Here is a 115343-nt window from a genome sequence, read left to right as displayed (position 1 = left end):
AAAAAAAAGGCGACCCCATTTCTGAGGTCGCCTTTTGTTTTTCCGAAACGGCAGATCCTTAGCCAGCAGCGCGGGCGTCAGGCTTAAAGCCGATCTGTTCAGAGACCTTAAACCGGCCCCCTTTGATCTTTTCAATTTTACCGTCACGCAGCAGTTTGCCGAATGAACGCAGCCCGTCTTCGCGGCTGAAATCTTCGCGCTCGACTTGACGGACCTTTGTCATCAGTTGTGGCCGCGAGAATTGTGGGCGCCCTTCAACAAAGGACATGTAAGCGGCTGCCGCTTCCAACAAATCCGGCAGCTTGGTTGCGCCCATCTCTGAGGCGAAATCGGCAAAGCTGCCATCATCAACAACTGTGGATGTCTCCGTCATTGCGGCCACGCGGCGGGGACGTACGGGGCCGGCATCGCTAGGTGCACCTATGTCAATGCGTTGTTCTGCCACCAATTTCAAAGGCGCTGGGCGTGCGTCACTGGGGCGGGCTTTGCGGCCGTCAGGGTTGCTGACCGGACGACGTGGCCGCACAACAGACGCAAGGTCTTCGCGGTAGGCTTCATTCTCATCTGCACCATCGTCTGCGCCTGATCCGGCAACATCATCTGCTTTCTTGGCTGCAACAGCAGCGCGCAAATGGGCAAAGGCATCGCGGCGCGTGGCGCTCTCTGGCTCGTCCATCTGGCTGTCAGTTTCAGCCATAAGGCGCGAAAGGTCGGCGTCTTGGTCGCCATCGATCTCCGGCAGAGCAGGGCGCACGTGGCGCGCCGTTGCGGCCGCATCGTCCTCGGTCATCTCGGGCAAATCGTCCAAGCCGAGCCCTGTGTCCGTGCCGCCATCCTCGTCGTCGCTGAGTGTGTGACCAGAGCCATCCAGCTCTGCTTCAAGCTCTGCCAGCTCGCGAGAGAGCTCTTGCTCGTCCTGGTCGCTGAGGCTTGAATTTGCGGCAGCCATATCGCCATCGTCTTCGTATTCTTCCAGCTCACCGCGTTGAATGGCGGCTTCAAGCTCGGCGCGTTTGATTTTGAGAACGCGTGCTTGAGGGGCCGTCGCGTCGGCGTCAATCACGTCTTCGGCTTCAAAGATGTTATCCTGTGGGTCCGCGTCATCGCTATTGTTTGCGGCCATCAAGGCAGAGATATCATCTTCGGCCTCATCCGCATCATCCGCATCATCCGCGCCGATAGCGCCCAAAATCTCGTCTTCTTGGGCATCAGCCTCAGCACCGCGGTCAAGACGTTTGAGAATTGCATCGATGTCGTCTTCTTCGCTGTCGACATCCATATCCTCGGCGGTGTCTTGCGCCGGGTCATCCTCAACTTCTACTGCTTCATTTGCATCGTCTGCATCAAGCGCATCTTCGATGTCGCGCAGGGTTTCGGCCATCACACCATCAGGTGCGGCTTCAAACTCAGCATCCAGCGTCGCGGCAACATCATCTTCATCAAAGTCGGTAATCGGTTGATCCAAAGCCACAAAATCGTTTTCAGCATGTTCGTCTTCGGTATAGTCGGGCTCCTCGTCCGTATCACGGTGCTGGGAAACAACGGCACGGATACGCTTGAGTTTGTCGGCAATAGTATCGCCAACGGCACCTTGCGGCTCCGCAACTTCCATGTCTTCAGCAATTGCGTCTTGAGGGGCGGGGCTATCAGCAAAGAACGCTTCAACATCTGTGTCAGGCAGGCTGGGCACGATGTCGATTTCTGCAACATCGATGTCAGCACCTGCTTCAACAGTCTCGATGGTTTCGACGGCGACCGCATCAACAGCGACCTCAGCAGTGAACGTCTCTACTTCTTCTACCACAACGGTGGCTTCTTCTTCTTCATGCGTATCGGCATCAAGCAGCGCGCCAAGCGTGGCGTGATCCACTGCGTCCTCTGCCTCTTCGACAGGTGCCACATCGGCGACCACGTCAGGTGCTTGGGCAACCACAGGCTCCACGGATGGAACTGCGACGGTTTCAGCGGCGACTTCGTTTGAAGTGTCATCCGCGGCTACATCCGTTTCGGCAACAGCAGCGGTGGCCGCAACCGCAGGCAATACGTGTTGCGGGGCTGGCGCCTTCGCTTTGGTCTCTTCATGCGCACTCAGGACGATCTTGCCCTCATGCTCGCGGGCTTCAACCCGGCGAGAGACCTCTTTTTGAGCGATCCGTGCCAACATCTCTGCATCAGGCTGCGGCGGCTCAGCGCCAAAATACCGATCATCGGAGGCGAGATCGCGAAAATACTCCGCAATGGCTTTCATCGTCCCAAAGGAATCGTCGAAACCTTCCAGGGTGCACGAAAAGGTGCCATAGGAGACTGTAAGAATCTTATTGTTATTCATCATCGGATGCTCGTCCTCTGCGCTTTTGCAGTCAACGGTTTACCATGGGCCGCAAGTCGAAAGCGGTCCGAATTTGTGCCTCTGGGCGTATCATTTCGTGGCGACATTGTGATCTGTTTCTAATAAAGGCATTAAACACGGATGTTTCAAAGTATTGTTCACGAATTTGGTCCAATCACGCTGGTCGGAGGCGGATCTGCCAGTGTGGAAGACCTCACACACGCGCTCAGCATGGCACCAACTTGCGTCGCAGTCGATGGTGGATTGGTTCTAGCGCTCGAGGCGGGCGTTATGCCTGCGGCTGTTATCGGCGATATGGACAGTGCCCCAGATGATGCAATCGCGCAGATCCCGAGCGATAGATTTCACAAAATCCCTGAACAAAACTCAACCGATTTTGACAAAGCTCTAAGAAGTGTGACCACACCTTTGGTTGTGGCGGTCGGTTTCACAGGGCTGCGCATTGATCACCAACTGGCCAGTTTTCACACATTGCTTGTCCGGCAGGATCAGCCTTGTATTCTGCTTGGTGAGAATGAAATCGTAATGCTGGCTCCACGCCATATTACCCTCCCAACGCAGGCGGGTGATGTGATCTCTCTGTTTCCATTACTGCCAGTTACAGGGCGCAGTTCGGGGCTTGAATGGCCGATTGATGGGTTGGCCTTTGATCCTGCAAAAACCAGCGGGACGTCAAACCGCGCTACCGGAGAGGTTGCGTTGTGGATGGACGCACCGGGTATGTTGCTGATCGCGCCACGTTCGCTACTGGCGGCCGCTGTACAGGCGTTGTCCTTGAGTGCTTCGCAAGCATCGCGGTGGCCCGTTCGCGCATGACCACATAAATGCCGGCGGCCATTGTGATCGCAATGCCCAACGACGCCATGGTGTTAGGCAGGTCCTGAAAGATCACGAAACCCAAAAGCGTGGCAAAAGGGATCTCAAGATATTGCATTGGTGCTAGCGTGGCGGATGGCGCAAAGCGCAGTGACCATGTCATCAGCAGATGGGCCAACGTCCCCAATACCCCAATGGCCAGCAGCAGGCCCCAGTCAAAACTCTGAATGCGCGCTATGTTCTGCACAGTGATGTCAAACGATGCGCCAATCCACAGGATCGGCAACATCATCGCGATGGCCATTGCCCCGCTAACTGCCTGTAGGCCGATTGGGTCGGTTTCTTTTGCAATCTGACGGGTAATCAGCATGAAGAAAGACAAATTAACCGCGACGAATACAGGCAACAGGGCCGGCCAGCCAACTTCGGAAAAGCTTGGCTGGACAACCAAGAGCGTCCCAATAAACCCGACGGTACAGGCGGCAAGACGGCGGATGCCAACCTCCTCGGACAACACATATTTTCCGAGCAGCAGCATGATGAACGGCATGACAAAGACGATCGCCACTGCATCCGCGAGCGGCAAGTACCGCAAGGCCGTGAACATCGCCGCGATCCCGACGATATGAAGCACCGTGCGCAAGAGCGTCAGTCGAAGCACGCGCCCCCGCATCCGCCATTTTCGGCCACTGACATAAATAATCGGAATGAGAATCAGCACCTGAACCGCAAATCGGATGAAAACCACTTCGCCCAAGGGGACAGATTGCCCCAATAGCTTTGCCACAGCGTCCCCGACAGGCGCGAGGATGCAAAAACCGAGCATTAAAAGGATGCCAAGGATCGGGCGGTCAGTGTTCATTACAGAAAAGCTAGGATGCGCCGAGAATAAATGCAAGCGTAGGTTGCGCGAGTGCTGCCTTCGCAACCTACGCACCTTTTGCGTGTTTCGCCAATCAGCAGTTGGGGACGTTCACCGCCAACCCACCGAGCGAGGTTTCCTTGTACTTATCGCTCATGTCGATGCCGGTTTGACGCATGGTTTCGATACAGGCATCCAACGGCACCAGATGAGATCCGTCGCCGCGCAACGCAAGACTGGCCGCTGAAACTGCCTTGATCGCACCAAGCCCGTTTCGTTCGATGCACGGCACTTGCACAAGCCCCTTAACGGGATCACACGTCATGCCCAGATGATGCTCCAATGCGATTTCGGCTGCGTTCTCGATCTGCTCCGGCGTGCCGCCCATCACAGCGCACAGTCCTGCAGCAGACATCGCGGCTGCTGACCCGACTTCGGCCTGACATCCCGCCTCGGCACCTGAAATGGACGCATTAAACTTTACCAACCCGCCAATGGCGGCCGCCGTAAGCAAGAAATCCTCGATATGGCTTTCAGAAGCACCGGGCACATGATCAAGATAATAGCGCAAAGTCGCAGGCATGACGCCCGCCGCCCCATTGGTCGGGGCCGTTACCACTTGACCGCCCGCCGCGTTTTCCTCGTTTACCGCCATGGCATAGGCGCTCATCCAGTCATTGATTGTATGGGGTGCCTGCTGGTTCATTCCGCGCTCGGCAAGGAGCGCCTCGTGAATGCCCTTGGCGCGGCGCTTTACGTACAACCCGCCGGGAAGGACGCCGTCTGTCTCAAGCCCTCGGTTGATGCAATCGTTCATCACCTGCCAAAGCCGCTTGGACCCTTTTGCCAGATTTTCAGCACCGCCACGCGATTCCTCGTTGGCGCGTTTCATACCTGCAATGCTCTTGCCTGAGGCTTGTGCCATTTCAAGCATCTCAGCGGCAGATTTGAACGGGTAAGGGACCGGTGCCCCTTCGTCGCTGTCTTTGCCGGCGGCCAACTCGTCTTCGGTCACGACAAAACCACCACCGATGGAATAATAGACTTCGCGCAGCGTCACATCGCCTTGGGCATCGGTGGCCATCAACATCATACCATTGGCATGACCCTCAAGGTGGGTGTCATAATCAAAGATTAAATCCACCTTTGGATCGAATTTGAGCGGCTCCAAACCGTCGACCGTGATCAACCTAGTCTGCGAAATTTCTTTCAGCGCTGCTTCGGCTTTCTCGACGTCGTAATTCTTTGGGGTGAACCCAGCGAGGCCAAGGATGGTCGCGCGGTCCGTGGCATGGCCCACACCTGTAAACGCCAGCGAGCCATGGAGCGAAGCGCGCAACCCCACAAACTGGAAAGGCGAAGCCCGCATCTTGGCAAGAAACCGTTCGGCGGCAACCATTGGGCCCATCGTGTGAGACGATGATGGGCCGATGCCCACCTTGAACATATCGAAAACTGAAAGGAACATCAGGTCGCACTTCCTTCGGGGGGATTGGCATGAATGGGGTTGGTGAATGGTGTAGGCCCCAAACCCTCAGCCGCAATCGTCGCGGCAGTACAGGGAAGGGTGTCGAGCTTGGCGCATAATGCGGCAAGCCGCGGTGTGTCCGCAAGGGTGAACCAGCTGCGGTCAGTGTTCGCGGGGTAGATGGCGCACCAGCGCAGGCAGCCGCCCAAATAAAACGCCAATGCTGATCCGTCGATCCAATGCACGTCTGCCATCTGGTCAAGCTGCGCAAAGTGTTTGCGGAGCAAAGTTCTCTGAACGCTACGCAAGGCATCTTGCTGCGCAACATCATCCCCAATGTATTTATTGGGGTAAAACAGCATCCGCATAGAGGGGTGCAGAGTATTCGCGGTGAAGAAAAGCCATTTCAGGAAGGCTGCACGGTCGGGATGCGCGGGCCCCGGCCCGAGCCCGCCATGCGTGTCGGCCAACCACAACAAGATTGCACCGGTTTCAAATATAGGCCCCTGAGGTGTCTCAAGCACAGGGATCAACCCATGGGGGTTCAGTCGCAAATACGACGCACTGCCCTGCGCGCCCGCGGCACGGTCCACCAACTGTGTGGTGTAGGGTTGCCCGATGTGCTCAAGCGCCATGCGCACAATCAACGAGGCGTTATCTGGGGCGTAATGCAGGATATAGCTCATGTGGCGTCTCTAGGACAGATTGCGGCCTATGGCGGGCTGTAAAACGACAAACCATGCAGGGAAACGGACAAGCGGACCCTTCAGCTTTTGTGAGGATAGCTGATCAACGTGATCTGATCAGCAAAACCCGCCAAGGTGGTGGGGGCCTGAACCTGCCCCGCCTCGGAACAATGTTCGGCAAAATCTTGAGTGGCAAGCAACGGAGTCTCTAGCTTGCGGGTCATGCTTTCAACACGCGCTGCAACCGCGGCGGCAGGGCCGGTTGCCATAAAGTCCAGTCGCTTGGCCGTCCCGACATTGCATCAAATGACGGATTCCACGTGCAGCGCCACACCAAAGGCGATGTCGAGCAAAACAAGCTGCTTGCTTGAAATGCGTCCCAGATATGTTTCAAGAATTTCCGATACCAAAAACCGATCGTTGTCCACTCGAGCGCAAGTGCAAAGTGGGGTGACCAGACGGGCCAACCCTTCATTGTCTGCATCAGAAAACCCACTAAACCGAATTGTCGCAAGAGACACCGATGAACCGCGGAAGTCGCCTGCAAAATGTGAATAGAGTTCATGGCTTTTGCCAAAGTTTCGGCACAGCGCGATGTAGCCCGTGACCCCCTGGGCGGCCAGATCAGCAAAGATAGGATAACGGGCAACATCTTTGGGATCGGTGAGGTCAGCGTGGACTTCAGTGCATTTACCGGTGATCAGATCAGCAAATGGACTGTTCATATTCAAATCTGAGCGGATCATGTGGCGCGGCACCTGTTGGGTCAAGACCAGTCCGCTGTCACGATCCCATTGCATGTCGATCAATCCAATGACGGGATGCCGCAATGACCGACCCATACTGATACGCGCAACGGGTACGCCGCCCTCGAGCACGCGATCCGTTAAGGTTTTAAGCTGACCGACAGTGCGTCATTGCTCAATGCCTGCTAAAGCAGCCAATCAGTCAGGTGGTCAGAAACATCGGCCATCTGGCGCGGAGCCTGTTCCTAGTGTTGTCCAAACGAATGACCCAAGGTGCTGTAATTGGCCACTGATAGTTTAGCCAAATAGTGCTGTTATGCTTGCGTTGGATCCTGCACCGAACAACCCAGCACTTATGAGGACTTCGAGACAAAAACCGCCCATTGACCCCTCGCGCCGCGCACGCATTGCCCCTATAAGGTCAAGTGACCCAATATTTACGGAGCTGCCGCCCATGTCCGGAGAACTTTCGCCCATCGACAAAGCCAAATTCGTTGCTGCAAAGCGCGCTGCGCAATTCGTCGAAGACGGGATGCGTGTAGGATTGGGGACCGGATCGACTGCCGCTTGGCTGGTGCGCTGCCTTGGCGAAATGGTGCGCGCTGATGGGCTGCGCATCAAAGGGGTGCCAACCTCAACCCGCACCGCAGAACTGGCGCGTGATGTCGGCATCGAAGTTATCTCGCTGGACGAGGCAAAATGGTTGGATATTACCATCGACGGCGCGGATGAATTTGACGGCGATCTCAACCTCATCAAGGGCGGCGGCGGTGCGTTGCTCCAAGAAAAAATCGTGGCGACTGCCAGCGATCAGATGATCGTCATTGCGGATGTCGGCAAAGAAGTTGAAACGCTGGGTGCGTTCCCGTTGCCGGTCGAAGTGATCCCTTTCGGCTGGCAAACCACCCAAGCATTGGTCGAAGAAACGCTGATCTCGATGGATGTATTGGGCCGCAGTTCGACCTTGCGGATGAACGGGCAGGTGCCCTTCATCACCGACGAAGGCAACCACATCCTTGATCTGCATCTCAACCGCATTGGGAACGCACGGCAATTGGCGCTGGTGCTCAATCAGATGCCGGGCGTGGTGGAAAACGGGCTGTTCATCGATATCTGTGACGTGGTTGTGATCGGCTTTGGGGATGGGCGTGTGGACGTGCGCGACATCAACGAAGGCACAGTTGCCTCAGAACGCCTTGATTTTGTTGAAAGTGACAATCTTTTTGCCGATCTCAGCGACTGACAGCAACCGACAGGACTTCGGCAAATAAAGGCCTCCTTGACTGGCAATCTCGCAGCTGCACTCTTATACCTGCCGCACTAAGAACCCAGGGGTAAGATATTTCCATGAGCGAACAGAGCTTTGACTATGATCTCTTTGTGATCGGCGGCGGATCAGGTGGCGTGCGTGCCGCACGGGTCGCAGCCGGTACTTATGGTGCCAAGGTCGGCCTGGCCGAGCAGGACCGCTACGGGGGAACCTGTGTGATCCGCGGCTGTGTGCCAAAAAAGCTGATGGTCTTTGCCTCAACCTACCGCGACAGTTTCGAAGACGCGCGCAGCTACGGGTGGAGCGTCGAGGATGGTGCATTTGATTGGGATAATTTCTCGGGCAAGATGAACGCAGAGCTTGACCGTCTCGAAGGTGTCTATCGCAGCTTGCTTGACGGATCTGGCGTAGATAAATTTGATGCTCGTGCGACAATTCAGGACGCACACACGGTTGCGCTTTCTACCGGTGAGACCAAAACTGCCAAGCACATCCTAATCGCCACCGGTGGCCACCCTATCCGGCTCGGCGTTGAGAATGCCGATCAAGGCATCGTCTCAGACGACATCTTTCACCTAGATAAACTGCCTAAGTCGATGCTGATCATTGGGGGTGGTTATATCGCCTGTGAATTCGCCTGCATTCTGCATGGCCTTGGGGTCGAGGTATCGCTGTACTTCCGCGGTGCCCAAATCTTGAACGGGTTTGATGACGAGGCCCGCGGCTTGGTTGCCGAAGCCATGCGTGCGCGCGGCATTGATATGCATTCCGGCGCCAACGTGCTTGAGATGGAAAAGCAAGACGCAGGCATTTGGATCAAATCTTCGCATGGTCAGGAACGCACCTTCGATCAGGTGTTCTTTGCTACGGGTCGCAAACCCAACAGCACGGATTTGGGGCTCGAAGCGCTGGGCGTGAAATTGGCGCGCAACGGGGCGATTGAAGTTGATGAATATAGCCAGTCTGCGGTGCCTTCGATCTACGCCATCGGTGATGTGACCGACCGCGTAAATCTGACCCCGGTGGCGATCCGCGAAGCGATGGCCTTTACCAAAACCGTTTTTGGTGGCGAGCCCACGCCGGTGGATCACGATTTGATCCCGTCCGCAGTGTTTACACAGCCTGAAATGGGAACTGTCGGCATGACCGAAGAAGAGGCTGCTGAAAAGGGGCCGATCGAAGTCTATTGCTCGTCCTTCCGACCGATGCAGACGGCATTTGCTGGCCGGCCAGATCGGGTGATGATGAAGCTGATCGTTTGCCAAGAAACACGGACCGTGCTGGGCTGTCATATCGTCGCACCACAAGCAGGTGAAATGATCCAAATGGCGGGCATCGCGGTCAAGATGGGTGCTACAAAAGAGCAGTTCGATGCAACTTGCGCTGTGCATCCCACAATGTCCGAAGAAATGGTCACCATGGCCAAGCCGGTACGAAGCGCTTGAATTTCGGCCAAAAAGGCCACACTTAGACACTAATGGGCGGCCAAAAGGCACGCCATGAGGAGAGAATGAATATGGCTGGGAACACGGGCGGTCCTTGGGGCGGTGGCGGAAATTCTGGGAATGGTGGCGGCGACGGCGGCGACAAGCAGCGCGGCAATGGTGGCCCGCCCAAGCCTCCGGGTCGCGGTGGCGGTGATAAACCCCCGATCCCTGAGATCGACGAGTTGGTAAAACGCGGCCAAGAACAACTGCGCGTCCTGATGGGCGGACGTGGTGGCGGCGATCGAACCAACGGCGGCGGCGGCGGAACTGGTGGCAGCGGCGGCCCTGCGCTGACTCGAGGCACGATTGGTCTAGCCGCAGTTGCGGCGGTAGTGGTTTGGGGGGTCGCCAGTTTTTACACGGTGCGTCCTGAACAGCAGTCGATTGAGCTTTTCTTGGGTAAATTCAGCAGCGTTGGCACCGAGGGTCTGAACTTTGCGCCTTGGCCTGTTGTGACTGCCGAAGTTTTTGACGTTACCACCAACCGCACCGAAGAGTTGGGTGTGCGGCGCTCTGGTGGCGACAATGACGGTTTGATGCTGACCACGGATGAAAACATCGTGGACATCGACTTCCAAGTTGTATGGAACATCAAGGACGCCAAAGATTTCAAATTCGAACTGCGCGACCCCGAAGCGGCAGTCCGGGCGATTTCTGAATCTGCGATGCGCGAAGTCATTGCACAATCCGAACTCGCTCCGATTTTGAACCGCGACCGTGGATTGGTTGAGGAACAAGTCAACGATCTCATCCAGCAAACGCTCGACAACCGCAACTCTGGCATCAACGTGCTGCGTGTGAACGTCAACAAGGTGGATCCGCCAAGCCGGACGGTCAACGTAACGGACGCCAAGGGGGTTACCAAGACTGTATCCGTTGTCGATGCGTTCCGTGACGTTCAGGCTGCTGAACAGGAACGTGACCGGCTTGAGCGTCAGGCCGATGCTTATGCCAACCGGAAAACGGCCGAAGCGCGTGGTGAAAGTGCTACGCTGCTAGAAGCTGCCGAAGGTTATCGTGCCCGTGAAGTGAACGGCGCGATTGGTGAAGCAAGCCAATTTGAGGCCGTTCTGACCGAATATCAGGCGGCCCCTGATGTAACGCGCAAGCGCCTTTATCTAGAAACGATGGAGAAAGTCTTTGGTAACGTGGATAAAATTATCCTTGAGTCCCAAAAAGATGGAGGTGGTCAGGGCGTCGTACCGTACTTGCCACTGAATGAGCTGCGTCGCAGCGGAGGATCGAACTAATGCGTAAAACAAGTTATCTGATCCCAATTGCCGTCATCGTTGTGGCGGCGATCCTATCGTCTATTTTCGTGGTGGACGAACGTGAAAAAGTTCTCGTGCTGCGGTTTGGTCAAATCAAACAGGTTCGGGTTGAGCCGGGCATCGGGTTTAAGATCCCGGTGCTTGACGAATTGGTCAGCTTTGAAGACCGGATTTTGTCGCTGGAAACGCCTCTGATCGAAGTTACGCCTGCCGATGATCGCCGTCTGGAGATTGACGCATTTGTGCTCTACCGCATCGACGATGTGGTGCAGTATCGCCAAGCGATTGGTGCAAGTGGCGAGGCCCGCGCGGAAGCTGAACTTTCGGGTATTCTCGAATCTCAAATCCGCGCCGTTTTGGGTTCGCAGGGTGTAACTTCCAACACGATCTTGTCGCCTGAACGCTCTGCGTTGATGGACCAGATCCGTGTGCGGTCCGACAGTCGCGCTGATGCGCTTGGATTGGCTGTAGTGGATGTGCGCTTGCGCCAAACCAACCTGCCAGAGCAAAACTTTGACGCAACCTTGCAGCGGATGATTGCTGAGCGTGAACGTGAAGCAACGGACGAACGTGCGCGGGGCCGTGAAGCGGCGCAGCGTGTTACAGCCCTTGCTGACCGGACCTACGAAGAAATCCTGTCAGAAGCCCGTCGCGATGCGCGCATCATCGAAGGTGAAGCCGATGCAGAGCGCAACCGCGTCTTTGCGAAGGCCTATTCCAAGGATGCGGAGTTCTTTGAATTCTACCGTTCGCTCAGCGCCTATGAGGCATCCCTGAAAGGGGAGAACTCCACCATGGTTCTGTCGCCAGACAGTGAATTCTTCAACTACTTGCGGTCCGATCAGGGCCGTCGCTCGGAAGAAGGCGAAACCCGCTAAGCGGCTTAAGTCATTGCGAAATTAAATAGGGGCGGTCCGACAGGACGGCCCCTTTTGCTTTGCAAGATCAGTGAAACACCGCAAGGATCTGTTCAACACATTGCGCGGGCCGAAATGGCCAAAAGTTTTGAGCCGCCCGCAAAAATTGCGCTGGCCTCCGCTCCGTAACTCTCCGCCTCTAGCCACAAGCAGCCTTTGTCGTTTCGGCATCAATCGCGCGGGCGAGCACATCAACGATCAGGTCGATCTCTTCGGATGTGGAGGTAAAGCAAGGCGCAAGTAGCACATGATCGCCGCGCACACCGTCCGCACATCCTTGGGCCGGGTAACAAATCACCCCGTCCTCCAACGTCGCGGCGAGGATCTTGCCCGCCAGCCCAAGCTTGGGATCAAAGGGTGTTTTACCATCTCGTTCCGTCACGACTTCGACCGACCAAAACAGACCACGTCCGCGAATGTCGCCCACATGTGGATGCTGGCCAAGCTTTTCACGCAAACGTTCTTCAAGCTGTTTGCCCAACCGCTTTACCGCACTCAGCAAATCGCGGCCCTCAATTTCTTGCATCACGGCTAACGCGCCAGCGGTCGCGACAGCGTGGGACATATACGTATGCCCATTCCAAAGCTTGCCGCTGCCGGATGTGATTGCCTCTACAACTTTTTCAGAGGCCATCACAGCGGCGATCGGCTGATATCCTGCGCCAAGCCCCTTGGCGATGGTGGTGATGTCAGCGTGAATGCCCTCTTGCTCAAGCGCAAACAGGCTGCCGGTTCGGCCCATCCCGCACATCACTTCATCTGCAATATATAGCACGCCGTGCGTGTCGCAAATCTCGCGGATGCGTTTGAAGTACCCTTCCGGAGCCGTTTGCGTGCCCAAAGACGCGCCCACCACGGGCTCCGCGACAAACGCCGCGACGGCGTCAGGCCCCAACGCCAAAATCCGGTCTTCAAGCTGCTGGGCCATTCTTAGGCCAAAATCCACGTCGCTCTCATCATCGTGCTGTAGCCGATAGGCGTAAGTTGCATCGATATGTTCCACGTCAATCAGCAGCGGTGCAAAGGGTGCGCGGCGTCCGTCATGGCCACCGACGGCCAGTGCGGCAAGGGTGTTGCCATGATAGCTGGGTTTGCGTGCAATTATTTTGGCACGCTTGGTATCGCCGCGCTCCACATGGTATTGACGCGCGAGTTTTAAGGCAGCCTCCATCGCCTCGGACCCGCTGCCCAGATACATCACCCGGCCTTGGCCAGTGCCCTTTGGAGCACGCTCTACCAGATAAGTGGCCAGTTTTTCCGCCCAGGGGTTCGTGAAAAGCCCTGTATGCGCAAAGGCCAGCGTATTGACCTGTGCACAGATCGCGTCGCGCACGGCTTGGTTGTCGTGCCCCAAAGACGACACTGCCGCCCCACCGCACGCATCCAAGTAGCGCTTGCCGGTATCATCGATAAGGTACGGCCCGTCGCCCGCGACAATCTGGGGCAGGGGGCTGGTCATGCTACGGTGAAGGACGTGACTGGGGGTGCTCATTCGAAAAATTCCTGTTTCGGGGGCGGCCAATTGCGATCTAAACGCTATGCTTTGATCTGTAACGTTGCAAGCCGTGCGCAGCCCTTCTGATCACAGACCCGTCACCATCAGTTGAAAAGCCAACGCAAAGATGCATCTTTGATATTGCGGCTTGTGCGCGCAGACTGCAGTCTGTGCCAAGCGGTCGCCGGTCCAGTTGGCCGGCGCAAGTGGTTGTACGCAGGTGTTTGCAACCAAAAGGTATCAGGAGACGATGAATGCAGCCCAAAGCGGTAACCAGGTCGAAACAAACCCCCTTCACCCCCGCGATGAGGGCAGCCCTTATCGGATTGCTGGTGTTGGCCATGGTTGCCCTCCAGACGGTTGCGGCGCTTGCCAAGCCTGAAAGCCTTGCACCATTGGCCGAAAAAATCAGCCCTTCGGTGGTCAATATAACGACTTCGACCCTTGTTGAAGGGCGCACAGGCCCACGCGGCATTGTGCCCGAAGGCTCCCCGTTTGAGGATTTCTTTCGCGAATTCCAAGACCGCAACCGCGATGACGAAGGAACACCGGCACCGCGCCGGTCTTCCGCGTTGGGTTCTGGCTTTGTAATCTCTGAGGACGGCTATGTCGTCACCAACAACCACGTCATCGAGGGCGCGGATGAGATCATCATCGAATTTTTCTCGGGCGAAGAGCTGAAGGCGACTGTCATCGGCACCGACCCCAATACAGATATTGCACTTTTGAAGGTTGAAGCGACCACACCGCTGCCCTTTGTTAGCTTTGGCGACAGCGACGCGTCGCGTGTTGGCGATTGGGTCATCGCGATGGGTAATCCGCTGGGGCAAGGCTTTTCGGTATCCGCTGGCATCGTTTCAGCTCGCAACCGTGCGCTTTCAGGCACCTATGACGACTACATTCAGACCGATGCGGCAATCAACCGGGGCAACTCGGGCGGGCCACTTTTCAACATGGACGGTCAGGTGATCGGCGTGAATACTGCGATCTTGTCGCCCAACGGCGGCTCAATCGGGATCGGCTTTTCTATGGCTGCCAACGTGGTCACACGTGTGGTCGATCAGCTTAAGGAATTCGGCGAAACCCGCCGCGGTTGGTTGGGCGTACGCATCCAAGACGTGACACAAGACGTGGCCGATGCGATGGGCCTAGACGCTGCAACCGGCGCGCTAATCACAGACGTGCCTGATGGCCCTGCCAAAGATGCGGGTCTGCTGACAGGGGATGTGATCATGTCCTTTGATGGCGTAGATGTCGCTGACACGCGGGGGCTTGTCCGCCAGGTTGGCAACAGCCCTGTTGGGGCCGGCGTGCGCGTTACCGTTTTGCGGGAAGGCAAAAGCCAAACCATCAAAGTCGTATTGGGACGCCGCGAAGACGCCGATGGTGCTGAAGAAACACCTGCGGTCGAGGAAACGCCAGAGGCCGAACCCGAGGTAAAATCGATGATGGGCCTTACCCTGACCCCATTGACCGACGCGCTTCGCGAAGCATTGGGTGCGGACGAAGGCATGACAGGCCTCGCCGTCCAAGAGGTGGATGAAGCATCTGAGGCGTTTGAGAAGGGCCTGCGTGCGGGTGATATCATCACCGAAGCAGGCCAGCAAAAGATCGCAACTATCGCGAACCTTGAGGAACGTGTGCAGGCGGCCAAGGACGCAGGGCGCAAGTCACTGTTGTTGTTGGTACGCAGAGCTGGTGATCCGCGGTTTGTGGCTTTGTCGTTAGCCGAGTAACGAGGCCCGTCAAAATTGAGAAACATCGGGGCGCTCCAATAGGAGCGCCCCTTTTTTGTGATCTTCTAGCCCGCAGGCGCGCGCGGCGCTGAGACCAAACCTAGTTTTCTCGCCGTCTCGGTTGACAAAACATCGCTCGGCAAACCATCGGCAACTTGAAGCCGGCGCACTGCCTCGCGCGTTGCTTGGTCCATCGATCCATTGATTGGTCCCGTATACAGCCCCCGCGCGATTAGTGCGCGTTGCAGCGATGAGACAAATTCAACAGTTAGTGAGGGCGGGCAGGGTGTTTCGAACCAACGGTCTTGCCGCGGTGTGACGATTTGCTGCCGATTTTCTGATTTGTAGACGGGAAGCGTGCCGATGGTACCATCGGGGTTGGTCTTTGCCGGGGTCACCAGAATGTTCTCAGTGACCGTTTCCACGACGGCGGGGGTATTGATCTTACCCCAACAACTGCCCGGCGGTGCACCGGGAGGGGCCAACCCATTGCCGGTTTGTGTTTCGGGTGCATCCACAGCACTCGGATCACATGCCCCCAACATGATGAGCAACGCCAATCCGCCAAATATCCGCAATTTTGTCGCCTCAATCATAGCCCAATGCCTTTGGGTCTGTTCTGTTACGGGGCAACCTAACGGGTTTGTGCGGCCCTGCCTAGAACCCACGTTCGCCGTGGTCGTGGGGCTCGGTGGTAAAAGGGGCTGGCGCGCTCGAAATGCCCCCGGTAAACAGGGCTAAATCAAAGCACACGAAGGGGGGCCACATGCCCAAGATTACCTACATCGAACACGGCGGAAAAGAGCATGTTGTTGACGTTTCAAATGGCCTTACGGTCATGGAAGGCGCGCGCGACAACAATATTCCGGGCATCGAAGCCGATTGTGGCGGTGCCTGCGCGTGTTCGACGTGCCACGTCTACGTAGACCCTGAGTGGGTTGGCAAGATCCCCGGCAAAGAAGACATGGAAGAAGACATGCTGGATTTCGCCTATGAGCCTGATCCAGCGCGGTCGCGTCTGACTTGCCAGATCAAGGTCACAGATGCGCTTGATGGCCTTCGCGTCCAGATGCCCGAAAAGCAGATCTAATGCGGACGGGGGCGCGGCGTCTGCTGACAGGCATGCTGCCCCGTTCTATTCGCCGCGCGCAGCTAACGTTGTGCGCGGTGCTTGCGTTTCAGGGGCCAGCTATTTCTGCCGAGCTGTGGCAGACTGAGCCGTTGAGTTCCGCACGCTATACTGAGCCGACCACACGTTATCCGCACGGTGCGTTGGGCGACGAGACCGAGTTTGGTGCGCTTGAACTAAGCTATGGATCTTCGGGGTCAGTCTTTACCATTCGATTACCCAGTGCCCGCGTTTTTGAGGACATCGAGCCTCGCCTTGTTGACATAGATGGGGACGGCCGCGACGAGGCCCTTACGATTGAGAGCCACCAGAACGAAGGCGCGCGCCTCGCGATCTATAACGGGGGCGGCCTGATTGCGGCGACACCTTATATTGGTCGACGGTTCCGCTGGCTCGCCCCTATTGGAGCAGCCGATCTGGACGGTGATGGTCATGTCGAGATCGCCTATATCGACCGGCCCCATTTGGCGAAAACCCTACGCATCTGGCGTTACATCGACGGCGCGTTGACTGAGGTTGCAAGTCTAGGTGGCCTTACAAATCACCGCTTTGGCGCTCATGCGATCGAGGGTGGGATCCGGACTTGTGGCAGTGTGCCAGAAATGATCGTGGCCAGTTCAGATTGGCAGCGCATGATATCTGTAACCTTTGATGGTAAATCTACTGCGGCGCGCGATATCGGGGCCATCAAGAACCAAAACAGCCTCACGCAAGCACTCGCCTGCAAGTAACGTCAGGCGCTTTGTCGCCAATTAGCTCGACGTGAGTTTAGTCCAGAGCCCGCCAGCCGATGTCACGCCTGCAAAACCCATCTGGCCAGTCGATGGCATCGACAACACCGTAAGCTTGTTCCCGCGCCCCCACCAAATTCGCGCCACGCGCCGTCACATTCAAAACACGACCTCCCGTCGCGACAATTGCGCCGTCGCGCAGGGCCGTTCCCGCGTGAAATACAACGTTGCTGCTGTCTTCAGTGACGGCATCGAGCCCGCGTATAACCGTTCCTTTTTCATACGCTCCGGGATAGCCCCGCGCCGCGAGTACAACCGAAAGCGCATGATCGTCAGCCCAGTTCACCTGCGCTTCGGCCAGACGTTCTTCAGCGGCGGCGAGTAGCAAATCGAGCACTTGCGCCCCAAGCCGCATCATCAAAACCTGACACTCCGGATCGCCAAAGCGCACATTATATTCAACCAGTCGTGGCGCGCCGTCTTCTATCATCAGCCCCGCATAGAGCACCCCTTGATAGGGCATCCCGCGCCGGGTCATTTCGGCCATGGTTGGGCGGATAATCTCGGCCAATGCGCGTTCGGCTACGGCGTCGCTCAATACCGGGGCAGGGGAATACGCACCCATGCCGCCCGTATTTGGTCCGGTATCTCCGTCGCCGACCCGCTTGTGATCTTGGGCAGTGCCGATGGGCAAAACCGTCTTGCCGTCGCAAAGCACAAAGAAGGATGCCTCTTCACCGGTCATGAACTCTTCGATCACGACCTCCGCACCCGCAGCACCAAAACTGCCACCAAACATGTCGTCAATTGCGGCCTCAGCCTCAGCAACAGTTTGCGCAATAATCACGCCTTTGCCTGCCGCGAGGCCGTCGGCCTTGACCACAATCGGCGCACCTTGGGCTTGGACATAGGCCCGCGCGGCCGCTGCATCGGTAAAATGACCATAAGCTGCTGTGGGCGCGTTGGCCGCGTCACAAATTTCTTTGGTAAACGCTTTTGATGCCTCAAGTGCCGCCGCTGCTTTTGAAGGTCCAAACACCAACATCCCCGCATCGCGCAACCGATCCGCCACACCCGCTGCAAGTGGTGCCTCAGGTCCGATCACCACAAAATCTATGCTGTTTTCCTCAGCAAATACGGCCACTGCGCCACCATCGAGAATATCGAGGTCAGCACAATCGGCGATAGCGGCAATCCCGGCATTGCCTGGGGCCACGATCAGCTTATCGCATTTGGGGTTCTGCATTATGGCCCACGCAAGGCTGTGTTCACGCCCACCGCCACCTAGGATCAGGATATTCATGTGCGACACTCCCTTGGCCTTGCATGCGCCGCGTTCTAAGCTGGCACGACCCGATGCACAAGGACGCGCCACATGGACCTGCTCGACGATACGCCCGATGATGGACCAAAGGGGGCCAACAGCCCTGAATTTACCGTTACCGAGCTGTCTGGCGCGATCAAACGCGTGATCGAGGGCGAATTTGGCCATGTCCGCATTCGTGGCGAAGTCGGCCGTGTCAGCCGTCCGCGTTCGGGCCATATTTATCTGGACCTCAAGGATGACAGTTCGGTCATTTCCGGCGTGATCTGGAAGGGCGTCTCTGCCCGGCTCGATACCCAACCCGAAGAGGGGATTGAGGTGATCGCCACGGGCCGCATCACGACATTTGGCGGTCAGTCGAAATACCAGATCGTGATCGAAGATATCAAACCTGCCGGCATGGGCGCGTTGATGGCCTTGTTGGAAAAGCGCAAAGCAGCGCTTTCTGCCGAAGGTCTCTTTGACGCGGCGCTAAAACGCCCCATCCCTTATCTGCCTGAGGTGATCGGCGTGGTGACTTCGCCATCTGGGGCTGTGATCCGCGATATTTTGCACCGCCTGCGCGACCGTTTTCCGCGCAAAGTTCTGATTTGGCCGGTTGCTGTTCAGGGGGCAAAATGCGCGCCCGAAGTTGCCCGCGCCATCGCTGGCTTTAATGCTCTGACCCCGGGTGGCGCTTTGCCACGCCCAGATCTTTTGATTGTCGCAAGGGGCGGCGGGTCGGTTGAAGACTTATGGGGCTTTAACGAAGAAATTGTGGCCCGCGCAGTCGCGGCTAGTCAAATCCCGCTGATCTCAGCGGTGGGTCACGAAACTGATACGACGTTGATCGACTTTGTTTCGGACAAACGCGCACCGACGCCTACGGCCGCCGCCGAACTTGCCGTGCCGGTCCGACATGAGCTTGCCGCGTGGCTTGATGCGCAATCAGCGCGGATGAGCCTAAGCGTGAGCCAGGGCCTAAGCCGTCGTGACCAGCGTTTGCGGGATATGGCGCGTGCCTTACCTCGGGTGGACAGCCTGCTGGACGGACCGCGGCAACGGCTTGACCGGGCCGGCGAACGGTTGGGCCCTGCCCTGATTGCAGGGGTTCAGCAGCATAAAATCAGGCTGGCAGATCTGGCAGGGGCGCTACGCCCGGCGGCTCTTCGTCGCAGCCTGTCTAATGATCGCCGCCGGTTGGAAACGTTGTCGGAACGTTTGGCCCCCGCATTGCTACGCTCAGTTGCGGCAAAGCGCGAAGGCCTCGCGAGCCGTGTCCGCAATCTGCGGCCCGAAGCGCTAACCCAAGAACAGGCCCGTTTGACCGACACACTTACCCGCACTGTGCGCCGCTTGTCTGATGCAGGTCAGCGCCAAACAAACGCCTGGCGTCAGCGCATTGATGCAGCTGAGCGCTTGCGCGTCACACTGGGCTATGAAGCGACGTTGGAGCGTGGATTTGCGGTTGTGCGCAGCGAGGGGGCGGTGCTGACGTCGGCCAAGGCTGCGAAGAAAGCTGAAACGCTGGAGATACAGTTCGCAGATGGCATAGTCGCGGTTGGCGGCAAGCAAGCCCCTGCGCGCAAAGCACCAACAACCCCGCCAAAAGATCAAGGATCGCTGTTTTAAGGCCGTTTCAAACGCCGATCTCTGGCCCGAGGCACAACATCTCTTCGCCGCGGTCCTCAACCTCATAAAGTGCAATCGCTTCCGGGTCGTTCTCAAACTGCGCGATCAGCCCGCCATTGCCCTCCTCGAAGCTCCAGCATTGTGGCTCTGGATTGTCCTCGTAGACAAAGCAAATCAGGCCAGCGTCCTCGTACCATTCGCCTTCTTTGCATTTGCCATCCAAGAACGACCAGCGCACACGGCGATTGGGCAAATAAACCTCTGCCCCATAAGGCGCGCTGCGGGTGCCGTAAAACAGGGTTTTGCCTTGGGTGTAGGCATCAAATTCTGCCGCACTCATGGTCGATTGCGCGGTGGCGGGCAGGGGCATCATGGCCCACAAGATCAACAAAATTACTTTCATGCCCCAAGATTGCCAGATGTCTGCGCGCACCACCAGACCCCCCTTTGCCCTATCGGCCAAGCCCTGCACGCAAACGAAAAACGCAAAGCTGCACTCATCGGTCGTTTTTTGATCTCCCGGCGCATTCGTGCTTTGCTAGACTGCGCGTAATCGCGGCACTGGAGACTGACATGGCACTTGATGATCACAAAAAACAAGACGGTAACGGTGTCTGGAAATCCGGCAAAGGCAAGGGCCGGCACCACACCAAAGGTCGCCAACTTGAAGATGGCCCTTGGGATGAGGTGCGTGCGCTTTTGGGCGACAAGCCGCGCCGCCGCGACCTGCTGATCGAACATTTGCACCTTATTCAGGACGAATACGGCCATCTTTCTGCCGCTCACCTGCGCGCGTTAGCCGAAGAAATGCGCATGAGCATGGCCGAAGTTTATGAAGTTGCTACCTTCTACGCGCATTTTGACGTGGTCAAAGAAGGCGAAACACCGCCCCCCGCGCTGACAATCCGTGTCTGCGATTCGCTCTCATGCGAATTGGCTGGAGCACAGGCGCTCAAATCTGCCCTAGAAGACGGGCTCGACGCCTCCGAGGTGCGCATTGTGCGCGCGCCTTGCATGGGGCGCTGTGATACGGCCCCGGTGCTGGAACTTGGCCACAACCATATCGACCATGCTACACCTGAAAAGGTGCATGCAGCCATCGCGGCGGACGATACCCATGCGCATGTGCCTGACTACCAGACCTTTGCGGCGTACCGTGCGGAGGGGGGCTATGGCAAACTAGAAGACCTTCGCAACAGGGGTGACTGGGAGGCCGAACTTGAAAAGGTGCTCGATGCCGGATTGCGCGGCTTGGGCGGCGCTGGGTTTCCAGCAGGCAAGAAACTGCGGTTTGTGCGCGCCGAACCGGGGCCGCGCTATCTTGCGGTCAACGGAGATGAAGGGGAGCCCGGCACCTTCAAAGACCGGTTCCATCTTGAGCGCACGCCGCATCTGTTTCTTGAGGGGATGCTGATTGCTGCCTGGGCTGTCGAAGCGGAAACCTGCTTTATCTACATGCGCGATGAATATCCGGCTGTGCTTGAGATTATGCGGCGCGAGATCAAGGCGCTGGAAACGGCAGGCCTTGTTGCCGAGGGATTTATCGATCTGCGGCGCGGCGCTGGGGCGTATATCTGCGGTGAAGAATCGGCCATGATCGAGTCCATCGAAGGCAAGCGCGGCTTGCCCCGTCACCGCCCGCCTTTTGTCGCGCAGGTTGGAATATTCAACCGCCCGACTCTTGTCCACAATGTCGAAACCTTGCACTGGGTCACGCGGATTTTGCGCGAGGGGCCACAGATCATGTCATCGGTCACGCATAACGGGCGTGTGGGTCTGCGCAGCTATTCCGTTTCGGGGCGCGTTGCAAAACCGGGCGTCTACGAATTGCCCGCTGGCTCCACGATCACTGACATCATCGCCGCATCTGGCGGCATGGCAGAGGGCCATGTGTTCAAGGCGTATCAACCGGGTGGGCCGTCTTCGGGCTTGTTACCTGCCTCGATGAACGACATCCCGCTCGATTTTGACACGTTGCAACCGCATGGCAGCTTTATCGGATCTGCGGCCGTTGTTGTGTTGTCTGATCAGGACCGCGCCCGCGATGCGGCGCTGAACATGCTGCGGTTCTTTGAGGATGAAAGCTGTGGTCAGTGTACACCTTGCCGGGTTGGCTGCGAAAAGGCGGTTAAGCTGATGCAGGCGGAAAAATGGGATCAGGCTCTGCTTACGGAGCTGTCGACCGCGATGGTTGATGCCTCAATCTGCGGTCTGGGACAGGCGGCACCAAACCCGATCCTGTTGACGATGAAGCATTTCCCCGACGAGGTGTAGCCTCAGGACCGCGAGCCCTAGTTCTTGATCACCAAACAGGTGCAGCCCTTGGCACGCAATTGGCTGCACAGCTTCTGCGCGCCCTTACGGGTGTCTCGGCCCATCTGCGCCATATAGAACCCTTTGCGTCCTGCAACACGGTTTGTGTTGTAAATCATATAGATGCGCTCTTTTTGGATGGCGCTTTGACACGATTGCGTTGCACTCAAAACCTTGGCACGCGCAGCTTTTTTTGACGTCCCAAACCCCAAGCGCACACCCCATGGTTTGGCGTCAACGACGGGCGGCTTCGGGCGTTTCAGCGGCGACAAACGGCGGCTTACGGCCATATCAGCACAGGCTCGGTAGAAACTGGTTTTCTTGGACAGCCGCATGTCGTGATTTTTGGGGGGCGCATCGCGCCATGTCTTTGCCGGTAGGCCCGTGATGATCGGCACGTAATTGAAGGTTTCACGCGCCAGACCTTTGCCCTTCAAAAACCCTGACGCACGTCGCTCACCGCCATTGTACCCAATCGCGGCCATCCCTTCATTGCCAAAGCGGTCCACCATTTCCGCCAGATACTGCGCAGAATGTTCCAGCGCGTCTGCAGGGTTGTAGGGATCACGCAATCCGCGCAATTGGGCCGTTGAGGGAATGAACTGCGCAATGCCGCGCGCGTTCGCTGGGCTTAAGGCATTGGGATCAAATCTACTTTCTTGCCAAATCAGCCGAGCAAAGAAATCGCGATTCAGCCCGTGCCGATCGGCAAAAACTTCGATTGCGCTGCAGGTGTCAAACACAAAATGCTGCGACCGTATGCAATGGACATGGCCCCATTTGTCGCTGCTGCACTGCCGTTGGGGCGGTTCGGCCCCCGCAAAACTTGCCCAGAAAAACAGACATATGATTATACCCCAACGCATCTGGCTTTGGTGCTGTGTCCCGGGCCTCATGTCAATCTGGGCCGTGCTCTTCCATCCAAGGCATCAAGCGGTTAGATCAGGTTAAACCCTACGCCGGAGATTGCGCCCCTTGGCATTTTTCAAAAAACTAAAAGACCGCCTGTTCAAATCTTCCTCCAAGATCGACGAGGGCCTTGAAGCAATTGTCAGCGATGGCGGAACTTCGGAGCCTGCCGTTGATGATGTAGCAGCGGCTCCAGTGGTCCAAGCGGAAGCCCCACCTGCCGCCGTAGAACGTGTGCCCGCGCCGGTTCCAGAGCAAATGGCAGAGGCGGAGCCCGAACCCACGCCAGATCCGCTTCCCGAACCAGAACCCGAGCCAACGCCAGACCCGATAATTGAGGTCGAAGAGGCCCTTGACCCGGCACCAGAACCGGAGAATCTGCCTGAGCCTGAGCCTGAGCCTGAGCCTGAGCCTGAGCCTGAGCCTGAGCCTGAGCCTGAGCCTGAGCCTGAGCCTGAGCCTGAGCCTGAGCCTGAGCCTGAGCCTGAGCCTGAGCCTGAGCCAAAGACAGTACCATTGCGCGCAACGCTCACGCCTGTCGCGCCGCTGCTGGAAGATGAACCAGCGCAGCCAAAGGCCAAACAAGGCCTGTTGGGCCGTCTGATGGGGCGCACGACACCCAAAGAGGTCGTACGCCGTGAGTTAGACGACGACATGTTGGAGCAGCTCGAAGAGTTGCTTATCAGCACGGATATGGGTGTTGATACGGCCCTGCGTGTGACGGCCAACATGGCCGAAGGGCGTCTGGGCAAAAAACTGTCGGTTGAGGAAATCAAACGCCTCATGTCCGCTGAAATCGCGCGTATTATGGACCCGGTTGCCAAACCCCTGCCGCTTTACTCAAAGACGCCACAGGTGGTTTTGGTCGTTGGTGTCAACGGATCGGGCAAGACCACGACCATTGGAAAGCTGGCCAGCCAGTTCCGCGCGGCGGGCAAAAAGGTGGTGATTGCGGCCGGCGATACCTTTCGCGCGGCCGCCGTTGAGCAGCTGCAAGTCTGGGGCGAACGTGCAGGTGTTCCTGTCTTGACCGCAGCGCAAGGCAGCGATCCCGCCAGCCTTGCTTTTGATGCGATGGGGCAGGCGCAGGCAGACGGCGCTGATCTTTTGCTGATCGACACGGCGGGACGCTTGCAAAACCGGGGCGACCTGATGGAGGAATTGGCCAAGATTGTCCGGGTCATCCGCAAAAAAGACCCCAGCGCGCCGCATAACACTTTGTTGGTTCTCGACGCGACAACGGGGCAGAATGCGCTTAATCAGGTAAAGGTGTTTCAAGACATTTCGGATGTATCTGGGCTGGTGATGACCAAACTTGATGGCACGGCCAAAGGCGGTGTGCTGGTTGCACTTGCGGATAAATTTGGACTGCCTATCCACGCTATCGGCGTGGGGGAGCAGATCGATGATTTGCAGCCATTTGATCCAGAAGAATTCGCAGATGCGCTGACCGGGCTCGACCGCTAGATGCGACTGGTTGCATGACCGAGTGGTTGATCAGCATTGAGGGGACCGAAACGGGGCATCAGGCCGCGTTGGCCCTCGCTCTTATGGCGGCATTTCTGCATGCGGTCTTTGGTGCGCTGCAAAAGGGCCGGCACGATCCTTGGCTGACACGCGGCGCGATTGACGCTTCTTATTGCGCCATGGCCGCCCCCTTTGCCCTCTTTGTTGTGCCTTGGCCCGAACCGCATATGTGGCCAATCTTTGGCGCTGTGTGGGTGATCCACATGATCTACAAACTGCTCCAAGGCTGGGCCTATACCAAAGGGGCCTATACGGTTGTCTATCCCGTCGTGCGCGGCACCGGGCCGCTTTTCACTGTGGTAGGGGCCTATTTCATCTTTGATGAGGTTTTCACCGCCACCCAATGGCTTGGTGTAGCAGTGCTGGTAGCGGGTATTTTCGGCCTCGCCGTCTATAACCTTATCTATCTCACCGCGGCGCGCGATACGTTGAACGCAGCACTGGGGCTGGCGGTTTTGACTGGGATTTTTGTGGCACTCTACACCACGTATGACGCCTACGGCATCCGCGCGACGGCCAATCCATTCACTTTTCTGGCGTGGTTTTTCATGATCGACGGGATCGCCATGCCCTTCATTGCCGCGCGCAGATGGTGCCGAATGGAAAACCCACCGGACCTGGGCCCCTTGATGCAGCGCGGCGTTATTGGCGGCTTTGTCGCCTTCCTGAGCTTTGGTTCGATTATGTTGGCCACCCGCCTCGACAAGGTAGGCGAAGCGGCGGTACTGAGAGAAACCTCGACGGTCTTTGCCGCCCTTATCGGTTGGCTGGTGCTGAAAGAGACGGTCGGCCCTCGCCGCATCGCGCTGATGGCGCTGATCGCAGTCGGGGCGGTAATTGTAGAGATGGGCGGCTAGGAGTGCGCAGCGTGGACAAAGGACGTGAGATCAACCCGATCTTGAAACTGGTGCTGGAAATGGGCCCGGTGTTGGTGTTTTTCGTGGCCTACATCCGTCTTAAGGATCAGATGTTCACCTTCGGGGAAACTGAATACGCTGGTTTTATTGTGGTTACAGCTGCGTTTATCCCACTGTTGATCGCCTCGACCTGCGCGCTTTGGGCGCTGACCGGCAAACTGTCCAAGATGCAAGTGGCGACGCTGGTGCTGGTGGTTGTGTTCGGTGGGCTGTCTGTTTGGCTGAACGACGAGCGGTTCTTTAAAATCAAACCCACGATGATCTATTTGCTGTTTGGCGGCATCCTCGGCATTGGGCTCCTGCGCGGCAAATCCTACCTGCGCTACGTGATGGAAGAAATGATGCCGCTGCAGGACGCAGGCTGGATGATCCTGACAAAGCGGCTGATGTATTTCTTCTTCGGGCTCGCGATCGCGAACGAGGTGATCTGGCGCAGCTTTTCCACAGAAACATGGGTGTATTTCAAGACCTTTGGCCTCACGATTGCGATGTTCGTGTTTTTCATATCGCAGTCGCGGATGTTCCAAACCTACAGCCTAGAAGACGAAGCCGAGTAGGGGTGGCTGTCTCAGCTTCTTCGGCTTTATCAAGATAGATTAAGGGCTTAGCGCTTGAACAGAGTGCTGTGCCCGCTTTTATCCTTTGCAATATCACTGCGTTTTTCGGCATGCAGCGCCCGGCCTTTTTGAACGCCGGGACGGGCGGCCATAAGGTCTAACCAACGCGCCATATTGGGTTTGTCATCAAGTGTCTGTTGCTGACCTTCCCATAAAGAAGCCCAACCCCAGATCGAGAAATCTGCAATCGAAACAAAGTCACCTGCGACAAACTCGTGGTTTAACAACTGCTTGTCCAGCACGCCATAAAGCCGCGCAACCTCCTTGCGGTAACGGTCCTTGGCATAGGGCAGGTCGTTGGGTGGATCCATCACAGGCGCATATTTGAGGAAATGATGCGCCTGACCAGCCATCGGGCCAAGGCCACCCATTTGCCACATCAGCCACTGATCCACCGCGATGCGTTCACGTTCGGTATTGCCGCCAAACTGGCCCGTCTTACGCGCAAGATATTGCAGGATCGCACCGCTCTCAAAGATTGAAATCGGCGCGCCATCAGGCCCATCATGATCTGTGATCGCGGGCATCCGGTTGTTAGGTGAAATCTCTAGGAATGCAGGCGCAAATTGGTCACCCTGAGAAATGTTGATCAGATGAGTTGTGTAAGGCAACGCCATCTCTTCGAGACAGATAGAGGTTTTCCAACCATTCGGCGTAGGCCAGAAATAGTGGTCAATAGGCGTGCTCATGATCAGGACCTTTGCTGCGATGTTGGCGCATGATGCGCGTTTTCAGGGCAGCGGCAAGGGGGAGTGGCGAATTTGGTATCAGTCGTGACCATCGGCGGTCAGATTGCTTGGGCAGCGCGGCGCGTAGCTGGCCGAAAGACAACGCGCCAGTCAGACCAAGAGCCGCGGCGTTCAAATCCATCACGCCGGGGCGCGCGTAGGCGGACCGGTGGCAGATCAGGCGCGAAGTTGGGCCAAGATTAAAGCCAAGCCCAACAAGTGCAGCAAGCGTTGACGCGCAATCAATCTGAACAGTCAACGCCCGTGGCGCATCAATGCCCTGACCAATAGCCCTGTCGCCAGGGATCAGCCGTTCAAACAGAAAATCAAAAAGATCATTTTCACGGCTGGTCAGGTTCAATACGTCGCAGCTTCGGCCAGCTGGGGTCGCCAAAGCCGCTTGTGCCAAACAGTGATGGCTCGCTCCTGAAAGCAACACCATCCGATCCAGCATACTCGATTTCAAATGATGCAACGCCGACAGCGCAACAGTGGCACCCAGCGAATGGGCTATGATGTGGACAGGCCGGCCGGGTGATTGTTTGCGCAGCAGACGGACAAGCGACGCCACCTCCGCGCCGCGTGCCACGGCTTCGGTATGCACCTGACGCAGCGGGCCGCGCGCATGCCAGCCAAAGGCCACCCCCAAACCCGCGTCCCCCAGCAACTTCAGCTCAGCGGGCCAATGCGCGGCTCGAAAAATTCTGCCATGAGGACAATGGGCTGGTTCCAATGGCGTATGCCGATAACCGTGAACCATAATCACCGCTGGCCCCTTGGTGCGTGCCATTCGCCCAAACGCAGCAGTCACCCCAATCCCTGCAGGGCTGTGCGTGGCATGATGGACCTCAATGCCAGACGCGGTTGCGTTGACCCGGAGCAGCGGCATGGCCGATCCTCTTTTCAAAATTATGTGATCAAGTTGTGTCCCGAGCCTAGGGCACCGCGATGAATAATTTGTTACATCCGCGTTCCGCCGCCCAATCTCACATCCACCCGCTTGACCTTGCAACAGCCATCCACTACCCAAAGGCATGTGGCGATTTGTTACCGGATTGCGGGCCACGGTTGGGTAAGACCTGCCAAAACTGCTAAAAGGTCAGGATGAAGGACCCCCTTTCGCTTGACCGCGTCTGGGGTTTTTTTGTGTCGCGCGCAGAGCCGCGCGGCTGGAGAGGATACGATATGAGCGACAAGTGGCACCCACGCACCAAGGCCGTGCATGCAGGCACGCGCAGAAGCCAATACGGCGAAGTCAGCGAGGCCATTTTTCTCACACAGGGCTTTGTCTATGACAGCGCCGAACACGCCGAAGCCCGGTTTCTAGAGAGCGGACCAGACGAATTCATTTACGCCCGCTATGGCAACCCAACCATCGCCATGTTCGAAGAGCGCATTGCAGCACTTGAGGGGGCCGAAGACGCCTTTGCCACAGCCTCCGGCATGGCCGCAGTGTCCGGAGCGCTGACCGCTATGCTTAAAGCTGGCGACAGGGTTGTGGCGGCGCGCGCGCTTTTTGGGTCCTGCCTATATGTGCTCGAAGATTTTTTGACCCGCTTCGGCGTTAACGTGACCTTTGTGGATGGGACCGATTTGGGCGCTTGGGCGGATGCCATCACGCCAGACACCGACGCGGTGTTCTTTGAATCCGTTTCGAATCCCACTTTGCAGGTGGTTGATATCGAAGGCGTCTCCAAGCTCGCGCATGCCCATGGCGCACTTGTTGTTGTCGATAACGTCTTTGCCACGCCGGTTTACTCACGTGCCATCGAACAGGGCGCAGATGTAGTGATTTACTCGGCCACCAAACATATTGACGGTCAAGGCCGCGCTTTGGGAGGGGTGATCCTTGGCACCCGCGACTTCATCCGGGGCACGGTCGAGCCTTACATGAAACATACCGGCGGCTCGATGAGCCCTTTCACTGCGTGGATCATGCTCAAAGGCTTAGAGACCATGAGCCTGCGTGTTCGTGCGCAAACCGCCACAACACTGACGATCGCCGAAGCTCTCGAGGGGCACGCGGGTCTAAACGCCGTGCTTTATCCCGGCTTGCCCAACCACCCCCAGCACGCTCTGACTCAGCGCCAGATGGGGGCAGGGGGTACGGTCCTATCCCTTGACGTAAAGGGCGGGAAAACAGCGGCTTTTGCGTTCTTGAATGCGATCGAAGTCGGTCTGATTTCGAACAATTTGGGCGACGCAAAAACGATCCTGACCCATCCCGCAACGACGACTCATCAGCGCTTGCCACAAGATCAGAAAGACACGCTTGGCATCACGGACGGGCTGATCCGTATCTCTGTGGGGCTTGAGGATGCCGACGACTTGCTTGCGGATGTCAAACAAGCGCTCGAGAGGGCCCGCTAACAATAATGTCATAATAGTTGGAAAACATGGCCCCCTACATTACATTAGGCAAACGTCCAAAGGGGGGCCTGACCATGAACATTGCAGCACCAATTTCTGAGACACCCGACCGCGACGCCGCCGAAGCGGCGCTCAATACTCTGCGCGCTTGGGCCAGCACGGCCAGCTCCGGCGATATTGCAGCCCTTGATCCCACTGTCGCACGCGTCCTTGGCGGCGCTGACGGCTACCCCCAGTTTGACCGAAACTACCCAGAAGGTTTCGTCGCAGGCCCTAATTACATGGCAACGCTGCCCGATCTGCAGAACGGCCCGGCCAGTTTGATCCGGGGCGCGCGCCAGCAAATCCAGCATGTTGGCATCTCGAACTTCCGGCTGCCGATCCGCTTTCATTCGCTAGATGGCGATGATCTGACACTTGAGACTTCCGTGACCGGTACCGTCAGCCTTGAGGCCGACAAAAAAGGTATCAACATGTCGCGTATCATGCGCAGCTTTTACAAACATGCCGAGGCGACATTTAGCTTTGAGGTGATCGAAGCAGCGCTCGACGATTACAAAGCTGATCTCGAAAGCATCGACGCCCGTATCCAAATGCGCTTTTCGTTCCCGATGAAGATCGAAAGCCTGCGCTCTGGCCTCTCGGGCTACCAGTATTATGACGTCGCTCTTGAGCTGGTGGAGAGCAATGGCTTGCGCCAGAAAATCATCCACCTCGATTATGTCTATTCCAGCACCTGTCCGTGCTCGTTGGAATTGTCCGAGCACGCCCGTGCCACCCGCAACCAACTGGCCACGCCGCATTCCCAACGCTCTGTCGCGCGGGTTTCCGTGCTGATGGAGGACTGCGACAATTGTCTATGGTTTGAGGATCTGATCAACGCCTGTCGCCGGGCCGTCCCCACTGAGACCCAAGTTATGGTCAAGCGCGAAGACGAACAGGCTTTTGCGGAACTCAATGCCGCAAACCCAATATTTGTCGAAGATGCCGCGCGTTTGTTTTGCCAGCAGCTACAGACCGATGAACGCATCAGCGATTTCCGGGTCATCGCAAGCCATCAAGAAAGCCTGCACAGCCATGATGCGGTGTCTGTCTTGACCGAAGGGCCGACTTTCGCTCAAGCCAGCTTTGATCCCAAGCTGTTTAATACCCTCTTTCACGTTGGGTAATCCCACCGCTTAGCGGGTGATACTTGCAAGGCGCGGGCAGCGGCTATGCATATATGGGGGTTTTGCTGCGGCGCAGCAGCCCCTATCTTGGTGGCAGGGGAGAGAAACCCCACAACAAGAAATTCCAAAGGTATTACAATGACCTACCATGACTCCACATCCGCAGTTACATCCTCTGTCGCCGATACCGCCAAACACATGGGCGCGTCCATCATGAGCTTCTTTGGCACAGTAAGCCACGCGATGATGATCAACTCCACAGGCGCAGAACGCGTTCGCATTGTTCAGCGCTTGCAAGCCAAATCCGACGCAGAACTTGCCGGTTTGGGCATCAAACGTGACGACATCGTTCGGCATGCTTTCGGTGGCTTCATCAACTGATACTTGCCGCATACCACGGTGATGTTGCGATAGATTCCACACCGCGCCGCTGTTGAGTTGTCACATGATTGGCTCAGGTACCAAGCAGGCGCGGTGTGACCGCTTGACATGACACCAAAGCAAGGCCAACCCTTCGCTAATGTTGGACATGCGCCCCGTTGGATATGTGATCGGCCTGCTGGTCGCCGTGCTGGGCTTTGCAATGATCGTTCCGTTGCTGGTCGATCTGGCCGAAGGCCGTTCGCATTGGCCAGTTTTCCTCGAGAGCGCCCTGATTACGATCCTGGGTGGCAGCATGATGGCCCTGGCCTCAGCTAATGGGGTCAAACAAGGGCTGTCGATCCAACAAACCTTCCTACTGACCACTGCCGTTTGGGTTATGTTGCCGATGTTCGGCGCACTCCCTTTCATCCTTGGGGCTACCGAAGCCCGTCTCGTTGACGCCGTGTTCGAAGCGATGTCGGGGATGACGACCACTGGGGCCACCGTGTTCTCAGGTCTCGACGAACTGCCCAAAGGCCTGCTCATCTGGCGCGGCATCCTGCAATGGCTTGGTGGCATCGGTATCATCGTTGTCGCCATGGTGTTTTTGCCGGAACTCCGCGTTGGCGGCATGCAGATCTTTAAGTCTGAAGCGTTTGATACCTTTGGCAAAATTCTCCCACGCGCGGGGCAAATCGCCACGCAAATCTCTGTTATCTATGTCTGGCTCACGCTTGTTTGCGCGCTGACGTATCTGTCTCTTGGGATGGATATGTTTGATGCCACCGTGCATGCGCTCACGACCATATCGACCGGCGGGTTTTCGAATTATGACGCGTCATTTGCTACATTCTCGGGTCCGATGGAATACGTCGCAAGCGCGTTTATGATTCTCGCCGCCCTTCCATTCGTGCGGTATGTTCAGCTGATCAACGGCAACCCATTGGCCTTGCACCGCGACCGGCAAGTGCGCGGCTTTGTTTTCACAATTGCAGTGCTGGTTTTGATGATCTTTGTGTCCCTGCAGCAAGTCCTTCCGCAGCATTGGGAACAATCCTTCCGCGAAGCACTTTTCAACGTGACCTCGATCATCTCGGGCACCGGCTATGCCTCTGTGGATTATATGCAATGGGGCTCGTTCTGTGTCGCGCTGTTCTTTTTCATTGGTCTGATCGGGGGCTGCGCGGGTTCTACTGCATGCTCGATCAAGATTTTCCGCTACCAGCTCCTCCTCGCCTCCATTCGTACCCAACTTTTGCGCATCCGCTCCCCCCACGGTATTTTCACGCCGCGCTACGATGGCAAACCTGTGGGCGCTGATGTTCTGGCCTCGGTGATTACATTCTTCATGTTTTTTGTCGTGACGCTGGGGCTGGTGTCTGTTGCGTTGTCCATGACGGGCCTTGATTTTGTCACCTCCGTTTCGGGGGCGGCTGCTTCGCTGGCCAATATTGGACCAGGCCTTGGCGACATTATCGGTCCTGCGGGCAATTTTGCATCGCTCAATGACACCGCCAAGTGGATACTGACCGCTTCAATGCTCATAGGTAGGCTAGAACTGATGGCCGTCTATGTGATCTTCACCCTCAAATTCTGGAGAGCGTAATGCCTCAAACCCGTCCTCTTGGTGCGCAGATTTCCCACATGCTCAAAGACCGTGGCGTCGATGTCATTTTTGGCATTCCGGGCGTCCACAACCAAGAAATGTACCGCGGCATCGAAGAGGCTGGTATCACTCACGTCCTCGCGCGCCACGAACAAGGTGCAGGCTTTATGGCGGACGGCTATGCCCGCGCAACAGGCAAAGTGGGCGTGGCCTATGTGATCACGGGGCCGGGGCTGTGCAATATCATGACCCCTATGGGACAGGCCTATAGCGATTCCGTTCCTTTGCTGGTCATCTCGTCTTGTCTTGATGAAACAGCGGCACGGCGCGGCCAATTGCATCAGATGAAAGATCAAGAAATTGCCGCTGGCACTGTCTGTGATTGGTCGGAGACTGCGCATACTGCGGATGCCGCCTACACCCTGATTGACCGCGCATTGCTTGAGATGCAAAGCCAGCGCCAGCGCCCCAAGCACATTCAGGTCCCCATCGCGCAGCTTGAAGCCTCCGTAAATGCAGCGCCGCCAACGCGTCCCGTTTGGCCTGACCTGGGCAGTCATCCGCATTGGGAAGACGAAGTTGCCGACTTATTGCGCGCCGCCAAACGCCCGCTTTTTGTGTTCGGTGGAGGGGCCACCGAGGCGGACGCTTTTGCGGAAGCACTAGACGTGATCTATCCCGCCGAGGCGGCCGTGTTTTGCACCTATGCAGGGCGGGGCATCGTCCCAGCGGACTACCCGCTGAACTATGGGGCATACCTCGCGCGCCCGGAATCCGCGGAAATCATCGGGCAGGCCGATCTGGTGATCGCGGTTGGAACGTCGTTGGACGAAGTTGATCTGTGGCGCGACCATCTGGGCCACACCGCGCCCTTGGTTCGCATCGACATCGATCCCGAAGTCTTCGCAGACGCTCAAAATGCAGAGATCCGGATCAAAGCCGACGCCGGCATGTTTCTAAGCGCACTTGCGGGCAAACTTGGACAAACCCAACGCAAGTCAGACTGGTCTGCCCAGGACGTGGTCGAGCAACGCTCTAGATGGCGAAATGAGACCATCGTGGAGCGCCCCGGCATTGTGCCCATCGTCGACGCCCTGCGCGCCGCGACCCCGCCTGACACAATGATTTATTCAGACATGACCCAAATCGCCTATGTCGCCAAAGAGGTCTGGGATATGGACCGCCCCGGCCATTGGCACCATCCTTACGGCTTTGGCACGTTGGGCTATGCGACCCCTGCGGCGATTGGCGGGGCTGTTGCCCGGCGCGGGCAACCCACCATGGCCATCATCGGGGATTATGGGTTTCACTACACCATGGCCGAACTCGGTGTGGCGGTTGAGCTGGGCCTGAGTTTACCGATCATTTTGTGGGACAACGGCAAGCTCAAAGAGATCGAGGACAGCATGATCCAAGCTCAGATCGCCCCTAATGCGGTGATTGCTCACAATCCTGATTTTTGCAAACTCGCCGAGGCCTTTGGCGCCAAAGCCGTCGCTCCCAAATCGTTGGCCGAGATGCAAGATGCCGTGCGGGCCGCCTTTGACGCGGACGGCCCGACGCTGATCTACATCACGCCGGACATCACCGGGTGATCACTCCCAGCAACTGACCAAAACAGTCATGCCGGTCGCGCGTTCTGAAATCTTTAGGGGGCTCAGGGCAGCGCCGGTCCCACCCGCTGGCAGGTTCAGCCCCGCATCACGTCCCACCGCGGCGACGATCGCCGCATCGAGGGTAAAGCTCACATCTTCAGGCAGTTGCGGCCCGTCCTTCGCGTGGGGGATCAGCATCCCCATCACCGCGCCTGCTTGGTCCAGCACCGGGCCACCGATGTCTCCAGGCAGCGATTTTAGCTCTAACCGCGACAGGTCTAGTTCACCCTGCAGCCCGCGAATATCTGCGATTTTGCCAAAGCTCATCGACGGCGCACTCAGCACCCCGCCATAGCTATAGCCCGCCAACGCGACCTCTGATTGCAGCCGCGGGGCCACATCGCTCAGCGCTGCTACAGCAATAGGGGCCACCAATTTGCTGGGTTTCAGCAATGCGACACCACGCGCTTTATCATCCACAATCAGTTCAGCTTGGGTTTCGGTATCCAGCGTGATCCGACCACAGCTTTGTACCGCCTCAGAGGTCGTCGCCACCGCGCCGCCCTTCGTTACGAAAAAACCAGAGCGCGTCAGCTTGGGTTTGCGTACTTCCAGCCCCGCAACCAGATCAACCGATTGCTGCGCGCCGCCACCCGCAGCGGCATTCATCACACCGGGCGCGCGGGCAAAGCTGGTGCGCATTTCAGCCAACACACGGGTCCGCCGGTCCTCGTCACCCGAAGGCCAGATCAGCGTAAAACCTTTGATCTCACCATTTTCCAGCGTCACGTCCGTTTGGCTTACGATCCGGGCGTTTTGACCCATGATCTCGAAGCTGTTCCGGTTGCGCTTGCGCGGGCCATTCAGTGGCACAATCTCAAGCGTTTGCATGATCTCATAAAGCCCGTTGAGTGTGGTCTGATCACCCGCTTGGCTGATCAAAAGCACCCGTGCCGCACTGCCGTCCACGCTGTTATACTGAACAAACGGCGGCTCATTTTCAGCGAATTTCACCACTTCTGTGGGCATCACCACATCAATACCCGCTTGGGCATTGCGCACCGTCTGCATACCCAGACCGTCCAGCACCGCATTATATTGACCAATAAGTATCGCCCGCTGCGTCGTTGTCAGGATGCCGGTTTGCTCAAAAGCATTGGCGGCCTGCCAATCGGCCATCGAATTACGGGTGCCACGTCCAAATGACCCATCAATGGACGCGGTGTAAAACCCTGCCCATTTCAGCGCGATCTGCAATTGCTCCCGCTCGATGCGCGTCAGCAAACGTTCGCTGCGCCGGGCTTGTGACGGCGTCTCATCTGCGGGCTCAGGCTCAAGGATGACAACAGGCGGCTCTGGCGCGATAAGCTGTACGTCTGGCTCCACCGTCTGAGGGATCGGGGCGGCGCCAAGGTTCAGTACATTCGCGCCAATAGGCCAGAATTGCTGACGAAATGCGGATGAAAACTGAATAAAGCTGTCACTTGGGATCAACCCGTCGCGCAAATAACTGCGTAAAACGATTTCGGCATCATCGCGACGGTAGGGGCCCACGGCAACGGCATACCAGCCTCGGCCAACCGCAAAACCGTTCACGTCTTGCAGCAGCGTCGTGTAGGCGCGCGCGCGGTCAGTAGCGAGGGCCAGCGTCGGCTGCGCTTCAATCTGGACCCAGACAATGTCGTTTGATGATTGCGCCCGTGCAGGCACGCCGCCTGCAAAACTCCAGACCAAAATTGCGGCCATAAAGGCCATCATTATCCGCACCATCGTTTATACTGCTCTCATCCAAAATAATCGACGGCAGATAAGCAGGAAACCCCTCTGAACACCATAAGCCATCACGCGTTTTTGCGACCATTAGGACAATTGACCACACGGCTCCGCACCCCTAGGAAAGACGCTCAAGAACAAAGGTCGCGTAACATGTCAGATTCACCCCGGTCATTTCAGGAAATCATCCTGCGCCTGCAGGCTTATTGGGCCCGGCACGGCTGCGCGATTTTGCAGCCCTACGACATGGAGGTCGGGGCAGGGACCTTCCACCCCGCGACCACATTGCGAAGCCTCGGCACGCAGCCATGGGCAGCAGCTTACGTCCAGCCTTCACGCCGCCCCACTGATGGGCGTTACGGCGAAAACCCCAACCGTTTGCAGCACTATTATCAATACCAAGTGCTGATCAAACCGAGCCCCCCCGACCTTCAAGCGCTGTATCTTGGCTCACTTGAGGCGATCGGCGTTGATATGGCGCTCCACGACATCCGCTTTGTCGAAGACGACTGGGAAAGCCCGACCTTGGGCGCTTGGGGTCTGGGTTGGGAAGTCTGGTGCGACGGCATGGAAGTTAGCCAATTCACTTATTTTCAGCAGGTTGGTGGCTATGATTGTCATCCCGTATCAGGGGAATTGACCTACGGCCTTGAGCGTCTGGCGATGTATATCCTCGGCGCGGATCATGTGATGGACATGCCCTATAACGATCCTAGCTCACCCATTCCGTTGACCTACGGCGATGTTTTCAAACAAACCGAAGAAGAATACGCCCGCTGGAACTTTGACGTGGCCAACACCGATGTCCTTCTGCGCCATTTTGAAGAAGCCGAAGCCGAATGCCGCACCATCATCGAACAGCCACACCAAGACCCCAAAACCGGCAAGCGCATCGTGATGGCCCACCCGGCCTATGATCAAGCGATCAAAGCAAGCCACATCTTTAACCTGCTCGACGCGCGCGGCGTGATTTCCGTCACCGAACGCCAAGCCTACATTGGCCGTGTCCGGGCGCTGACCAAGATGTGCGCCGATGCCTTTGTGCAAACCCGTGCTGCGGGTTGGACCGAGGACGCCGCGTGAACGGTAAAATTGTCGGGAGCGTCATCATGGTTTCAGCTTTCATCGCGGGCGCAGCACTCTATTACGCCCAAGTCTACGGCTTCTACCAAGAGGTCTCAGCACCCGCAGACGGCGTCGAACTTGTCTCTGTTGTCACCAATCAACCCGAAGCCATCCCCTTTGACGCTTTCCAAGCCATCGACGCGGACAGCTCTCCCATCCGCTACCGCGCGTGCTTCACGACATTGCACAGCTTGGCCCTGCTCAGCGAAAGCTACGCGCTGGTCGATGGAGCAGAGCCGCGCAATGGCCCCGGCTGGTTTGATTGTTTTGATGCTGCCGCCATCGGTGCCGAACTTGAAGCCGGCACCGCCCTCGCGTTTCTTGCACAAAAGAACGTGCATTTCGGCGTCGACCGCATTGTGGCAATTACATCCGACGGGCGTGGCTATGCGTGGCACGAACTTAACGATTGCGGTGCCAAAGCCTATGACGGCACTATCACCGGCGAAGTCTGCCCAGATCTGCCCACCAACTAACCCCAACCTGCCCACTCATGGGGCAGGGCTGGACCTCGCGTCACTGCCCCGCTATCCACAATTCACCATTGCAAAACCCCAAAGGGATACCGCCCGTGCCTGACCTGTTGATCGAGCTTTTCTCCGAAGAAATCCCTGCCCGGATGCAAGCGCGCGCCGCTGGTGACCTGAAAAAACTGGTCACAGACGGTCTGGTTGAGGCCGGGATCACCTATGCCTCCGCCGCTGGTTTCGCGACCCCGCGGCGCTTGACGCTCACGGTCGAAGACATGCTGGCCAGCAGCCCCGCGCGCTCAGAGGAACGCAAAGGTCCGCGCGCCGATGCCCCTGAAAAAGCCATCGAGGGGTTCTTGCGCGGCGCAGGCCTAACCCGCGACCAACTCGAAGAACGCGACACCCCCAAAGGGCCCGTGCTGTTTGCGCGTATCGAAAAGCCGGGCCGCCCTGCGGCTGACATCGTGGCCGAAGTGCTGGAACACACAATTCGCAATTTCCCTTGGGCCAAATCCATGCGCTGGGGCAACGGAACCCTCAAATGGGTCCGCCCGCTGCATTCCATCCTTTGCATCATCAGCGCCGAAGACGGCCCCGAAATTGTCCCCCTCAACATCGACGGGATTGAGGCAGGGGCCACCACATACGGCCACCGCTTTCATGCGCCTGACGCAATCACCGTCAGCGGCTTTGATGACTACACAACCAAGCTCAATCGCGCCAATGTCGTGCTGGACGCCAACACGCGCCGCGACACGATCTGGCATGATGCGACCAATGTGGCCTTTGCCTCTGGTCTTGAAGTTGTCGAAGACGCGGGCCTGCTCGCCGAAGTCGCGGGCCTTGTTGAATGGCCTGTCGTCCTGATGGGTCGGATCGGCGAAGCCTTCCTTGATCTGCCGCCCGAGGTTTTGCAAACCTCCATGAAAGAACACCAGAAATTCTTCTCCGTCCGCAATCCAAAAACTGGCCGGATCGAGCGTTTCATCACCGTCGCCAACCGTGAAACTGCCGACCAAGGGGCCACGATTTTGGCGGGCAATGAAAAAGTGCTCAGCGCGCGCCTCGCGGATGCGAAGTTCTTTTGGGAAAACGATCTGCGCGTGGCCAAATCCGAAACAGGCATGGCAACTTGGGTCAAAGCCCTCGAAAACGTCACCTTCCACAACAAACTGGGCACCCAAGCCGAGTTGATCGAACGCATGGCCATCCTCGCCCGCGAACTGGCTCCCATGGTCGGTGGCGACCCCGACGAGGCTGAAACAGCCGCCCGTTTGGCCAAAGCCGACCTCAGCTCCGAAATGGTCTATGAATTCCCCGAACTCCAAGGCCTCATGGGCAGCTACTACGCCCGCGCCGCAGGCCACTCAGACGCAATCGCCGCCGCTGCCAAAGAACACTACGCACCACTTGGCCCGTCAGACGACGTGCCGATAGCACCCGTTTCCGTTGCAGTGTCGCTCGCCGAAAAGATCGACAAACTAACCGGTTTCTGGGCAATCGACGAAAAGCCAACCGGGAGCAAAGACCCCTTTGCGCTGCGTAGGGCGGCATTGGGTGTCATTCGGATATTGGTAGAGAATGACCATAGAGCCCCGATCTTAGAGGAGCTGAAGAGAGGTACTCATTACATATTTGCTAACCTCGCGTTGGCAGGCAAGCTTGCTTATCTTTCCTTCTATGAACTCAATAACGAAGGCGATGATACAGACGTGGAAGAATGGAGCACTTTCGAATTTTCGCCATCCGAAGAAATGGTGAATGATGGTTTCGACCCCGACACAAAAATTCCGCATAATTTCCTTGGTTGTTTGGAGATCGTTAAGAAGCATCACATTGCTTGGAAGTCTGATGTAGATTCAAGCGGTGACCATCTGGATCATGGTGCGGAAATGATCCGTCCAGATTTACTTGCCGCCGACCTCCTCTCCTTCCTCCACGACCGCCTAAAAGTCTACCTCAAGGACCAAGGCATCCGTCACGACATCATCGACGCCTGCATTGCTATGCCGCAAAACGACGACCTGACCCTCCTCGTCAAACGCGCGCGCGCCCTCTCGGACACGCTCAAAACCGACGACGGCGAAAACCTAATCCAAGGCTTCAAACGCGCCAACAACATCCTCACCGCAGAAGAGGCCAAAGACGGCGTCGAATATTCCTACGGTGCCGATGTCAAATTCGCCGAAGTGGATGAGGAACGCAGTCTGTTCGCTGCCCTCGACACCGCCGAAGCACAGATCAAACCGGCGATGGATGCCCAAGACTTCACCACAGCGATGTCCGCCATGGCGTCCTTGCGCGGTCCCATCGACGCGTTCTTTGATGCGGTGCAGGTCAATTCAGACAACGGTACTGTGCGGCGCAATCGGTTGAACCTGCTGTCTCGCATCCGCAGCATTTGCACCTCCGTCGCTGATCTTACCCGGATCGAAGGGTAGCACCCCTTCATCCGCACGGGCTGTTAAGTTGCTTCAACCGACCCCTATGTGCATACAAACGGTGCACAGGTTGTGCACGCCCTGTGCACGGATGGCACAGCTCACTTCCCCAGCAAAATAACGCCGTTAACCCTCTTTTGGCAGTTTCACCGCACAGCGGCCCACATTCTCTTGCCTCACCCCGCATCTCGCCTATGCTCGCCCAAAGTTCCAAAGGACGCCGCAGTGCAGAATAATCCCGACACCACGCTGGTTACCGCCACCGCACCCATCGCCAACGATACCCACGGCGGGCGGGCAAAATGCTTGCAACGGCTTGTCCGGTTGGAACTGCCGGTCCCGCGTACCATCGCGTTGTCCTTCGAAACTGTGCGTAAAATTGCCCATGGCACGGTGCCTGATTTGTCTGCAGTTGTTGGGCAGTTTTCTGGCGGTGCGCTCTTATGTGTACGTCCCTCTAGCCAAGATCCCGATTGGGGTGGCCCTGGTGCTGTTCTAAATATCGGCATGAATGATGCGCGGTTCGAAGAGTTCTGCAAAACCATGGGAGAAGAGCCAGCATCGTCGCTCTATACCCGCTTTGTCCAAGGCTATGCGATCAATGTCGCACGGTTGGACCCGGATATGTTCGACGATGTTGAGGGCGAAGGCCGTGACGCGCTTGAGGCCTCTCTGCGCGCCTATGAGGCTGAAACAGAAGAGAAATTCCCCCAGGACCCCACTATCCAGCTCGATGCTGTTCTACGGTCCATGGCGCGCGCATGGGAAGGTACATCGGCCCGCTTGCTGCGCCAGGCCAAAGGTGCACCCGCCGACGCTGGGCTGGGCCTAGTGGTGCAACAAATGATCTTTGGGGTTGGTGCCGGGCAATGCGGCTCTGGTGTGCTTCAGTTGGTCAACAGCGGTACAGGTGCGCCGCAGGTCACAGGCCGTTACCTAAGTCAAAGCCAAGGCCGCGACGCGTTAGGCGGCGATACCGCAGCGATCTATCTGACCCGAGATCCGCGCGGCCCCTCGCTGGAGGAATTGGCACCCGAAGCATTCGACCAACTGAAAGCCCACGCATCGCTTATGCGGATCCGCTTGCGCGCAGAGATGCAGGTCGAGTTCGCCATTGATGACGGAAACCTCCACATCCTTGACGGCGTGCGCGTCTCTCGGTCTTCGCGCGCTGCAGTTCGCATTGCCGTGGCCCTTGCCGACGAAGGGATAATCAGCCGCGAAGAAGCGCTTATGCGCGTGCAACCGCGTCTGCTGACAGAACTCTTGCACCGCCAGATCGATCCGTCAGCGACCCGCGATATTATTGGTATGGGCATTGCAGCCAGCCCCGGCGCCGCGACAGGGCGCATCGTGTTTTCCTCGGCTGAGGCGCAAGCCAGTGCATCGCGTGAAGAACCCTGCATCCTCGTTCGGCGCGAAACCTCCTCGGAGGATGTGCGCGGAATGCACGCGGCCAACGCGGTCCTGACTGAACGCGGTGGCATCACCAGCCATGCGGCCGTCATTGGGCGCGGCATCGGTCTGCCCTGCGTTGTCGGGGCGTCCGATATGACCTACAATCTGAGCAAACAAACGATCACTTCCAAGGACGGCCGGGTGTTTAAGGCCGGCGATGAGATTACGGTGGATGGGTCAACGGGCCAAATCCTTGCCGGCGCCGCCGCCATGCAAGAAGCAGCACTTGATGACACGTTCCGCCGGCTGCTGTCTTGGGCCGAAGATGTCGCGGACATCGGAGTGCGCGCCAATGCCGATACACCTGCGGATGCGCAAACGGCCCGAAATTTCAACGCCGACGGCATTGGGCTCTGCCGCACCGAGCATATGTTCTTTGACGCTGGCCGTTTGACGGTCATGCGCGAGATGATCTTTGCCGAAACGGGCGAAGATCGCCGCGCAGTGCTTGAGCGGCTCTTGCCGATGCAGCGCGATGACTTCACGCAACTGTTTCGCATCATGGAAGGCCGGACCGTCAGCATCCGTCTTTTTGATCCGCCTTTGCATGAATTTTTGCCTGCCGATAAACCCGGTCACCGCGAGTTGGCCGATGCATTGGGCTTGCCGCTCTCGGATGTGACGCGCCGGATTGAAGCGATGCGGGAATATAACCCCATGCTGGGCCTGCGCGGTGTGCGCCTTGGTGTCACGGTGCCCGAGATCTACGAGATGCAGGCACGCGCAATTTTTGAGGCGACCGTCGAAGCCAGCGAAGGCGGGGAGCCGATCGTTCCCGAGATTATGATCCCCCTCGTGTCCGCTCGCCGTGAAGTTGAATTGGTTAAGACCGCAATTGATACGGTTGCCGCAGCCGTACGCACGGAACGCGGTGCGGAGTTCAGTTTCCGCCTGGGTGTGATGGTCGAAACCCCACGTGCCGCCCTGCGCGCCGCCGAAATTGCACCGCATTGCGCGTTCCTAAGCTTTGGGACCAACGATCTTACGCAAATGACGTACGGGTTGTCGCGAGACGATGCTGGACGCTTTATGTCCGACTACGTTCAACAGGGCGTTTTTGCCGAAGATCCGTTTCACACACTCGACACCGATGGGGTCGGAGAATTGTTAAAATTAGGGGCAGAACGGGGGCGTATGGCTCAACCAGGGGTTACGCTTTCTGTTTGCGGAGAGCATGGTGGCAACCCCGAATCGATTGCTTTTTGCCGCGAAGTTGGCATCGATTATGTATCCTGTTCACCGTTTCGCGTACCGGTTGCACGCCTCGCGGCCGCCCAATTGGCGATTTCTCACAAGATCGGGTAGGCAAAAAAAAGCCGACCGCTAACGCTTGATTGCGTGGGCGGTAATCCGCGTAACTTGAGGCCCTCGGCCTTTACGCTCAAGTTCATTCTAGCTAAGCGCCCCTTAAGTGAAATTACACCCGGGGGGGCAACATGCGATTAAGTAATATTCTATCTATTAAGCACGTTGCAGCGGCGCTTTCTATTTCTGGATTAATGACGTCTGCTGTAATGGCAAACCCTAATGTGGCCGAAGATCTTGCACGTGTTGAGACGCTTGGCTTGACTGGCGTAGCATCTGATCGGCTCAAAGAATTGGTTGAACCACAGTCTGCGGCCAAAACATCCGGCAGCGTATCGTATTCCCGCAAGTGGGTTGATAGCCAACCCAAGGCAAGCGGATCAGAACAGTGGCGCTGCCTTTCCGAAGCTCTCTATTTTGAAGCGCGCGGCGAGTCTGTCAAAGGGCAATTTGCCGTGGCCGAAGTGATCCGCAACCGTGTGGAATCATCACGCTTTCCAGGGTCGTTTTGCGCTGTCATCAGCCAAGGCACGGGGCGCAAATACGCCTGCCAGTTCACTTATACCTGCGATGGTCATTCCGAAGTGATCCATGAACCCAAAGCTTACGTGCGTGTGAGTAAAGTGGCGCGTGCGGTACTCGATGGCGAAACGCCAGAGCTGACCGATGGCGCGACTTTTTACCATACAACTGCCGTACGTCCGAGCTGGTCGCGCGTTTTTCACCGCACCACGCAGATTGGCGTTCACTATTTTTACCGCCGGAACCAGCGTTCAGCCAGCAACTGACGCAATCCACCTCTGGCGAGGCGGGTTTGGTGCTGTTAAGAAGCCCGGGCAGTGTAGGCTGCACCCTTCTTTGCACGATCTAAGAGCAGCACCCATGACTTCTGATACACGCCTCGCCTTTGCCCACCCCTCTGAGCGGGCTGAGGCAACAGCCGATACGGCCACACCGCTTGACCGGATATCCCTGCGCGACCACACGGTGGACGTCGAAATCGGGGCGTTTCAGGCTGAGCGCGGTGTGCGTCAGCGCATCTGCTTCAATGTCGTGGTTGAAGTGCAGCCTTTGACTGGACCCATCGATGATGACGTTGACCGCATCCTGAGTTATGATCGGGTGACGGAAGCTATCGCAAATGAGTTGGCCGATGAACGTCTCAACCTATTGGAAACGCTGGCTGAACGCGTCGCTGATCGCATTTTGCGTGAGCCTCAAGCAAAGCGCGTTTTTGTGCGCATCGAAAAGCTGGACCGCGGTCCCGGTGCCTTGGGAGTTGAGATTGTGCGCGCCAATGATGGAGCCCCGGAAGCCGAAATCGTTGAAAGCGATGTGCTGCATCCTGAACTTGTTTATCTTAGCAATGCAGCAATTGCGTCGCCTTATCTCAAAGGATGGCTCGACCAGTTAGAGGCGCTTGGCCGCCCGCTTATTTTATGTGTTGGGGCACCAAATGCGCCTGCGCCGCAGTTGTCTCACAAAATGGCACAGCGCCGAATTGATCTGCTCGCGATTGAACAAAACGCGTGGGTGCTGGCGGCGCGCGACGACCGCTGCGTCGTGGTTGAAACCCGCACCGAACTCGACTGGGCCATGAAGAATGGCCAAACCTGCGTCTTGGCCCCATCCAAAGTGGTACTCGACAGCGTCGACACACCTTCGGTTCAACCGCGCGATGCTGTCGCGCTGGCCGCGTGGTTCGCCTCGATGTTTGATGCGTTCGAAATGCTTGTCGTCGGCGCGGAGTTGCCTACCGAGGGGTCCGTTCCCCAGCGCGCAGCGTCCGTGGACAGCGAGCAGCTTTAACATGGACCGGGTTTATGTTCGCCCGATTGTTCAAGTTGATGTGTCGCGTCCCTCGGATGCGCAGACCCTTGGCGGCGGGTGGGGCTGGTTTACACATGTTGAACTTTTGCGCCGCGATGCCGCGCCAGAGATTGTCGCTGCCGATACGCTGGATCCCAAAGAACTTGCCCAGTTAACTGCGCCGCGCGGCCCAATTGCGGGGCTATCATTAGAGCGTCCGCGCATTATGGGTATTCTCAATACGACGCCAGACAGCTTTTCGGACGGCGGCCAACACGAAGGGGCCGAACGTGCAGTCGCAGGTGCGCTCGCGATGCTTGAAGCGGGTGCAGACATGATTGATGTGGGTGGCGAATCCACCCGTCCGGGGGCGGAAACCGTCGATCCGGATGTAGAAATCCGGCGGACGGCTCCGATTATTGCTGAACTGCGCGCGGCGGGAACAAAGGCCGGGATTTCAATCGACACGCGCAAGGCGACCGCTGCGCAAGCTGCACTCGATGCTGGAGCCAACCTGATCAACGATGTCTCTGGATTTACCTATGACGCGGAGCTTGCCAGCTTGGCTGCCCGTTCGGGTGCCCCGGTTTGTGTGATGCACGCCCATGGTGACCCCGCTACGATGCAAAAAGACCCACAGTACGGTGACGTATTGCTGGACGTTTATGACTTTCTGGAAGGCCAGATCGCTGTGCTAGAAGACGCAGGTGTTGCCCGCTCATTGATCGTCGCGGATCCCGGCATTGGGTTTGGCAAGACGCAGGCCCACAATCTTACTCTTCTGGCTCGACTAAGCCTTTATCACAGCCTCGGTGTGCCGCTATTGCTGGGGGCCTCGCGTAAACGCTTCATTGGTACTATTAGTGGAGCGGAGGTAGCAGATCAGCGTGCGCCGGGATCAATTGCTGTCGCACTTGCTGGAATTAGTCAGGGTGTACAGTTTGTCCGCGTGCATGATGTAGGACAGACAAAACAGGCAATTTCATTGTGGCAGGCGAGTATTAAGGGACGCGTTTAATGACAAAATTATTTGGAACCGACGGTGTGCGCGGCACGGCGAATATTCATCCGATGACAGCCGAAATGGCGTTGCGCATCGGGGCTGCGGTTGGTCGCTATTTCCGCCGGGACGGATCAAGTGTGCACCGCGTGGTCATCGGCAAGGATACGCGTTTGTCGGGCTATATGTTTGAGAACGCGCTGACCGCTGGGCTGACGTCGACCGGCATGAATGTTCTGTTGCTGGGGCCTGTGCCGACACCTGCGGTGGGCCTGCTGACCCGTTCAATGCGGGCGGATCTGGGCGTGATGATCTCGGCCAGTCACAACCCTGCACAAGACAATGGCATCAAATTCTTTGGGCCTGATGGTTTCAAGCTGAGCGATCAGGCAGAGGCCGAGATTGAGGCACTGGTTGCCGAAGGGGTAGAGGCCACCGCCGCCGCAGATATTGGCCGCGCCAAACGCATTGATGATAGCCGTTTTCGCTATGTTGAGCGGGTGAAATCGAGCTTCCCGCGTCAAATGAAACTGGATGGACTGAAGGTCGTGATCGATTGCGCCAATGGTGCCGCGCACCATGTCGCCCCGATGGCCCTTTGGGAATTGGGCGCGACCGTGATCCCAATTGGTGTCAGTCCCAACGGCCACAATATCAATGCGGACTGCGGGTCTACCCATCCAACCACCGCCGCTGAGGCCGTTGTCGCGCATGGCGCGGATGTTGGCATTTGTTTGGACGGCGATGCGGACCGGGTGATTTTGCTGGATGAGAAGGGCAATGTCGGCGACGGCGATCAGTTTATGGCTTTGATGGCGGCACGGTGGGCCGAGGAAAAACGCCTCAAGGGCAACGCTTTGGTTGCGACAGTGATGAGTAATCTGGGGCTTGAGCATTTTCTCCAAGGGCGTGGCGTGGGGCTGGAGCGTACGGGTGTCGGCGACCGCTATGTTGTTGAGCGTATGCGCGAAGGGGGCTTTAACCTTGGCGGCGAACAATCCGGTCACATTGTGATGACGGATTACGCGACCACTGGTGACGGGCTGATGGCAGGATTGCAGTTTCTGGCTGAGATGTTGCGTGCGAACCGCCCTGCGTCAGAGCTGTTGCATCAGTTTGAACCTGTGCCACAGCTCTTGAAGAATGTGCGGTTTGGCGAGGGTCAAACCCCCTTAGATACATCCGGGGTGCAGGCCGCGATTGCCCAAGCCGAGGCCGATCTGGCCGGTAAAGGCAGGCTTTTAATCCGCAAGTCGGGCACTGAACCGTTGGTTCGTGTGATGGCCGAGCATGAAGATGCAGGCCTGATGGAGCGTGCGGTGGATAGTGTGGTCGCTGCGGTGGAAGCTTCGGTTTCTAGCTGACCTAAAGTTTTGTTGTAGCGGTGATTTCAGAGCGTTGAAAAACAGACGCTACAGCCTGAAGAGTCGGCGGAGCGCGCCGTATTGACTGATGCCAACGCCGAACAAGATCAACCCCATTGCCAGCAGCAAAGATGACGGCAGCGGTTCGCCCAAGATGAGCGCACCCAAAACCACGGACCAAACCGGCACTTGGTAATTCACCAGGCTCATGAAAACCGGGCCTGCACTGCGCACGACCAAGACGCGTAGAAAATTGGCGGCGGCCGTGGGAACAATGCCAAGAAAGGCCAGCACCAGCAGAATATCCGTTTCGGGCAGGACAGGGGGCCCCTCAATCAGCCATGCCATTGGAACAGCAAGGAAAGCACCAATGATCAGCAGAACCGAGGCAAGGCCAATCGGATCGACGGACGGCAAACGTTTCAGCAGGATCGAGCTGATTGCGTAACAGCTGGCCGCGCCGACGCAGGCAATGCGGCCGGGACCCTCAAGCGCTGTGCCGCTGCTTTCAAACGCTTGACCCCCAATCAAGACGCAGACGCCAACAAAACCGATAACGAACCCAACGATTTTGCGTGTGTTCAGCCGTTCTCCGGGCACCATAAAATGGGCCAATGGCAGCACGATAAGCGCGACCGAAGCCATGGAAACGCCCGCAAAGCCTGAACTGACATATTGCTGTCCCCACGCAAGCAATGCGAACGGAACCGCAGAACTGCCCAACCCAATGAATACCAGAACGCCCAATTGCGCATTCGAGGGCTGTTCTTCAAAAAGCGCAAAGCCCCGTGCAGCCCAGACTGCACACAGAACGAAAGATGCCAGAACGATACGCGATGCCGCCAGCCAAAAGGGGGTCATGCCCGTCAGAGCGATTTCGGTCACCATAAATGTACCGCCCCAAGTCAGGCCAAGGATCGCGACCATGAGCCAACTAAGCGGTGTGATGGTGGGGCTGTCGGTCATGATTATTCCTTGTGGCTAGGCGGCCACGTGGCCTGTCGTTGGGGGGCGGGTCAAGGCGCAAAGCTTCGTCGCGGGGCGAAGCATGCCCTGCGGCGCATCTGGCGTGGTGCAACCGCTACTGCGGGGTGCAAGTTCGTTTGAATAAAGGATGTCAATAAATTGTTTTAAAACAAAAGCGTAGCGTTTGCATGCGGAAGCCCTAGCATTCGAAACCCTAATGGCGAATGCAGATCAACGAACATAAATGAAAGGGTAGGCAACTGATTGCAACGCGCCAAAAATCAGCTTTGGCGAAAGGCACCATGTCGCCGGAGATTCCTGCAAACGGGCATATAACGCATGGTGTTTGGAAAAGGCCCAGTTTTGCAACCGGGCCCTTGTCGTTTTTCGGGTCGCTTAGTTTTTGGCCTTGTCGACCATCTTGCCTGCGGAGATCCACGGCATCATTTCGCGCAGCTTGGCACCAACCTGTTCGATCTGGTGCTCGTCGTTCATGCGGCGTGTACCTTTAAAGAACGGCTGGCCAGCAGAATTTTCCTGCATGAAGTCCCGTACAAACGCACCGGTTTGGATGTCGTGCAGAACAGCTTTCATCTTTGCCTTTGTCTCGTCGTAGGGCAGGATGCGTGGGCCGGAAACGTACTCGCCATATTCGGCTGTGTTGGAGATCGAGTAGTTCATGTTGGCGATGCCGCCTTCATAGATCAGATCGACGATGAGTTTGACCTCATGCAAGCACTCGAAATACGCCATTTCTGGTGCGTAGCCAGCTTCGACCAGCGTTTCGAAACCCATGCGGATCAGTTCGACTAAGCCACCACACAATACGGCCTGTTCACCGAAGAGATCGGTTTCGCATTCTTCGCGGAAGTTGGTTTCAATAATGCCAGAACGACCGCCACCGATGGCGGAGCAGTAAGACAAGCCAATTTCGAGCGCTTTGCCGGAAGCGTCTTCGTCAACGGCTACAAGGCAGGGTACGCCGCCACCTTTTGAATATTCGCCGCGCACGGTGTGGCCGGGGCCTTTAGGGGCCATCATGATCACGTCAATGCCTGCTTTGGGTTCGATCAACCCAAAATGCACGTTCAAACCGTGGGCGAATGCGATTGCGGCACCTTCACGGATGTTGTCGTGCACATATTTTTTGTATGTTTCGGCCTGCAGCTCGTCGGGCATGGTGAACATGATCACATCAGCCCATGCAGCAGCTTCGGCGATGCCCATTGTTTTCAGGCCTTCGCCTTCGGCTTTGGCGATGGAAGAAGACCCTTCGCGCAGAGCAACAACTAGGTTTTTCGCACCAGAATCGCGCAGGTTCAGCGCGTGGGCGTGGCCCTGTGAGCCGTAGCCCAAAATGGCGACCTTTTTGTCTTTGATGAGGTTAACGTCACAGTCACGGTCATAGTAAACGCGCATTTTGCGGTCCTTTCGGATGGGTTTGATTTGAGGACACATTAGCGATTACGGCGCGACTGGCCATTGCTTGGAAATGAGTTTATTCAGAAAGATGACGGCAATCATGCGTCATGTGGACAATAATCGGATAAATCATGCTTGATGACTTAGATCGCAGGCTTTTACGGTATTGGCAGGCTGAACCAAGCCTCAGCCCGAGCGAGCTGGCAGAGCGTTGTGCAATGAACCCCGGCAAGGTAGCGCGCCGGATCGCGCGGATGCAAGATGCCGGGATCCTGCACGGTGTCGAAGCGGTGATCGACTGGGCCGCATTGGGCTATGCGGTGGAGGTGTCCTTGCGTGTCACGCTCGACAAGACGCAGCCCAATGCCTTTGACGCGTTTCTGGCGGAAGCGCGCAAAATCCCAGAGGTCATCGAATTGCAGACCTTTTTGGGGAGGGTCGACGCACGTTTGTCGATCATCGCGCGCGACATGGCGCATTATCAGGAAATCTACCGTAGCCGCATTCTCAGCCTTCCGCATATCGCTGACATCGAGGCGTTGATGCAGGTTGCACGGATCAAACGCGACGAGGCGCTGCCGTTATGACCGAGCTAGATGAGATTGATCGTAATTTGCTGCGCAGACTTGCCCAAGATGCCAGCCAAAGTGCTGGGGCGTTGGGGCGAGACTTAGGCTTGTCCCAACCCGCGACATGGCGACGAATTAGGCGGCTCGAGACTGAAGGGATTATCAAGGGGCGCAGGCTGCGGCTGGATGTAGAAAAACTGGGTTTTGGGGTCACGGTGTTCCTCGGGGTTAAACTGGCGTTGAAGGGCCGTGTGAGCCTCGAGGATTTCGAGCGTGCCGTTGTCGCGATCCCAGAGGTGCAAACCGTTGAGCACGTGCTTGGCCTTTATGATTACCGGTTGAGGGTTGTTGCGCGCGATCTGGCCGATTTTGAACGGGTGCTGCGTCGCCGGATCATGACACTACCCGGCGCAGGCGACGTTGAAGCGAACGTTCTATTGAGTGAAGAGCGTTTGCCGGGGCCGCTGTGATGGCGCAGGATCGCCCGCGGCAAGGCCTACCGCAAGGTAGATAGGTTTGCCTTTGGCGCGTAGGGTTCCTATGCATGACATAGGTTTCTTGCGCAGGAGATAAAAATGGCATTGCTCGATAACGTGGACCCAGAGGGTCTGGACGAATTCTCGGTTGTTTTCACGGACCGCTCGCTCAACCATATGAGTGGCAGCTTTCAGCAGGTGATGCGCGATATCTCCGTGTTGCTGCGTGAGGTATATAACGCTGATGCAATAGCGTTGGTGCCAGGTGGTGGGACCTTTGCAATGGAGGCGGTCGCGCGTCAATTTGCCCGTGACCGCGACGTGCTGGTCGTGCGCAATGGTTGGTTCTCTTACCGCTGGAGCCAAATCATTGAGACCGGCGGGCTGACAGCCAATGCCACTGTTATGAAGGCGCGGCCACAAGGGAACGACACGCCAGCACCATTTGCGCCCGCGCCAATAGAAGACGTTACCGCGACAATCAGGGCCGAAAAGCCGCAGGTGGTCTTTGCGCCCCATGTTGAAACCAGTGCGGGTATGATCTTGCCCGATGACTACATCGCGGCGATGGCTGCAGCCGCGCATGAGGTTGGTGCGCTGATGGTACTTGATTGCATCGCGTCTGGGTGCGCTTGGATCGATATGAAAGCGTTGGGCGTCGATGTGTTGATTTCGGCCCCGCAAAAGGGCTGGTCTGCTTCACCTTCTGCAGGTTTGGTGATGATGTCAGCCCGCGCAGAACTGCGGCTGGAAGAAACACAATCCGATAGCTTTTCCATTGATCTGGGCAAATGGCGCAGCATCATGAAGGCATATGAGGACGGTGGCCACGCCTATCATGCCACGTTGCCAACCGACGCGCTGCGCAGTTTCCGCGATACGATCCTTGAAACAAAAGAGCACGGTTTTGAGCGTCTAAAAGAGGCGCAATGGCGGCTTGGTGACGGCGTGCGCGAGATGCTGGCCCAAAAGGGTGTGACGTCTGTTGCAGCGCAAGGCTTTGGCGCGCCCGGGGTTGTTGTGAGTTATACGACTGATCCTAATATTAAGAACGGCAGCGCTTTTGCCGCCAAAGGCATGCAGATTGCTGCAGGTGTGCCGTTGCAGGTCGGCGAGCCTGATGGGTTCAGCACCTTTCGGTTGGGGCTTTTTGGGTTGGACAAGCTTTATGACGTCAACGCGACGCTGGCGCGATTGGCGCGGGTTCTTGACGACGTGCTTTAGCGCATTCCAAGGCCCATTTGCATCAACATCCGCCGCACGGGCGCTGCTGAATATAACGCATTAAGTCCCAGCGCACGTGCATCGCGCGCTAAGGGGCTGCGCGCTTGCGAGGCACGGTTCAACAGATCAATGCCGCGAACCCGAAGCGCAATATCGCTGTAGCGCGCCTTGTGATAGGCATCCAACATTGTCCTGTCGCCCAATGTGTCCGGGCTGTTCTGCGCCAGATCAAGCAGGGTGGCTATATCGTTCAGCGACATGTTGAGGCCCTGCGCGCCAATGGGGGGCATGACATGCGCAGCTTCGGCGATCAGCGCCACCCGTTCAGCGCTTAACCGTGCTGCATGTTGGCTAATGATTGGCCAGGCTTGGCGTTTCGTAACGAGGGATAACGGACCCAGCATGTGGCAGCTCCGTGCCGTTGCCTCAGCCTCAAACTCTGCAATGTCCAACGCCATGCGCGCTTGCGTTTGGGGGCCGCCGTCCATCCAAACCACTGCAGAACAGGGCATTGCGTCGCGGTCAGGCAAAGGCACGAGGGTGAAGGGGCCGCCTGTGCGGTGAATTTCGGTTGAAACATTTTCATGCGGAATGGGGTGGGTCACTGCGAAAGCGAGGGCCTTTTGACCAAAGCGCCGCGTGGTCACGTCAATACCTGCGGCAGCCCGCATCGGCGAGCCGCGCCCGTCGGCCGCAATTACCAATCGCGCTTTGATGCGTCTGCCGTCGCTAAGACCTACACGCGCGCAGTCCATACGCGTGAACAGTGTCGTTGTTTTGGTTCCGGCGTGGAAATGTACATTTCCCAACGTGGACAGCTTTTCGAGCATAACCTGCCGCAACAGCCAGTTCGGGAAATTCCACCCGAAAGGTTGATCTGATATCTCGTTGGCATTGAACTCACAGGTCACGCGCGGCTCTGCGATTTCGCCGCCAGCGTCCACGATCCGCATGATCTGTAGCGGGGCCGCATGCGGCGCCAGCTCATCCCAAAGCCCCGCACGTTCCAAAAGCAGCCGTGCAGGTTGCAGCATCGCGGTGGAGCGCAGATCTGCTCCGTCATCTTGTGGCGTCACGATCGGGGGGGGCGGATCCACACAAATGACCGAAAAGCCGGCCGTTCCAAACGCTGCGGCAGCCGTAAGCCCGGCAATCCCCCCGCCCGAAATTAAGATGTCGCAATCCACTTTATGCCTCCGCGCTGACGAGCCCCGACAGGAAATGAGTTAAATCATTGGTGTGAAAATGCACATGCGGCACCTCAGCGCGTGTTGGGCCAACGTGGACGCAGGACAATCCCATGTCATGAGGCGCTGCAAGGTTGCGTGCGTCATCCTCAAACATCGCGGCGCGGGTCGGGTCCAGCCCGTCCAACGCAAAGATACGCTCAAACGCGGCGCGCTCAGGTTTGGGAAAGAAACCTGCTGTTTCAACGCCGTACACCGCTTCAAATGCATCACCGATCCCGAGTGCGGCCAGCACCCGGTTCGCATAGGGCACACAGCCGTTGGTATAAACGATCCTACGTCCGGGCAACGCAGTTAGCCGCGCGGCGAGTTGTGGATTAGGGATCAGGCTTGCCATCGAAATATCATGCACATCTTCAAGGTAGGGGGCCGGATCAACGTTATGTTCGCGCATCAAACCGGCCAACGTGGTCCCGTATGTTTGCCAGTAGTGCAAACGCAAACGGTCCGCCTCAACCGCGTCCACACCCAAAGCGTCCATCACCCACGCGGTCATGCGTACTTCGATCAGATCAAAGAGCCGCGCAGAGGGCGGATAAAGGGTGTGATCAAGATCAAACACCCACGTCGTTACATGAGAAAAGGCGGCGCGAGACATAGCCTCTTGGTAGGGTGGGGTGGGGCATACTGCAAGGGTTACACTGGGGCTAATGGGCGTTAAGGTACCGCAGATTTCCAATGCAGAGGCTGATCCATGCCGTCGACACGAACCGCGCCCAGACCGCCACAAACAGATGCTTATTCGATGATCCTTGATGCGATCGATACTGGAACATATCGCCCCGGCGACCGGCTCGTAGAAAGTGAGCTTGCTGAACGTTTTGGCGTGTCGCGCACGCCGGTGCGCGAGGCATTGCAACGGCTTGAAACGCAATCCTTGTTGTCTCGCGATGGGCGCAGCTTGATCGTGGCGTCACTGGACCACAATCAAATGGCAGAGCTTTATGTAGTACGCGGCGAACTCGAAGGGCTCGCGGCGCGGCTTGCGGCGCGCCATGCCACCACCGAAGAAATTCGTCTGCTGCGCGAAATGGTTGAAGCCGATCATGCTCTTGCAGACAATCCTGGCGCGCTTTCTCGTGCCAACAGGCGGTTTCACAAACAAATTCATCTAGCGTCTCATAACCGGTTTCTTGTGCGGCAATTGGACCTGGTGCACCGTTCTATGGCATTGATGGCGACCAGCTCGCTTGCAGTGACGGGGCGCGGGGCGATCGCACAGCAAGAACATGACCGCATTGTGAGCGCGATTGAAGCGCGCGACGGGGATGCCGCGGATGACGCGCTTCGGACACATATTTCAGTCGCCTTTACCACGCGGCTGAAGCAAGAAGCAGCAGCCCGCGAGGCTGAAAGTTAAGCTAGTCGGTCTCTTGGGTGACGCCGTGCTGGGTTTTGTCCCAGAAAAAAGGGCGGCGGACCATTTCATACAACGCTTTATAAGCCGCCAAAGCGCCGAGCATAAAATAGAACGGCATGGTCAGCACATAGAGCATCAAATGCCGATGTTCTCGACCTGACACGGCAACCAATGAAATGCTCAGATTAATCACCTCGGCCAACAAGAACGCACCGGCCATCCCCAAAGCGACCGGCGTTCCTAAGGTTAGGGCGACGGGGTGGGATATGCCAAAAAGCGTAATCCAAAATGACCAAAGCAATGGAGCGCCGGCGAATTGCGCGAATGTCGCGAGAAAGACCGTTTGCACCCCCAGAAACCGCAGGAACCCCAGTTCACGCAAGAGCTGCCGCGGCGTGCGCATATGCACACACCACGTGATCAAGAAACCTTTGAGCCAGCGCGAGCGTTGCCGAACCCAAGGCCACGCATGGCAATTTGCCTCTTCGTAAGTAACGGTCGGGAGCAGTTCAGTCACATAGCCGTGGCGCGCCAGACGCACGCCTAAATCCGCATCTTCGGTGACGTTATGCGCGTCCCATCCGCAAAGCCGTTCCAGAATATCGCGCCGGAAAAACAACGTCGTTCCGCCCAGCGGAATGACAAGGCCCAGCTTGGCCACACCGGGCAGAACCATCCGCCACCAGGTGGCATATTCAATGGTAAAACACCGTGCCAACCAATTGGCACGTGGATTGTAATAATCCAGAACCCCCTGCAAACATGCGACATTTTTGGGAGCTTGTTGAAATCGGTTTACGACACTTTCGATTTGATCCGGCTCGGGCGCATCTTCGGCATCCCAGACGCCAATGATGGAGCCGGTACAAAAATTCAGTGCATAATTCAGCGCACGTGGCTTGGTTGTCAGTTGATCGGCGCTTGGCACTTCGATGACGCTGATCCAAGGCGGGAGATCGGTCCGTGCGAGCGTTTCGCGGGTGATATCATCACAGGCCTCAAGCACGAGAACAACATTGAGGAGCGATTTCGGATAGGTCAGCCGCGACAGCCGTTCAATGAGTTTACCCGCGATTTCTTTTTCGTGCAGCAACGGCACAAGGATCGATACACGGGGCATCGGAAAAGGGGCGGCGGTGACCTCAAATGTTTCGGGACGACCAGCCAGGCGCGGACTCATCTGCGCGCAAAATGCCGCCAGCTTTAGGCCGGTTGTCATCATCAGAGTCACGAAGGCAAGCACCATCGCTACCGTTATCGTCCAGAGAGGGGCCGCGATCAGGGAGACACCAACTGCGGCCGCCAGCCCAACCGCCCATACCCATCTGCGCTGCGATGTTGTTTTCCATGACCTGCAGCTTTCGGCTGCGGGCACACAGCTGGCCGCCCTTTGCGCCAGCTCTTGTCCAAACAGATCGCTGATCGTGCTTTGGATTTGCGCTTCGTCCGCAATCACCGGCAGCATTCGTGCGCCAGCAGCACCAACACAGGCGCGCAGATGTTCAAAGCGGTCAGGCCTGCTGGTCGCAACAAGCAGCATATTTCCCAAACGCATCCAAGGAACGACGCCGTGCTGAAGGCATAAGGCGGACGGTAGGGCCTGGGCCATGTGCGGATCGGGCGGATCGGCCCTTAGGTCGATTTGCTGTGCATTATGCTGGATCGACAGCGCATGAAGAACGTCATGTTCTTCTGCCAGCCCTTCGGCGACCAGAATTTCACCTAAAGGCGCGTCGATATGGCGTTGCAGATTCAGCGCATGGACCAAGTCAGCTTGCGCAATAACCCCTTCGTTCACCAGATGCCGGCCAAATGGCAGCGCTGGTGCGACAGGCGTTGCAACCTGAGGCTCTGACAAATGCAGGCGGAGGTCGCTCATCCAAAATCACCCTAAAACAATGCTTAGCAAGCAGTTTCTCAGGTGATGCTTAAGGAAGGATTAATGGCAGATTAAAGCGCAGCCCGACTAGGTCGCTGTTTGCATGCGTTGGGCCATTGCTTCGGCGAAACGTTCAAAAAGGTAATAGCTGTCTTGTGGGCCGGGGCTTGCTTCGGGGTGATGTTGCACCGACCAAACAGGACGACCTTCCATGCGGATACCGCAGTTTGAGCCATCAAAAAGCGATCGATGAGTCTCGATCACGCCGCCGGGCAGGCTTTGCGCATCCACTGCAAATCCGTGGTTCATTGAGGTGATCTCGACCTTGCCGGTATCCATGTCTTTGACCGGGTGGTTGGCTCCGTGATGACCGTGGCTCATTTTGATGGTCTTGGCACCCAGCGCCAGCGCCAACATCTGATGGCCTAGGCAAATGCCAAAGACCGGCATTTCCGTTTTTGCCAGAACCTCCTGGATCATCGGAACGGCATATTCCCCCGTTGCCGCCGGATCACCGGGGCCGTTGGACAGAAACAGGCCGTCAGGCTTATGTGCCATAATGTCGTCAAAGCTTGCACTTGCAGGCAACACAGTGACATCGCATCCCGCCGACGCAAGGCAGCGCAAGATGTTGCGCTTGGCGCCATAATCAACAGCCACAACCTTGTGTTTTGCATCCTTTTGCGGCGTGAAGCCTTCAGGCCAAGCCCACCGCATTTCATTCCAGCGATAAGACTGCGCGCAAGTCACGTCCTTGGCCAGATCCAATCCCTCAAGACCCACAAAACTCCGAGCGGCCGCAACCAGCGCCTCAACGTCAAAAACCCCATCGGGATTATGTGCCAATGCTGCGTGAGGGGCCCCTTGTTGGCGAATGGCGCGCGTCAGCCGGCGCGTATCAATCCCGCCAATGGCAATCCGCCCCCGAGACGCCAACCAGTCCGAAAGCGTCTGAGCGGTGCGCCAGCTGGAGGGTTCTGTTGGCATCCATTTGACGACCATCCCTTCGGCAACCGGATCGCCAGATTCGTCGTCATCAGGGTTGGTGCCAACATTGCCAATATGGGGGAAGGTGAATGTTACAATCTGACCCGCATAAGACGGGTCGGTCATGACTTCCTGATACCCGGTCATGGCCGTGTTAAAACACAACTCCGCGACGGTTTGGCCTGTGGCTCCAAAGCCCATACCGTAAAAGAGCGAGCCATCCGCCAAGGCAAGGCAGGCTGTCGGCTTGGGGGCAGAACGGGGTGCAGCGTTAGGGGTGGCCATGGGGGGGGTCCTTCCGGGAGGATCAGGGCAGGGGGTCAAGGCAAACGATGGGAACCTACCTGTGTGATGACGGCGGGTCAAGGCTGCGTTGAAAATCAAAAATCTATAAAAAACAACAAGTTGACCTGTGGCAAGGGGATTGCTGTCTGCGGTTCATTTGGCTATGGTCCTAGGCTTACGAATGCCCAGCATCAAAGGATACTCGATGGACCTGCGCAACCGCATCTCAGCCGGCCTGAAACAAGCGATGAAAGACAAAGCCGCCGACCGGCTTTCCACACTTCGCTTGGTCAGTGCCGCGATCAAGGACAAAGACATCGCCGCCCGCGCCACTGGCAACGACGATGGTGTCGACGATGCCGAAGTTCTTGCGATCTTGGGCAAAATGGCCAAGCAACGTAACGAATCCGCCCGTGCTTATGAGGAAGGCGGCCGCCTTGATCTGTCCGAGCGAGAGCGCGCTGAAATCTTGATTATCGAAGAATTCCTGCCGCGACAGTTGAGCAGCGAAGAAACGGCCGCCGCTGTTGATGCCGCAGTCGCAAACACCGGAGCCAATTCAATTCGTGATATGGGCAAGGTGATGGGCGAACTCAAAGGCAAATACACAGGTCAGATGGATTTTGGCCGCGTGGGGCCTTTGGTCAAAGAACGCCTTACCAGCTAAACAATCCCGATCTGGCAGTAGGAACTGAGCCCCGTGGGGCAGGGTGAGGTTTTACCGTGCCAGCGCGCGGGACAGATCGTCGTAAAGCGCGATCCGTTCTTCTTCACTTAGAAATGCGCCAATCTCAACCTCGCGGCCTCTGCCGCGCAGGGTGACGTAATGTGGCACCGGACCCTCGTCGTCATATTTTATCACCTGTGTCCAATAGCGTTCGCAGTCCCATTCTTGACGGTCCCCTTTTGGGTTGATCCGTTCAAGATGCGCAGCGTCCTCGCTGAGGGTCAGAAATTCTTCGATGAGGCGCGCAGCATGGTTGCGCTGTAGCGCGAAATAAACGCCCCAAACAGCTGCCAATGTGAACGGCAAAATCCCCCACAGAATGACCGATCCAAGCATGGATAACACTGGGATCGAAATCAGGGTAAATGTCGCCAGGACAAATGCTGCCATCCCGCGGGCGGGGAGAGATTGGTACGGCCACAGGCGCAGCGTCTGGCGTTTGGCGTGGGGCGCGGATGTCCATTCATACGGCATGATCCGAATCCTAGCGTCGTGCGTCGGTCATGCAATGCGACAAAGACGGCACCTGGCCTTTTGGGCGATCAAAAGAAAAGGGCCCCAACCAATGTTGGAGCCCTTTTGAATTTTTGGACATGGTGTTGCGCCGTGTCCTTTGAATGATCCCTTATGAAATCACCCGATACCTAAAAGCCGATTAGTGATGCGGCTTGTCCCATTCTTCCTGCTTAGGAAGAATTTCGAAGGTGTGCTCTGGTGGTGGGCAAGGCAGAGTCCATTCAAGCGTATCCGCATATTCGTTCCATGGATTGGTCGCCGTAACTTTGGCACCACGGGTGAGGGTCCAAGCGATCACACCGAAGAAGAACAGGAACGATGCAAAGCTCAGGAACGCGCCGATAGACGACCATTGGTTCCAGTAGGCAAACGCCTCAGGATAGTCGATGTAGCGACGTGGCATGCCCTGACGGCCCAAAAAGTGCTGCGGGAAGAACGTCAGGTTAGACCCGACGAACATCGCCCAGAAGTGCAGTTTGCCAGCCCATTCAGGATACATCCGGCCCGACATCTTGGGCAGGTAAAAGTAGATACCTGCAAAGATGGTGAACACGGCACCAAGGCTCATCACATAGTGGAAGTGTGCCACGACGTAGTAAGTGTCGTGGTAGTAACGGTCCACAGCAGCTTGGCTCAGGACGATACCGGTCACGCCACCCACGGTGAAGAGGAACAAGAAACCAAAGGCCCAAAGCATTGGTGTCTTTAGTTCAATCGATCCGCCCCACATGGTTGCAATCCAACTGAACACTTTGACGCCTGTCGGTACCGCAATGACCATCGTTGCCAGCATGAAATAGGCTTGCTGATCCAGCGACATACCAACCGTGTACATGTGGTGCGCCCACACAACAAAGCCCAGCACACCAATCGCGATGATCGCCCAAACCATGGGAAGATAACCAAAGATCGGCTTGCGTGAGAAGGTCGCAATCACGTGAGAGATCAGACCAAAGCCGGGCAAGATGATGATGTACACTTCGGGGTGTCCGAAGAACCACAAGATGTGTTGGTACAAGACCGGATCACCACCGCCAGCGGGGTCGAAGAAGGCAAAGCCAAAGTTACGGTCCATCAAAAGCATGGTGATCGCGCCCGCCAAAACCGGCAGAGACAGCAAGATTAGCCAGCTTGTGACAAAGATCGACCATGAAAACAGCGGCACTTTGAACAAGGTCATGCCCGGTGCGCGCATGTTGAGGAAGGTCGTGATCATGTTGATCGCGCCAAGGATAGATGATGCACCCGAGACGTGGACCGCGAAGATCGCGAAGTCCATCGACATACCAGCCTCTTTGACAGAGAGCGGCGGATACAAAACCCACCCCACACCAGAGCCCGGCTGACCATTACCGCCCGGCATCAGAACCGAACAGATCGCCAGCGAAGTACCTGCAATATAAAGCCAGAAGGACAGGTTGTTCATCCGCGGGAACGCCATATCCGGCGCGCCAATCTGCAGCGGCATGAAATAGTTGCCGAAACCGCCGAACAGTGCCGGGATCACAACAAAGAACATCATTAAGATGCCGTGTCCTGTGATCAACACATTCCACAAATGCCCGTTGGGCGTACATAGGCTGTTGGAATCAGCAATGAACCGAGCGCCTTCCATACACATGTACTGAACCCCGGGGTTCATCAGCTCAAGTCGCATGTAGATGGTGAAGGTCACCGAGATGAAACCGACAAATGCGGAGACAATCAGGTACAGAATACCGATATCTTTATGGTTAGTGGACATAAACCAGCGGGTGAAAAAACTCCGCTCGTCGTGGTGGTCGTGCCCGTTAATGGCTGCGTCTGCCATGCGGTGCCTCCTGAACTAAGAATTTTGCGCATCCCGCCTTTGGCATTCGGAGGTGCGATCTGCCTCACGTTTTAGTGCGCCAACGTCCGGGGGGCAATGGTCAGCTTTGCCGCAGCCAATCTAAATTTGCCCCAAAATCAGATTTTTCCACAAACTGACCGGGTCAAAGTCCATGCAATGGCCTCAGGATCATCACATTTCAGTCGGTTTTGCGTGCAAAATACGGATTGTTCGTAAACCTAGCTTGTTGAGCTGGGCACTATTTGTATGGTTTTAAAGGTGGTTACGGCTCAATGGCAACGAATTCCAGCACCACACCTGCAACTGAGGCTGATCAATCCCTCAACGGAACCACCAGCGCCGACACGCTGACCGGTGGTTTAGGCAATGACACGATTACGGGCGGTAATAGCGATGACGTGCTGCGGGGCGACGGCCCGGTCGAGGGTGCGTGGCATTTCGAGACTTTTGATCGCAACTTCTCCTCTTCAAGTGGGCAAGCCTTTGACATCGAGAGCGGGGTGCGGACCGGCTCGGGCTATGTCACCGATTTCAATGAGGGCGACCTGACGAATACGGTGCGTGGCACCACGGGCAACCCCGAAGATTTCGGCGTTATCTATACCAGCACGTTAAACACTGCGGCGGGTGGGACGTACCGGCTGACAACCTCGTCTGACGATGGTTCAACAATTCAGATTTTCGATTCCTCAGGAAATGCGTTGGACTTTGCGAACCAAACCGGTGGCACGCGCGACTACCTCAACAACGACTTTCACCAAGGTACCACAACGCGTTTCGGCGATGTGGTGCTGGACCCTCTTGAGACCTACACAATTCAAATTCGTTATTGGGAAAATAGGGGTGGCGATACCCTTGCCGCGACAATCAGCGGGCCCGATACCGGCGGCACCAGTCAAAATCTGCTGACCTCGCCCATGCTTGGCTTGGCACCAGGCCCTGAATACTCCGTCACCGGTATCCCTGCCGGGGTCGATGGCGACGACAGCATTAGCGGCGGTGCAGGCAACGACACGATTTTAGGCGATGGCGGTGATGACACCATCTTTGGCGAAATCGGCGACGACAGCATCGACGGTGGTACAGGCAATGATCTGTTGGATGGTGATGTCGGTGCTGACGCTATTGCCGGCGGCGTGGGCAATGACACGCTGCTAGGTGGCGCAGGCGATGATGACATGTCCGGTGGGGAGGGGGACGACTCTCTCGTTGGCGGTGGTGATAATGATACGCTGCGCGGAGATGCAGGGGCAGACCAGCTCTTTGGTGGTTCTGGCGATGACAGCCTTGATGGCGGCGCGGACAACGACACGTTAACCGGCGGTACTGGGGATGACACCATTTCGGGTGGCGACGGGTTTGACACCTTTACCTACCTGGTTGGCGACGGTGCCGATACGATTTCCGATTTCAACACGGCCACTGGGCAAGACATCAACGACGGTGACCAGACCAACAATGATTTTCTCGACCTTTCAGACTTCTACACCAATCTGTTTGAAGTCCGTGCGGATCTTGCAGATGACAACATCCTGAACCAGTCGATCGGTGACTTCAGCGACAACACGTCCATGGCGGGTGGGTCAATCGTTCTGACAGGGGTTTCTGGCAGCCAACTTACCAGCGACAACATCAACGTCGCCTGCTTTGTCGCCGGGACGCAAATCCAGACCAAAGAGGGCCCGACGGCCATTGAGGACCTGAAACCGGGCCAACACGTCGCGACGTTGGATCACGGTTTTCAGCCGGTTCGCCAAGTGTTGCAAAGCCGCTGCTCTGGGATGGGCCAGATGGCCCCGGTGATCTTCTCAAAAGGCACGTGGGGTGCCAAACGTGATTTGGCCGTGTCGCCGATGCACCGGATGTTCATGGCGGATTGGCGCGCGGAACTTTTGTTTGGTGAAGCCGAGGTGCTTGTCCCCACGATCCATTTGGTCAATGCCGAGACCATTTACCGGCGGCCTTGTGCTCAGGTCATCTATGTGCACCTGATCTTTGATGCCCATGAGATTATTCTCGCCGAGGGCATCGCAAGCGAGAGTTTTCATCTTGGGACCGAAGCTGTCGGCGATGCGCAGACGCGTGACGAGCTGCTCAAACTTTTCCCTGAACTCGAAGCTTGCGTGCCCATCGAGCCTGCGCGGCGCATCTTGCGAGGTTACGAGTCTGCCTTGCTGTCGCACAGCTGAGCGGGTGCGCCCATAACCAAATCAAAGCTGTGGCGCAAAGCCAGATCAAGGTCATCCATCGTCACGGGCAAATCCAGATCAACCAGCGACGTGACGCCGTGATCGGTGATCCCGCACGGCACAATACCGTCAAAATGGGACAGGTCCGGTTCCACATTGATGCTGATCCCATGAAAGCTGACCCATTTGCGAAGGCGGATCCCGATGGCGGCGATTTTATCCTCGGCGGGTGATCCGTCGGGGGCTGCAGGCTGGTCTGGCCTGGCCACCCAAACGCCAACTCGGCCGTCGCGGATTTCTCCCTTAACGCCAAATTGATCAAGCGTGGCAATCACCCAAGCCTCTAGGTCACGCACGAAACAACGGACATCGCGGCCCCGTGCGGCAACATCCAACATGACATAGGCCACGCGCTGGCCTGGCCCGTGATAAGTATATTGCCCACCCCGTTTGGTCGCAAAAACGCGAAAGCGATCAGGGTCGGTCAGATCAGCAGGTTTGGCAGAGGTGCCAGCGGTATAAAGCGGCGGGTGTTCGACAAGCCAGATGCACTCATCCGCCTCACCAGCCGCGATGGCCTCCGCGCGCGCTTCCATCCACGCCTCAGCGGCGCGGTAATCTGTCAGCCCTTCAGAGGTGATCCATTCAACCATAGGCCGGTGTTTAGCGTTTGCACGCGACGAGGTGAAGTGTTCAATCAAGGACGCAGGTTTGGCGCGGTCATTTGGTCATGGGTCCACTCACGCGCGACTAACCAGCGCAATACCCACCAGTTGGATGCGGCAAACGTATCAAGCTCTCTGCCTGCGCTACTGCCACTGCAAAACAGTTGGTTGGTGTAATTCCTTTGGGTTCTCGCCCAAGGGGCGCAAAGCGTTTGGTTCAGACCGTCTATGTTACCCTGAAGAATAGGTTTTTGTGGCGACCTCAACCGGTCGATGCAACACACTCAGCGAACTTCTCTGCTGGGGTTTGATATTGCAAGGTCTTGCGAGGACGTTCGTTAAGTTGCCTTGCAATTGCGCTGAGCTTTGCCTGAGAATGAACGGATAAGTCGGTTCCTCTTGGCAAATACTGCCTCAAAAGCCGGTTGGTGTTCTCGTTTGATCCACGTTGCCAAGGTGACTGCGGGTCGCAGAAGTAGACATCGACATCCGTGGCCAGTGTGAAGCGCGGATGATCTGCTAGCTCTTTGCCACGATCCCACGTCAAGGATTTGTAAAGTTCTCGCGGCAGCTTCTGAGCCGACTTGATCAGCGCAGTGACGACGCTTTCAGTGTCCTTGTTCGCGACTTTCACCAACATCACGTATCGTGAATGCCGCTCGACCAGGGTCGCGATATAGCTGTTCTTCGATCCGCCAATCAGGTCGCCTTCCCAGTGACCCGGAACAGCGCGATCCTCGACGGATGCAGGCCTTTCGCTGATGGACACAGCATCTTTAATTTGGCCATTACCGTTGCGCTTTAGGCTGGCATGCTGGGAACGCCTGACTGTGCGTTTTGCGCGCAAGTGCGCCAGCAGCTCCTTTTTGAGAACGCCACGTGCCTGTATATAAAGGCTTCGATAGATAGTCTCGTGTGACACCTGTTTGTGCGCCTCCTCCGGGAACGCCCGTTTGAGCCAACCCGCAACCTGCTCGGGAGACCACTTGCGCCGTAGCTTTGCTGATACTGCGCGGGCCAATGTCGGGTGACAAGCCAGCTTGCATATCTTTGGACGCAGAGCCCGGTTCCAAGCAGCCTGATCTGAACTAGACGCACGATAGCCGACTGATCCGCCATTGCGCCGCACCTCCCGGCTGATCGTTGAGGGCGCACGTCGCAACTGGCGTGCAATCGCACGCAAGGATTGCTTGGTACTCAGCCCGCGGGATATCTCTTCGCGCTCAGAGAGGCTCAATGCAGAACTGCCACGCCTGCGATCCGGCGGCCGTATCCCGCCCGTAGGTGAGATGACCGAAAATACCGACGACGATTGGCGATCAAAGACCCGCCCAATCGAACTCATCGACTCCCCACGTTGCCATCGATCCCAGATCTCGGCACGCTGCTCAGCTGAATAGTAAATCCTGCGACGATACTTCATTCAAAACACTCCATCTCTTTCTAAAGATTAAAGTGTTGCGTCGACCAGTTGAGGCCACCGTGTCAATTGGACGTTCGTCAACTTCAAACCGCTCACTTACAGCCCGCGTATTTGCTCAAGATTTTAAGAGGGCAGGGGCTGCCTGCAAGGGGTTGGGATTGATGCCGTATTCCCCCAACTTGTCCCGTATTGACCAGGCTTCATCGAGAGGATCTTCAAGTTTTGCTTGGTTTGAAGGCCTAAGCTGACATATCGTCGTGTCATTTAGAAAGACTCGGATCGTATTGTAGAAATCAAAATGGCTTTGAAATATGTAGCATGTGCGGTGTTCGCCGCGTCACTTATCACCCTCCCTGCAGAGCAAGCAGAAGCGGATGCTGGCGACTTTATTGCAGGCGCGCTCATCGGCGGGATCGTCGGTGCAAATGTGAAAAAGCAACGCCGGAGCACAACCCGCCAACGCACAACCAGACGCTCCAGCATTCCCATCACTCAAGAAGGCAAACAGATCCAGTATTCGTTGAACTATTTCGGCTTTGATGCAGGTCGGGTGGATGGCCAGTTGGGCCGCAAGACCCGCGATGCGGTATCGCAGTACCAAGCCTATTTAGGTTATCCGATCACTGGCCAGCTGTCCCCGTTTGAATACAACTTGTTGGTATCGTCCTACAATCAGGCGCAGGCAGGGGGGCAGAACACAATTGTTCTAGCTGCAAACAACCCTGAAGGCACGCGCGGTCTGTTAAAGGCATACCGGGCAGAAATGGCCGGGCAGGGGACGACAACAACAGTGGCCGTTGCACCAGTTGCGGTGGCCCCAGCACCAGTTCCCGTCGCCGCTCTTACGGCAGAGCCAGCCGCCCCAAGCTTAACCGCGGCTCTTCCGGCGTTCCTTGGGGCTGGCACCCAAGCGTCGCTGACTTCGCACTGCAATCAGGTGTCTCTGGTGACCAACACCAATGGCGGCTTTACGACGCTGGCAAATATGACGGATCCCAACGCGGCGCTAAACGAACAGTTCTGTCTTGCGCGGACCTATGCAATTGCACGGAGCGAAGAGTTGGCGAGCAAGGTACCCGGATTTACGCCGGACCAAATCGCGGCTCAATGCGAAGGCTTCGGCCCCGCGATGAAAGACCGCGTGGCCAGCCTAGGTCTTAAACCTCGCGATACGGTTGTGGCCGAGACCGCGCAGTTCATCCAAGGAACCGGCATGGCGGCGGCGCAATTGGCTGGCACAGCTCGCATCTGCATGGGCGTTGGATACCGCAAGGATAACATGGATGTGGCGGTCGGATCGGCCTTGCTGCTCTATACATTGGGCGAGCCTGTATATGGCGAGTTGATGGGCCACCATCTTTCACAGGGTTTCGGCCCAGCCAAGCGGATAGATCTGGCAGGTGCATGGTATGAAAATGGCCTAAACGCGCTCGATAATGGGGCGCAAGCCGTGTTCAATCCTGGTCAACCTGAACGCAAAGAACTGCTGCGTCAGGCTTCGCAGCGCTTGAATGGTGGCGCGGGGCTGTCAGTTCTGCCGCAACCCGTTCCAGCCTCAACCGTGCCAAATTTTTCTATTATCGAATAGGACAAGGCGGCCAAAATCTTTGCCCCCGGCGCAACTCATACTGCGGCGGGGGTATTTTGTGCCGATTGCCTCTTGAGAACTGCACGGCACCACGCTAAAGGGTCGGAACCATCCATGGCGTGCGGTCGTGGCGGAATGGTAGACGCGCAGCGTTGAGGTCGCTGTGGGGTAACACCCGTGAGAGTTCGAGTCTCTCCGACCGCACCAAACAATCTCAATTAAACTTTATTTATCAATTTCTTGTGGTTATATAGGTTGGCTAAGTCCACCCTGTAGGCCACCTTTCATTGAACCCTTGAAGGCCCCGCAACAAATGTGATGAACCTGCGTGCGGTGCAGAATTGCCGTGACCGGTTTCCGTGTTGATAAGCCGGGTTCTGTTGCTTCCGTGCTAGACGGGCCACTACCGTACATCCTTCTGCCATTTGAATATCAGATTGGCTTTCATCGCATAGCGGCGTTGTTGCGCAAATCGGTTGAAGAATGTTCTTCCCCTTTCCCCAGACGCGCTTGGCCCAAGGTCTCGGTTACAGGTATACCAATAGCGGTGTAGCGGTGTAGCGGTTCAGCACGGCGATGCGGATGGTTTTCCGCGACCTGCCTTTCGAAGTCCCTCGCCATGAGGGATTGGCCGAGTAGTTTTATGCAATGCAACCACTGACCGGTAGGGTTTTGCGAAGCATGATCCCGAAAGGTTTCGTTTCGACGCGGCTTCGGCGGTGGTATCCGCTCCTGCGTCGCCACAGTGTGCGACCCAGATATCGTTGTGCATTGACCGCGTTGTTTCGGGCAAGTGCTCCGGCGCTCGTCGGCTTCCAGGGCTTCGCATTCTTGCGTGGCGGGATCATCGCGTGAGCCTATAGAGCGGCAATGGCCTCGTTGTATCTGCGCGTGTCATATGCTCCGCCTGCAGTGACAATGCCGATGTCTTGATCAGCCGGGATTTGGTTCAGAAGTTCCGGCAACACGGGCGCATCCCCGATGTCGCTGCTGGTGACTTCGACCGCCCGTACTTCCAGCGTTTCTTCGTCGATGCCTATGTGTTTCTTACGCCGGATGCTGCGTTTGGGACCACCGTGCTTGCGGGCGCTTCACTCGCCTCCACCTTCGGCCTTGATGCCTGTGCCGTCGATGAGGAGGTTCAGTGGCTCCGTGGAACCGCGATAGGGCTGGCTCACGTTGAGTGTCTACTGACGCCGACATAAGGTGCTGAAATCTGGCGCAGCCTAATGCAGCCAGACCAGCCGCAGCAAGTTCTGGTCGAACCCAGTTGTCTGGCGAAGCGGCATGCCAAACAGGACCTTCAACGTCAGACAGGTCTGAAAGGCAGCATCACCGAATTGCTGTTGTCGACCGCACTGGCCGCTTGGTGGCGATGCCAAACTTTGCGCAGTTTTAACAGGCAGGAATGTTATTTTGCGGCACATATCCGAAAGTATAGGACGGCTACTCTTCTGCTGTCCTTACTAATATCGTTAGAGGCTATATACCCAGAGCTTAGTTGGAGTTTTGATGCACGGAGCGTTGGCTCTTCCTTATCCAGCGACCGACCAAGGAATAAATGGATGGGAACTGAACGATGCTGGGCAATCCAGAGACGATCCAAAACAGTGTTGAGACAACAGCTGTTGGCCAGAAGACTTCTCGGTTTCGGATCAGTATCCGCTGGATAATATTTTTAAGCCTGAACATAGCTTCTGTCCCACCGATTGTTGGTCTTTACAAATGGATGGAACACACTGCTATTCAAAAAGAAATTGCATATGTGGACGAGAACCACCTCATAATTGCGAATAACCTTGCCGCCGCGATGGAGCGATATGCCAACGATGTTGCAGCTATATTCGAGCTCGCGGTCAAGAGTATCGAAACACCTGAGGGCCCTAATTTTAGCAAAACTCTCGATGATTTTGATCTTAGCTTTGTCGCGGTCGTGGACAAGGACGACCATATTCTAAGTGAGATCAGCGCCGCCAGCATGACAACCTCGTTGCGCTTTCCCGCGGCGCTTACGGCGGAACTCCGTGCCCAAGCAACTACGGATCTCAGCCAAACTGTGTTCTCTGGGATCCTGCAATTCGATGGGGCACCACATTTTTTCCTCGCGCACGCCTTGTCGGATGGAAAATTGGCAGTCGCGGCTCTTAAGCTTCGGTATTTAATCGAGCTTCAGAAAACGATCAAGTTTGGCGAGCTTGGCCATTCGATGATGGTGGATCAAAACGGCCTTGTGATTGCGCACCCAAACCCTGAATGGCAAGCATCCTCGAAAGATGCCAGCAAGCTTTCAGTTGTTCAGCAAATGATGGCGGGTGAAACGGGTGTTGCAACTTTTTACTCTCCGCCAATGCAGGCAGACATGATTTCGGGTTTCACCTTTGTCGCTCGGACAGGTTGGGGAGTAATGGTGCCACAGCCTATGAGCGAACTAGTTGCGAGGGCGAAAGACTCTGCGCAAACGGCACTAGGGATTGTTTTGGCCGAGATTGCCGTGCTCATTGTGCTGAGTTGGTGGTTGTCTCAACTGATTTCCAGACCAATCCGTAACGTCGTTGCTACGGCTAAGAGTGTCGCAGATGGTAATTTGGCGGCCAGAGTAACGCTTAGCGACGCCCCATTTGTGATTTCCGAAGCCCAGTTGCTGGGAACGAGCTTCAACCAAGTAATCTCAAACCTGCAAGTTGATCGCAATCAACTCACCAGTGCCTTGGACGCAGCGCTAGAGGGCGAGCGCGCTAAGTCTCGGTTTCTTTCGGTAATGTCCCACGAAGTCCGAACACCGATGCATGGGCTTATGGGCGTCCTAGAGTTGCTTGAAGATGGGAAGCTGGAAGATGACCAACGTTACCTGCTCACCGTTGGGCAAAAAGCGGCGAAAAACATGCTCGGCCTCCTCGATGGTGTGCTGCAGTTCGTGAGATTGGAAGCCAACGCCGAAAGTAGTCATGCGAGCGAGTTCAATCCCGCTGATATGGCGCGGGGCACAGTGGATCTATTCAAGCCACTTGCCATGAAAAAAGGGCTGTCGCTGACCACTAGCGTCTCAGAGCAAATGCTCAGAGGTAACTCACAAATGATCAACCAGATCTTGCAAAATCTCGTCGGAAATGCTGTGAAATTTACAAATGAAGGACAAATCCATATCGGATCGGAATTGCGTGACGGTGCCACGGGAAGCGCTAGGCTTATTTTGTCCGTCACCGATAGCGGGATCGGCATAGATGAGGACTTTCAAGCAACGGTTTTTGATGAGTTCACCCAAGTGGATTCTGAGCTAACCCGCACATCTGATGGCTCAGGTCTTGGCCTCGCGATTTGCTCGCGCCTTGCTCATCTCATGAAGGGTGAAATCACGCTCACCAGCGAACTTGGTAAAGGATCATGTTTCAAGTTGAATATCCCCGTTGCCGTAGTGGAGGGCTGAAATGGAAGATCAACAGAACACCGAAAAGAGACTGCTTGTTGCCGAAGATAACTCGATAAACCTACTTATCGTCACTCATTTCCTCGAGGCATGTGGATACAAATTCGACACAGTTGAAAACGGCTTGGACTGCCTCAAAACCTTCAGTGAGAATAGCTATGATATGCTTCTTACAGATATTTCGATGCCCGGAATGGACGGTGTCCAAGTCGCTACAGAAATCCGAGGGATGGCCAATGCGAAGCGCGATGTTCCGATCATTGCTATGACGGCCAACGTGGAAATCGCGGCCGCAGAACGGTTTGTTGCAGCTGGCATTAATGAAGTTCTGGCCAAGCCATTTAGCAAGGCAGATCTCCAGCGCTGTATTGAGAAATGGCTCTAGCACTTTTCCCACTAGTTGCGCACGGTTTCAGATTTGGGCCCAACCGTTTGAAAAGAATTAGCTAATTCAAGTGTAGGCATTTCTGCTTACATGGCTTGAAGGGGGAAATACGGGTAAAGGCACTGGAGCTGCCTTGATCGCTGAAGTCATAAAAGTGCAATCTTCGGCTGGTTAATTTTCCGCGCCGTTGCACACCGACAAATCCCTTAGAAATGGGTTTGAGCATCCAGGCGATTGTTGTCTCTTGCGAAGACCACTCTGGCGCTTACTCATCGACAGGGGCTTGCCTTGTCGATATTTAGATTGCTAGCTCAAGTTACACGTTCCAAGCACACGGGGTACTTAAAATGAAAACGGCCAACGACTACCTTGAAGAAGCGAATGCAATTGTTCCAAGGATTTCAGCGGAAGCAGGCATTGAAAAACACAGAAATGGTCAATCCGTCTTTGTCGACGTTCGAGACAGCGCAGATATTGCAAAGTCTGGTACAATTGCTGGAGCAGAATTGGTCGCGCGAGGTATGTTGGAGTTTAGGGCCGACGACACGCACCCGTTCCACAACCCGGCCCTGAAAAAGGATGCGGATATTGTCTTGATTTGCGGAGCAGGTGGGCAAGCCGCGTTGAGTGGCAAAACTCTGTTGGATATGGGTTTCCAGAGCGTTTCAAACGTCGGAGGCTTTTCAGCTTGGAAAGATGCAGGCGGACCAACAGAGCAAAAATAGAGCGCTTTTCGATGTGCCGTCTTCAGGGTAAATGCTGTTCTTCGGCTAGGTCAAAGTAAGCCAAAAGCTGAAGGTGAAGGCGTTTAGGTTGACGGCGAATGCATTTGGTAGCCCGATCAAGCAAGATGCCGGTGGCGTGGTGCCAGAAGGCTAATGGTCATTTATTTCGGTCCGAAAGGCATGATTGGCCAGTACATTGAGTGCATTCCAGCAGAGTGCTGGCCTATGGTTCCAACCCTAAAAAACGGAGAGACTGAATGAGGAAGACACTGAAAGACCTGTTTTTGGCTATGCTAAATGCAACACTGATCCTTGTTGTGGTTGCTCTTTTGCTCTTGGTCTTGCTGCTGACAAAGGCCAATTCTCTGAGCGAGACGTTTGCACAAAGTCTCGTAAGTTTAGAACCGCTTGAAGCAGGCATCGAAACGATCAATTCCGAAGCCAGTAAAATGAAGGCTGAAATCGCGCTGTTGAAGCAGCAATCTCAGGGTATATCGTTCACAAAACTCGATGAGCTGGAAGCAAAATTGGGTAGTATTGAGACGCATCTGGCAGAAATCAAAGGCTCAATGTCTACATTGGCCGAAACACCTGATCGGCTCGTGAATACGGCTGTCGCCTCAGCCGCGGACTACGCAGTAGGAGGCGCAGCACGGTTGCGAGGTTGCGTACCCGCTGGAACGGAATGACGAAACCTAGAAGGTCGGCATGTCACGTAGAGCAGTCATTGAGCCGTTGTACAGCGATGGTCTGTGTGTAGTATTTAATGCTATGAAATTTAGCAGATCTTGATGCAATATCAGTATCGGGTGAGGCTGAGCGATGGCAACGCGCGAGCTGAGGCAGTCCTTTGTAATATTGGGTGGGCAGTGGAGCTTGACCTGACCTGCATGTTATTTGAGCTCTAAAATGATTGGTTCGGTTGCTTGTACAAGCTGCAAGTTTCCGGGTCCCGTACCCGATAGCAGTCCTATCGAGGGGCTTTGTCGCGCAAATCGGTTGAAGGACGTCCTTCCCCTTTCCCCAGACGCAATTAGCCTACGATCTTGGTGACAGGTATACCAATAGCGGTATAGCGGTTCAGCACGGCGATGCGGAATTGGATTTCCGCGACCTGCCTTTCGAAGTCCCTCGCCGTGAGCGATTGGCCGAGTAATTTCATACAATGCATCCACTGACCGGAAGGGCATTGTGTAAGAAATGTCCTGAGAGGTTTCGTTTCGACACGGTCTTGGCAGTGGTCTCCGCTCCAGCGTCGCCACAGATATCGTTGTGCATTGGGAATAGGTGCTCTTGGGTGGATGGCGTGTCGCCGCAAGTCCGCATAACTCAATAACTAAAAATCATGAATTCAACACCGCTTCCGTTGGAGGCGGCGTTTTTAAAGCGACTATCGGTTGATCACCGCCATGGTGGCTCCATTGATCTCAAAGCGAGGCTGGCTTAAATCCCAGATCAGCTGGCGTCGATCGCGTATAAACCGCCTGAGCGCAGGGCTGAGCAATCAACCATTGATGCTCAAGTCATCGAAATGGAACCTTCAATTCCTTGATACAAAGAAAATTGCTGGTTGATTTACTATGTCGGATGTCCATCTATGCTGAAAAGTACATACTTGTGAGACCGGCTCAAGTGACAGCTCTTTTCCTTCTTCTCTTGCTCCTCGTCTTGACAGGTGCTGCTTTCCGACTTTGGTCAAAAAGGCACGTTCGCTCAAGCCTTCTGAAGGCTGAACTTGCGGACCATCAGCGTGCCATTGTCTCCGAACAGGTGCCTCTAACCAAGATACTTCCGCCCGAGTTGCGTGGAAAACTCGAAGGTAAGATCAATCTCTTTCTAGAACAGATTGAGTTCGTTGGGTGCAACGGACTTGAGATAAGCGAAGAAATGCAGCTCTCGATTGCTGCCCAGGCCTGCCTTCTCGTGGTCAACAATGATGCTTGGTATAGCAACTTACACTCCATTCTTATCTACCCAAGCGCCTTCAAGTCGCGGCAGGCGGAACAAAGAGGCTATGTCACGACAGAACGAGAGATAGTGCGAACGGGCGAAAGCTGGTCACGGGGGCCGGTCGTTCTTTCGTGGGCGCATTCCAAGCAAGGAGCAAGTGCCCCACACGACGGCCACAATGTGGTGTTTCACGAGTTTGCACATCAGATCGACGATCTGTCAGGACGCACCAACGGCATCCCGGTACTCAATCGAGATCAAAGCGTAAAAGATTGGGGCCATGTATTTGCTGAGGCATTTGAACGCCACGTCAAGCAGGTACACGCCGGAAGATCTACCTTGATCGACGCCTACGGGGCGCAAGGCATGGAAGAGTTTTTCGCAGTAGTCGTCGAGGTTTTCTTTGAAAGGCCAGCAGAGCTTAAACGTAGGGAGACAGAGGTCTATGATCAGCTTGCGACGCTGTTCCAGTTGGAGCCGGCATCTTGGGCGCAAACCTAATTGGATATACGCAGGCGGCAAATAGAGGATCCACCGGGAGAAGTTATTAGCGCTTGCCGGGACGCGCTCTGAGACTCCTCCACCTTCAAGTAGATAGGTGTATAAGTGGGATGTTGGTGCAACGGATACTCAAAGCGTCAGCTAACGACTAGATCAGGGTTGGATTTCCCATGAGCCATGGAAAAGTGTGAGCCGAGGTCCCCCTTTCGAGATATTGGGCGGGTGTTGGAGCCTGGCCCTACTTGCGCCACAATTTTTCCGGCTCCCAAAATTAGTGGTTTGTTTGGGCAAGTAGTAAATATTCGGGTTCTCTATCTGACCTTGGTTTTTTTGGTTGAGCCGGTGTGGAAGGGGTAACACGACTAAAAGCTGCGATTCGCTGGGCCCCGATTAAAGGCCTGCTCTGCGGGCAAAACTAACTGATACGAGTGAAGCCAAATTCGCTGGTCCCGCCCGATCAACAACGTAGCTGTGAAGTGGCACTGCGATGAGAATACAACCAAGTGCGCTCTCGAAAAACACCGCTTCGCGCAAGAGCGTTGATGTTAATGAAGGCCTTGCAGAGTTTTCTTACCCGGAAAGTGGCAGCCACCGCCAATCATCGATTTAATGCATCAAGGATTGCAGCGTCGCGGTCGTAGGGGTCTTCACGGAAGTGTACATTTCCCTCTTCTACCCACGCTGTCCAGTATGTTAGCAGAACTGGCACGGGCTTATCGAGGTTGATCCTTGTGGTTTTCCCGCTTTCCAGAATGGCTTTCATTCGTTCAGTGCTCCAGTCCGCCTGACCTTCCATCAAAAGGCTAGCAAATTCGAATGGGTATTCCAGTCGGACACACCCTGAACTCAGATTGCGTTCATTGCGATCAAATAGGCCACTTTGGTTGGTGTCGTGCAGGTAAACAGCATGCTCGTTGGGAAACATGAATTTCACAAGTCCCAAGGCATTGTTCGGTCCTGGTTGCTGCACCAGTGTGACGCCGGGATTGTCCGATGCCCAGTTCACCGACGCGGCATTCACAGGTGTGCGGTCGCTGCTCCGCACAACGGTGTAGTTGTTGCGGGCCAGATAGCCGGGGTCTTTACGGATACGCGCCAGTTTATCCTTCCTGAAAATTGATGCGGGCACAGTCCAGGTCGGATTGAATTCCATATATTGGATATTGTCGCGAAAAACCGGCGTTTTGCGGTAGGCGGACCCAGTCACAGAGCGAGTGCTCCAAACGGTGCCCGATTTGGCAAAATACGTGCGTGCACCCGCGATGTTGACCAGAACGAAATCGTCATCGAGATCATGCATAAGCCAACGCGCGCGCTCCAAGCTAAGCCTGATCTGGTCCACGCGCTCTTTGGCGGTACGGTTTAGGGACGCAAACGACCTTGGGCCAAGTACCCCATCAGCTTCCAATCCGTGGCGAGTCTGGAATGCTTTAACCGCCTCAACAAGTAGATCATCATAGATCTCTACGCGGCCCTCCAGCGCGTCTGTCGTTGACAGGGTTACGGTTTCTTGAGCGGAGCCATCACGCAACAGCCTTTCGCGCAAAACTGGAATGGCGGGATTGGACATTCCCGGTTTCAGGACTGTCTGATCCGGCACGACCGGCCAGCCGCCACTGTTTTCGATGTCTCTATACCGCCCCAGCACCTCAACAAGCTGCATGTATTGTGCTACGTCAATATTTATGCGCGCCATAAGTGCGCTAAAGCCTTCTCCGTCAATAAAGTCGTTTAAAACTGCCGAGGGTTCTTGGCGAATAACTGGCTTCGAGAAATTCCAGTCATCGTCAAGCTTAGCAGGATCAACCTTTCCAAAAACAATATGATGTATCAGTTTTATTGCTGCATCGGTGGCGGCAACATCGAATATTGCGATGTCCGTCGGGTCGCCCAGTCGGGCAGCGTCCTGTAATTCGTAGAGTAGCGGGAGGTTAAAATCTGTTGGGCGAAAACCCTGCTCAAGACCGCGATTCAATTCTGCAAAAAGTTGTTCCGTATTGAGCGTGCCATACCAGCCCAGAGCATAATCGCGATTTGCATAAAACTGGGGGATCAAGACGGCTGTATCCAGCTTTGCATCTGCGAAAAGAACGGAACCGCCACCGTCGAATGAAATCGACAACCTTTGGATTTCGTTTTCGACGGGACCAGCCGCCAAACCGCCTGAAAGGAACAGTAGCGCAGCCAGTAAGCCAGATCGTATCATAATCACCACGTTTGTATCCCCAAGGTTAGTCTCCCTATATCTTGTGATTGCAAGCTTTGACTTGGAAAGAGACGACATTCAAGGCCGGGCTTCCGATCTATGGAACGAAGCTAAAGTAGCAACCGGGCAAAGTTTATTCCCGAATTCATGTTTCTTTTTTGTTTTCAAAGCTGGCCTTTACTTAGACCACATCCGATGACTGTTATTCTTGACTTTCGGGCCCTCCAGACCAGCCAGTCTAACTGGCACTTCCGAACTATTTTTGCCGTCTCTAACATCGTCGCTGAGGTGAACCCGTTTGCGCCAAATGGAGAAGATTATGGTCCGCTTTATTTCCGCGAGGATGTCGAGGCAGTCCTCAAGTAGGCTTCATTTTTAGGGCAATTCAGCCGCAATGCCTTCAGGAATGAGTAAGGCGATGTCGTTGTGCGTTCGACGCAGCTCCACGAACCTTATCTGCAAAAACGCACGCTACCAGCAATCTCCGAGTAAAGTTTAACAAGAATAAACTTTTTGATACGAATATGAATGAGGCAGGTCGAAAATTAGACGCTTATGCTCCATTGGCAAGGGGGCAAGTTGGCTCGCCGCAGGTTTTCAAATTCCCAGCACCCCCGATAATAAAAGGTGGCGGCGTAGGGCTAACTACGACCCTGACGGGTTCGCGAAGTAACGAATGCCAGAAGGGGGGCAGGAGCCCAAAGGTGGTCCCGCCAATTCACAATCAAGCTTCTCAAATGTTCATTGTGGGCTTAAAGTCACTGTATGAAGTGGCCTAGTTCAGGTGCTGGCCAGTCCTGTGAAAGGCTCACCCAATGCCATCAGTTGAACTCCTAGTTTCTTTCTTTCTGGCCACGTGCATCTTCGCATACATGCCAGGGCCTTCAACTCTCTATGCGGCTGCGCAAACAATCGCTCGAGGGCAACGAGCTGGGTGGTTTGCGGCACTTGGCATTCACATCGGCGGATACGTCCACGTTTTGGCCGCGGCCTTCGGTTTGGCAATTTTGTTCAAAGCCATTCCTGCCCTTTATCTTGCGCTAAAGTTGGGTGGTGCAGCCTATCTAATTTGGCTTGGTCACAAGATGTTTACGTCCAAATCAGAACTAGGATCGACTAATCTGAAAGTTGAAGTGAAAATCCCTAAAAAGGCTTTCTGGGAAAGCGTCACAGTCGAAGTTCTCAATCCCAAGACAGCTATTTTCTATCTCGCATTCTTGCCGCAATTCTCGGACCCAAATGCTGGATTTCCGATTTGGATACAGCTGCTCATTCTCGGAACGATAGTGAATATTGTGTTTTCGAGTGCAGATGCGCTGTGTGTCATTCTAGCTGACAGGGTAACTAGCTTTTTCAAAAATTCAGGTACCGCGAACCGTATCGCGCAACGGGCAGGAGGTGGTATTTTGATAGCCCTTGGCCTCAACGTTGCCCTCAATCGCCAATGATTGTTGCCCGCTGACCAGACCTTTTATCGAACGCGGCAATGGGCGGCTCTAAACCCAGTTTGACAGTGACAAGCGTTTCTATGAATGTCGGATTTGTTCAATTTTGGAGACCGACATGACTTTCCCCGAAAAAATGTCTGGCGTTATTCTTAACGGGCACGGCAGCCCTGAAATGCTCGAATGGCGCGATGACTTAGCTTTTCCAGTGCCGCGAGATGACGATGTCATCGTTCGGGTCGGTGCGGCAGGGGTAAACAACACGGATATCAATACGCGGACCGCTTGGTACTCGAAAGGAGAAGCGGAAGCTGGTGACGCGACATGGTCGGGTACACCGCTTACTTTTCCACGTATCCAGGGCGCTGACGTTTGCGGCCGGGTCGTTGCTGTCGGCGCGGCAATCGACCCTTCCAGGATCGGAGAACGCATCCTAATCGAGCCATGCATCCGCGAAGCGAATGGCGACACACTTGAGATGCCGTGGTATTTTGGCTCTGAGTGCGATGGTGGGTTTGCGCAATATACTCGGGTCGCCGCACGCCATGCCTATGCGATCAAAAGTGATCTGACTGATGTGGAATTGGCTTCCTTTCCCTGCTCCTATTCTACCGCCGAAAACATGCTGGCACGTGCCAATGTAAGCAAGAACGAAACAATATTGGTCACAGGCGCATCTGGCGGTGTCGGGTCGGCTACTGTTCAGCTGGCACAAGCGCGTGGAGCCAAAGTTATCGCGATAACAAGCGCTTCAAAGGCTCAGAATCTCCTAGAACTAGGTGCGATGAAAACACTTGATCGTGGTGACGATCTGGTCGCTGAGATTGGCACAAGCAGCGTTGATGTCGTCATTGATTTGGTAGCCGGTGCGAAGTGGCCGTCATTACTTGAAGTACTACGCCCCGGCGGGCGCTATGCCGTTGCTGGTGCTATCGGGGGACCAATTGTCGAGCTGGATATCCGCACGCTTTATCTTAAAGACCTCAGTTTCTTTGGGTGCACCGTTCTAGAACCGCAGGTCTTCGGGAATCTTGTTGGGCGGATTGAACGCAAGGAAATCGTACGATTGGTGGCGGAAACCTATCCGCTTCGTGACATTGCAACCGCGCAAACTGCCTTTAGTGAAAAGGGGCATATCGGGAAAATCGTTTTGGAAATGAGCTGACAGAGTTTGTTTGCGCGTTCGTGAGCGGACATTCCCATCAGGACCATCAAACGCCAACATTGTCTCGCAAATGACTCATTTGAGTTTGACGCAGCAAATGCCCGCTTCGAGCGCTAAGCGGTAACTGTGAAGGTCGACCTTGGTCTCTCTAATTGAAAACTCAGCTTGAATGGCGGCTATTCCGGCATTTCCCGAAATCGGAGAACGGTTACGCCTGCGTCGTTTGTGAGGGCCAGATTTGAGCCGCTTCTCTGGTAACCTGTTGCGGCCCCCAGCGCTTCGAGTGTATCGCGCTCAAGCTTTTCTCTCGCACCAGGGCACGCCATCATTGTTCCCGCGAAGTTATCAGGCATGCTGAAAACGCCACCACTTGCGGCGAGTGTTCCTGTGTAGCGATTGCATCCTCCATAGAGGCCGAATTTCCCGTCTTGATCTATGGCCAGGGTCGGGGGATCTTCTGCGACAAGCATCCGGCCGGCAATCTCATAGACGGCCCAGGCAATGCCAAAGATGGATTGACCTGAGGGATTGCTGGAGGTTTTTTTGGGCATCATCTCCAATACAAGTTCCGCCGATCTTGGCGCATCACGAGTCAGAACTGGCGTGGCGGTTGTCGATCGAAACAAGACACGTCCGTCCGAAATAACCTTGGCCGCCACGGTGTAGGTAAAGCGCTCATCGATCAGATCAGTATCGTATCCAATCGCAACTGTTCTTGGGACAGCGTCCAATTTGAACCGCTGAGATGACATCCGGATCGAAGGCGCGTCCGCGAGCGAAGTATCAAGAAGCTCAACTTCCAAAATGGCATCTGGTGGCAGAGCGATCCTTTCGCGGTAGGTGACTGTCGTTTCAATGTGCATTGTCTCGGCAACCCCTGCCGAAACAGTCGTCAGCATGGCCACTGAAAGAGCTGCGGCTAGTCCTGTTTTTCTCATGGCGAAATGCTCTCCTGTACGAGTTCGATCATATTACATCCGCATTGCAGCATGGATGGCAAGTGGAAGCTTCTTTCAATCCGTCCAGCGATTGCTGCGTACACGGCTCGGATCTTTGATGGGAGGGCCGCAAGCACAAACACAGCTGTATGCGGAGCCTTTAATGCCAAAGTGCCAATGGCTTGTTAGAGCCCATCCGCCTCCAACTTAAGGCGCTTCTTTTAATAGCTAAAGCACAAACGCGGGGAGACAAACGTCGATCGACTTTGTGTTTGTCGCATCAGGCATCGAGTTGCAGATGTACCCTCCCAATGGACTGCCAAAAGCACACCTAAAGGCCATGCCGATCCCTGCTCTCACAAAATCAAACGCTTAGAACGTCAAGCAGAACCGCGTTTAGCAGCGCTGGTTTTTCAGCGTGAACCGCATGTGCGCAGCCGGGAATAACAGCGAGCTTGGCATTGGGTATTGATGCCCACAAAAGATGTGTTTGCTCCCAAGAATACGTACGATCTTTATCACCCCAAATGACCGTAGTTTCGGGAGTTATTTGGTTTAAGAAATCCTCGCCAGACCAAGATTGCATTGCATCTAAGCCAGCTGCGATGGCGTCAGTTGTCGCAAGCTCTGCAATGGCTGCGGATGTTGGATATCCACGGGCCGCCTGGTTCTCTAAAAACCAAGTCGCAGAGATACGCCGGGCTGTTATGGCCGCGCCATCTTGTTTGGCACGTGCTTTGCTTTGTTCAATCGTTTCAAAGCGACCGGGCAAAACGCCGAGTGCGCCGGTTCCAAGGAGGATTAAGTTCTTGATGTTGTCCTGATCATGACGGGCCATTTGCTGCACGATCATCCCACCCATTGAATGGCCGAGCAGGTTGTATCGCGTAACACCCAATTCCCGTAACTTTGTGAGGGCCCAATTCGCAAAACCGTCAATGGTATTGATCACCGGCATCTGCGTGTTCTGTCCAAACCCGGGCAGATCGAGCGCGATGATCTCGTGCGTGTCTGATAGCGCTTCTACCTGCGCAGCCCACTGTGCGCTGCCCCCCATAAAGCCATGCACCAAGACAAGTGGGATCACTTGCGTTTGCCTTGCACGATACGGTCAAGGATCATTGCGCAGAACAAAATTGCAAAACCAGCTAAGATACCCTGACCAACGTTCGCATATTGAAGGGCTTCCAAGACGTCTTCGCCGAGGCCCTTGGCACCAATCAACGATGCCACAACGACCATCGCGAGCGAGAGCATGATGGTTTGGTTAATCCCTGCACGGATCGACGGGCTTGCGAGCGGCAGATCAACACGGGTGAGCAGATACCATTTGTTGGCACCAAACGCGATTGCGGCTTCACGCACGCTTTCGGGAACCCCACGCAGGCCCAGAACGGTGAGGCGAACAACAGGTGTTCCACCAAAAATCATTGTGGTGACAACAGCAGCAGGTTTCCCGGTTCCGAAGAATGCGATTACGGGGATCATAAACACGAAGGCCGGCATTGTTTGCATGAAATCCATGATGGGCTGGATCACTGCATAAAAGCGTTTGCGTCGCGCGCAGAACATACCAAGAGGAATGCCAATCAAGATCGAAAGACAAGCCGCGGTGCCTAAAAGCGCGAGTGTGGTCATCGCCTTTTCCCAGAACCCCAGCAATCCGATATAGGCCAGAAACGCTCCGGACCAGATGGCTGTACGGACACCAGCGGTGAGCCACGTAAGCAAGGCAATCAAGCTGGCCACAACGATCCATGGTGTGCTGACAAAGACCAGCTCAAGCGCGTCTAAGATCAGGCGGATGCCGTATGTGATGAAGTCAAACAGCGCCTCGCCGTTGGCAACAGCAGAGGCAAAGAAACTTTCGACCCATGCGATGCTATTTAGGCGATATTCAGGACGGGTTGGAAACTGGCTGAGCAGGTCAAAGCGATCAGGAAAGCTATAATGCAGCATTGCGGCGACCGCGATGAGCACCATAAAAACGGCGCTAAATATGATCTGCGAGACAGGTAAGCCCGAGCGCACTGTTCGATCCGAAAGCCATTCAGAAAAACGAGCCTCGAGCGCCCAATTAGCGACGGTCGCTTGGACGATTTTTACGATGACAAGGATCGCTAGGCCAGTAAGAGCAATCGTAACCCCTTGTTCAGAAAGCGCCACGGCTTCTTCACGGATACCGCCGATTGCTTCTTCTAACGACTCTACAGTGCGTGCATATACGTCCGCTTTGTCAGAGCCCGTTTCAAGCGCGGTGGCTAATTGTTGTTGCCGTAACTCAAGCGTCCCTTCGATAGATGTAATCCGTTTGAATGCGTCGGCAGCGAGGTCGCCAAACATGCCGCGCGCAATCTGAACGAAAGCCAAGGTCTCTATGATGAGAAAGGGCAGGGCCCACGACCAAAGGCCACGCGCGCCGAACCAGATGGGGCCAAAAATCCCCGCGAATAGATTAAGCGTCGCGGTGAATTTTGAACTTGCGCCAATCTTGTCAAAATTCGCGATGTAGTAATCAGGATTTGTACGCACAAAGGTTGCAATATTTGCGCGACGCTCAGCTGCATAGGCGAGGGCGGCTTCGGTATCTGTGGCTTCAAGCGGATTTTGCGTTGTTTCGGTCATGACATTTCTGTTCCTTCAACAACGGTGCGCAGAATATCTGAGCGCGTAATCACACCCACATCTTTTTCACTGTCTTTGACGATTATCGGACTCTCGTGATCAATCGCGAGGTTGATGAGCGTGCTCAAAGTTTCTTTTGCTGCAACGCGTGGCACTTCTGAACTTAAGGGACCATTGCGTGCCACATAGGCCTCGATGGGCTGCATGATTGCATGTGCATGGACGACCTTTAGACGCGAAATACCCGCCACGAAATCGGCGACATAGTCGTCAGCAGGGTTCATCACGATCTCTTCGGCGGTGCCCGTTTGTACAAGGCGTCCGTCACGCATAATTGCGATACGGTCGCCAATGCGAACGGCTTCATCAAGGTCATGCGTTATGAAAACTGTCGTCTTCCTGAGAATCTTGGACAGGCGAATAAACTCGTCCTGCAACTGACGGCGGATCAAAGGATCCAGCGCACTAAAAGGTTCGTCCATCAACAAAACATCTGGATTTGCCGCAAGAGCGCGCGCAAGTCCGACGCGCTGCTGCATCCCGCCGGACAGTTCATGCGCAAATTTTGCGCCCCATGCGCCCAGCTCGACAATATCCAAAATCGCCGCGGCTTGCCGCATTCGGTCGTTCTTGCTTACCTGTCTGATTTCGAGCGGCATCGCGACATTATCAAGAACGGAGCGGTGGGGCATCAAAGCAAAGTTCTGAAACACCATACCAATCTTGCGATTGCGGAAATGTTGCAAATCCTTCGTGCCGAGACCCATGACATCCGTGCCCTCAACCAAAATCTTGCCATCGGTGGGTTCTAACAGGCGATTGAAATGGCGTACCAGCGTGGATTTCCCACTCCCTGACAGCCCCATGATGCAGAAGATTTCACCGCGGTTCACAGTGAGGCTGACTTCAGCAACACCGACAACGGCGTGATGCTGGGCAAGGACTTGCGCCTTGGTCAAACCTTCTTCGCGGATCGCGCGCAATGCTTCCTCTGGCTTTGCGCCAAAGATCTTCCAAACATTAGAAATTTCGATGAGAGGTGCATCGCTCATGAAGGATATCGCTTTCGTTTCCTTGGGCGTGATGCCGGTAATTCAGGAAATTGCGCTGGCCCTTATTTGCAAGGGCCAGCGCACGTTATTCAGTTTGGTTAAAGACCGAGCATTGCGTCAACACGATCAGTATTCGCCTCGACCCATTCCTTGGCAACTTCTGCCGCGTCGCGACCATTTGAACTGATCTCAAACGCAAGGCCCGACACATCATCCGCCGTTAGGGCGAAGTTTGCGAAGAACTCAGCGATTGCAGGCGAACGACCCTCAAGTGAGTTGGACCATGCGATCTGCACGTTCTTCAGCGCATCTTTTGTAGCGACAGAAGACTTTTCGTACCAATCCGCATCGTCGGATGGCTGGATCATATTGTATTTAGCCTCATCAAATGTCGGCTCGCTCAGCATTTCAACGTCAAACATGAACCAAACCGCATGTGGCTTGTAGCAATAGAAGGCGTAGCCTTCACCCTTTGCGATACTGTCCTTGATGCGTGCCGTCTTAACGCTTTCTTCAGCGCGAATAGGTTCGATGAAATCAAGCAAACCGTAGTCGCGCGTTTTCACTTCATTTACGTTTGCAGAGGCCCAACCTGGCGCGCCGATCCACATTTCACCTTTGCCATTTCCATCGCTGTCCATCAACGCAGCGACGTCAGGACGTCCAAGATCGGCAATGTCGGTGATGTTGTTAGCTTGCCCAAAGTCCTTTGAGACGCAGAACCCCTGATTGCCCTCATATGGGTTGCTAGAGAGCGTAACAGTCTTGGCTTCGTCTACATATTTCTGAGTAAAGCTCTGCTGGTTGGGCAACCACACGTCGGGGTGCACATCGATGTCGCCTTTGCCCTGGTCCATTGCTTGGAAGATCGTCGCGTTGTTGCCGGGAATATAGTCGACGGTTCCGCCCATACGCATCTCTACGATAGCACCGAGGACGTTTGCGACAGCTTGCGCGCCTGTCCAAGAGGGAACGCCGATGTTGACGCTTTCAGCAGAAACAGGTGCGCTGAAGGCAGTCAGCAAAGTCGCGGCCATAAGTGTTGTCTTGAATGACATTAGTTTACTCTCCTTGTTGGTCGTTTTTGTTGGTCTTTTTATTTGTCTTGATTAGTCGGTGTAGCCTTGCAGATTAAATGTCTCGGAATAGCCAAAAAGCGCGGCGCTTCCGCCGGTGTGAAGGAACACGACGTTGTCCATGCCTTCAAAATAGCCGGCTTTGATCTGTGCGATCAGACCGTCCAATCCTTTGCCGGAATAGACAGGATCAAACAAAAGCCCCTCAGTCTGCGCAAGCAATTTAACCGCTTCGATCATGCCATCTGTCGGCAAACCGTACCCCGGGCCAACATAATCGCAGTTGGCGCGAACCGCATCGCGCTGGATTGTAAGGCCGGTGCCAAGATGCTCAGCAGTCTTTTTCGCAAGGTCGAAAACCATCTGTTCTTGCTTTTCTTGTGGCGCACGGGTGCCGATGCCAAGCAGATGAATGTCGCTGTGAATTGCCGCAAAGCCCGTCACGAGGCCCGCTTGCGTGCCAGAGCTGCCTGTTGCGTGAACAAGTGCATCGATTTTCAAGCCCACACCTGCGGCTTGCTCAGACAATTCGCGTGCGCAATTAACGTACCCTAAGGCCCCAATCGCGTTGGAACCGCCGCCGGGGATGATGTACGGCGTCTTGCCGTCATTGGTCATCTTTGCGGCCAAGGTCTCCATTTCTGCGTTCATATCTGTGCCACTGCCACGCTTTGAAACAGATGCGCCGTGCAGGCGGTCCAAAAGGACGTTGCCGTTCATGATGTAATTGGGATCGTTTGAACCTGTGCGGTCCTCCAGCAAAATGTGACATTCCATACCCAGCTTGGCGGCCGCCGCTGTGGTTTGACGCGTATGATTGGACTGCGTCGCACCTTGGGTAATGATTGTGTCAGCACCCTTTTGCTGCGCATCAGCCATCAAGTACTCAAGCTTGCGGGTTTTGTTGCCCCCCGAAGACAACCCCGTGCAATCATCACGTTTCACCCAAAGCCGCGGCCCTCCAAGCAGCTCACTTAGCCGGTCCATTGGTTCAAGCGGCGTCGGGAAATGCCCAAGGCGAACCTTTGGGAACTTCGCCATTACAATCGACAATTCCTTGCAAAGGCTAACGGTCATTTCAGGGGAAAGTGGAATGCTAGGTTCGGATATTTGGTTGGTTGCAGTCACGCCGAGGAATCCTTTGCTTTGATTGGGTTCAAAGTCGCTTGAATCGCACGCAAAAAAATAATGCTTTTTTCTTAGGCTGCTCATACTGTTTGTTTGAGCAGGGGGATGCGCAAATGGATATGCAATGGTTGGAGGACGTTCTGGTTCTCTTGGAAGAGGATAACCTGACCCGCGCTGCCGCGCGTCGCAACATTACCCAACCCGCTTTTTCGCGGCGCATCCGCAGCTTTGAGGATTGGCTGGGTGTCGACGTCCTCGAGCGCGGCACGAATAGGATTGATATCAGCCCATCGCTTGTGTCGAACGAGGCCGAAATTCGTGCGCTGGTTACCCGTATCCGCGATTTGCGGGGTAAAATTGCGCATTTTAATCCTGCCAGTTCAACTGTCTCGATTGCTGCGCAACATGCGCCTGTCTTTTCAACATTTCCTGACATGGCATTAAGAGCGAAACAGTCCTTTCCAGCGGTCAAGTTTCGACTGCGGGCTGCGAACCTTCGAGATTGTGTCACCATGTTTCTGCGTGGCGATACCAACATGTTGCTTTGTTATGAGGCAGATAGCGCTGCCCCTTTGCCATTCGGCGAAAGCATAAGGCGTGGCCTGTGGGGCGTGGATTACCTCGTTCCCGTCGTGGGCGGACCCTTGCGTTATACTGTGAAGGCAAATGGCGAAATCCCAGCGCTGACCCCGGCCGTTGTTTATCCTGAAGATAGCTATTTCGGCGAGGTTTTGAGCGCAGGGGAACGACCCTATGGGACGCCGCGCCATTGCTCCAACCCAGTTTGCGAAACCGCATTTTCAAGTGGCATCAAAGAGCTTGTTCTGAAGGGAATTGGGATAGGTTGGTTGCCGTACAGCATGGCATACCGAGAGATAGAAAATGGTGACCTCATTTCCATGGGCGACACATTCGGCAAAGAACCCCTGAACGTCGCTGTGTACGCCGACGTCAAGGATGAAACCTCCATGTCATTGTTGGATACTTGGAGTTTGAAGGGAACATCCCGCTGAACACGTCTGTGCTGCGCAAGATTTGGTCCCAATGCGCCGAATGCGAGTGATTATTCCAAGCGATGTTCTTTGCTCGTGTGACGCCACGACCAAAAGGCGTGATTGGAATGGAACGCTCCAGCCTCCTTCAGGAGCTAGAGTTCTACTTGGCGAATGCCGATCAGCAAGTGATACACAACCCATGACACGGCGATATAACCTGCAAGACGTCCTCGACCTATGGTTCCCAGACAACCAGCATTGGCGCGCCCCCGAAACACATGTCGCCTTTTGGATGGAGCGGATGCAAGGCGGCATGGACGCAATCATCTGTGAGGATTTTGCCGAACTTACCGACGCCGCCGCGCGCGGGCACTTGGATTATTGGGCCGATACGCCGAGCGGAAGGCTGGCACTTTTGATCGCACTGGATCAATTTCCCCGTTCGCTTTGGCGCGACACACCTGCCGCATATCTCTCAGGATATTAAATGCCGCCTTTGCTTGGAGGGTATCGCAAATAACCACTACGCAGCGGTAGAGCGCATGTGGGAACAGCAGTTCTAAGTGATTGCAATATTGCACCGCGAAGGCTCTGATCACCTTGCGCGGATCGATCTATGTATCAAACTCAAGGACGACTCCATCGAAACGCTACCGAGCGAGATTAGGGATATGGGCCCCATGGCTGCCGAACAATGCAACCGCGTTCGCGCACACATCGAGCGTTTTGGGCGACATCCTTGCAGAAACGAAGTGCTGGGCCGTTCGTTCACACCTGACGGACAGACCTACATCGATACCGGCGATTTTCCCCACCAGCGAAAAGTCAAAGCGGACACCTGCGCAAATGCGGCACGCAGAGTAGGCCGTCATCGGATCAATCAAAGTCCATGCTAAGCGTCGTTCGCCCCAAAACAGGGCATTTTCTGCAACGGTCGCCAAGCTCTGCGCAGACTCTAGGCAACAAACGAGGCGCTGGGTGCAAACGGATAACCCCAGATTTAGGCGGCATATCGCTATTTAGGGGCAGATTTGGGCACCATCACTTAAGAAAACATCGCAATTAGATCGAGAATCGACTGATGAATGTTTGCGTCGATGCCCCATCTTCCATTAAGTTGTCGCGAGGCTTGTGAAACGGGCGCGGCGCGACAAAGTTCCGGAAAAAGGGACGTCACCGCCCAATCTGGCGAGGAATTAAGGTGGGTCGAGCGGCTCTTGCGGTACTAAAATATGTTCGGGTCGGGGTAATTGTAGCGTTCGCTTCGGGCTCAGGCGTTGTCCTTGCAGCGGACGTCAAGCTGACCGGCATTTCCAGCGATAATGATCTGTTTGATATTCTGTCGGGCGGGTCTTTGCTGGTTGGACAATCGATTTCTGAGGAAGAAGCCAAACCATCAAGCGCTGAAATCCTTGCAGCAGCGCAAGCGGACTACAAGCGTTTGCTGGCAGTGCTCTATGACAATGGCTATTTCAGTGGCGCGCTGACCATCACCGTGGATGGGCGAGAAGCGGCATCGATTTCTCCGGTGCAACCACCTGCAAACATTAATAAAGTGATCATCGACGTCGAACTGGGCCCAAAGTTCAAGTTCGACCGCGCGACGATTGACCCCGTGGCCCCTGGCACAGAACTGCCCAATGGATTTGCAATCGGGGAGACCGCCAGTTTGGGCGTCCTCAAACAAACCGTTAGCACAGGCATCAATGGCTGGCGCGACGCGGGGTATGCAAAAGCGGAACTTGCCTCGCAAGACCTGATCGCGCGCCATCAGGAACGTACGGTCAGCGCAGATTTGCGTCTGAACCCGGGTCCAAAGCTGCGGTTTGGGCCATTGACGGTCAAGGACCCCAGTAATGTTCGGACCGAGCGCATTCTTGATATTGCGGGCCTGCCCGAAGGCGAAGTGTACTCTCCCGAAGAGTTGAAGCTGGCAACAGAACGTCTGCGCCGCACCGGAGCGTTCAATGCTGTTGCGTTGATTGAAGCGGGCATGATCGGCCCTGAAGACACACTGCCCATCAGCGCATCGCTGACCGACGCGCCGCTACACCGGTTTGGTTTTGGCGCAGAGTACGGCGACCCTGATGGTCTGAGCCTTACGGTTTATTGGTTGAACCGCAATCTGTTTGGCGGGGCGGAGAGCCTGCGCATTGACGGTGAAATTTCCGGCGTGGAAGGGGCGAATGGCGGCACTGATTATCTATTGTCCGCACTTTTCAAGCGGCCTGCGACGTTCAACGAAGACACCAATTTCTTTGCGTTGGCCTCGATTGAGCAGCTTGACGAAGTATCATACTTTTCGCGCCAACTCGACCTTGTGGCTGGTGTTGAACGGATCGCTTCTGAGGAGCGCACTTATAGGTTGGGATTAGGGCTGCGCACTGCTCAAACTCGCGATGCATTTGGTGAAAACCGCTATACATTGTTGACGCTGCCGACCGGGGCTGAGTTTGACTACCGCGACAATGAGCTGGACACGAAGAACGGATTTTATATTGATTTAGCAGTGATGCCATTTCTTGCGCTCTCAGGTGCAGATGACGGTGTGCGCAGTTTTGTCGACGCACGTGCCTATAAAACTTTCGGAACAACTCGCGCTGTCACATTTGCGCTGCGCGGTCAGCTTGGTTCGGTCTTAGGGCCGGATCTGTCTGTCGCGCCTGCGGATTACCTCTTTTACTCCGGTGGGGGCGGGACCGTTCGCGGACAGCCCTATGAATCGCTGGGCGTTGATCTGGGCAACGGCGAAACCGTCGGTGGGCGCTCCTTTGTCGGTTTGTCGGCCGAGGTGCGCGTGCAAGCGACAGAAAGCTTCGGCGTCGTTGGGTTCTTTGACGCTGGATATATTGGCGAAGAGGAATTTTATGATGGGTCCGGAACGACGCATTCCGGCGCTGGGCTGGGCATCCGCTACGCCACTGGTATCGGCCCCATCCGATTTGATGTCGGCGTGCCGACATCGGGCCCTGAAACGGGTGACAACTTTCAAATCTATATCGGCATAGGGCAGGCATTCTAATGCGTTTTCTTCGGTTTTGCCTTGTTGCGGTTTGCCTGCTGGCCACTTCGGTTGTGGCGCAAGAGGATGACAAAAGCTTTTTGACCCGTAAACTTCAAGATTTACTCAGTGGTTCGGGCCGGACGGTCGACATTGTGGGCTTCAAGGGCGCGCTGAGCTCTGAGGCGTCATTTGACCGTTTGACCATCGCCGATGAGGACGGCATCTGGCTGACCCTCGAAGACGTTGTGCTGGATTGGAAACGCAGCGCCTTGTTGCGTGGCCGACTTGAGGTAAAAAGCCTGACCGCCGCGCGTATCGATATTCCGCGTTCGCCAATCCCGGGCGAAGAGCCGCTGCCGGACGCCGAAGCAAAACCGTTCGCTTTGCCTGATCTGCCGGTGTCGATTGATTTGCAAACCTTCAGCATCGCAGAGGTCAACCTTGGTGCGCCCTTGCTGGGTGAGGCCGCGCAGCTGGAAGTTCAGGCCTCTGCTAAGTTTGATGATGACGTCGCTTTCGTCGACATGACCGCGAACCGAACGGATGGTAAACGCGGGGAATTCGCAATCAAAGCGGACCTCAACCGTGCAGAAAGCCTGATGGATTTGTTGGTTAAGCTGTCTGAGGACGAGGCCGGGTTGGTCTCAAGATTGATCAATGTGCCGGGCCAGCCATCGGTTGATTTGTCCATTCAGGGCACTGGACCTTTGACGGATTTCAATTCCGATCTTTCACTGTCCACCAACGGTGAAGAACGCCTTGCTGGAACCGTGAGCCTAAGTGCCGAAGAGGGCGGTCTCCTTTCAGGCCCACCTGACCGCCGCATCAAAGCCAACCTAGGTGGCGATCTGACGGCCGTGATTTTGCCTGAGTACCACGATTTCTTTGGCCCTGATGTGGCTTTGGTGGTCGATGTCGTGCTCAGCAGCGACGGTGAGATTGACGTCTCTGATTTTACGCTGAAGGCTGCAGCGGCGGATCTGGCTGGTAAAATACGCCTCAATGCTGATAAATGGCCCAGCTTTATTGATATCAACGGCACCGTTGCGCGCGTGGACGGGCAGGCCGTTTTGCTGCCCGGTGGCGGTGGCGAAACTTATCTTGATAAGATCACGCTGGATGTGGATTACGATGCGGATGGGGGCGACGCGTTTAAGGCGCTCTTTGACATCTCCGGGCTCAAGACAGAGGCATTGAGCATTGCGCAAACGCAGATTTCTGCAAACGGAACGCTGAAGGGCGATGTCGGGGCCGTCGGCGAGTTGATCAGCTTGGTAGAATTCACGGCAACCGGTTTGGTGATGACGGATGCGGCGATCTCTGAGGCGATTGGCCAAGAGATCACCGGTAAAGCCAATGTGACCTACGCGGAAGGCGAACCTACGCGGATCGCGGATCTTGAACTCACCGGGGCCGACTATGGCTTGACCGGTGGTGCCATAATCAGTGGTCTTGAAGCGGCCTTCAAAACGGAGCTTGATGCGAAATTGCAGGCAAGCGATATCAGCCGGTTCTCTGCACTTGCAGGCCGCGAGTTGGACGGTGCGACGGCGCTGGAATTGACGGGGTCCGTGACGCCGCTGAGCGGAATGTTTGACCTAAACGCCAAAGGCACGACGCAGGATATCAAAACCGGCATTGTGCAGGCCGACGCGCTGCTGGCAGGGCGCACAGATCTGAGTATGGCGGCAAAGCGGGACGAAACCGGCACCTTCTTGCGTGACCTAATTCTGTCCAATCCTGAGCTGAACTTTACTGGCAGCGCCGCCTTGGCCACTGACAACAGCACCGTTGATGCGACCATCGTGTTGCGCGATTTGGCCGCTGTGGTCCCGCAATACCAAGGTTCCGTGACGGTGATTGGTAAAGCCATTCAAGACGCCGGCGGTTGGAACGTCGATGTAAATACTGACGGTCCGTATGACGCGGTGTTGACACTCAAAGGACTGGCAACTGGTCCGGAGGCCAAGATCGATTTCACCGCCAAGGTGCCGGACCTCAATCCACTTGTTGCTCAGGTCAACGGACCACTTGATGCACGCGGTACGGTCCAGCAAACTTCGGAGGGCTGGAAACTGACAACGGATGCAAGCGGCCCCTTTGACGCGACGGCCAGCATCGACGGTCTGCTCACACCGCTTGTCGATATCGACTTCACGCTCGCGGCGCCGGACGTCAGCGCCATCGCCCCACAGATCGAAGGGCCGCTGCGCGCTGACGGAAGTTTGACGCAAACCGCAACCGGGTGGTCGATCAAGACCGACGCAAGTGGTCCATATGACGTTGCCGCAACTGTTCAGGGCGATCTTTTGCCACTTGTTGGCATTGATTTTGATGTGTCACTGCCCAACATCAAACCATTGGTGCCGCAGGTCGATGGGCCTTTGCGCGCGTCGGGCCGGCTCGACCAAACAGCGACTGGCTGGACAATTAAAACCGATGCGAATGGTCCTTATAGCGCGGTCGCCGCGGTCGAAGGGCAGATCCTACCGTTGGTCGAGATCGATTTTGACATTGCACTGCCAAATGTCGCGCCGCTTGCGCCCGGTATCGATGGGCCTCTGCGCGCGGCTGGTAAGGTGCGCCAGACCGACAAAGGCTTCTTTGTCGACACGGATGCCACGGGTCCCTATGGCGCGCGTGCGCTGGTCGAAGGGCTGGCAACTGGACCAGATATGTCGCTGACCTTCGACGTCTCTGTGCCGAACGTACAACCCATAGTATCCAGCGTAAACGGGCCGTTGAAAGCAACTGGCACGATCAATCAAACGCCTGACGGCATCGCAGTTGATACAAATGCAACGGGACCTTTTGCATCCACCGCCTCTGTTCAGGGCGTTGTAACGGGGCCAAATGCTGCCGTCGATTTCAATGTGGATTTGCCAAACCTTGGTGTGATCGTACCTGAGATATCCGGCCCGCTGAGTGTTGCAGGCAATGCCCGGCAATCCGAACAAGGTTGGCAGATCGATACAAGTGCCGATGGGCCATCGGGCATGGCGGCCTCGGTGGCAGGATTGGTGGCCAAGGACGGTACGTTAGATTTGGCGATCAAAGGCGATGTCTCGCTCGGGCTTGCAGCCCCGTTTATTGCGCCGCGCAGCCTGCAGGGGCAGGCGGCGTTCGACCTCAGCGTGAAAGGCCCCCCTGAATTGGGTTCTGTGACAGGAACGATCTCGTCTTCAGACGGGGGTTTTTCCGCACCGAACCTGCGCCTCGCGCTCGAACAGATCGCAACCAACATCCGGCTCGCCAATGGCCGTGCCGACCTTGAAGTTAGCGCCAATGTACTGGGCGGTGGCCAGCTGAACGTTGGGGGAGGCGTAACGTTGAGTGGCGCGCTGCCCGCGGATATTGATGTGAATTTCCAAGACGTTGTCTTGTCGGACCCCCGGCTTTACCGTACTTCTCTAAGTGGCGCGATCAAAGTTGCTGGTCCGCTAGCAGGGGGGGCAAATATCTCGGGTCAAGTCGACATCGGCGAGACCAACGTGACCGTCCCATCAACTGGATTGACCAGCATCGGTGATATCCCTCAAATCAAGCATATCGGCGCTTCAGGCGAAGTGCTTGCGACCCTACGCAAGGCTGGGCTCGATGGCGCTGATGCGGGCAAAGATCCTGCAGAACCCGCCAGTGTCGGCCCAGGTTTTGGCCTTAATATTCAGGTCAATGCGCCAAGTCGGATTTTTGTTCGGGGGCGCGGCCTTGATGCGGAACTTGGCGGTGATCTGACAGTGACGGGCAACACCAACAACATTATCTCTGCGGGCCGGTTTGAGCTCTTGCGCGGACGGCTTGATATCTTGGGCAAACGGTTTGATCTGGTGGAAGGCGCAATCGATTTCCAAGGCGGCCTGGTCCCTTACCTCCGTTTTGTCTCGTCCTCGACCACAGATGTAGGCGAAGTCAGGGTCATCGTTGAGGGACCTGCCGATGAGCCGGAGATAACGTTCGAATCTACGCCAGCCGCCCCTGAGGATGAAGTCCTTGCTCAGTTGCTGTTTGGCACTAACATCTCGGATATCTCGGCGTTTCAGGCCCTGCAACTGGCCAATGCTGTGGCGACCCTTGCAGGAGGGGGCAGCCAGGTGGTGGGCAATTTGCGTGACAGTTTTGGTCTGGATGATCTGAACGTTTCAACCAATTCTGAGGGCGAAACGGAGCTCAGTGTCGGTAAATACCTGACTGAAGATATCTATACTGACGTCACCGCCTCGTCTGATGGCACAACGGATTTATCGCTGAACCTAGATCTTACCGATAATTTGAAGGCCAGGGCGACTGTTGGTTCAGATGACAGTTCCAGCATCGGTATCTTCTTTGAAAGAGATTACTAAACCTGATTAACTTTGCGGAGCGAACTGGCCAAATCGGCCTCGGTCAAACATCAGGCCGGGGTCGTCGTTTTCACGCATTGCTGCGCTTTTCACATGCCCCAAAATCAATGAATGATCGCCTGCCGGATGTACTGCGTAAGTTTCGCAATGGAACGCGGCAAGGCACCCTTGCAACGTCGGTGCGCCTGTTGGTCCTTCGATCCAATCGACAGTCTCAAAGTCATGACCTTGGGTCGCAAAATGTTGCGCCAACGCCAATTGATCAGCGCCCAACACATGCACGCAAAAGCCGGCTGCACTCGCAAAGATATCGTGGCGTTTGGACGATGTCGCAGGCGACCACAGCACCAATGCCGGATCAAGCGATACGGATGTAAACGAGTTTGCCGTCATCCCAACAAGGCCCGTAGGCGTCTTGGTTGTTACGACCGTCACGCCGGTGCCATAGCGACCAAATGCGCGGCGCAGGTCTGCTGTTGTTTCGGTGGCGGGGACAAAGGAGCGCATAGGTGTTTTCATAGGGTCAGCGGTGCCACGCCGCGTCTGATTTGTCCAGCATCTGCCGTGCGGCAGCCTGCGACAGATTCCCGCTGATAACGCTATGGTGAGGGGCGCACGGCTTGCGCGGAAGGGCTGGACCGCTCTAGGTTTACAAACAATGCTGCGTTCTGGCCGCTAGTTTCGACGGCATTCGCGCAGCTAAGCGTATCTCTTTCAGGGCCGTTCTGTGGGCTCCTCGAGATCGCCAGATTAGTTTGAACCAAACCGACAAGGATATCCGATATGTTTAGAAGAACTCTCATCGCTGTGGCCCTATGTATGGGTGGCGCAGGTGTCGTGCAGGCCCAAGACGCTGGCATGGGCTTTTTCATCACCAGCGAGAACCCGGGCAACGGGGCTGATCTGGGCGGGCTGGCTGGGGCGGACGCCTATTGCACCACTTTGGCCGAAGCCGCAGGTGTCACGGGTAAAACATGGGCTGCGTATCTTTCATCAAGTACTGAAAACGCACGCGACCGTATCGGGGCGGGGCCTTGGAGCAATGCAAAAGGCGAGGTCGTGGCGACCAGCGTCGATGACCTGCACAGCGACAATAGTGCATTGAGCAAGCTCGCATCTTTGAGCGAGACAGGCGACGTGATCAATGGCCGTGGCGACACGCCCAACCGCCATGACATTCTGACCGGTTCAGGCTTGGACGGGACGCTGTCAGGTACTGCTTGTGCCGATTGGACGAGCAGTGGCGAAGGTTCAGCTATGGTCGGGCACCACGACCGTACGGGTGGCGGTGACAACCCGAAATCGTGGAATTCCGCACATGGATCTCGCGGCTGTAGCCTTGAGGACCTGCGCGGCACCGGCGGCGACGGATTGTTTTACTGCTTTGCCGTAAATTAAGTGGTCTAGGACAAGGGCGGCATTGGCACCGCCCTTGATCCCTTAACTTTTTGCGCGGTTGGTAATAAGATCTTCGACCACCGATGGATCGGCCAGCGTGGAGATATCCCCCAGCGCGCCATAGTCATTCTCTGCGATCTTGCGCAGAATACGACGCATGATCTTGCCTGACCGCGTCTTGGGCAAGCCCGGTGCCCACTGAATCACATCCGGAGACGCAATCGGGCCGATTTCCGTGCGCACCCAGTTCCGCAGTTCTTTGCGCAGCACTTCGGATGGCTCCTCGCCTCCCATCAACGTCACATAGCAATAAATGCCCTGTCCTTTGATGTCGTGGGGGTAGCCGACAACCGCACTTTCCGCGACTTTGGGATGGGCGACCAATGCGCTCTCAACTTCGGCCGTGCCCATACGGTGGCCTGACACGTTTATCACGTCGTCCACACGACCTGTGATCCAATAATCGCCATCCTCATCGCGCTTGCAGCCATCACCGGTGAAATAATAGCCGGGGTAATCTGCGAAGTAAGTCTTTTCAAACCGCTCATGATCGCCCCAAACCGTACGCATCTGACCGGGCCAGCTGTTGGCAATGCACAGCACACCCTCAACCGGATTGCCGTGCAGTTCTTCGGCAGTCGTCGGTTCAAGCACAACCGGCTTAATGCCGAAATAGGGTTTCATCGCGGAGCCCGGTTTTGTTGCATGCGCGCCGGGCAGGGGGGTCATCAAATGGCCACCGGTTTCGGTTTGCCACCACGTGTCCACGATTGGGCAACGCCCGCCTCCGACGACCTCATTGTACCAGTTCCACGCTTCTGGGTTGATTGGTTCCCCCACGGTGCCCAGCAGTTTGAGCGACGACAGATCGGCCCCTTCAACAAAGGAATTACCCTTACCCATCAGGGCGCGAATGGCGGTGGGAGCGGTGTAGAACTGGTTAACCTTGTGCTTTTCGCACACCTGCCAAAAGCGGCTGGCGTCGGGGTAAGTCGGCACCCCTTCAAACATCACTGTGGTCGCGCCATTGGCGAGGGGACCGTAAACGATATAGCTGTGACCGGTGACCCAGCCGACATCTGCCGTGCACCAGAAGATATCACCGTCATGGTAATCAAACGTGACCTCATGGGTGAGTGCGGCATAAACGAGATAACCGCCAGTCGAATGCACAACGCCTTTGGGTTGCCCGGTCGAGCCTGAAGTGTAGAGGATGAACAGCGGATCTTCTGCCGCCATCTCTTCAACGGCACAGGTGTCTGAGGCATCAACGCTCAGCGCATTATAGTCGTGATCACGCGCGTCGTTCCACGCAACATCGCCGCCCGTACGCCGCACAACAAGGCATTGCACCGATGCATCACAGGTGCTGAGGGCTGTATCTGCATTTGCCTTCAATGGTGTTGCTTTGCCACCGCGCGGTGCAAAATCAGCGGTGATAACGACCTTGGCGTCAGACCCTTTGACCCGCGAGGCAAGCGCGTCCGCGGAAAAGCCGGCGAACACAATCGAATGGATCGCGCCAATGCGTGCACAGGCCAGCATGGCAAAAGCGGCCTCAGGGATCATGGGCATATAGATGATGACGCGGTCGCCCTTTGCCACGCCAAGCCCCTTGAGGATATTGGCCATGCGGCAAGTGTTGGCGTGCAGTTCTTTGTAGGTGATGTGCTTGGCACCATCTTCGGGGCTGTCTGGCTCCCAGATGATCGCAGTTTGATCGCCGCGCGTGGCCAAATGCCGGTCGATACAATTTTCAGATACGTTCAGCGTACCGTCCGCAAACCAGTTGATCTTGACGTTGCCAAGGGTGAAATCCACGTCCGAGACTGTCGTGAAAGGTTTGATCCAATCCACCCGCGCGGCCTGCTCGCGCCAGAACGCATCCGGATCGGCCAGCGAAGCTGCATACATCGTGTCGTAGCGCGCGGCGTCCACATGGGCGTTTGCCGCCATCTCGGACGGTGGGCTGAATGTCTTGGACATGGATATTCCTCTCTTGAGTCTTTTCAATGCGCGCAGATACTTGCCCGCCCTTTGTTTTGCCGCGATCATATCCAAGAGGGGCCAGAAGAAAACGGCCCCGCCTTATGCATCGCGGATTTAGTAAATTTATTAACTGCTGCTGGCGGGATTGGTCAAGCGCCACAGGCCATTTCACCAAGGTGCTAATATGCGGGTTAAGCTTAGGCTGTCTGATGTGTGAATATCCGCACAGTGGGGCAGCCACCTCGAAACGATCAGAATGAGGTGCCCTTGGTAACTGACTGTAAATTATCATTAAAACGACATAACCTTACTATCGAAGCCGCACGACTTGCATTGCGGGTCTCTTTCCGTTTCTTTTGACCAACCCCGCAAATGACGGGGTGTCACTGGTTTGTTGTCACTGCGCGGGACATGGTGTGTGTCGAACCTTTTACAGGTTTCGTAAAATGCCCTTTGCTCCGCTGTGTAAAAGTGCTGATATGCCGGATGAGAGATAAGGGAGAGAAAATCATGAATAAATTTACAGCTGGTGCTGTTGTCACCACGATGTCTTTTGCATTTGCTGCCGAAGCAATGGCAACCGAATGGAATGTATCTGTTTGGGGCAAGCGTCGCGCGTTCACGGAGCACATCGAAAAAATTGCTGAGCTGGTATCCGAGAAAACGGGCGGCTCTTTCACAATGAACGTCAGCTATGGCGGCCTAAGCAAGAACCGTGAAAACCTTGATGGCATTTCCATCGGGGCGTTCGAAATGGCGCAGTTCTGTGCCGGGTATCACGCAGATAAAAACCGCTCGATCACCGTGCTGGAACTGCCGTTCCTTGGTGTCAGCAATCTGGCCGAAGAAGTCGCCGTTTCACGTGCCGTCTATGCCCACCCCGCTGTTGCCAAAGAGATGGCTCAGTGGAATGCGCAGATGCTGATGACGTCGCCGATGCCACAGTACAATCTGGTTGGCACCGGTGAGCCACGCGATACGCTGGCAAAAATGGCAGGCATGCGTGTACGTGCCACAGGCGGCCTAGGCAGAGCCTTTGAGGCAGTCGGTGCCGTTCCAACGTCCGTGACCTCGTCCGAGGCGTATAACGCAATGGAATCGGGCGTTGTTGATACGGTCGCCTTTGCTCAGCACGCCCACCTCAGCTTTGGCACGATCAATCAGGCCGATTGGTGGACTGAGAACCTTAACCCAGGCACGGTAAACTGCCCTGTTGTGGTTAACATCGACGCCTATAATGCGCTGAGCGATGACGAGCGCGCAGCCCTTGATGGCTCCGTGGACGAAGCACTGGAACACTATGTCACCAACTACGGTGAGCTCCTTGAAAAATGGGACAGCATCTTGGTCGAGAAAAACGTGACCAAGGTGTCTTTGACGCCTGAAACCATTGCTGAGTTCAAAGCCAAGGCAGCTGATCCCGCGCGCGAAGCATGGATTGCTGACATGGAAGCCCAAGGCATTCCAGGTCAAGAGCTCTATGATCTGGTAATCTCGACGTTGGAAAAAGAACGCGCCGGCAACTAGGCCGCTTTCTGAGCCGCGCCAACACTGGCGCGGCTCTTTTCTATACAACAGCACATAATGCGCCCCGACACCCTTCGTTAGGACAAACCCCATGGCCGGATCATCCGCCGTGCTAGAAGATGGCAGCCTGCTTAGCCGTCTCGACAGGCACCTTCTCAAGCTCGAGACATTCTTTGCGTTCATTTCGGGCTTTGCTGCGTTTATGTTGATGGTGTTGGCGGTCCGCTCCGTTGGTGGGCGGAAATTTTTCGAATCCCCATTGGCGGGCTATGTGGATTGGATCGAAGCGGCGATGCCCTTTATTGCGATCATGGGCGTGTCCTACACCCAGCGGAACGGCGGCCATGTGCGCATGGATCTGCTGATTGGCCGATTGAAAGGCCGCGCACTTTGGGCAGCGGAAACCTTCTCGGTCTTGCTTATCCTCATTCTGATGCTGGCGCTGACGTGGGGCTCTTGGGCGCATTTTCAGCGCAGCTTTGATTTTTCATCCCCTCTTTGGAGCCGCGACAGCTCGATTGATATCGGCTTGCCCATCTGGCCTGCGAAACTGTTGGTCCCAGTGGCATTTGGGGTCATTTGCGTGCGCTTATGTCTGCAAGTTTGGGGCTACGGGCGCGCGATGGTCCTTGGCCTTGCAACCCCTGTCGCCGTTCCGCTGGTTCAATCTGCCGCAGAACAGGCCTTGGCTGAGGCCGAACTTTTGGCAGGAAAAAGCTGATGGAACCCATCGAAATCGGCCTATGGGTCTCGGGCGGTATGTTGCTGATGGTGATCTTGGGCATGCGCGTGGCTTTTGCCGCAGCACTTGCCGGATTGATCGGCCTGATCTGGATTTTCTGGGCCAAAAAAGGCATGCAGTTCTCTGAACTCGACTGGGCACTGACCGTCGCGATCAAAACAGCGGGGCAGGTGCCACATTCCAAAGTTTCGGCGCAGGCCCTGAGCCTTATTCCGACCTTCATCCTGATCGGCTATCTGGCCTATTACGCGGGCCTGACAAAGGCGCTCTTTACCGCGGCCAAGCGCTGGATCGCGTGGGTACCGGGTGGCCTGGCCGTGGCGACAGTGTTTGCAACCGCGGGATTTGCTGCAGTTTCAGGGGCCTCCGTCGCGACCTCGGCTGTATTTGCGCGTATTGCCATCCCGGAGATGCTTGAGAACGGCTATAACAAACAATTCGCCGCTGGCGTTGTTGCGGCGGCGGGCACACTAGCGTCGTTGATCCCACCGTCAGCGATCCTCGTGATCTATGCGATTATCGTTGAGCAGGACGTGGGTAAACTGCTGCTCGCAGGATTCATTCCCGGCGCTTTTTCCGCGTTGGTCTACACCGGTCTGATCATTGGTATCGCGATGATCTGGAAAAACGTCGGCCCGCCCATCGGTGGCTTTACGTGGCGCGAACGTTTTGAATCGTTGCCGCCTGCGTTGCCGATTGTAGCAGTGGTCGTGATCATCATCTTCTTTGTTTATAACCCCTTTGGGGACGCGTGGGGCACCCCAACAGAGGGCGGTGCCATTGGTGCTTTCATCGTCTTTCTGATGGCCATGGCGCGCGGCATGAAATGGACGCAGTTCAAAGACGCACTGCTGGAAACAGCCAAGCTGACGGTGATGATTTTCACCATTATCTGGGGCGTGTTGATCTATGTACGGTTCTTGGGTTTTGCTGATCTGCCGGGTGCCTTTGCTGATTGGATTTCATCACTGACGATGTCGCCAATGATAATTTTGATATGTATTCTGCTTGCTTATGCGATCTTGGGAATGTTCATGGACGCGATTGGCATGTTGCTGTTGACGTTGCCTGTTGTGTACCCCGCCGTAATGGCGCTCAACGGCGGTGAAGAGGTCGCAGCGGCCGACAGCGCCTTTGGCATGTCGGGTGAAATGTGTGCGATCTGGTTTGGGATTTTGGTGGTGAAGATGGCGGAGTTTTGTCTGATCACCCCGCCCATTGGCCTCAATTGTTTTGTGGTTGCTGGCGTGCGTGATGACCTAACCGTGCAGGATGTATTCCGCGGAGTGACACCGTTTTTCATTGCGGATGGCATCACGATTGCGCTGCTGGTTGCCTTCCCATCCATCGTGCTTTGGTTGCCGTCGCTGGCGAGTTAAGCCGCTGCAAGAACGGCGATCAGGTGGTGTAGATGTCAGCCTGTTGACTGGCAAGGTTGTGGCATCAACCCACGGCAAAGCACCTAGCCCAATGTGACTTCCATCACTTTGACGCGTTCGCCGTCGCTCATTTGTGCCAGCGCCGCACGGGTAATGCTGCCGGATCCTTCGCGGAGCCCAACAACCGTCAAATCACAGACTGAAGCCACCTGTATTGCATGTCCAATTCGCTGTTCATCGGTTACGGCAAGGGGATCGATGTCGCCCAGAATATCAAGCGTTCGGATGCGGCCACGCAGGGCGCTATCCAGTGCGGTTTCAGCGGCTTCAAAGCGGTTCAGAGCGGTGCGCTTGATCGCTGCATTTTTCACTTCATCGAGTTTGCTGTCAGGCCAAGGCAAGGCCGCATTATGCAAGTAGCTTACTTTGCCCGCCTGCATCTTGATCATATCCGCCGCATGCAGCCTGCGGGTGCGCCATTCCGTCAACAAAGCCTGAGCCATCGCGCGGTCAAAGCCGGGGGCGTTGGGAGTGATCACCTCTAGATGTATGGTTTCAAGCGGTTGCGGCAATCGCGCCAAAATATCCTGCGCTGCCTGTTTAAGCGCTATGTCATCTGCATCCGACATGACAAGCGGACCCATAACGCCAACACGGACAACCGTGCGCCAAGGTGATGCGTGTTCATTACGTTGCCGGGCAATTTCGCTCTCTTTAATCACAGCCATGAAGTTGCTGACGTCTTTCGCCCGTTCTTTTGCTGTTACTTTGTAGTGGCTTTCCAAAAGCGGATGTTCGCGCCGTTCGTCATTGCGGTGTTCAGCATAGGACCAGCCCGCGCAAAACCTTTCTGCGCGGTAGCGATTATACTCTGCTTTCGACAAAGACTGCAGTTCGATCAGGTTGGAACGCATACGCGATTCCGCTTCGGGAAGGATGCGCAAAGCACTCAACGCGTCCCCGTCGGGAGCTGCAAGACCCGCATAGCGGAGCATATCAACGGCCGCGAGACCCGCACGTTTGTTGGAGCGTTTGCGCTCAAGGGTCAGATCATCCCACGGTATGTTCTCGTCTTGACGCCCTGACGACGCGAGCGTGGTGCGCCAGAGGTCATGCATCCGCTTGCCAAGTCGCAGCTTCATGTCATCAAGAGAGATATCCTGATCGCGTACCGTGTTGCCACCAAAGACATATATGCCTTCGGAAATGTCGTTCACCTGATCGCATCCCAGCGTACCACTCCCGCGCATCCGCACAAAAGTCGGGGCCAGCAGCTTGCGGGATTCGGTTTGGGCGCGGCGCAGACGCATACCAATGCGCGCGCTAATCTTGTCGTCGCCGACACATACCAAAATGGCCGTCAGGGGGGCCTCTTCGGTGCGTTTCAAAAGCGTCTCGAATTGGGGATCATCCAGATCAGGCCCAAAAGAACAAGCATCCAAATTGAGCGGTTTTGGCAGATCAACAGCATTTCGCACACCGGCAAAATCTTGTCGAATATCCCAATCCACGTCATCTGCACGGGTGTCGATTGTGCTGATCAGCGGACGTTCTTTCATTGCGTGGCTGTGAAGACGTTGTGCGATTTCTTCGGCGAGCGATAAGGCCACATGACCCATCCCTATGATCGCAATATGCACGCGATCTTGACTACGCAGTTTTGCGATGTCGCAGAAATCCACCTGCGTCAGCAATGCTTGGGCGATATAGCCGCCTTCGCTGAATGTTTCGCAATGGGCAAGCCGGGGCGACCATGCCTCTAGCTCGCGGGCCAGCGCATCGTCGTCCATGCGCAACAGAACCTTCGCCTGTGCGATCCGCGCAGCAACAGATTGATCTGTATCGCTAAGTTCGTTCAGAGCAATGGCACGTTGTGCGTTGATATGTGCTTGCGATCCGCCAAAAATGATCCGCTTAGGTTTGGCACCCAGCAACTTGTGCCAATGGCTCACATCGCCCAAATCGGCGGCAACAAGGCTTATCCGGTTATCCTCGGCTAAAGGTTCAAGGGCGGGAATATCGTTCGGCATTGCCAGAATGGTGATTTTCCCAACCTCGCGAGCCTGTGCGTATGAAAGCGAAAACGAGTCCGCGCCAACCAGTACGGTGTGATCATGTGCTATGAGAATGCCGCGACGGTCCCATGATGTTTTGACTGCCAGCATCATGAACGCAAAGACCACAGACGCCGCTGTCAGCATCCCGGTGATCCGCGCGATATGAAGCGTCCAATCTCCGGGATTTCTGTAGAGTGGGTCGCCCCCAAAGGCGAGAAAACTAAGAAAGATCGCTTCTAGCAACCGGCCGATCCCAACTTCGCCGGCGGGGAGCTCTTTCATCCAACCTACGGTGCCAAAGCCCATCGTTAGGGCGATCAGCGCAACAAGAATGGTCAGCGTGGTTTTACGTGTTTTTGACATAGATATCATCCTGCCACGGCAAATCTAATTAGATCAAGCGGTGAGCGTTCTTGCAACACGCTGACGCGCAGGGTTAAGTCCGATCCATGAACAGCTTACCAGACAAAAAACGTATCCTTGCCCTTTCTGGTGGCGGGGTACGCGGCATTGTCGAAGTTGCGTTCCTCGAAGCGGTTGAGGCGGCTTACCGGCGCCGGCATGGCCCTGACACTCAACTGAGCGATGTGTTCCACCTCATCGGCGGCAGCTCGACCGGAGCTTTAATCGCAACGGCGCTGTCGTTGGGCAAGCCGATGTCTGATATTCGGGATTTTTACCTAACCCGCGCAGCCGGATTTTTCAGCAATCGGCGGTGGTGGCGCGTAGGGCGTGCACCGATGTTTGACTGTGATGCGCTTGAGGCCGAGGTCCGCCGCGATGTCGGCGACATGACATTGGGCGATCCTGCGCTGCGCACATATCTTGCGATCATCCTCAAACGTTTTGATACCGGCACGCCCTGGATCGTGAACAACCTGCCAGACGCCCCCTATTTTAAGGACCTTGGTGATGGCAGATTTCGTGGGAACGAGCATTATCAGTTGGCACGCTTGCTGCGCGGCACAACGGCGGCCCCGTTCTTTTTCTCTCAGGAGTTGATTGAGCTGGCACCCGGAGCACCGCCGGGCGTTTTTGTGGACGGCGGGTTGAGCCCCTATAACGACCCTTCGTTGGCGCTGCTTAAGCTGGCGCGGATGCAGGCGTTTGGTCTGAAATGGCCGTTAGGTGCCGAACAGATGTTCATTCTTTCGGTGGGTTCAGGACGCCTACGCCCCAAAATAAAACCCAACCGGGCTGCCACGATGGGGCCACTGCAGGTGGCTTTGGCGTCCCTGCGCGGGGTGCTGACGGATAACGAACAGATGACGTTGACGATGATGGAATGGATGGGGCAGTCCTCCGCCCCAAGTCACATCAATTCAGAAGTGGGCCATCTGGGCGAAGACAGCCTGACGGACGCGCCGTTGTTTGAGTTTCTACGGCTCGACCTGCCCTTGGAAAAAGGGGGAGCAATGGGATTGAGTGCCTCAGACGCTCACCGTTTTTCGCGCATGGATGATCCCAGCATCATCGCGCCGCTGTATGATCTGGCGCAGGAGTATTGCGCCCAAACGTGGGATCTGGACGCGCTCTTGGGCTAGCCGCTTTCCAATGAATCTAGAATTCGTTTCGCCAGATCGCCGTCCACCGGATTGGCTTTGCGCCGCAATTTGCCGTGCCGTTCCTTGGTCACGACCACTTTCTCAGACCGCAGGTATTCGCGGCTCAGATCTTTTTCCGGCAACGGGTCAATCGAGCTATTAAAGAAGGGGTTTTGATCGAATTGCCCCTCAAAAACCGGGTCACTGCGGTAGTTTGGCAACCGCGCGGCCACCGCTTCATCGCCGGCTATTTGCAAGAGCATCTCGCCCTGACGCAAATCTAGCACCTGCTCGGCGGACACGAACCCCATGAGGTTTGACATATCGCGAGCGGCAGACATGTTGTTGGCCCCAAACGCCTGCAGCACCCGGCTGTTGTTGACCATGGTCTGCCAATCGAGCGGATATAGGATCTTGAGTTGGCTCACGTCCTGCCAAAAACTCCAGGTTTGCAGCCCGTAGCCGCGCAGCAGCGTGATGGCGGTGCGCAGTTCACTTAACGTGCCCAATTGTGCGGCTTCATCCAAGATAAACAACGTGGATTTCTTGGGGCGGCTGCGACGCCGCTGGATCAGCTGAAACAATGCGCTGATCCAAAGTCGCAGAACGCGGCCATGACTGCCCAGCATATGCGGCGGCAAAACCAGATAGATCGACACAGGGCCCCCGCGCACGATTTCATCCAAATCAAACGATGTGCTGCCAAGGCTTTGTTGCAACTGGGGCCCCCGGACAAAATCGATGCCTTCCTGCGCAAAGGCCAAAATACCGCCCAGTGTTTCCTTGGCGTTGATGCCAAGTGTGCCTTCAATCAGGCGGACCTCTGGATGGCGCGATTTGGCAAGCCGCTTTGAAATCGGACCGGGATTGTTGGTCATCTCATGGACAATCTCACGAACCTTCATAAGCGTACGCTCCTGAGGCTCCAGATCGGTCACAACATGCAAGACCACTGCCAGCAAAAGCTGACGTGCCCGGCCAACCCAAAAGCTGTTCTTATGATCGGCGGTGTTGTCGGGAAGCAGGGCGTTGATCAGCGCCAATGCCTCGTCCACACCATTGGCCGATTTGGGATCAATCAAGTCAAGTGGATTGAGAGAGGCGGGCACTTCCGAGGTCAGCCCCATTGGGTCAATTACAGCGACCGTTTCGCCTCGCTCGCGGCGGCCGCGCGCGGTGATGGCGGTGTTTTCGCCTTTTGGATCGACCACAAACACTGGTCCCTCATGGCGCAAAAGGGCAGGGACGATGCAGCCTACGCCTTTGCCTGCACCTGTCGGCGCGATTGTGATCAAATGGCCTTCATCCTCCATCAAAATTGGATCGATATAGCCTTGATCGGGCGTGGTTTGGGGGTCTCCAAAGCTGAATCCCGGAGGTTGGCGACGATGCTGGGTCTCCATAGACCACCCGACCAACAGGCCCGGATGGGGCAAGGCGCTGGGATACCGCGCCAGTGACGCTTCAGCAGCGTGTAAAAAACGGAGTTTTTGATGTGGCATTGACCTACTCCTGTCCTTGGGGGCTGCGGTACCGAGCTGTCTTGGCAAAGTTCAACTCAGGATCGCGGGTCACGCCATCACAAATATGGGTATCGTCTTTCATTGTGACCTGACCGTCGGGGTGCAACAAGAATTCCACATCGAAAAGCGCCTCATTGTAGTGGACAGTTGCACGCCAAAGCATGTCACCCGCGTCATTCTCAACCGGGGTGAGGCGGTTGAATATCGCGGACACACCTTTTTCGAACGTGAGCCCTTGGGCCGATTGCACAATTTCGAACGGTCCGTATTCCCCACGTACAAACATGCAAAAGAGCCGCAGATACTGCGCTTGTTTGGTGGCGTCCGACAGGTCGATCCCGTGCTCGATGTTGCCCTGATGCAAAGGGGCCGAACTGCCATCAAGAAGGCTCACGCCGTCGGGGCCGTAGATCACGGAATGAAGCTTATGTGGACCGTTGCCCGCGCCTTCTTGGAAATCGCACAGCATCCAGCCAGGCCGAAAGGCCAGCGGCAGAACCCTAAGGCCTAGGATATCGCTGACCTCATCATGGGCCCCGAATTCACGCAACCGTTGGTCTAACATGTCAGCAAGCGTCGCGGGCAAGGTTTGCCACGAACCCTCGATCGGGGCGGGCAGGTCAAATATAACGCTGGGGTCGGTTGGCTTGTTCAAAATGAGGCCTTTCAACGGGTAGAGACAAACGCGTTAGATCAAAAAAGTGGATTGCTGAGCAAGGTTTACTTGCCGAAGTCAACAAGACAGGCGCCGCGCCATATTTTTTGACTTTCTCAATACTGCTTGAAGTGGGACAGCAAAATGCTTGGCAAAAAGACCTCTCCATGTTTCTATTTAGGAAATCCATTTGACCGATCTTTGATTTGATACTGCGGGTGCCTGACGATTTATGTCTGAATTTTCCTATTTTGCAACGATTGAAGAAGGCGATGATCCAAAGCTTTTCCTAGCCTCTCCGGGGGACGTTCAAGATTTGCGGCTTATGGCGCAGCAAGTTGTTGATGACCTCGATGGGGTCGGTGGCCCGGCAAATTCCATGACTATGTTTGCATGGGAAACGACCCTGAAAGAAACGCTCTTTAACGACGCCGCCCCGATTCAAAACCAAATTTATCTACCCAGCGACCCCTTGTGCAAAGGCGTTGTGGCGTTCTTTGGAGAGCGCATCGGCCAGCCATTGGCAGAGGATTTTCCAACCCATATGTTGGAAGAACTTTTTGCGAATAACCCCTCTGACTACTATAAAATGGTGCGTCATTGGCGACCTGAAGAAGCCGATCGAGGGGGCTTTCCGTTAACGGGTAGCACTTTTGAAGTACTCGTTGCTATCGCCACAGATCGCCGATTTAAGAATACGGCGTCGGGACAGGAATTGCCAATGTTCCTGCGGTTTCTAGCCCCCAAGGACGTGTTAGAGATTGAAGACCCGGGTCGGGCCAAGTGGGGTAACCGAAAGCTACGCAAAAAAATGATGGAGTTGTTTGAAGAAGACGACAACGCGCTGGATGAGAAACGCTTGATGATCCGGGAACAGCTTAAATCACTGCGTAATTTCGCAATGTATCTCAAGCATATTGGCCTTGAGCCGATCTTTGAGCCCGACGAACGCAAGATCGAAGAGGATTTTCGCAAGTACCTCGCTTCGAACTTCGTGCTCACCCGCGATCCGCTGTTGCATGATCCGTTTCGCGGACTGCAGTTTTATGATGTTCACGATAACCGGTCCTATTTTGGGCGCGACACGGATGTTAAGAACGCGCTCAGCGCGATTGAAAAGATGTGCAATGCGCCCAAAAAACGTAACTGCTATTGGATCAAGGGCATAAGCGGGGTTGGCAAGTCGTCATTCCTGCGCGCCGGCATCATTGGTTCGTTCATTTATTCACCGAAATACCAAACCGACTACGCCTACAGCGTCAATCGACCCAATCACTTGCTCAACGCATCTGCGGCCAAAGTCGCACAAACCGCATGCCCTTTGCGGGTTTTGTTCGAAAAATGCGCCGATGCAATCCGGGAGCGGCCAAACTGCGCGGAGTTTTTAGTCGGGGGCATCGCACCTTTGCTGGAAGATTTCGACAAACTGGAGCCAGAGAAACGACCCGAATGGGCCGCGCGTAAACTCACCGCTTGTCTGGGCAATGCAGAGGGTCAAGAACCCGGCGCGCGACACAACCGATTGGTCATTGGCATCGATCAGTTTGAGGAAATCGTCGACATGCTCGATGATGAAAAACTCGGTCCGCATTGGCAATTGTTCATCAAGTTTATGGAGCTTGCGCCAGCACAGCCCGATATCGTAATCATCTCGACCTTCCGCAAGGAGCGGCTGGATAAGATGCTGCGCCATCCCGAACTGAACGCGCTTTGGCATGACACGTCGCTGCAATGCACGGATTTGGCCTTTCCAAGCCCGACCGAGCTTGAGAATATTATCCGCAAGCCCTTTGAGGATCATGGTCGCGTTTCGCTTGATGACGCCTTGGTTGCAGCTTTGCGTGAAAAGATCATGCTTCATGTGGATAGGCCGCGTGCGACGACCTCGGGCAGTTTCCTGCCATTGGTTTCGCTGGCCCTGCAGCGTCTGCAGGTGAATGTAGCACTGCCGTTGATAGAAAAGCAGTTTGAACGCAAAGAACAAGACGCCGCACCGCAAGACGCTTTGAAAGCAGCTGCGGCGAAAAGGCCGGCGGGAAAAGACAAGCCCAGTCGTGTGCGCGTGGGGTTGAAAGACGCCGTAGATTACCTTGATTTAGAAGGGGCAATTGCTGAACTTGCGGCCAGTGCAATGAACGAAGCCAAAGAGGCCAATGCTCTTGCTGCCGGTGAAGCGACCGTGGACAATCTGTTGCGCCAGCTTGTGCGTTGGAGCGGCCGAGATGATAAGCAGTTCTTCTTGCCGCATGTGCCTTTGCCGACCGACAACGCTGAAAAAAGCCTTGCAAAAGCGTTGATCAAACACCGGCTGCTCGTTGACGACGGGGAAGCCGGAATTCTGCTTGTCCACGAAACAGTCCTGAAAAAACTGGCCTGAAGCAGACGCGTTTTGCATTCGCGAACGCCCGCTGCATGAAGGCGCCGCGGACTTGCTGGCATTGGCGGAAAGCTGGCAGCAGTTGGATCATGACGCGGGTGTCGTCAATCTTGGCCTTAAATTGCATGCTGAACGGGCGTTTGAAGTCTTGGCGCTTTGGTCGCATCGGTTCGACGAGGGATCGGAAAAGGTTCAGGATGTAAAAGATATCCTGCTGCGCAACTACTGCCTCGCGATGATTGAACAGACCTGTGATCCCGCCCGCATTATCGAAAATACACCCAAAAAAGCGCCGCATATTCTGATTCCAGCGTTTTATCAGCGGAATGACATTTTGCGCGCAATGCTCGAGAAACATCCCGGTTCGGTAGATACGCCGCGTTCAGACAAGCGAACCGCTGTTTTTTCAGCATGCTTTTTCAACAACATTGAGATGTTGGAGCTGCTGTTGGAGTACAAAGCCGAGATGAATGTGGCTGAGGATGATGGCTGGCGTCCCATCCATGCGGCTGCTGTGGGCGGGGACCCGGCCATGACCCGCCGCCTGATCAAAGCAGGCGCTACGTTCGACCCGCAAGACGCCCCGCAGAAGATCCACCCTTTGCATTTGGCCGCGCAAGGCGGCAATAAAGAGCTGGCGGACTACTACATTAAAGAACAATCCGTGGACCCAGATTTGCGCGATAGCGCGGGACGTACTGTGGTCATGCACGCGATTTTGAACGACGATGCGCAGATGGTCCGCTATCTGGTGGAAACCCACGGCTGTGCGTTGGATATCTGTACAGTCGACGGTCCCAATTCGTTGGAGATGTCGGCGATCCACGTCGCCGCGCGCGATGGGTGTCGAGAATCGATTCAAACCGTAATTGAACTAGGCGGTGAGTCTGATTGCCCGATGGTCAACGGAAGCCGGGCGATCCATTTGGCGGCCAACAATGACTTTCCCGAAGCGGTCCGTATTTTGGCGAAACATGGCGCGGATGTGGATGCTCCGGGTATGAACCTGTGGACCAAGGACGATATCGACAAGGCCCGTGAACAGTTGACTGCTACAAGTGGCGCGAAGGACAAGATCAACCTAACTGATTGGAGTCCCTTGCATTTTGCCACAGCAAAGGGGCACACAAAGGTTGCCAGAGCCCTGATCGAAGCCAAGGCCGATCCTAACAAGCAGAACGGGGCCAAGGAAACTCCGATGCATCTAGCGGTCGAAAAGGGCAATGACGATGTCGCGATGTATTTGTCGGCGAATGGCGCGAATATGGAAATTCGTGACAAGGATGGATTGACGGTACTGCAAAAGGCCATCATCCGTGACAGGTTCGCTCTGGCCAAGGAGCTCTTGCGCCAGGGAGCCTTGCTCAGCAGCTATTCGCACCGCAATACCATGACTGATGCCCATGCGGCCACCTTGGTGCACGTCGCGGCACAAGAGCCCGAGATCAAGCTGCTGAATCTGCTTATTGAGCACGGACCTGACCTGAGTTTACCTAATGCGCTTGGACGCACGCCGGCACACATCGCGGCAGAGGCAGGACTGCCCGATCACCTTGCCCGGCTGCTGCACACCGACGATACCGCGCTTGAGAAGGTGGATGTTCGTGGTCATACGCCTTTTGACAGCGCCTGCGCCTCGGGTGACCTGAAATGCATCGAGCTGATTGGCAAACGGTGTGCCGAAGGAACGCTGGCGCAAACATACCCAGAAGCATTGCATATTGCTGTGTCACATGGTCGTGTCCGCGCAACAGGGTATTTGCTGGGGCAAGGGTACGATCCGCAAGCGTATAACGACGCTGGTTGGACGCCGCTGCATATTGCTGCCCAACGTGGGCGCGAAAATGTGGTTAAGGAAATCTTGAACCACAGAATTAACCCTCTTCGGCCACTGCGTAACGACCCGGATGTTACTGCATTTGATTTGGCCGCAGAGACTGGTCAAGCCGAGGTCCTTAAACTGCTCTTCCACCTACGCAGCCCTGATGCTCTGGACTTGACGGACCTGATATTCCTGAGCCTTGAACATATGCATTATGACTGTGCTGCATATCTTTTAGGTCTGCGCAGAGGCACTGATAGCGGGTTGCCTGTGCATCCGGTGACAGGCCTTAGCATCCAAGAACTTTACGGAGGGCAGAATGCCGAAATGAAGAAATCAAAGCCCACCGAAGAACGCCACTCGGACGCCTTGGAAACCCATTTTGGGTCCGTTGCCAAACCGACCCCTGCACAAACCAAGCAGTTGAAATCGCAGGCAGTCAACGCGACGCCGCAGCAGTACAAGACACAGTCTATGATGCATGGGCTGGCCAGCGATCTCTATCCCGAGTTTGACCGTGGGGAGACGCGACTGTGGAGCAAGATGAATGAGACCGATTTGGCCGCTTTCGTAAAACGGGTTGCGCCTGTTGCCGATCGCTATGAGTTGGATGGGCCAGAACTGCGGGGGGCCACCCGCAAACTGCCATGGTATGATGACGTCACGCTATTTCAACTTTTTGACCCGTCATTTGCAAACCCAAAACTGCGAATTTACTATCTAGAGCATCAAGGAAATCTGTATTGGCTCAACGGCACATCTCCACCCATTCACGAGATTAACGCCAAGGCGCCGATCAAAGTAAATGAAGCCAACGTGCTGGATTACCTGCGGTTTTTCACCTTCTTTGTGCGCGGCGAAGAAGGGCCATTCTATCTGTGCGAACACAAGGATGACCCGATGATTCCGTCGCATGCCAAGATCGAAAAGATCATTGATGGGGTTGTGCGCCCGAATACCTTTGAAGGGATGAACGACAAGGGCCACTACCTATGTGACGGCGTTGTCTTCTATTCCAACGCGATCTTTATCGCCAATTTCGCAGTTCAGCCTTCCGGAATGGTTGAGATGCTGGATGACGAGCCGATTGCTGCAGACCTGCCGGTCAAAATTGACGCGCCCCTGTCCTAACTCAGTTTGAGCTTAGGCGGCGTAGCCAGTCCTGTGCAATGACCGCAAAACTGTCTGCAGAACCATTCAATGGCCCGCTCCGCGACCGCCAATACGCGAGGATTTGCGGGAATTGGTTGAACTCCATCTTGCCCTCTTTAATGATCCGGCGGTCCAAGGGTAAAATCCGCAAGCCTTCGTTGAAAAAGCGATGAAGTTGGGCATCATCTGCACCCTCTTCCATGGCTTTGACGAGATCGCCTACCTCGGTGTATGGAATCTTTTCACGGGCCAACTCGCGGCGTTCTTCGAATATGATATCAAGGATGCGTTTGGTCAGGGGGCCATGATTTCCAATCCGCGCCACATAGAGATTTGGCATTAAACGGTTGAGCTCTTCTTGTTCGATCTCAGGGATCCATGAAAAGCTGACGGAACGCATTTTGACCGCTTCATCCAAGCACACGACGTCGAAACATGCATTGCACAATGTGCGATAGGCTGAAGTGCGATGCGGGCCACGGCCCGGTGCATGCACATTCATGTATTTACCGGAGCGAAAACCGCATTCGGCACAAGTGTTGCAATCACGTTGGTGCACAGAAGTCTCAATGGCCTTTGGCGTGTCATTCAAAGGAAGGCTGGCCAGCGGATCATGCAAGCTGCCGCCCATCGGCGTAATTCCGAGTCTTAGTGCCATGTTGATGTCCCTCCGCGTACTTCGGTAAATCCTGCCACCCCGTGGGCGCTGAGTAAACCTGCCAATGGGTGTAAACCGGTTCCCCAAACACGGTAACGCTGATCATGACAGTTCGAAACACGCAGTTATTAACAAAAGACACCCAATGCAAAAGTGTCGATTAGAAGAAATTGGCCGCGACAACCGGCTTCATTCTTGGCCAAATCCACATTGATCTGACGTAGAGCCAGACGGAGCCGGAATTAATCCGCGTCGCGCTGTGCGATCCAGTCGTGGGCAGGATCATTCTCAAAGCGCCATTTGCGTAAAGGACCGGCCATGACATTGAGGTAATATAGCTCATAGCCATGGGGCGCACCACAAGGGTGATGACCTTTGGGGACGAGGACGACTTCCCCATCTTTGACGCTCATCGTCTCGTCCAGCGTCCCGTCTTCGGTGTAGACACGTTGAATGCCAAAGCCCTGCGCGGGGTTCAAACGGTGGTAGTAGGTTTCCTCAAGATAAGTCATCCGAGGGAAATCATCTTCGTCGTGGCGATGGCTGGGATAAGACGACCAGTTGCCAGCGGGGGTAAATACTTCAGTGACCAACAAGCTGCCAGCCACTTCCCGGCCTTCCATCGCGATGTTGTTGATGAAGCGTTGGTTTTGGCCTTTGCCGCGTGGGGTCAATTCAATGCCGTCGGGCCCGATCTTTTGGGTTGGGTAGCTGCCCTTTGCGGGAGCCGTGCACACGGCCAAAACACAATCCGTGGTGGCGGTGGCGCGCCAGTCGCTGTCGCCTGCAACATAGAGGCAATGCGGCGCGGTTTTCTCAAAGACCGACATGCGGTCGCCCATGTTGCCAAAATCTTGACCCGCTGCGGAAACATCAGCTTTGCCTTCTACGAGCACCAAGATGACTTCGCGGTCACCCGTGGCTTCCTCGGCGGTCTCTCCGGGTTTTAGGTGGTAGAGGCCAAATCCAACATAGCCCCATCCAGCGGATGCCGCTGTGATGTCATGCACTTTGCGAGTCTTACCATTCGGAGAGCGAAGAAGGTTTGTCATGAGTTGTTTCTCTTCAAAACGTTAAAGGTGACCCTTGGAGTGATCAGGGGGCATCGTTGTCGTCATGGGGCAGGGTGAAGTCGAAAAAGAAGACATAAATTGCATATGCCCCGATCCCGGCCGACAACAATGCCCAGTACGGGTTGCCGTAATTGATTTCAACGACGGTCCAAAACCCCATCAAGGCCACAAGCACCACGCGCCGCCACAAGGGGAGGAAAAACGGGTGCCGCAGGTCAAGAGCGTTGGGCCGTCGCTTGTTCATTTTGACAACTTCAGCATCAAACAGTGTCGCCAAGTGAACCTTCGAGAGTGGCCATCTCTTGTCCGCCAGCCATCATGTCCTGAAGCTCTTTTGGACTGATCTCACCGCGCATTGCAGTCCCAAGTGTCTTACCCCGGTTCAGCACGGTAAAGCGGTCCCCAACGGCCATCGCATGACGCACGTTGTGGGTAATGAACACCACTGCAACGCCGTCTTTACGGACCTTGTCGATGGTGGCCAGCACGTTGGCAGTTTGGCGCACACCCAAGGCCGATGTCGGCTCGTCGAGGATCAGAACCCGTGCACCAAAATGCACAGCCCGTGAGATGGCGACAGTTTGACGCTCACCACCCGACAAGGTTCCAACCGCTTGATCAGGACCACGCAGGTTGATCCCCATCTTGCGCATGGCCTCCATTGTCACCCTATCCGCATGTTCCCGGTCAAAGAACGATATTCCCGCAACCTTCTTGACCGGCTCATTGCCCATAAAGAAGTTACGGCTGACTGACATCAAAGGGATCATTGCGAGGTGCTGGTGCACTGTCGCAATACCGGCCTCCATCGCGTCGCGCGGGTTCTCGAAATTCATCGGTTGCCCGTTGAAAACGATCTCGCCTTTGGTGGGCTTATGCACACCCGACATTGTCTTGATGAAGGTCGACTTGCCGGCGCCATTGTCGCCCAAAAGGCAGTGGCACTCACCCGGCAAGATATTGATTGAAACACCGGCCAACGCAATGACTGCGCCAAAGTGCTTCTCGATATCCCGCATCTCAATGATGGGGGTCTGTTCAGTTTCCGAGCTCATATCAACGCTCCCCTGTAATCATGCGACGAATGTAAGTGTTCAAGATAACAGCAGCGAGGAGGATCACCCCGAGGAACACCCTAAACAGGGAGCTCTCGACCCCCGCAAAAAAGAGACCTTGCTGCACCACACCAAAGATCAGTGCGCCAAGTGCGGCTCCGATCACAGAGCCGTAGCCGCCTGTCAGAAGGGCACCGCCAATAACAACTGCAATGATTGCTTCGAACTCTTTCAGGACCCCTCGATCCGCACCTGCAGAGCCAAATTCCATGACCTGACATGTGGCGAAAACCGTGGCGCAAAAGGCTGTGAACATGAACATCGAGACTTTTACACGGTTTACAGGGACGCCCGAATTTCGGGCCGCCTCGGCATCGCCACCGGATGCAAAGATCCAGTTGCCGAACCGCGTTTTTGTCAAAAGGATATGACCAAAGATAACCAGGCCAATTGCCCAAACGATCAACATCGGGATGCCATCTACAACAGGTTGTCCGGCACGGGTGCCGCGCTCAAACACAGAGATGATCCCAGCGTCGCCCAACGATTGGAATACCCCAGTCAGGATCTTGCCGCCAAATAACGCGCCCAACCAGTCGCCTTCTGCTGCCTCACGAATGCCGCCAATGATGGTTTTGCGTTCGATGGTCTGTGGCAAGAAGATCGTAAAGCCGCGCAAGATGAACAGAAATGCCAGCGTCACAATAAAGCTGGGCAGGCCGGTTCGGATACAAATAAATCCGTTCAGCGCACCAATCGAAATACAGATGGCAAAGGTCACTAGGATCGCAATCCACATGGGCCATCCGAAAGTGACCCCGAAGATCGCAATAAGCATCCCTGCAAAGCCGATCATGGATCCGACGCTTAGGTCAAATTCGCCCGCGATCATCAAGAGGCACGCGCCAACTGCAATGATCATAAACTGAGCAGACACCACGGACCAGTTCAGCACACCTTGGCTGTTGAACATCCCGCTGTCGGAGGCAAAAACGAAAAAACAAATGAAAACGGCAATGGTACCAATGATGCCACCTAGTTCGGGGCGGATAAGGGCCGCCCGAAAAGACGACATTTCTTTGACGCGTTCGTCCGTCGAATCTTGTGCTGTGTTGGACATGACCATCTCCTATGGGTCTCGTCAGGATGCAAAAAGGGCGGCGGTTTCGTATCGAACACGCCGCCCTTCGGTGGTATCTTAGCGGAATTCGCCCGCGTATTTTTCGACCAGCTCAAGGCCGTCGGCAGTTACAAAACCGGGGCCAGAGTTGATGTTGTTGCCTGGCAGAACGCCGTAGCGGTGGTAGTTGGCCATCACAAC

At 55.7% G+C, this 115343-nt stretch carries 94 protein-coding genes, 1 tRNA gene and 3 pseudogenes (1 of these 98 running past the window's edge); 54 read left to right on the top strand and 44 right to left on the bottom strand.

Annotation, left to right across the window (positions count from 1 at the left end; genetic code table 11):
- Nucleotides 1-58 precede the first annotated feature (58 nt).
- Nucleotides 59-2332 carry a hypothetical protein gene (locus C1J03_RS16145; RefSeq protein ID WP_114887525.1) on the bottom strand — a complete coding sequence of 758 codons (2274 nt, stop codon included), beginning with the start codon at nt 2330-2332 and terminating at the stop codon, nt 59-61.
- A gap of 138 nt (nt 2333-2470) precedes the next feature.
- Between C1J03_RS16145 and C1J03_RS16140 the strand changes: the two are divergent.
- Nucleotides 2471-2989 (top strand): annotated as a pseudogene (locus tag C1J03_RS16140) (thiamine diphosphokinase); the annotation flags it as partial.
- 43 nt (nt 2990-3032) lie between these two features.
- On the opposite strand, the gene C1J03_RS16135 reads toward C1J03_RS16140, so the two are convergent.
- From C1J03_RS16135 to C1J03_RS16115, 5 genes are all read right to left on the bottom strand, one after another.
- Nucleotides 3033-4028: a DMT family transporter gene (locus tag C1J03_RS16135; protein WP_254694073.1), complete on the bottom strand. Its 996-nt coding sequence runs from the start codon at nt 4026-4028 to the stop codon at nt 3033-3035.
- A gap of 94 nt (nt 4029-4122) precedes the next feature.
- The gene (locus C1J03_RS16130) at nt 4123-5496 is read right to left on the bottom strand and encodes an L-serine ammonia-lyase (RefSeq protein WP_114887523.1); all 1374 of its coding nucleotides are present in this window, start codon (nt 5494-5496) and stop codon (nt 4123-4125) included.
- The gene (locus C1J03_RS16125; RefSeq protein WP_114887522.1) at nt 5496-6182 is read right to left on the bottom strand and encodes a glutathione S-transferase family protein; all 687 of its coding nucleotides are present in this window, start codon (nt 6180-6182) and stop codon (nt 5496-5498) included. The genes C1J03_RS16130 and C1J03_RS16125 overlap by 1 nt, the downstream gene beginning before the upstream one ends.
- An 80-nt stretch (nt 6183-6262) precedes the next feature.
- Entirely contained in the window at nt 6263-6451 is a 189-nt protein-coding gene (locus tag C1J03_RS16120) for a hypothetical protein (protein ID WP_114887521.1), read from the bottom strand.
- Between the two features lie 33 nt (nt 6452-6484).
- Nucleotides 6485-7012: a hypothetical protein gene (locus C1J03_RS16115; RefSeq protein WP_114887520.1), complete on the bottom strand. Its 528-nt coding sequence runs from the start codon at nt 7010-7012 to the stop codon at nt 6485-6487.
- A gap of 370 nt (nt 7013-7382) precedes the next feature.
- On the opposite strand from C1J03_RS16115, the gene rpiA reads away from it, so the two are divergent.
- The 4 genes from rpiA to hflC all read left to right on the top strand — a co-directional run bounded on the left by rpiA (nt 7383) and on the right by hflC (nt 11834).
- A complete protein-coding gene (gene rpiA / locus C1J03_RS16110; protein ID WP_114887519.1) occupies nt 7383-8171 on the top strand; it encodes a ribose-5-phosphate isomerase RpiA in 789 nt (262 codons plus the stop codon).
- Between the two features lie 104 nt (nt 8172-8275).
- On the top strand, nt 8276-9643 hold the full coding sequence (gene gor / locus C1J03_RS16105) for a glutathione-disulfide reductase (RefSeq protein WP_114887518.1): 1368 nt from the start codon (nt 8276-8278) through the stop codon (nt 9641-9643).
- Between the two features lie 71 nt (nt 9644-9714).
- Nucleotides 9715-10935 carry an FtsH protease activity modulator HflK gene (hflK, locus tag C1J03_RS16100; RefSeq protein WP_174234471.1) on the top strand — a complete coding sequence of 407 codons (1221 nt, stop codon included), beginning with the start codon at nt 9715-9717 and terminating at the stop codon, nt 10933-10935.
- On the top strand, nt 10935-11834 hold the full coding sequence (gene hflC / locus C1J03_RS16095; RefSeq protein ID WP_114887517.1) for a protease modulator HflC: 900 nt from the start codon (nt 10935-10937) through the stop codon (nt 11832-11834). Before hflK ends, hflC begins: the two co-directional genes overlap by 1 nt.
- 178 nt (nt 11835-12012) lie before the next feature.
- Here the strand turns inward: hflC and C1J03_RS16090 are convergent, their stop codons facing one another.
- Nucleotides 12013-13365, bottom strand: coding sequence for an aspartate aminotransferase family protein (locus C1J03_RS16090; RefSeq protein WP_114887516.1), 1353 nt, complete (start codon nt 13363-13365; stop codon nt 12013-12015).
- A gap of 257 nt (nt 13366-13622) precedes the next feature.
- Between C1J03_RS16090 and C1J03_RS16085 the strand changes: the two genes are divergently transcribed.
- The gene (locus tag C1J03_RS16085) at nt 13623-15104 is read left to right on the top strand and encodes a Do family serine endopeptidase (protein WP_114887515.1); all 1482 of its coding nucleotides are present in this window, start codon (nt 13623-13625) and stop codon (nt 15102-15104) included.
- 65 nt (nt 15105-15169) lie between these two features.
- Here C1J03_RS16085 and C1J03_RS16080 read toward each other — a convergent pair whose 3' ends face one another.
- Nucleotides 15170-15700, bottom strand: coding sequence for a peptidoglycan-binding domain-containing protein (locus C1J03_RS16080; protein ID WP_114887514.1), 531 nt, complete (start codon nt 15698-15700; stop codon nt 15170-15172).
- A 170-nt stretch (nt 15701-15870) separates the two neighbouring features.
- Between C1J03_RS16080 and C1J03_RS16075 the strand changes: the two genes are divergently transcribed.
- Nucleotides 15871-16194, top strand: a complete 324-nt coding sequence (locus C1J03_RS16075) for a 2Fe-2S iron-sulfur cluster-binding protein (RefSeq protein ID WP_114887513.1) — start codon at nt 15871-15873, stop codon at nt 16192-16194.
- A complete protein-coding gene (locus C1J03_RS16070) occupies nt 16194-16964 on the top strand; it encodes an FG-GAP repeat domain-containing protein (protein WP_114887512.1) in 771 nt (256 codons plus the stop codon). The genes C1J03_RS16075 and C1J03_RS16070 overlap by 1 nt, the downstream gene beginning before the upstream one ends.
- Nucleotides 16965-17001: 37 nt before the next feature.
- On the opposite strand, the gene purD is transcribed toward C1J03_RS16070, so the two are convergent.
- Nucleotides 17002-18267: a phosphoribosylamine--glycine ligase gene (gene purD, locus C1J03_RS16065; protein WP_114887511.1), complete on the bottom strand. Its 1266-nt coding sequence runs from the start codon at nt 18265-18267 to the stop codon at nt 17002-17004.
- A 72-nt stretch (nt 18268-18339) separates the two neighbouring features.
- On the opposite strand from purD, the gene xseA reads away from it, so the two are divergent.
- Nucleotides 18340-19899 (top strand): exodeoxyribonuclease VII large subunit, encoded by a 1560-nt coding sequence (gene xseA, locus C1J03_RS16060; protein WP_114887510.1) that lies wholly within the window; start codon nt 18340-18342, stop codon nt 19897-19899.
- Nucleotides 19900-19906: 7 nt separating this feature from the next.
- Here the strand turns inward: xseA and C1J03_RS16055 are convergent, their stop codons facing one another.
- Nucleotides 19907-20302 carry a hypothetical protein gene (locus tag C1J03_RS16055; protein ID WP_114889038.1) on the bottom strand — a complete coding sequence of 132 codons (396 nt, stop codon included), beginning with the start codon at nt 20300-20302 and terminating at the stop codon, nt 19907-19909.
- A gap of 170 nt (nt 20303-20472) precedes the next feature.
- Between C1J03_RS16055 and C1J03_RS16050 the strand changes: the two genes are divergently transcribed.
- The gene (locus C1J03_RS16050; RefSeq protein ID WP_114887509.1) at nt 20473-22173 is read left to right on the top strand and encodes an NAD(P)H-dependent oxidoreductase subunit E; all 1701 of its coding nucleotides are present in this window, start codon (nt 20473-20475) and stop codon (nt 22171-22173) included.
- Nucleotides 22174-22190: 17 nt separating this feature from the next.
- Here C1J03_RS16050 and C1J03_RS16045 read toward each other — a convergent pair whose 3' ends face one another.
- A complete protein-coding gene (locus C1J03_RS16045; protein ID WP_254694072.1) occupies nt 22191-22955 on the bottom strand; it encodes a lytic transglycosylase domain-containing protein in 765 nt (254 codons plus the stop codon).
- 232 nt (nt 22956-23187) lie between these two features.
- Here C1J03_RS16045 and ftsY point away from each other — a divergent pair, with 232 nt between their 5' ends.
- Genes ftsY through C1J03_RS16030 form a run of 3 tightly spaced genes read left to right on the top strand, consistent with a single transcriptional unit; the run spans nt 23188 to nt 26122 of the window.
- Complete coding sequence (gene ftsY, locus C1J03_RS16040) at nt 23188-24588, top strand: signal recognition particle-docking protein FtsY (RefSeq protein WP_114887507.1); 1401 nt, start codon at nt 23188-23190, stop codon at nt 24586-24588.
- A 14-nt stretch (nt 24589-24602) separates the two neighbouring features.
- Complete coding sequence (locus tag C1J03_RS16035) at nt 24603-25505, top strand: EamA family transporter (RefSeq protein ID WP_114887506.1); 903 nt, start codon at nt 24603-24605, stop codon at nt 25503-25505.
- A gap of 11 nt (nt 25506-25516) precedes the next feature.
- The gene (locus C1J03_RS16030) at nt 25517-26122 is read left to right on the top strand and encodes an inner membrane-spanning protein YciB (protein ID WP_114887505.1); all 606 of its coding nucleotides are present in this window, start codon (nt 25517-25519) and stop codon (nt 26120-26122) included.
- A 47-nt stretch (nt 26123-26169) separates the two neighbouring features.
- On the opposite strand, the gene C1J03_RS16025 is transcribed toward C1J03_RS16030, so the two are convergent.
- Nucleotides 26170-26871: a glutathione S-transferase N-terminal domain-containing protein gene (locus C1J03_RS16025; RefSeq protein ID WP_114887504.1), complete on the bottom strand. Its 702-nt coding sequence runs from the start codon at nt 26869-26871 to the stop codon at nt 26170-26172.
- Nucleotides 26855-27799 carry an alpha/beta hydrolase gene (locus tag C1J03_RS16020; RefSeq protein WP_162798567.1) on the bottom strand — a complete coding sequence of 315 codons (945 nt, stop codon included), beginning with the start codon at nt 27797-27799 and terminating at the stop codon, nt 26855-26857. Before C1J03_RS16020 ends, C1J03_RS16025 begins: the two co-directional genes overlap by 17 nt.
- A 296-nt stretch (nt 27800-28095) precedes the next feature.
- Between C1J03_RS16020 and metZ the strand changes: the two genes are divergently transcribed.
- The 5 genes from metZ (at nt 28096) to C1J03_RS15995 (ending at nt 34013) form a co-directional block, all read left to right on the top strand.
- Nucleotides 28096-29280, top strand: coding sequence for an O-succinylhomoserine sulfhydrylase (gene metZ / locus C1J03_RS16015; protein WP_114889037.1), 1185 nt, complete (start codon nt 28096-28098; stop codon nt 29278-29280).
- A gap of 74 nt (nt 29281-29354) precedes the next feature.
- Nucleotides 29355-30449, top strand: a complete 1095-nt coding sequence (gene folE2, locus C1J03_RS16010) for a GTP cyclohydrolase FolE2 (protein WP_114887502.1) — start codon at nt 29355-29357, stop codon at nt 30447-30449.
- A gap of 138 nt (nt 30450-30587) precedes the next feature.
- Nucleotides 30588-30830, top strand: a complete 243-nt coding sequence (locus C1J03_RS16005) for a hypothetical protein (RefSeq protein WP_114887501.1) — start codon at nt 30588-30590, stop codon at nt 30828-30830.
- Nucleotides 30831-30969: 139 nt separating this feature from the next.
- On the top strand, nt 30970-32418 hold the full coding sequence (locus C1J03_RS16000) for a TrkH family potassium uptake protein (RefSeq protein WP_114887500.1): 1449 nt from the start codon (nt 30970-30972) through the stop codon (nt 32416-32418).
- Nucleotides 32418-34013: a thiamine pyrophosphate-binding protein gene (locus C1J03_RS15995; protein ID WP_114887499.1), complete on the top strand. Its 1596-nt coding sequence runs from the start codon at nt 32418-32420 to the stop codon at nt 34011-34013. The genes C1J03_RS16000 and C1J03_RS15995 overlap by 1 nt, the downstream gene beginning before the upstream one ends.
- Here C1J03_RS15995 and C1J03_RS15990 read toward each other — a convergent pair whose 3' ends face one another.
- A complete protein-coding gene (locus C1J03_RS15990; RefSeq protein WP_254694071.1) occupies nt 34014-35771 on the bottom strand; it encodes a serine protease in 1758 nt (585 codons plus the stop codon).
- 168 nt (nt 35772-35939) lie between these two features.
- Here C1J03_RS15990 and C1J03_RS15985 point away from each other — a divergent pair, with 168 nt between their 5' ends.
- From C1J03_RS15985 to glmM, 8 genes are all read left to right on the top strand, one after another.
- Entirely contained in the window at nt 35940-36869 is a 930-nt protein-coding gene (locus C1J03_RS15985) for a glycine--tRNA ligase subunit alpha (protein WP_114887497.1), read from the top strand.
- Nucleotides 36866-37387 carry a DUF6446 family protein gene (locus tag C1J03_RS15980; RefSeq protein ID WP_114887496.1) on the top strand — a complete coding sequence of 174 codons (522 nt, stop codon included), beginning with the start codon at nt 36866-36868 and terminating at the stop codon, nt 37385-37387. Before C1J03_RS15985 ends, C1J03_RS15980 begins: the two co-directional genes overlap by 4 nt.
- Nucleotides 37388-37482: 95 nt before the next feature.
- The gene (gene glyS / locus C1J03_RS15975) at nt 37483-39822 is read left to right on the top strand and encodes a glycine--tRNA ligase subunit beta (RefSeq protein ID WP_114887495.1); all 2340 of its coding nucleotides are present in this window, start codon (nt 37483-37485) and stop codon (nt 39820-39822) included.
- A gap of 225 nt (nt 39823-40047) precedes the next feature.
- Nucleotides 40048-42585, top strand: a complete 2538-nt coding sequence (locus C1J03_RS15970) for a putative PEP-binding protein (RefSeq protein ID WP_114887494.1) — start codon at nt 40048-40050, stop codon at nt 42583-42585.
- Between the two features lie 131 nt (nt 42586-42716).
- Nucleotides 42717-43373 (top strand): cell wall hydrolase, encoded by a 657-nt coding sequence (locus tag C1J03_RS15965; protein WP_254694070.1) that lies wholly within the window; start codon nt 42717-42719, stop codon nt 43371-43373.
- A 94-nt stretch (nt 43374-43467) separates the two neighbouring features.
- Nucleotides 43468-44394 (top strand): dihydroneopterin aldolase, encoded by a 927-nt coding sequence (locus tag C1J03_RS15960; RefSeq protein WP_114887492.1) that lies wholly within the window; start codon nt 43468-43470, stop codon nt 44392-44394.
- Between the two features lies 1 nt (nt 44395).
- Entirely contained in the window at nt 44396-45412 is a 1017-nt protein-coding gene (folP, locus tag C1J03_RS15955) for a dihydropteroate synthase (RefSeq protein WP_114887491.1), read from the top strand.
- Nucleotides 45412-46758, top strand: a complete 1347-nt coding sequence (gene glmM, locus C1J03_RS15950) for a phosphoglucosamine mutase (protein ID WP_114887490.1) — start codon at nt 45412-45414, stop codon at nt 46756-46758. Before folP ends, glmM begins: the two co-directional genes overlap by 1 nt.
- Nucleotides 46759-46806: 48 nt before the next feature.
- Here glmM and C1J03_RS15945 read toward each other — a convergent pair whose 3' ends face one another.
- Together C1J03_RS15945 and ilvC are read right to left on the bottom strand one after the other, a co-directional pair.
- Nucleotides 46807-47724 carry a DMT family transporter gene (locus C1J03_RS15945; RefSeq protein WP_114887489.1) on the bottom strand — a complete coding sequence of 306 codons (918 nt, stop codon included), beginning with the start codon at nt 47722-47724 and terminating at the stop codon, nt 46807-46809.
- A gap of 396 nt (nt 47725-48120) precedes the next feature.
- Complete coding sequence (ilvC, locus tag C1J03_RS15940) at nt 48121-49143, bottom strand: ketol-acid reductoisomerase (RefSeq protein WP_114887488.1); 1023 nt, start codon at nt 49141-49143, stop codon at nt 48121-48123.
- A 134-nt stretch (nt 49144-49277) separates the two neighbouring features.
- Here ilvC and C1J03_RS15935 point away from each other — a divergent pair, with 134 nt between their 5' ends.
- From C1J03_RS15935 to C1J03_RS15925, 3 genes are all read left to right on the top strand, one after another.
- Nucleotides 49278-49733, top strand: a complete 456-nt coding sequence (locus C1J03_RS15935) for an Lrp/AsnC family transcriptional regulator (protein ID WP_114887487.1) — start codon at nt 49278-49280, stop codon at nt 49731-49733.
- A complete protein-coding gene (locus C1J03_RS15930; protein WP_114887486.1) occupies nt 49730-50185 on the top strand; it encodes an Lrp/AsnC family transcriptional regulator in 456 nt (151 codons plus the stop codon). The genes C1J03_RS15935 and C1J03_RS15930 overlap by 4 nt, the downstream gene beginning before the upstream one ends.
- Before the next feature lie 105 nt (nt 50186-50290).
- Complete coding sequence (locus C1J03_RS15925) at nt 50291-51415, top strand: aminotransferase class V-fold PLP-dependent enzyme (RefSeq protein WP_114887485.1); 1125 nt, start codon at nt 50291-50293, stop codon at nt 51413-51415.
- On the opposite strand, the gene C1J03_RS15920 is transcribed toward C1J03_RS15925, so the two are convergent.
- Nucleotides 51412-52602: a UbiH/UbiF family hydroxylase gene (locus C1J03_RS15920; protein WP_114887484.1), complete on the bottom strand. Its 1191-nt coding sequence runs from the start codon at nt 52600-52602 to the stop codon at nt 51412-51414. The genes C1J03_RS15925 and C1J03_RS15920 overlap by 4 nt on opposite strands.
- 1 nt (nt 52603) lies before the next feature.
- Nucleotides 52604-53260 (bottom strand): pyrimidine 5'-nucleotidase, encoded by a 657-nt coding sequence (locus C1J03_RS15915; protein WP_114887483.1) that lies wholly within the window; start codon nt 53258-53260, stop codon nt 52604-52606.
- A gap of 96 nt (nt 53261-53356) precedes the next feature.
- Between C1J03_RS15915 and C1J03_RS15910 the strand changes: the two genes are divergently transcribed.
- Nucleotides 53357-54022, top strand: a complete 666-nt coding sequence (locus tag C1J03_RS15910; protein ID WP_114887482.1) for a GntR family transcriptional regulator — start codon at nt 53357-53359, stop codon at nt 54020-54022.
- Nucleotide 54023: 1 nt separating this feature from the next.
- Here C1J03_RS15910 and C1J03_RS15905 read toward each other — a convergent pair whose 3' ends face one another.
- On the bottom strand, nt 54024-55901 hold the full coding sequence (locus tag C1J03_RS15905) for a glycosyltransferase family 2 protein (protein ID WP_114887481.1): 1878 nt from the start codon (nt 55899-55901) through the stop codon (nt 54024-54026).
- Nucleotides 55902-55988: 87 nt separating this feature from the next.
- Nucleotides 55989-57173, bottom strand: coding sequence for a glutamine-hydrolyzing carbamoyl-phosphate synthase small subunit (gene carA / locus C1J03_RS15900; protein ID WP_114887480.1), 1185 nt, complete (start codon nt 57171-57173; stop codon nt 55989-55991).
- A 205-nt stretch (nt 57174-57378) separates the two neighbouring features.
- Here carA and C1J03_RS15895 point away from each other — a divergent pair, with 205 nt between their 5' ends.
- A complete protein-coding gene (locus tag C1J03_RS15895) occupies nt 57379-57840 on the top strand; it encodes a GatB/YqeY domain-containing protein (protein WP_114887479.1) in 462 nt (153 codons plus the stop codon).
- A 51-nt stretch (nt 57841-57891) separates the two neighbouring features.
- On the opposite strand, the gene C1J03_RS15890 is transcribed toward C1J03_RS15895, so the two are convergent.
- Complete coding sequence (locus C1J03_RS15890; RefSeq protein WP_114887478.1) at nt 57892-58374, bottom strand: DUF2244 domain-containing protein; 483 nt, start codon at nt 58372-58374, stop codon at nt 57892-57894.
- Between the two features lie 181 nt (nt 58375-58555).
- Nucleotides 58556-60226, bottom strand: coding sequence for a cytochrome c oxidase subunit I (ctaD, locus tag C1J03_RS15885; protein WP_114887477.1), 1671 nt, complete (start codon nt 60224-60226; stop codon nt 58556-58558).
- A gap of 293 nt (nt 60227-60519) precedes the next feature.
- Between ctaD and C1J03_RS15880 the strand changes: the two genes are divergently transcribed.
- Nucleotides 60520-62436 (top strand): Hint domain-containing protein, encoded by a 1917-nt coding sequence (locus tag C1J03_RS15880; protein WP_114887476.1) that lies wholly within the window; start codon nt 60520-60522, stop codon nt 62434-62436.
- On the opposite strand, the gene lipB is transcribed toward C1J03_RS15880, so the two are convergent.
- On the bottom strand, nt 62406-63134 hold the full coding sequence (gene lipB, locus C1J03_RS15875; RefSeq protein ID WP_302661627.1) for a lipoyl(octanoyl) transferase LipB: 729 nt from the start codon (nt 63132-63134) through the stop codon (nt 62406-62408). The two genes, C1J03_RS15880 and lipB, sit on opposite strands and share 31 nt — an antisense overlap.
- Before the next feature lie 229 nt (nt 63135-63363).
- Nucleotides 63364-64524, bottom strand: a complete 1161-nt coding sequence (locus C1J03_RS15870; protein WP_114883801.1) for an IS30 family transposase — start codon at nt 64522-64524, stop codon at nt 63364-63366.
- Nucleotides 64525-64822: 298 nt separating this feature from the next.
- Here C1J03_RS15870 and C1J03_RS15865 point away from each other — a divergent pair, with 298 nt between their 5' ends.
- Nucleotides 64823-66112, top strand: coding sequence for a peptidoglycan-binding domain-containing protein (locus C1J03_RS15865; RefSeq protein ID WP_114887474.1), 1290 nt, complete (start codon nt 64823-64825; stop codon nt 66110-66112).
- Nucleotides 66113-66233: 121 nt separating this feature from the next.
- Nucleotides 66234-66319, top strand: a tRNA-Leu gene (locus C1J03_RS15860).
- Between the two features lie 237 nt (nt 66320-66556).
- Here the strand turns inward: C1J03_RS15860 and C1J03_RS15855 are convergent.
- A pseudogene (locus tag C1J03_RS15855) lies at nt 66557-67482 on the bottom strand (IS5 family transposase); the annotation flags it as partial.
- 209 nt (nt 67483-67691) lie between these two features.
- On the opposite strand from C1J03_RS15855, the gene C1J03_RS15850 reads away from it, so the two are divergent.
- The 4 genes from C1J03_RS15850 (at nt 67692) to C1J03_RS15835 (ending at nt 71335) form a co-directional block, all read left to right on the top strand.
- On the top strand, nt 67692-69536 hold the full coding sequence (locus C1J03_RS15850) for a sensor histidine kinase (RefSeq protein WP_114887473.1): 1845 nt from the start codon (nt 67692-67694) through the stop codon (nt 69534-69536).
- A gap of 1 nt (nt 69537) precedes the next feature.
- A complete protein-coding gene (locus C1J03_RS15845) occupies nt 69538-69921 on the top strand; it encodes a response regulator (RefSeq protein WP_114887472.1) in 384 nt (127 codons plus the stop codon).
- 347 nt (nt 69922-70268) lie between these two features.
- Nucleotides 70269-70646, top strand: coding sequence for a rhodanese-like domain-containing protein (locus C1J03_RS15840; RefSeq protein ID WP_114887471.1), 378 nt, complete (start codon nt 70269-70271; stop codon nt 70644-70646).
- Between the two features lie 257 nt (nt 70647-70903).
- Complete coding sequence (locus C1J03_RS15835) at nt 70904-71335, top strand: hypothetical protein (protein ID WP_114887470.1); 432 nt, start codon at nt 70904-70906, stop codon at nt 71333-71335.
- Between the two features lie 344 nt (nt 71336-71679).
- Here C1J03_RS15835 and C1J03_RS15830 read toward each other — a convergent pair.
- Nucleotides 71680-71916, bottom strand: a pseudogene (locus C1J03_RS15830) (hypothetical protein); the annotation flags it as partial.
- Between the two features lie 278 nt (nt 71917-72194).
- Here C1J03_RS15830 and C1J03_RS15825 point away from each other — a divergent pair.
- A complete protein-coding gene (locus tag C1J03_RS15825) occupies nt 72195-73097 on the top strand; it encodes a zinc-dependent peptidase (protein ID WP_254694069.1) in 903 nt (300 codons plus the stop codon).
- Between the two features lie 598 nt (nt 73098-73695).
- On the opposite strand, the gene C1J03_RS15820 is transcribed toward C1J03_RS15825, so the two are convergent.
- Nucleotides 73696-75303 carry a L,D-transpeptidase family protein gene (locus tag C1J03_RS15820; RefSeq protein ID WP_114887468.1) on the bottom strand — a complete coding sequence of 536 codons (1608 nt, stop codon included), beginning with the start codon at nt 75301-75303 and terminating at the stop codon, nt 73696-73698.
- A 195-nt stretch (nt 75304-75498) separates the two neighbouring features.
- Here C1J03_RS15820 and C1J03_RS25375 point away from each other — a divergent pair, with 195 nt between their 5' ends.
- From C1J03_RS25375 to C1J03_RS15810, 3 genes are all read left to right on the top strand, one after another.
- The gene (locus C1J03_RS25375) at nt 75499-75669 is read left to right on the top strand and encodes a hypothetical protein (protein WP_162798566.1); all 171 of its coding nucleotides are present in this window, start codon (nt 75499-75501) and stop codon (nt 75667-75669) included.
- A 449-nt stretch (nt 75670-76118) separates the two neighbouring features.
- Complete coding sequence (locus tag C1J03_RS15815) at nt 76119-76751, top strand: LysE family translocator (RefSeq protein WP_114887467.1); 633 nt, start codon at nt 76119-76121, stop codon at nt 76749-76751.
- A gap of 115 nt (nt 76752-76866) precedes the next feature.
- The gene (locus C1J03_RS15810) at nt 76867-77913 is read left to right on the top strand and encodes an alcohol dehydrogenase family protein (protein WP_114887466.1); all 1047 of its coding nucleotides are present in this window, start codon (nt 76867-76869) and stop codon (nt 77911-77913) included.
- Nucleotides 77914-78089: 176 nt separating this feature from the next.
- On the opposite strand, the gene C1J03_RS25370 is transcribed toward C1J03_RS15810, so the two are convergent.
- From C1J03_RS25370 to C1J03_RS15780, 6 genes are all read right to left on the bottom strand, one after another.
- Nucleotides 78090-78851 carry a YbaY family lipoprotein gene (locus C1J03_RS25370; RefSeq protein WP_162798565.1) on the bottom strand — a complete coding sequence of 254 codons (762 nt, stop codon included), beginning with the start codon at nt 78849-78851 and terminating at the stop codon, nt 78090-78092.
- 364 nt (nt 78852-79215) lie between these two features.
- On the bottom strand, nt 79216-79938 hold the full coding sequence (locus C1J03_RS15800) for an alpha/beta fold hydrolase (protein ID WP_114887465.1): 723 nt from the start codon (nt 79936-79938) through the stop codon (nt 79216-79218).
- Nucleotides 79935-81476, bottom strand: a complete 1542-nt coding sequence (locus tag C1J03_RS15795; RefSeq protein ID WP_114887464.1) for an ABC transporter permease — start codon at nt 81474-81476, stop codon at nt 79935-79937. The genes C1J03_RS15800 and C1J03_RS15795 overlap by 4 nt, the downstream gene beginning before the upstream one ends.
- On the bottom strand, nt 81473-82528 hold the full coding sequence (locus C1J03_RS15790; protein WP_114887463.1) for a quaternary amine ABC transporter ATP-binding protein: 1056 nt from the start codon (nt 82526-82528) through the stop codon (nt 81473-81475). Before C1J03_RS15790 ends, C1J03_RS15795 begins: the two co-directional genes overlap by 4 nt.
- Before the next feature lie 98 nt (nt 82529-82626).
- Nucleotides 82627-83586, bottom strand: coding sequence for an ABC transporter substrate-binding protein (locus C1J03_RS15785; protein WP_114887462.1), 960 nt, complete (start codon nt 83584-83586; stop codon nt 82627-82629).
- A 51-nt stretch (nt 83587-83637) separates the two neighbouring features.
- On the bottom strand, nt 83638-84681 hold the full coding sequence (locus tag C1J03_RS15780; RefSeq protein WP_114889036.1) for a D-cysteine desulfhydrase: 1044 nt from the start codon (nt 84679-84681) through the stop codon (nt 83638-83640).
- 164 nt (nt 84682-84845) lie between these two features.
- Here C1J03_RS15780 and C1J03_RS15775 point away from each other — a divergent pair, with 164 nt between their 5' ends.
- The 5 genes from C1J03_RS15775 to C1J03_RS15755 all read left to right on the top strand — a co-directional run bounded on the left by C1J03_RS15775 (nt 84846) and on the right by C1J03_RS15755 (nt 93071).
- Nucleotides 84846-85745 carry a LysR family transcriptional regulator gene (locus tag C1J03_RS15775; protein ID WP_114887461.1) on the top strand — a complete coding sequence of 300 codons (900 nt, stop codon included), beginning with the start codon at nt 84846-84848 and terminating at the stop codon, nt 85743-85745.
- Nucleotides 85746-85926: 181 nt separating this feature from the next.
- On the top strand, nt 85927-86214 hold the full coding sequence (locus C1J03_RS15770) for a DUF924 family protein (RefSeq protein WP_254694068.1): 288 nt from the start codon (nt 85927-85929) through the stop codon (nt 86212-86214).
- 76 nt (nt 86215-86290) lie between these two features.
- Nucleotides 86291-86623 carry a DUF924 family protein gene (locus tag C1J03_RS15765; RefSeq protein ID WP_114887460.1) on the top strand — a complete coding sequence of 111 codons (333 nt, stop codon included), beginning with the start codon at nt 86291-86293 and terminating at the stop codon, nt 86621-86623.
- Nucleotides 86624-86928: 305 nt separating this feature from the next.
- Complete coding sequence (locus C1J03_RS15760; RefSeq protein ID WP_254694067.1) at nt 86929-88749, top strand: autotransporter assembly complex protein TamA; 1821 nt, start codon at nt 86929-86931, stop codon at nt 88747-88749.
- On the top strand, nt 88749-93071 hold the full coding sequence (locus tag C1J03_RS15755) for a translocation/assembly module TamB domain-containing protein (protein ID WP_114887458.1): 4323 nt from the start codon (nt 88749-88751) through the stop codon (nt 93069-93071). Before C1J03_RS15760 ends, C1J03_RS15755 begins: the two co-directional genes overlap by 1 nt.
- Before the next feature lie 6 nt (nt 93072-93077).
- On the opposite strand, the gene C1J03_RS15750 is transcribed toward C1J03_RS15755, so the two are convergent.
- Complete coding sequence (locus C1J03_RS15750) at nt 93078-93578, bottom strand: flavin reductase family protein (protein WP_254694066.1); 501 nt, start codon at nt 93576-93578, stop codon at nt 93078-93080.
- A gap of 276 nt (nt 93579-93854) precedes the next feature.
- On the opposite strand from C1J03_RS15750, the gene C1J03_RS15745 reads away from it, so the two are divergent.
- Nucleotides 93855-94469, top strand: a complete 615-nt coding sequence (locus C1J03_RS15745) for a hypothetical protein (RefSeq protein ID WP_114887456.1) — start codon at nt 93855-93857, stop codon at nt 94467-94469.
- A gap of 42 nt (nt 94470-94511) precedes the next feature.
- Here C1J03_RS15745 and acs read toward each other — a convergent pair whose 3' ends face one another.
- Nucleotides 94512-96455: an acetate--CoA ligase gene (acs, locus tag C1J03_RS15740; protein WP_114887455.1), complete on the bottom strand. Its 1944-nt coding sequence runs from the start codon at nt 96453-96455 to the stop codon at nt 94512-94514.
- Between the two features lie 513 nt (nt 96456-96968).
- On the opposite strand from acs, the gene C1J03_RS15735 reads away from it, so the two are divergent.
- The 3 genes from C1J03_RS15735 (at nt 96969) to C1J03_RS15725 (ending at nt 100106) form a co-directional block, all read left to right on the top strand.
- Nucleotides 96969-97985, top strand: coding sequence for a C4-dicarboxylate TRAP transporter substrate-binding protein (locus C1J03_RS15735; RefSeq protein WP_114887454.1), 1017 nt, complete (start codon nt 96969-96971; stop codon nt 97983-97985).
- 91 nt (nt 97986-98076) lie between these two features.
- Complete coding sequence (locus C1J03_RS15730) at nt 98077-98706, top strand: TRAP transporter small permease subunit (RefSeq protein ID WP_114887453.1); 630 nt, start codon at nt 98077-98079, stop codon at nt 98704-98706.
- The gene (locus tag C1J03_RS15725) at nt 98706-100106 is read left to right on the top strand and encodes a TRAP transporter large permease (RefSeq protein WP_114887452.1); all 1401 of its coding nucleotides are present in this window, start codon (nt 98706-98708) and stop codon (nt 100104-100106) included. The genes C1J03_RS15730 and C1J03_RS15725 overlap by 1 nt, the downstream gene beginning before the upstream one ends.
- A gap of 83 nt (nt 100107-100189) precedes the next feature.
- Here the strand turns inward: C1J03_RS15725 and C1J03_RS15720 are convergent, their stop codons facing one another.
- Nucleotides 100190-102526 (bottom strand): hypothetical protein, encoded by a 2337-nt coding sequence (locus C1J03_RS15720; protein ID WP_114887451.1) that lies wholly within the window; start codon nt 102524-102526, stop codon nt 100190-100192.
- Nucleotides 102527-102612: 86 nt separating this feature from the next.
- Here C1J03_RS15720 and C1J03_RS15715 point away from each other — a divergent pair, with 86 nt between their 5' ends.
- On the top strand, nt 102613-103707 hold the full coding sequence (locus tag C1J03_RS15715) for a patatin-like phospholipase family protein (RefSeq protein WP_114887450.1): 1095 nt from the start codon (nt 102613-102615) through the stop codon (nt 103705-103707).
- Here the strand turns inward: C1J03_RS15715 and C1J03_RS15710 are convergent.
- Both C1J03_RS15710 and C1J03_RS15705 read right to left on the bottom strand, forming a co-directional pair.
- Nucleotides 103704-105209 (bottom strand): type IV secretory system conjugative DNA transfer family protein, encoded by a 1506-nt coding sequence (locus tag C1J03_RS15710; RefSeq protein ID WP_114887449.1) that lies wholly within the window; start codon nt 105207-105209, stop codon nt 103704-103706. The two genes, C1J03_RS15715 and C1J03_RS15710, sit on opposite strands and share 4 nt — an antisense overlap.
- A gap of 4 nt (nt 105210-105213) precedes the next feature.
- The gene (locus C1J03_RS15705; protein ID WP_162798564.1) at nt 105214-105885 is read right to left on the bottom strand and encodes a hypothetical protein; all 672 of its coding nucleotides are present in this window, start codon (nt 105883-105885) and stop codon (nt 105214-105216) included.
- A 232-nt stretch (nt 105886-106117) separates the two neighbouring features.
- Between C1J03_RS15705 and C1J03_RS15700 the strand changes: the two genes are divergently transcribed.
- Nucleotides 106118-108262: an nSTAND1 domain-containing NTPase gene (locus C1J03_RS15700; RefSeq protein WP_114887447.1), complete on the top strand. Its 2145-nt coding sequence runs from the start codon at nt 106118-106120 to the stop codon at nt 108260-108262.
- 52 nt (nt 108263-108314) lie between these two features.
- Nucleotides 108315-111215 carry an ankyrin repeat domain-containing protein gene (locus C1J03_RS15695; RefSeq protein WP_114887446.1) on the top strand — a complete coding sequence of 967 codons (2901 nt, stop codon included), beginning with the start codon at nt 108315-108317 and terminating at the stop codon, nt 111213-111215.
- 1 nt (nt 111216) lies between these two features.
- Here the strand turns inward: C1J03_RS15695 and C1J03_RS15690 are convergent, their stop codons facing one another.
- The 6 genes from C1J03_RS15690 to C1J03_RS15665 form a co-directional block, all read right to left on the bottom strand.
- A complete protein-coding gene (locus C1J03_RS15690) occupies nt 111217-111894 on the bottom strand; it encodes a hypothetical protein (protein WP_162798563.1) in 678 nt (225 codons plus the stop codon).
- Between the two features lie 242 nt (nt 111895-112136).
- Nucleotides 112137-112946: a 5-deoxy-glucuronate isomerase gene (gene iolB, locus C1J03_RS15685; RefSeq protein ID WP_114887444.1), complete on the bottom strand. Its 810-nt coding sequence runs from the start codon at nt 112944-112946 to the stop codon at nt 112137-112139.
- 43 nt (nt 112947-112989) lie between these two features.
- Nucleotides 112990-113211, bottom strand: a complete 222-nt coding sequence (locus C1J03_RS15680) for a hypothetical protein (protein ID WP_114889035.1) — start codon at nt 113209-113211, stop codon at nt 112990-112992.
- A 16-nt stretch (nt 113212-113227) separates the two neighbouring features.
- Nucleotides 113228-114022: an ATP-binding cassette domain-containing protein gene (locus tag C1J03_RS15675; protein ID WP_114887443.1), complete on the bottom strand. Its 795-nt coding sequence runs from the start codon at nt 114020-114022 to the stop codon at nt 113228-113230.
- Nucleotide 114023: 1 nt separating this feature from the next.
- On the bottom strand, nt 114024-115142 hold the full coding sequence (locus C1J03_RS15670; protein ID WP_114887442.1) for an ABC transporter permease: 1119 nt from the start codon (nt 115140-115142) through the stop codon (nt 114024-114026).
- Nucleotides 115143-115220: 78 nt separating this feature from the next.
- A protein-coding gene (locus C1J03_RS15665; RefSeq protein WP_114887441.1) for a sugar ABC transporter substrate-binding protein crosses the window boundary here: on the bottom strand, nt 115221-115343 show its final stretch. 828 nt of this gene lie beyond the right edge of the window; 123 of the gene's 951 nt are visible here — the last part of the coding sequence; the start codon falls outside the window, past its right edge; the stop codon is at nt 115221-115223.

Origin of the sequence: Sulfitobacter sp. SK012 (genome assembly GCF_003352085.1) — a bacterium.
In the GTDB taxonomy this organism is placed as follows: domain Bacteria; phylum Pseudomonadota; class Alphaproteobacteria; order Rhodobacterales; family Rhodobacteraceae; genus Sulfitobacter.
The sequence above is the reverse complement of the archived record's forward strand: the minus strand, read 5'-3'. Positions and strand labels throughout refer to the sequence as shown.

What these genes read in the sequence shown, in the direction of transcription:
- hflC (WP_114887517.1), top strand. Translation starts at nt 10,935, where the DNA reads ATGCGTAAAACAAGTTATCTGATCCCAATTGCCGTCATCGTTGTGGCG.
- C1J03_RS15700 (WP_114887447.1), top strand. Translation starts at nt 106,118, where the DNA reads ATGTCTGAATTTTCCTATTTTGCAACGATTGAAGAAGGCGATGATCCA.
- C1J03_RS16050 (WP_114887509.1), top strand. Translation starts at nt 20,473, where the DNA reads ATGGCACTTGATGATCACAAAAAACAAGACGGTAACGGTGTCTGGAAA.
- C1J03_RS25370 (WP_162798565.1), bottom strand. Translation starts at nt 78,851, where the DNA reads ATGAGAAAAACAGGACTAGCCGCAGCTCTTTCAGTGGCCATGCTGACG.
- C1J03_RS15745 (WP_114887456.1), top strand. Translation starts at nt 93,855, where the DNA reads ATGTTTAGAAGAACTCTCATCGCTGTGGCCCTATGTATGGGTGGCGCA.
- C1J03_RS15850 (WP_114887473.1), top strand. Translation starts at nt 67,692, where the DNA reads ATGCTGGGCAATCCAGAGACGATCCAAAACAGTGTTGAGACAACAGCT.
- C1J03_RS15715 (WP_114887450.1), top strand. Translation starts at nt 102,613, where the DNA reads ATGAACAGCTTACCAGACAAAAAACGTATCCTTGCCCTTTCTGGTGGC.
- C1J03_RS15775 (WP_114887461.1), top strand. Translation starts at nt 84,846, where the DNA reads ATGGATATGCAATGGTTGGAGGACGTTCTGGTTCTCTTGGAAGAGGAT.
- C1J03_RS15910 (WP_114887482.1), top strand. Translation starts at nt 53,357, where the DNA reads ATGCCGTCGACACGAACCGCGCCCAGACCGCCACAAACAGATGCTTAT.
- C1J03_RS15945 (WP_114887489.1), bottom strand. Translation starts at nt 47,724, where the DNA reads ATGACCGACAGCCCCACCATCACACCGCTTAGTTGGCTCATGGTCGCG.
- C1J03_RS15770 (WP_254694068.1), top strand. Translation starts at nt 85,927, where the DNA reads ATGACACGGCGATATAACCTGCAAGACGTCCTCGACCTATGGTTCCCA.
- C1J03_RS15675 (WP_114887443.1), bottom strand. Translation starts at nt 114,022, where the DNA reads ATGAGCTCGGAAACTGAACAGACCCCCATCATTGAGATGCGGGATATC.
- C1J03_RS15750 (WP_254694066.1), bottom strand. Translation starts at nt 93,578, where the DNA reads ATGCGCTCCTTTGTCCCCGCCACCGAAACAACAGCAGACCTGCGCCGC.
- C1J03_RS16080 (WP_114887514.1), bottom strand. Translation starts at nt 15,700, where the DNA reads ATGATTGAGGCGACAAAATTGCGGATATTTGGCGGATTGGCGTTGCTC.
- C1J03_RS15680 (WP_114889035.1), bottom strand. Translation starts at nt 113,211, where the DNA reads ATGAACAAGCGACGGCCCAACGCTCTTGACCTGCGGCACCCGTTTTTC.
- C1J03_RS15915 (WP_114887483.1), bottom strand. Translation starts at nt 53,260, where the DNA reads ATGTCTCGCGCCGCCTTTTCTCATGTAACGACGTGGGTGTTTGATCTT.
- C1J03_RS15790 (WP_114887463.1), bottom strand. Translation starts at nt 82,528, where the DNA reads ATGAGCGATGCACCTCTCATCGAAATTTCTAATGTTTGGAAGATCTTT.
- C1J03_RS16000 (WP_114887500.1), top strand. Translation starts at nt 30,970, where the DNA reads ATGTTGGACATGCGCCCCGTTGGATATGTGATCGGCCTGCTGGTCGCC.
- ctaD (WP_114887477.1), bottom strand. Translation starts at nt 60,226, where the DNA reads ATGGCAGACGCAGCCATTAACGGGCACGACCACCACGACGAGCGGAGT.
- C1J03_RS16020 (WP_162798567.1), bottom strand. Translation starts at nt 27,799, where the DNA reads ATGCCGCTGCTCCGGGTCAACGCAACCGCGTCTGGCATTGAGGTCCAT.
- C1J03_RS15780 (WP_114889036.1), bottom strand. Translation starts at nt 84,681, where the DNA reads ATGACCGTTAGCCTTTGCAAGGAATTGTCGATTGTAATGGCGAAGTTC.
- C1J03_RS16130 (WP_114887523.1), bottom strand. Translation starts at nt 5,496, where the DNA reads ATGTTCCTTTCAGTTTTCGATATGTTCAAGGTGGGCATCGGCCCATCA.
- acs (WP_114887455.1), bottom strand. Translation starts at nt 96,455, where the DNA reads ATGTCCAAGACATTCAGCCCACCGTCCGAGATGGCGGCAAACGCCCAT.
- C1J03_RS15820 (WP_114887468.1), bottom strand. Translation starts at nt 75,303, where the DNA reads ATGATACGATCTGGCTTACTGGCTGCGCTACTGTTCCTTTCAGGCGGT.
- C1J03_RS15815 (WP_114887467.1), top strand. Translation starts at nt 76,119, where the DNA reads ATGCCATCAGTTGAACTCCTAGTTTCTTTCTTTCTGGCCACGTGCATC.
- C1J03_RS15840 (WP_114887471.1), top strand. Translation starts at nt 70,269, where the DNA reads ATGAAAACGGCCAACGACTACCTTGAAGAAGCGAATGCAATTGTTCCA.
- C1J03_RS15795 (WP_114887464.1), bottom strand. Translation starts at nt 81,476, where the DNA reads ATGACCGAAACAACGCAAAATCCGCTTGAAGCCACAGATACCGAAGCC.
- C1J03_RS15730 (WP_114887453.1), top strand. Translation starts at nt 98,077, where the DNA reads ATGGCCGGATCATCCGCCGTGCTAGAAGATGGCAGCCTGCTTAGCCGT.
- C1J03_RS16145 (WP_114887525.1), bottom strand. Translation starts at nt 2,332, where the DNA reads ATGATGAATAACAATAAGATTCTTACAGTCTCCTATGGCACCTTTTCG.
- rpiA (WP_114887519.1), top strand. Translation starts at nt 7,383, where the DNA reads ATGTCCGGAGAACTTTCGCCCATCGACAAAGCCAAATTCGTTGCTGCA.
- C1J03_RS15735 (WP_114887454.1), top strand. Translation starts at nt 96,969, where the DNA reads ATGAATAAATTTACAGCTGGTGCTGTTGTCACCACGATGTCTTTTGCA.
- C1J03_RS16070 (WP_114887512.1), top strand. Translation starts at nt 16,194, where the DNA reads ATGCGGACGGGGGCGCGGCGTCTGCTGACAGGCATGCTGCCCCGTTCT.
- C1J03_RS15880 (WP_114887476.1), top strand. Translation starts at nt 60,520, where the DNA reads ATGGCAACGAATTCCAGCACCACACCTGCAACTGAGGCTGATCAATCC.
- C1J03_RS16135 (WP_254694073.1), bottom strand. Translation starts at nt 4,028, where the DNA reads ATGAACACTGACCGCCCGATCCTTGGCATCCTTTTAATGCTCGGTTTT.
- C1J03_RS16125 (WP_114887522.1), bottom strand. Translation starts at nt 6,182, where the DNA reads ATGAGCTATATCCTGCATTACGCCCCAGATAACGCCTCGTTGATTGTG.
- carA (WP_114887480.1), bottom strand. Translation starts at nt 57,173, where the DNA reads ATGGCCACCCCTAACGCTGCACCCCGTTCTGCCCCCAAGCCGACAGCC.
- iolB (WP_114887444.1), bottom strand. Translation starts at nt 112,946, where the DNA reads ATGACAAACCTTCTTCGCTCTCCGAATGGTAAGACTCGCAAAGTGCAT.
- C1J03_RS15720 (WP_114887451.1), bottom strand. Translation starts at nt 102,526, where the DNA reads ATGTCAAAAACACGTAAAACCACGCTGACCATTCTTGTTGCGCTGATC.
- C1J03_RS15845 (WP_114887472.1), top strand. Translation starts at nt 69,538, where the DNA reads ATGGAAGATCAACAGAACACCGAAAAGAGACTGCTTGTTGCCGAAGAT.
- C1J03_RS15930 (WP_114887486.1), top strand. Translation starts at nt 49,730, where the DNA reads ATGACCGAGCTAGATGAGATTGATCGTAATTTGCTGCGCAGACTTGCC.
- C1J03_RS16075 (WP_114887513.1), top strand. Translation starts at nt 15,871, where the DNA reads ATGCCCAAGATTACCTACATCGAACACGGCGGAAAAGAGCATGTTGTT.
- C1J03_RS15890 (WP_114887478.1), bottom strand. Translation starts at nt 58,374, where the DNA reads ATGCCGTATGAATGGACATCCGCGCCCCACGCCAAACGCCAGACGCTG.
- xseA (WP_114887510.1), top strand. Translation starts at nt 18,340, where the DNA reads ATGGACCTGCTCGACGATACGCCCGATGATGGACCAAAGGGGGCCAAC.
- C1J03_RS15725 (WP_114887452.1), top strand. Translation starts at nt 98,706, where the DNA reads ATGGAACCCATCGAAATCGGCCTATGGGTCTCGGGCGGTATGTTGCTG.
- C1J03_RS15990 (WP_254694071.1), bottom strand. Translation starts at nt 35,771, where the DNA reads ATGATGGCCTTTATGGCCGCAATTTTGGTCTGGAGTTTTGCAGGCGGC.
- C1J03_RS15905 (WP_114887481.1), bottom strand. Translation starts at nt 55,901, where the DNA reads ATGAGCGACCTCCGCCTGCATTTGTCAGAGCCTCAGGTTGCAACGCCT.
- glmM (WP_114887490.1), top strand. Translation starts at nt 45,412, where the DNA reads ATGACAAAATTATTTGGAACCGACGGTGTGCGCGGCACGGCGAATATT.
- C1J03_RS15965 (WP_254694070.1), top strand. Translation starts at nt 42,717, where the DNA reads ATGCGATTAAGTAATATTCTATCTATTAAGCACGTTGCAGCGGCGCTT.
- C1J03_RS16085 (WP_114887515.1), top strand. Translation starts at nt 13,623, where the DNA reads ATGCAGCCCAAAGCGGTAACCAGGTCGAAACAAACCCCCTTCACCCCC.
- metZ (WP_114889037.1), top strand. Translation starts at nt 28,096, where the DNA reads ATGAGCGACAAGTGGCACCCACGCACCAAGGCCGTGCATGCAGGCACG.
- C1J03_RS16035 (WP_114887506.1), top strand. Translation starts at nt 24,603, where the DNA reads ATGACCGAGTGGTTGATCAGCATTGAGGGGACCGAAACGGGGCATCAG.
- C1J03_RS15985 (WP_114887497.1), top strand. Translation starts at nt 35,940, where the DNA reads ATGTCAGATTCACCCCGGTCATTTCAGGAAATCATCCTGCGCCTGCAG.
- C1J03_RS16055 (WP_114889038.1), bottom strand. Translation starts at nt 20,302, where the DNA reads ATGAAAGTAATTTTGTTGATCTTGTGGGCCATGATGCCCCTGCCCGCC.
- C1J03_RS15835 (WP_114887470.1), top strand. Translation starts at nt 70,904, where the DNA reads ATGAGGAAGACACTGAAAGACCTGTTTTTGGCTATGCTAAATGCAACA.
- hflK (WP_174234471.1), top strand. Translation starts at nt 9,715, where the DNA reads ATGGCTGGGAACACGGGCGGTCCTTGGGGCGGTGGCGGAAATTCTGGG.
- gor (WP_114887518.1), top strand. Translation starts at nt 8,276, where the DNA reads ATGAGCGAACAGAGCTTTGACTATGATCTCTTTGTGATCGGCGGCGGA.
- C1J03_RS15710 (WP_114887449.1), bottom strand. Translation starts at nt 105,209, where the DNA reads ATGCCACATCAAAAACTCCGTTTTTTACACGCTGCTGAAGCGTCACTG.
- folP (WP_114887491.1), top strand. Translation starts at nt 44,396, where the DNA reads ATGGACCGGGTTTATGTTCGCCCGATTGTTCAAGTTGATGTGTCGCGT.
- C1J03_RS15935 (WP_114887487.1), top strand. Translation starts at nt 49,278, where the DNA reads ATGCTTGATGACTTAGATCGCAGGCTTTTACGGTATTGGCAGGCTGAA.
- C1J03_RS15690 (WP_162798563.1), bottom strand. Translation starts at nt 111,894, where the DNA reads ATGGCACTAAGACTCGGAATTACGCCGATGGGCGGCAGCTTGCATGAT.
- folE2 (WP_114887502.1), top strand. Translation starts at nt 29,355, where the DNA reads ATGAACATTGCAGCACCAATTTCTGAGACACCCGACCGCGACGCCGCC.
- C1J03_RS15785 (WP_114887462.1), bottom strand. Translation starts at nt 83,586, where the DNA reads ATGTCATTCAAGACAACACTTATGGCCGCGACTTTGCTGACTGCCTTC.
- C1J03_RS16120 (WP_114887521.1), bottom strand. Translation starts at nt 6,451, where the DNA reads ATGGCAACCGGCCCTGCCGCCGCGGTTGCAGCGCGTGTTGAAAGCATG.
- C1J03_RS15925 (WP_114887485.1), top strand. Translation starts at nt 50,291, where the DNA reads ATGGCATTGCTCGATAACGTGGACCCAGAGGGTCTGGACGAATTCTCG.
- C1J03_RS15895 (WP_114887479.1), top strand. Translation starts at nt 57,379, where the DNA reads ATGGACCTGCGCAACCGCATCTCAGCCGGCCTGAAACAAGCGATGAAA.
- C1J03_RS15995 (WP_114887499.1), top strand. Translation starts at nt 32,418, where the DNA reads ATGCCTCAAACCCGTCCTCTTGGTGCGCAGATTTCCCACATGCTCAAA.
- C1J03_RS16005 (WP_114887501.1), top strand. Translation starts at nt 30,588, where the DNA reads ATGACCTACCATGACTCCACATCCGCAGTTACATCCTCTGTCGCCGAT.
- C1J03_RS15810 (WP_114887466.1), top strand. Translation starts at nt 76,867, where the DNA reads ATGACTTTCCCCGAAAAAATGTCTGGCGTTATTCTTAACGGGCACGGC.
- C1J03_RS15755 (WP_114887458.1), top strand. Translation starts at nt 88,749, where the DNA reads ATGCGTTTTCTTCGGTTTTGCCTTGTTGCGGTTTGCCTGCTGGCCACT.
- C1J03_RS15865 (WP_114887474.1), top strand. Translation starts at nt 64,823, where the DNA reads ATGGCTTTGAAATATGTAGCATGTGCGGTGTTCGCCGCGTCACTTATC.
- C1J03_RS15870 (WP_114883801.1), bottom strand. Translation starts at nt 64,524, where the DNA reads ATGAAGTATCGTCGCAGGATTTACTATTCAGCTGAGCAGCGTGCCGAG.
- ilvC (WP_114887488.1), bottom strand. Translation starts at nt 49,143, where the DNA reads ATGCGCGTTTACTATGACCGTGACTGTGACGTTAACCTCATCAAAGAC.
- C1J03_RS16025 (WP_114887504.1), bottom strand. Translation starts at nt 26,871, where the DNA reads ATGAGCACGCCTATTGACCACTATTTCTGGCCTACGCCGAATGGTTGG.
- C1J03_RS15670 (WP_114887442.1), bottom strand. Translation starts at nt 115,142, where the DNA reads ATGTCCAACACAGCACAAGATTCGACGGACGAACGCGTCAAAGAAATG.
- C1J03_RS16090 (WP_114887516.1), bottom strand. Translation starts at nt 13,365, where the DNA reads ATGAGCACCCCCAGTCACGTCCTTCACCGTAGCATGACCAGCCCCCTG.
- C1J03_RS15960 (WP_114887492.1), top strand. Translation starts at nt 43,468, where the DNA reads ATGACTTCTGATACACGCCTCGCCTTTGCCCACCCCTCTGAGCGGGCT.
- purD (WP_114887511.1), bottom strand. Translation starts at nt 18,267, where the DNA reads ATGAATATCCTGATCCTAGGTGGCGGTGGGCGTGAACACAGCCTTGCG.
- C1J03_RS25375 (WP_162798566.1), top strand. Translation starts at nt 75,499, where the DNA reads ATGACTGTTATTCTTGACTTTCGGGCCCTCCAGACCAGCCAGTCTAAC.